Raw genomic sequence first — 114,452 nt, 5'->3', positions numbered from 1 at the left:
GCTTCGGTGCGCTCTCGCCGACCAGGCCGTCGATGTGGGTCAGCACGCGCGCATCGCGGTAGCCGTCCGGATTGGTCGCGGGCAGGTCCATGTAGCGTTCGGTGTAGTGGGTGTCGTACAGCCCCCAGTCGCTGACCGGCGCACCGGCCACGCCGCAGGCATACGCATCGGTGCGCGCGAGCAGCATCAGGGTCATGTAGCCGCCGTTGGACCAGCCGTGCACGCCGATCCGCGCCGGGTCCACCCACGATTGCGACTTCAGCCAGTCGACACCGCGCAGCTGGTCGTCCACTTCCACCGTGCCCTGCCTGGCGTACAGCGCGCCGCCGAAATCGCGGCCGCGGCGCGGCGTGCCGCGGTTGTCCAGGGAGAACACCACGTACCCCTGCTGGGCCAGGTACTGGTTGAACAGCGCATTGGCGCTCGACGGCCAGGCGCGCGTCACCGTTTGCTGGGCCGGGCCGCCGTAGACGAAGACGACCACCGGGTACTTCTTCTTCGGATCGAAGCCCGCCGGCTTGACCAGGCTGTAATGCAGCGGCGTGGTGCCATCGGCGGCGGTGAGCGTGCCGAATTCCACCGGGCGCTGGGCGTCGCGGTACTTCGCGTACGGATGCTGCGGATCGGCCAGCTCGTTGCGCAGCAGCGTCGCCAGTTTCGTGCCGTCGTTGCGGAACAGTTCGATCTGCGGAGGCGTGCCCGGGCCCGACCAGCTGTCCACGTAGACGCTGGCGTTGCGGGCGAAGCTGGCCGCGTGCATGCCGGCAGCCTGCGAGAGCTTCTCCACCGTGCCGCCGGCCAGGGGCACGCGGTAGAGGTGCTTCTCCAGCGCCGAATCCTGCGTGCCGGTGAACCAGACGTAGCCCGCCTTCGGATCCACCGCCACCAGTTCATCGACGATCCACTCGCCGGACGTGAGCGGAGCCAACGTGGCGCCGTCCTCCGAAGCCAGGTACAGGTGCTGGAAGCCGCTGCGCTCGGACGACCACAGGAAGCGGCCGTCCGCCAGGAAGCGCAGGCTGTTGTGCAGCGGCACCCAGGTCTTCGAGGTTTCCGTGGCGAGGACGCGCTGCGCGCCGGTGGCCAGCGTCGCTTCGACCAGTTCGAGGGTCTTCTGGTCGCGTGACTGGCGCTGGAAGGTGAGGCGCTGCGGATCGCGCCAGTCGACGCGGGCCAGGTAGATGTCCTGCTCCGGACCCAGGTCGACCCAGTGAGGCTTGGCGCCGACCCGCGGAGCAATGACGCCGAGCTGGATCGCCACGTTGCGGTCGCCCGCCGCCGGATAGCGTTGCTCGACCACGTCCGTGCGGTCGGCATAGACCTCGTAGCGCTGCTGCACCGGCACCGGCGATTCATCGATGCGGGCAAACGCGATCGCGCTGTCGTCCGATGCCCACCAGTAGCCGGTGTGGCGATCCATCTCTTCGTCGGCGACGAACTCGGCCACGCCGTTGCCGATGGTGGCGCCGCCGTCGAAGGTCAGCTGGACTTCCTTGCCCGTGGCCAGTTCGACCACCCACAGGTTGCGCGCACGGATGAAACTTGCGAAACCGCCCTTCGGCGATAGCCGCGCATCGGTGGCGAACCCGTTGCCGCTGGTGAGCTTGCGCACCGCATCGGCGCCGCTGCGGTCGAGGTCATGGAAATAGAGCTCGCCGCCGAGCGGGAACAGCAGTGCGCGTCCATTGGGTGCCCACTGGTACTCGACGATGCCCGAATAGGCGGCGATGCGCTGCCGTTCGCGGCGCGCCTTCTCTTCGTCGCTGAGCGTTTCGTTGCCCGGCAGGACCACGCTGGAATCGACGAGGACGCGGGTCTGGCCGCGGGCGACCTCGTATTCCCACAGGTCCAGGCGGTTGCGGTCGCTGTCCTTGCCGCGCAGGAACGTCACGCGGGTGCCGTCCGGCGAGACCTGCGGCTTCATCAGCGTCGGGCCGGACAGCGGCGCGGGGCCGGTGATCGCCTCCAGGGTGAGTTTCGCGGCGTGGGCGGGGGCGGTGGCGGTGGCGAGGATCGTCATCAGCAGGACCGGTAGGGCGAACAAGCGCATGCGGGTGTTCCGGGGTGAGGCTCGAACAGGAGGCGGATTGTAGGGGCGCAGGAGAGTGACCGGACCGGCCATCAGGCAGGGGGTGGACGTCATGGCCGGGTCATTGGATGTCCCGAGTCATGTCCCACCGGGTCCTGATGCATGACAGCGTTGTCTCACTAGCCGGCACCGAAATGATGCAATGTATCTATTTGCGTCGTTATGTAGATATTTTCACCAATTGTCTGCAATCGTTAGTTCAGGCCAGCGCGCAGCGCATGGCGTGGGCAGAGCGGTCAAGGGTGCGACTGGCGCCAGGGCGCCGGCATGGAACGTGCCGTGAGAAAAATGCGGTTTCGACAATGACCTTTGTGCGTGACCTCGGGAAATCAGTAAGTTAGCGCTAACATTACGGCATACCCCCGTGCGGTTTTGCGCATGACAGCGCTGTTCTTTGCTGCCGCGCAGCATCGAATTCCGGCGGTTCTTGCAGTTTTCAGGCGTTTTCGCGCCGCTCGCGCGTCCCGGTTTGACAACGCTGTCAAGCGGAGACCTAATCCGCCGCGTCGACGCTGTCCGGGGACAGCGGCTGGCCACAACTCAATCAAATTCGTGTGATTCCGGGAGGGAAGATCCATGAAGCACGTGCAAGCCATGCCCAAGAAGCGGCTGCTCGCGTCGGCCCTGTTGCTGGCGCTGGCGCCAGCGGGCCACGTCATAGCGCAGGAACAACCCGCGCAGGCCGCGCAGACCGCCAACCCCAACGCCGATGTGGACCCCACCGAGCTCGATACGGTGGTGGTAACCGGCATCCGGGCCAGCCTTACCTCGTCGATGAACCTCAAGCGCGACGCGCAAGGCATCGTCGACGGCATCGTTGCCGAGGACATCGGCAAGTTCCCTGACACCAACCTGGCCGAGGCGCTGCAGCGCATCTCCGGCGTGTCCATCGACCGCACGTCCAGCGGCGAAGGCTCCAAGGTCACCGTCCGCGGCGTCGGCCCGGACTTCAACCTGGTCCTGCTCAACGGCCGCCAGATGCCGGCGTCCAATCTGGGCCCGGGTGGCGGCGGTACGTCCAACTCGCGCGCCTTCGACTTCTCCAACATCGCCGCCGAGGCGATCTCGGCGATCGAAGTGCACAAGACCGGCCGCGCCGAACTGCCCACCGGCGGCATCGGCGCGACGATCAACGTCAAGACCGCCCGTCCGCTGGAAATCGGCGAGCCACTGGCCAGCATCGGCTTCAAGGCGGTGCACGACACGTCCGCCCGCAACCTGCCGCAGAGCTACCCGGGCGCGATCGTGACCCCGGAACTGTCTGGCATCTTCAGCCAGACCTACGCCGACGGTAAGTTCGGCGTCATGGTCAGCGGCAGCTACCAGGACCGCGAATCGGGGTACAGCCAGGCCAGCGTGGCCGACGGCTGGATCACGTTCCCCGGCGACTCCAACAGCTGGAACGCCCTGCCGCTGCCGGGCCAGGGCTATGCGGACCGCATCACCAACCGCCCGGGCCTGGACGACGTCTACGCCCGTCCGCAGAACACCGGCTACAGCGTCAACGGCGTGCAGCGCCAGCGCACCAACGGCCAGCTGACCCTGCAGTGGGCGCCGTCGGACAGCGTCACCGCCACGCTCGACTACGCCTACATGGAAAACAAGGTCCAGCAGCAGCGCAGCGAGCTGTCGGTGTGGTTCAGCCAGAGCCCCGGCGACAGTTCGTGGACCGACGGCCCGGTCGCCGCGCCGATCATCTATGAAGAGGAATACAACGGCGCCGACCTGTCGATGGGTGGCATGCAGCTGGCGACCAAGAACAGCGGCGACTCGCTGGGCTTCAACGTGGAGTGGGAGGTCAACGACGCCCTGAGCCTGGCCTTCGACTACCACAACTCCACGGCCGAATCGCGCCCCGACAGCCCCCTGGGCTCTGCGGGCGTGCTGGGCATGGCCGCCTACGTGCGCGGCAACACCACCGTCGATTACAGCGGCGAAATCCCGATCGTCAACGTCGTGCTGCCGCCGGGCATGAGTTCGGTGCCGGCCTCGGCCGCGCTGGTCACCGGCTCGGTGTTCCAGAACAGCTACAACAAGTCCGAGGTCGAGCAGTTCCAGGCCGACGGCCGCTTCAAGTTCGGCGACTACTCCGGCCTGGATTTCGGCGTGTCGGCGACCGAGGTCAACAACCGCACCGCCGCGGCGGTGATGCAGCGCGATACCTGGGGCGGCGTGGGCAGCCCGGCCGACTACGACGACAGCATCTTCACCCCCGACAACATGTCGCGCTACTTCCAGAGCTTCGGCAACAGCAACAACCCGAACTGGACCGACAGCTTCCTCGTGTTCGACTTCGAGCGTCTGCGCCAGGCCGCCATCGCCGCCTCCGGTTGCGCGACCTGCTACGAGATGCCGACCCAGTTCACCGACGACCTGCGCACCACCGAGAAGTCCAAGAGCGCGTACGTGCAGTGGACGACCAGCTTCGACTGGTCGATGCCGCTGGACGTGGCGGTCGGCGTCCGCTACGAGCAGACCGACGTCGACTCCTCGGCGCTGGTCCGCATCGCCAACGGCATCTCCTGGGATTCGGCCAACGAGCTGTATGTGACCTACCAGCCGGGCCAGGGCTTCACCGAGCTGGAAGGCGACTACGACTACTTCCTGCCCAACGTGGACCTGGCGTGGCACCTCAACGAGGACATCGTCGCGCGTGCCAGCTACAGCGAGACGATCGGACGGCCGGGCTGGCAGCAGATCCAGGGCGGACAGCGCCTGGCCAACATCGTCCGCGTCGACGGCGGTGACGGCAGCGCCGGCAACCCAGCGCTGGAGCCGCTGCTCTCGAAGAACTTCGACCTCTCGGTCGAGTGGTACTACGGCGAAGCGAGCTATGTGTCGGCGGGCTACTTCCGCAAGAACATCGACAACTTCATCAGCGACACGATCGTGCGTGACACGCCGTTCGAGCTGCATACCCCGGTGGGCGGTGCGTACTGGAACGCGGCCCTTTCCGCCGGCGGTTGCGCGGCCGGCGACATGGTCTGCATCCGCAACTACATCTTCACCAACTACGCGGGCTCGCCCGGCGTGACCGTGACCGGCACCGATTCGACCGGCGCACTGACCGGCAGCATCGTCGGCCAGCCGGGCGACCCGGTCGCCGGGTTCGACATCACCACCCCGGCCAACCAGCGCTCCGACCATCTCGACGGCTTCGAGATCAACGTCCAGCACGTGTTCGGCGAGTCCGGCTTCGGCTTGGCTGCCAACTACACCAAGGTGGACTCGGGCCTGACCTTCGACAACGCCGACCTGGGTACCCAGTACCCGATGATCGGCCTGAGCGACTCCGCCAACCTGGTGGGCTTCTACGACAAGAACGCCTGGCAGGTGCGCGTGGCCTACAACTGGCGCGACGAGTTCCTCAACGGCATCGGTGGTGGCGGCACGCCGCCGAACCCGAACTGGACGGAGGCCTATGGCCAGGTCGACGCGATCGTCAGCTACGAGGTCATGGAGAACCTGACCCTGAGCCTGGAAGGCATCAACCTCACCGACGAGACGCAGCGCATCCACGCCCGTCACGAGAACATGGTGCGGTTCGCCACCCAGACCGGTCCGCGCTACATGTTCGGGGTCCGCTACCGGTTCTGACGCGCCGGGTGTGTCGGGTTCGCGCGATGCCTCCCAGGTCGCGCGAACGGGGAGCCGCCGGGAAACCGGCGGCTCCTTCTTCTGCCTGCGCCTGCTTTCTTCAAGCCAATGGATCGGGCACGATGCCGCAGGACGCGGCGTCCCGCCCTGGTGACCGAGAGTCGATGAGCAACAACGTCCTGCTGAACAACGTCGACCACCGCGACCTGCGGGTGGATCCGCGCCGCGGCGCTGCCTTTGGCGACGACGTGATGTACGCGCCGACCTTTCCGGACGAGTTCCGCAACGTCCAGGCGCATTACCCGATCGTGTTCCATCGCGACGCCTCCGGTGGCTTCCATGCGCTGGCCCTGTTCGGGCTGCAGGAGGGCGCCAACCTGTTCCTCGAGGCGAACGGCGAGGGCGAACGCTGGGACGCGACCTATATCCCCCTTTCGATACAGCGGCAGCCGTTCCTGATCGGCATGGCCGGCGAGGAGCGCCTGGTCCACGTCGACCTCGACCACCCGCGCGTGCGCGCAGGTACCGGCGAGGTGCTGTTCCAGGATCCGGGTATCGCCACCGAATTCCTGGAGCGCGCGCGCTCGATCCTGCTCGCGCTGCACGATGGCATCGTCGCCACGCCGCCGTTCATCGAGGCGCTGCTGCGCCACGAACTTCTCGAATCCTTCGTCCTGGACATCCAGCTCGACGACGGATCGCTCAACCGCCTGGCCGGCTTCCACACCATCGACGAGGCGCGTCTGCAGGCACTCGATGGCGCCGCGCTGGAGCGGCTGGCCCGCGACGGACACCTGCTGCCCATCTACATGGTGCTGGCCTCGCTGTCGCGTTTCCGCGACCTGATCGAGCGGACGAACCGCCGCCGTGCTGCCGGTCGCTGAGTCCATCCGCGAAGTCACCGGACTGGTGCCGGAGGCACTGCCGGAAGACGTGCTGCGTTCCCCCGAGCCGCTGGTCCTGCGCGGCGTGGTCGGGCAGTGGCCGATGGTGCGCGCCGCGCGCGAATCCGCTGCGGCCGCCATCGCCTACCTGAAGCGCTTCGACCACCGCGGCATGCCGGTGGTGGCGACGGTGGCGCCGCCCGAAGCGGCCGGCCGCGTGTTCTACGCCGAGGACATCAGCGGCTTCAACTTCCGCCGCGAGAAGATCCCGCTCGCGGTGGCGCTCGACACGTTGCGCAAGTACCTGGACGACCCGGCGCCGCCCTCCATCTACGTCGCCTCGACCACGATCGACACGTTCCTGCCGGGGTTCCGCGACGAAAACGCCATCGACTTCGGTGCGCGCGATCCGCTGGCCAGCATCTGGATCGGCAATCGCAGTCGCATCCCGACCCACCAGGACGTGCCCGACAACCTGGCCTGCGTGGTCGCCGGCCGGCGCCGGGTCACGCTGTTTCCGCCCGACCAGCTGGAGAACCTCTACATCGGCCCGCTGGACCACACCCCCGCCGGGCAGGCGGTCAGCCTGGTGGACTTCCACGCGCCCGACCATGCGCGCTTCCCGAAATTCGCCGAAGCGATGCGCCACGCGCGCGGCGCGGTGCTGCAGCCGGGCGATGCGGTCCTCATCCCGAGCATGTGGTGGCACCACATGGAAGGGCTGGACGGCTTCAACGTACTGGTCAACTACTGGTGGCGCCAGGTACCGGCGTGGATGGATACGCCGATGAACGCGCTGATGCTGGCGATCATGTGCGTGCGCGACCTGCCGCCGGCCGAACGCGCCATCTGGAAGGACGTGTTCGACCACTACGTCTTCGATTACGACGAGGCCGGCGTCGCCGGCCACATTCCCGAGGCTGCGCGCCGCGTGCTTTCCTCGCCGCTGGACGAGGCGCGTGTCCGCCACCTCCGCACGCTGCTGCTGCAGCGCCTGAACCGATGAGTATCCCGATGCAAAACCCTGCTTCCTCCATCACCCCCCGTCCGGTCAAGCGCGTGGTCATCGCAGGCGGCGGCACCGCCGGCTGGATGGCGGCCGCCGCGCTGTCCAAGACCCTGGGCAAGGCCGTGGACATCGTACTGGTCGAATCGGAGGAGATCGGCACCGTCGGCGTCGGCGAGGCCACGATCCCGACCCTGGTCACCTTCCATCGCCTGCTCGACATCAAGGAGCAGGAGTACATGGCCGCCGTGCAGGGCACGGTCAAGCTCGGCATCTCCTTCGAAAACTGGAAGGACGTCGGCCACCGCTACATCCACTCCTTCGGCATCAGCGGCAAGGACCACTGGTCGGCGGGCTTCCAGAACTTCTGGCTGCGCGGGCGCGCCGAGGGCGTGGCCACCGACTACAGCGACTACTGCATCGAACTCCAGGCCGCATTGCAGGACCGTTTCTCGCACCTGCCGCGCTACCACGTGAATTACGCCTACCACATGGATGCCGCGCTCTATGCCCGCTACCTGCGCGGCTTCAGCGAGCAGCACGGCTGCAGGCGGATCGAGGGCAAGATCGTCGACGTGGCCACCGACGCGGAAGGCTGCATCACGTCGCTGAAGCTCGAGCGCGGCGAGGTCATCGAGGGCGACCTGTTCATCGACTGCACCGGCTTCCGCGCCCTGCTGATCGGCAAGACCCTGGGCGTGGGCTTCACCGACTGGTCGCACTGGCTGTTCAACGACAGCGCGCTGGCCACCCAGACCACCGCGGTGCGCGACGCGGTGCCGTACACGCGCGCGATCGCCGGCAAGTCCGGCTGGCAGTGGCGGATCCCGCTGCAGCACCGGGTCGGCAACGGCATCGTCTATTCCAGCCGGCACATGGGCGACGACGAGGCGCGCGAGGAATTCCTCGGCAGCCTCGAGGGCGAGGTGATCAAGCAGCCGTGGCCGGTGCGCTTCCAGCCGGGCCAGCGCCAGCAGTGCTGGGCGAAGAACGTGGTGGCGCTGGGCCTGGCCGGCAGCTTCATCGAGCCGCTGGAATCGACCACGATCCACCTGATCCAGCGCGGCATCGTGCGCCTGGTGCAGGGGTTCCCGCACACCATCACCCAGCCGGCGATCGACGAATACAACGCACGGCTCAACGAAGAACTGCAGCACGTGCGCGACTTCGTTGTCATGCACTACCACATCAGCGACCGCCGCGATTCGCCGTACTGGCAGGAGATCGCGGAGATGAAGATCCCCGACACGCTGCGGCACCGGATCGAGCTGTTCCGCGAGACCGGCAACGTGTTCCACGTGCCCGGCGAGCTGTTCGGCGAGAACTCCTGGGTCCAGGTCATGCTGGGGCAGGGCATCGAACCCAGGCGCTACCACCCCACCGCCGACGTGATGACGCAGGCCGACCTGGTCCGCTTCCTCGGTGACATCCGCAACAACGTGCTCGGCACGGTGCGGCAGATGCCCACGCACATGGATTACATGCGCAGCTACGCACCGGCACCGGTACCCGAGGCGGTGCGCAAGGCGGGGTGAGGGCCGGGACGCCGCGCCTTGAGTGGTGAAGCGTCCTGGGGCACGCGTCGTTGCGGGTGCCCCAGGCACCGGCCTGCCGGCGACGCTTCCACCGCTTCGCCGCATCAGGCCACGCGGCGAACCCTCCGGGTGACCGCGCTCAGCGGCCGAACAGCTGCTTGCGCTCTTCTTCGGTCAGCGGCTTGCCCGCGTCCGGGTTGACCTGTGCCGTCAGCGCGTAGGCGCGCTGGGTGGCAGGGCGCGCGGCGATAGCGGCATGCCAGCGACGCACTTCGGGGTAAGGCTCCAGGTCCAGCGGTGCCTTGGTGTACGGATTGATCCATGGATACGCCGCCATGTCGGCGATGGTGTAGTCGTCGCCGGCGATGAACGCGCGACCGGCCAGGCGCTTGTCGAGCACGCCGAGCAGGCGCTGTACTTCACGCGTGTAGCGGTCGATCGCGTAGTCGATCTTTTCCGGCGCGTACACGGTGAAGTGCCCGTACTGGCCGGTCATCGGCCCCAACCCGGCCATCTGCCACATCAGCCACTGGTTGACCTCGACCTTCTGGCGGACGTCGTCGCCGAAGAAGCGGCCGGTCTTGTTGGCCAGGTACAGCAGGATCGCGCCGGACTCGAACACGCTGACCGGCTCGCCCAGGTCGTTGGGCGCGTGGTCGATGATCGCCGGCATCTTGTTGTTGGGCGAGAAGGCGAGGAAGTCCGGCTGGAACTGGTCGCCCTTGCCGATGTTCACCGGCTTGATGGTGTAGGGCAGTCCCGATTCCTCCAGGAACAGGGTGATCTTGTGGCCGTTGGGCGTGGGCCAGTAGTAGAGGTCGATCATGCTCGCGGCTCCGGGGGCTGGATGGGGGAAGCGCCTGGCAGTGTAGATCCGCACCTGTGGCGGGCGCGGCGCAGTGCTGGATCGCTGCGTTGCAGGAGACCGCCAGCGCCGCCCCGTGGCCACGCCGCCGTGCTTGGCAGCCTGCTGGCGGCCCGTTACCCTTCGCCTCGCGCTGGCTGCAGCTTCCGCTGTACCTGGGCCTGATCGTGGCCCAGTGCGTGTACGTGTTCCTGTTCGGCAAGGAGCTGTGGCACCTGATCCACCGCGCCCCGGCGCTGGGCGAGCAGGAAATCATGCTGATCGTGCTGGGCCTGATCGACGTGGTGATGATTTCCAACCTGCTGATGATGGTGATCGTCGGCGGCTACGAGACCTTCGTCTCGCGCCTGCGCCTGGAGGGCCACCCCGACCAGCCGGAATGGCTCAGCCACGTGAACGCGTCGATGCTCAAGGTGAAGCTGGCGATGGCGATCATCGGCATCTCCTCGATCCACCTGCTCAAGACCTTCATCGCCGCCGGCTCGCTGAAGGGCCTGCCGTTCTGCACGCCCGAGCAGCTGGCGCTGATGAAGGCCGAGATGGCGATCACCAGCACCCAGTGCACGCAGATGACGCCCGACGGCGTGCTCTGGCAGACCATCATCCATTGCGTCTTCATCCTGTCGGCCATTGGCATCGCCTGGACCGACCGGCTGATGACCCATGTCAGCAAGCCCGGCCACGCTTCGCACTGAACGTGACGGCCCGGCGCCACGCCGATCTCAAGGTGTGAGCGTCGCCGCCGCGTAGAATGGCGGCATGGATGTCTCACACCTTCTCGATGGCCTCAACGGCGCCCAGCGCGAGGCCGTATCGGCCGCGCCGGGGCACTACCTGGTCCTGGCCGGCGCCGGTTCCGGCAAGACCCGGGTCCTGACCCACCGCATCGCCTGGCTCAATGAGGTCCTTGGCGTTCCGGCGCACGGGATCCTCGCGGTCACCTTCACCAACAAGGCGGCGGGCGAAATGCGCGCGCGCGCCGACCTGCAGCTGCGCCACGGCTCGCGCGGGATGTGGATCGGCACTTTCCACGGCATCGCCCACCGCCTGCTGCGCCTGCACTGGAACGAGGCGCGCCTGCCCGAATCCTTCCAGGTGCTCGACAGCGACGACCAGCTGCGCCTGGTCAAGCGCGTGGCCCAGCAGCTGGAACTGGACGACGGCCGCTTCCCGCCGCGGCAGATCGTGTGGTGGATCAACGCACAGAAGGACGAGGGCCGCCGCCCGCAGCACATCCAGCCCGGTGACGATCCGTGGACCGATGCGCTGCGCCGCGCTTATGCGCTGTACCAGGAGCGCTGCGACCGCGCCGGCCTGGTCGACTTCGCCGAACTGCTGCTGCGCGCGCATGAATTGCTGCGCGACAACCCGGCGCTGCTGGGCCACTACCGCGCGCGCTTCCGCGACCTGCTGGTCGACGAGTTCCAGGATACCAACGCGATCCAGTACGCCTTCATCCGCGTGCTGGCCGGCGACAGCGGCCGGGTGTTCGTGGTCGGCGACGACGACCAGGCCATCTACGGCTGGCGCGGGGCCAAGGTCGAGAACGTGCAGCAGTTCCTGCGCGACTTCCCGGGTGCGAAAACGATCCGCCTGGAACAGAACTACCGCTCCAGCGCCAACATCCTCAACGCCGCCAACGCGGTGATCTCGCACAACCCGGACCGCATCGGCAAGCAGCTGTGGACCGACAGCGGCGAGGGCGAGCCGGTGGACGTGTACGCGGCCTACAACGAGATGGACGAGGCCCGGTTCGTGGTCGAGCGCATCCGCCAGTGGATGCGCGACGGTGGCAGCTGGCGCGAGGCGGCGGTGCTCTACCGCAGCAACGCGCAATCACGCGCGCTGGAGGAAGTGCTGCTGGCCGAGCAGGTGCCGTACCGGGTGTACGGCGGCATGCGCTTCTTCGAGCGCGCGGAGGTCAAGGACACGCTGGCCTACCTGCGCCTGGTCGCCAACCGCGCCGATGACGCCGCGTTCGAGCGCACGGTCAACACGCCGGCGCGCGGGATCGGCGATCGCACCCTGGACGAGGTGCGGCGCCGTGCGCGCGAGGCTTCTGTCTCGCTGTGGCAGGCCGCCACCGCCCTGGTTTCGGAGAATGCGCTGGCCGCACGCGCACGCAATGCGGTGGCCGGCTTCCTGGGCCTGATCGAGGCGCTGGACGCGGAGACCGCCGACCTGGCGCTGAAGGACCGGGTCGACCATGTGCTGGGCCGCTCCGCGCTGCGCGAACACTGGTCCAGCGAGGCGCGTGGCCAGCTCGATGCCGAGTCGCGGCTGGAGAACCTGGACGAACTGGTCTCGGTCGCGTCGCGCTTCTCCCGCGCCGAACTCGAAGACGACCAGGAAAGCATGAGCGAGCTGGTCGCCTTCCTGTCGTACGCGGCACTTGAAGCCGGCGAAGGCCAGGCCCAGGCCGACGAGGACGGCGTGCAGCTGATGACCCTGCACTCGGCCAAGGGACTGGAATTCCCGCTGGTGTTCCTGGTGGGCGTGGAGGAGGGCGTATTCCCCAGCAGCAAGTCGCTGGAGGAGAGCGGCCGGCTCGAGGAAGAACGGCGCCTGGCCTACGTCGGCATCACCCGCGCACGGCAGAAGCTGGTGCTGACCTACGCCGAGAGCCGGCGCATCCACGGCATGGACATGTACGGCATGCCGTCGCGCTTCCTGCGCGAGATTCCCGGCCACCTACTCAATGAGGTTCGTCCGCGCGTGCAGGTGGCCCGGCCGATGGCCGCGCCGCCGCGCGCGGCGCATCCGGTGCTGGAGACGCCATCCCTGAGGCTGGGCCAGGGCGTGGCGCATGCCAGCTTCGGCCGCGGCGTGGTCACCGACTACGAGGGCAGTGGCGCGCATGCGCGCGTGCAGGTCAACTTCGACGACGCCGGCAGCAAGTGGCTGGTGCTGGCCTTCGCCAACCTCAAGCCGCTTTGAAACGCCGCGCGGGCCGGCATCGCGCCGGTTCGTGCTCCCGCAGGACTTGGATCGCTCCGCTGTTCTTCGCCACCCGCCGAAGGGAGCCGGGCAGCCCTGTTCCACGAGGGCGGGTCCTGGCATTGCCCCGGCGCGCGCGCGGGTGTGCAATGGGCATGGACAGTCCGAGGAGTGCGCCATGTACGACCGCATCCTGATCGCCACCGATGGTTCCGAACTGGCTGCCAAGGGGCTCAGCCATGGCCTGGCGCTCGCCGCCAGGCTGCACGTGCCGGTGGTGGTGGTAACCGTGACCGAGCCCTGGATGCCGGCCTTCGACGACGCGCTGGCGCTGTCGGCCGACCCGGCCATGCAACAGGAGTATCGCGAAGGCTGCGCGCATTCGGCGCAGCGGATCCTCACCGATGCGGTGGCGCAGGCCACGACGGCCGGCGTCGCCTGCGAAACCGTGCACGTGCCCGATGGCTATCCCTCCGAGGCGATCGTGAAGGCCGCTGCCGATCACCACGTCGGGCTGGTGGTGATGGCCTCGCATGGCCGACGGGGCCTGGGCCGGGTTTTGCTCGGCAGCCAGACCCAGGCGGTGCTGGCGAAAGCGGCGGTGCCGGTGCTGGTGGTGCGCTGACTGCGCCGTCGCGGGCGGGTGCGGCGCCTATGCCGCGCCGGTCAGGTGCTCGTGCAGGATCGCCGTACCGATCACGATCATGATTACGCCACCGACGATCTCCGCGCGCTTGCCGGCCAGCGCGCCAAGGACGCGGCCGAGCATGATCCCCGCGGTGACCATCACCAGCGTGCACAGGCCGATCACCGCCGCGACGAGCATGATCGGCGCGTCGAGGAAGGCTAGGCTCACGCCCACCGCCATCGCGTCGATGCTGGTCCCCAGGCCGGTGGCGGCCAGGCTCCAGAAACCGTGGTGGCGGGGCGGTTCGTCGCCGTCGCCGGCGTCGGGCTTGAAGCCGTTCCAGATCATGTGCAGGCCGAGCAGGCCGAGCACGGTGAAGGCGATCCAGTGGTCCCACGCGGTGATGTAGCGCGCCGCGGCGTGACCCAGCAGCCAGCCGATGATCGGGGTGACCGCTTCGATCGCACCGAAGATCAGGCCGGCGCGCAGGGCCTGGGGGAAACGCGGCCGCTGCATCGCGGCGCCCTTGCCGACCGCCGCGGCGAAGGCATCGGTCGACATCGCGACGCCGATCAGGAGTATCGAAAACGGGTTCATCGGGTGCACCGGGCTGGAAGGGCGGACATGACCCGCCAGCGTCCAACCACGGATGCACCGACAGGCCGTTGGTCTCGCCAGTCCCGGCGGCGTCCGGATCGAGGTTCCAGGCCGCGGGTTGCCCACGCCACGGCCGCACGGGGCCGAGTATGTTGACGTGGACGCTGCGCGCGGAGTGCGCGGAGCAGGCTACTCCCCAAGGGGTATGCGCAGGATACCACGCCGTCCCCCGGGCCCCTGCCACGCCACAGAGGGTCCAGGCGGATGTGCGTGTGCGGGTTCATGTGCCGATGTGCACATGCGCGCCGGGACGGGGGCGTTAGGATCGGAACCCGGCCGCTCCGCGCCGCCAGTCCACGGAGTCACGACCATGCACTCGCCTTCGCGCCGCCGTTTCCTGGATTCCGCCCTCGCCACCTCCATCGTCGCCGGCCTCGGCGCCACGGCAGGTATGGGCCCGCTCTTTGCAGCGCCCGCCGCGGGCGGCACGTTGCTGACCCGCCCCATCCCCTCCAGCGGCGAGCGCCTGCCGGTGATCGGAGCCGGTACTTCGGGCAGCTACGACGTGGCCCTGGATTCGCCCGAATACGCGCAGCTGCAGCAGGTGGTGAAGATCTTCTTCGACGGCGGTGGCCGCCTGATCGACACCTCGCCCAACTACGGCGCGTCCGACACGGTGGTGGGCAGCCTGCTGCACGGCGGCGGCTGGCGCGAAAAGGCTTTCATCGCCACCAAGATCGCCGCCGACAGCCGCGAAGCCGCCGAGGCGCAGTGGGCCGAGTCGCTGCGTCGCCTGCGCACGGACAAGGTCGAGCTGTTGCAGGTCCACAACCTGCGTGACTGGCAGACCCAGCTGGCCTATGCGCGCGAACTCAAGGCGCAGGGCAGGACGAAGTACGTCGGCGTGACCCACTACACCGATGCCGGCCTGCCGGAGCTCGAGCGCATCCTGCGTGGCGAGAAGCTCGACTTCATCCAGATTCACTACTCCGTCAACTCCACCGGCGCAGCGCAGACCGTGCTGCCGCTCGCGCAGGACAGGGGCGTGGCGGTGATCGTCAATCGCGCCTTCGACGACGGAAAACTGTTCGCAAAGGTCAAGGACGTGCCGCTGCCGGCGTGGGCTGCGGAAGCCGGTGTCACGTCCTGGGCGCAGATGTTCCTCAAGTTCGCGATCAGCCATCCGGCAGTGACCGTGGTGATCCCGGCGACTGGCAAGCCCGAACGCCAGCTCGACCAGCTCAAGGCCGGGCACGGTCCGATGTTGAGCCAGGCGCAGCAGCAGGAACTGGTCCGGCAGTTCGCGGCCTGAGGAAGGACGGATGAGCGCACCGCAGCCGTCGCCTGCCAAGGGTCCGGCGCACTGGCTTTCGCGCGTGTTCGGCCTGCGCACGCACGAAGCGCCGGCGGTCATCGCCGGCCTGGCCATGTTCTTCCTGCTGTTCACCGGCTACTTCATGCTGCGGCCGGTGCGCGAGACGATGGGCGTGGCCGGTGGCGTGGACAACCTGCAATGGCTGTTCACCGGCACCTTCGTGGTCACCCTGGCGGTGCTGCCGCTGTACGGCTGGATCGCATCGAAGGTCGCGCGGCGCAGGATCGTGCCGTGGGTGTTTGGCCTGGTGGTGGCCAGCCTGCTGGGCTTCGCCGCCAGCCTGGCCCTGCAGCCGGACAACGTCTGGGCCGGGCGCGCGTTCTACATCTGGGTTTCGGTGATCAACCTGCTGCTGATCTCGCTGGCCTGGAGCGTGCTGGCCGACGTGTTCGCCAGCGCCGAGGCCAAGCGCCTGTTCGCGCTGATCGCCGCGGGCGCCAGCGCCGGTGGCCTGCTCGGACCGCTGCTGGCGACCGTGCTGGTGGGTGCCCTGGGCCATGGCGGCTTGCTGGTGCTGTCCTCGCTGTTCATCGCCGGCAGCTCGGCGATGGCGCTGTGGATGCACCGCTGGCGCGACCTGCACCCGTTCGACAGCGAGGAGACCCCGATCCAGCGCCGCCAGCCGCTCGGTGGAAATCCCTTCGCCGGCGCGACCGCGGTACTCCGCTCGCCTTACCTGCTCGGCATCGCCCTGTTCGTGGTGCTGCTGGCAACGGTCACGACATTCCTGTACTTCGAACAGGCGCGGTTCGTCGCCGAGCTCTTTCCCGAACGCGAGCGGCAGACCCAGGTCTTCGGCCTGATCGACACGGTGGTGCAGGCGCTGGCGATCCTTACCCAGCTGCTCGTCACCGGGCGCCTCGCGCAGAAGCTCGGCGTGGGCGTGCTGCTGGTCGGCGTGCCGCTGGTGATGGCGTTCGGCTTCCTGTGGCTCGCCCTGGCGCCGGTGTTCGCCGTGTTCGTGGTGGTGATGGTCGCGCGCCGCGCCGGCGAGTACGCGTTCGTGCGGCCGGGCCGGGAGATGCTCTACACCGTCGTGCCCGCCGAGCAGAAGTACAAGGCGAAGAACTTCATCGACACGGTGGTGTACCGCGGCGGCGACGCGCTCAGTGCCTGGGTCAAGCGGCTGCTGGACCTGATCGGCGAGCACCCGGCGCTGGCCATGTTCATCGGCGCGGGTGTCGCGTTGGCGTGGGCGGGAACCGGCTTCGCCCTGGGTCGCGCGGAGCGGAGGCGGGAGACCGCGTCGCGCTCGTAGGGCTTGCCGGAACCACCCCGCGGGCGATTGCGCATGCCGGGGCCGGGGATGAGTCGCGTCCGCCGGTGTCGTCGGTGTCGCGGTCGTGCCCGCTCCTACAACGTCCCCGTCGCGTGCGAAACCCATCCGAAACCAGCACCCGCTTTTGTAGGAGCGGGCATGACCGCGACACCGAGGTCGTCACAACCACCGGGTGTCACCATGCCCACGGTATCCACGCCGGACCGAACGCCGTCCCCACAGAACCAGCCCATGTGCATCTGCGGGGCGGGCACCACGACGACACCGACGCCATAGCAGCCCACCAGCACCGCTCCCGCGCCTACCTCACCCCGTCACGTTCCGCAATCCGTCCCGCAAGACCTGCGAGGCCGGTTGCGCGATGCCATCACTCCGCCGCAGGCTCCAGCTGTTCCGCTTCCAGCTCCAGGAACCCGCCCGACTGACGCTGCCACAGCTTGGCGTAAAGCCCGCCATGCGCCAGCAGCTCCTCGTGCGAACCCTGTTCGACGATCCGGCCCTGGTCCATCACCACCAGCCGGTCCATCGCCGCGATGGTGGACAGGCGGTGCGCGATCGCGATCACCGTCTTGCCCTGCATCAGGCGGTACAGGTTCTCCTGGATCACCGCTTCCACTTCCGAGTCCAACGCCGAAGTGGCTTCGTCCAGCACCAGGATCGGCGCGTTCTTCAGCAGCACCCGGGCGATGGCGATGCGCTGGCGCTGGCCGCCTGAAAGCTTGACCCCGCGTTCGCCCACCTGCGCGTCATAGCCGTGCCGGCCCTTGCCGTCGACCAGCTCCTGGATGAATCCGTCGGCGTTGGCCTGGCGCGCGGCTTCGACCATCTCCGCTTCGGTCGCGTCGGGGCGCCCGTACAGGAGGTTGTCGCGCACCGGACGGTGCAGCAGCGAGGTGTCCTGGGTGACGACGCCGATCGAGGCGCGCAGCGAATCCTGGGTCACCGTCGCGATGTCGGTGCCATCGATCCGGATCGCGCCGCCCTCGCGGTCGTAGAAGCGCAGCAGCAGGTTCACCAGCGTCGACTTGCCCGCGCCCGAACGGCCGACCAGTCCGACCTTCTCGCCGGGGCGCACGTGCAGGTCCAGGCCTTCGATCACGCCGCCCTGCTTGCCGTAGTGGAAGGTCACGTGGTCGAAGCGGATGTCGCCGCGGACCGGACCGATGTCCTGCGCACCCGGCGCATCGTCGACGGTGGCCGGCAGCGCGATCGAGTTGATCCCGTCCTGCACGGTGCCGATGTTCTCGAACAGCGCCGACATCTCCCACATGATCCACTGCGACATGCCCATCAGCCGCAGCACGAAGGCGATGGCCACGGCGATCGCACCGACGCTGACCGCATCGTTCATCCAGAGGCTGATGCCGGTGGCCGCCACCGCGAACAGCAGCAGCATGTTCAGTGCGTCGTTGCTGACGTTGACGATCGTGGCCAGGCGCATCTGCCGGTGCACGGTGCCCAGGAACTGGTCCATCGAATCGCGCGCGTAGTCCTCCTCGCGATGCGAATGCGAGAACAGCTTGACCGTGGCGATGTTGGTGTAGCTGTCGACGATGCGCCCGGTCATGGTCGAGCGGGCGTCGGCCTGCTGCTGGGCGACCTTGTTCAGGCGCGGGATCGCATAGCGCAGCAGGAACGCATAGGCCACGATCCAGCCCGCGAACGGCAGCATCAGCCGCCAGTCGGCCGCCGCCGCAACGATCAGGGCGCCGCCGAAATAGACGATGACGTAGTTGCCCACGTCCAGCAGCTTGATCACCGTCTCGCGCACCGCCAGCGAGGTCTGCATCAGCTTGGTGGAGATGCGCCCGGCGAACTCGTCCTGGAAGTACCCCATCGACTGCCGCAGCAGGTAGCGGTGCACCTGCCAGCGGATCCGCATCGGGAAGTTGCCGAGCAGGGTCTGGTGGATGACCAGCGCGCTGAGCAGGTTCAGCGCCGGCATCAGTACCAGCACCACCAGCGCCATCATCACGAAGTTCCAGCCCTCGGCCTGCAGGAAGGTGGCCGGCGTGTGGCTGGACAGGCGATCGACGATCGACCCGGTGAACGCGTACAGCGACACTTCGGTGACCGCGATGGCCGTGGTCAGCACCGCCATCAACGCCAGCCAGGGCTCGGTGCCGCGCGTGTAGTGGCGGCAGAACGCATACAGCGAACGCGGTGGCTGGGTGGCGGGGGCGGCCGGATACGGGTCCAGCCGGGTTTCGAACCAGCGCAACATCGGGAAGATCCTGTCCAGGGGCATGGGCTGCCGGGCCATGCGGCCAGCCATTGTCGTGCAATCGCGCGGCGGCGGCATCGCGACCGGCGGGATGCAGTGGTTCAGGCCTCGACGTCGGCCTTGAAGTGGAACGAGGTGATCCGTAACCGCTCGCGCAGGTAGAAGGCATGCGCATCGATGCGCTGGGTACCCGAGTCCAGTTGCACGCTGGCGCAGTCCAGGCGGCGCGCCTGGGCCTTCAGCCAGTCCAGCAGCGCCTTGCCGTGGCCGGCGCTGCGGGTGCGCGCATCGGTCACCAGGTCGTCGATGTACAGGAAGCGGCCGTGGGCCAGCATTTCCTGAACGCGCCAACCCGCGAACGCGCGCGGCACGCCGGCGTCGTACAGGACCGTGGCCTTCCATCCTTCCGCCTGCTGGCGCACCGCGGCGGCGACGAAGGATTCTTCATCCAGGTGCGGACGCAACTGCGCCACCACCGGCCAGGCGGCGCGCAGCGTGGGTTCGTCGACGGCGTCGCGGATGTCCGGCGCCGCGGTCTTCACCACGAGAACAGCTTCCAGTACGTCTGCGGCACCTTGTCCGCATCGTCGCGGTCGAGTGCGCCGTCACCATCCCGGTCGTACAGGTAGTACGGCGCGCCGCGCAGCGGAGTGATCTTGACCATCCGCAGCTGGCCGGCGACCCGGTACTCCTCGAAGGTGTCGCCGTTCTCGAGCGTGCGCGTGGCGACGTCGGCACCGCTGACGTCCACGGGCGCGCCCGTGCTGGCGCAGCCGCCCAGGAAGAGGGCCGCAGCCACTACCGCGGCGGTCAGGATCGGGTGCATGTCGGCTCCTTGTCTTGCGTGCCTGCATTATGCGCCGGCAGCGCGCACGTGGCGTGGCACGTCAAATCGCACCCCACCCGATGGGCATGCCCCGCGCCTCCATGCCCGAGTGCCCGCCGGCGAGCCGACGCCGCGCGCAGTTACCGCGTTGGCGGGATCCACTGGCAGGCACGGGATTCCGGCGCCTCCTCCGCAGCGCGCCCGCGGCCCCGGCACCTGTGGACGTAGAATGCCGGCATGACACGCCTCGTACTCATCGACGGTTCCAGCTACCTGTACCGCGCCTTCCACGCGCTGCCGCCCCTTACGAACGCCGCCGGCGAGCCGACCGGCGCGCTGTTCGGCGTGGTCAACATGCTGCGCGCCACGCTGAAGGAAAAGCCCGACCACGTCGCCTTCGTGGTCGACGCGCCCGGCAAGACCTTCCGCGACGACCTGTATCCGGCCTACAAGGCCAACCGCCCGCCGATGCCGGACGAACTGCGCGCGCAGGTGCAGCCGATGTGCGAGATCGTGCACGCGCTGGGCATCGACATCCTGCGCATCGAAGGCGTGGAGGCCGACGACGTGATCGGCACGCTCGCCGTGCAGGGCGCCGGCGCCGGTATGGACGTCACCATCTCCACCGGCGACAAGGACTTCGCCCAGCTGGTGCGCGCGCCGGGCGTGGACGCGGGCTCGATCGCGCTGGTCAACACGATGAGCGGCAGCCGCATGGATTCGGACGCGGCGGTGATGGAAAAGTTCGGCGTGAAGGCGGGGCAGATCGTCGACCTGCTCGCGCTGATGGGCGATGCCATCGACAACGTGCCCGGCGTGGAGAAGTGCGGGCCCAAGACCGCGGCCAAGTGGCTCGGCGAGTACGGTTCGCTGGATGGCGTCATGGCCCAGGCCGCCACGATCAAGGGCAAGATCGGCGACAACCTGCGCGCGGCGCTGCCGCGGTTGCCGTTGAATCGCGAGCTGGTGACGATCAAGACCGACGTCGCCCTGGAACAGGCACCGGAGACGCTGCGCCTGCGCGAGCCGCATGTGGATACGCTGCGCGGGCTGTACGCGCGCTATGGCTTCAACCAGGCGCTGAAGGACCTGGAAGCCGGTGCGGTTGCCGGTGGTGGCAGCGGCCCGGCCGGTGCGGTCGCCGAGAAGGAGCCGGGGCGCGCCCGCAGCGGGGGTTTTGCCGCACCTGCCCAGGCTGCGGCGGTAGACCTGGATCCGGCCTTGGCCGCACCGGGCGAGTACGAGGCCGTCACTACCGTCGAACGGCTGCAGGCCTGGATCGCCGAATTGCGCGACGCCGGCCAGTTCGCCTTCGACACCGAGACCGACAGCCTTGATCCGATGCGCGCCAACCTGGTCGGGCTGAGTTTCGCCGCGGTACCGGGCAAGGCCGCCTACGTGCCGCTGGCGCACGATTATCCTGGTGCGCCGGTGCAGCTGGAACGCGGCTTCGCGCTGGACCTGCTGCGTCCTTTGCTGGCCGATGCCACGGTGCGCAAGCTCGGCCAGCACGGCAAATACGACCTGCACGTCCTGCGGCGGCATGGCATCGAACTGGCCGGCTACGACGACGACACGATGCTGGAGAGCTTCGTGCTCGATTCCGGCAACGCCCGCCACGACATGGACAGCCTCGCGCGCCGGCACCTGGGCTACGAGACGGTCAAGTACGAGGACGTCTGCGGCAAGGGCGCCAAGCAGATCGCGTTCTCGCAGGTCGCGATCGACGACGCCACCCGCTACGCCGCCGAGGACGCCGACATCACCCTGCGCCTGCATCGCGTGCTGACGCAACGCCTGGTTGCCGAGCCGGCGCTCACGCGTGTCTACCGCGAGATCGAGATGCCGCTGGTGCCGGTGCTGGAGCGGATCGAGGCCAACGGCGTGAAAGTCGACATGGACGAGCTGCGCCGGCAGAGCGCGGACCTGTCCAAGCGCATGCTCGCCGCGCAGCAGAAAGCCACCGGCCTGGCCGGGCGCGCGTTCAACCTGGATTCGCCCAAGCAGCTCTGCGCGCTGCTGTTCGAGGAGCTCAAGTTGCCGGCGCTGGTGAAGACGCCCAAGGGCCAGCCTTCGACCAACGAGGAGGCGCTGGAGGCGATCGCCGACCAGCACGAACTGCCGCGGGTGATCCTCGAGTACCGCGGCCTGGCGAAACTGCGCAGCACCTATACCGACAAGCTGCCGGAGATGATCAATCCGGACACCGGCCGCGTGCACACCAGCTACCACCAGGCCGGTGCGGCCACCGGGCGGCTGTCGTCGTCCGATCCGAACCTGCAGAACATCCCGATCCGCACAGAGGATGGCCGCCGCATCCGCCGCGCCTTCGTCGCGCCGCCGGGACGCAAGCTGGTGGCCTGCGATTACTCGCAGATCGAGTTGCGGATCATGGCCCACCTGTCGCAGGACCCGGGCCTGGTGCGCGCGTTCGAATCCGGCGCCGACGTGCATCGCGCCACCGCGGCGGAAGTGTTCGGCCGCACGCTCGAAGAGGTCACCGGCAACGAGCGGCGCGCCGCCAAGGCGATCAACTTCGGCCTGATGTACGGCATGAGCGCGTTCGGCCTGGCCCGGCAACTGGGCATCGGCCGTGGCGAGGCGCAGGACTACATCGCGCTGTACTTCAGCCGCTACCCGGGCGTGCGCGACTACATGGAGCGCACCCGCGAGCAGGCGCGCGAGCAGGGTTACGTGGAGACGGTGTTCGGCCGACGCCTGTACCTGGAGTACATCCGCGCCGGCAACCAGGCCCAGCGTGCCGGTGCCGAGCGCGCGGCGATCAACGCGCCGATGCAGGGCACGGCGGCGGACATCATCAAGCGGGCGATGATCGTCGTGGACGGCTGGCTGGCCGGGCAGGGCAAGCCGGGCGAGGGCCCGGCCCTGATGATCCTGCAGGTCCACGACGAACTGGTATTCGAGGCCGACGAGGCCTTCGTCCCGACCCTGGTCGAAACCGCCGGCCGCCTGATGGCCTCGGCTGCGGAACTGAGCGTCCCGCTGGTGGTGGAGACGGGCATCGGCGACAACTGGGACGAGGCGCACTGACCGCGATTCAGGCACTTGGCGCGCTTAGCCGCGCAGGCCGCTCGCGTTACATTTTGTTCCATCGCGCGCGGATGAATCCGTGCTAAATCCAAGCTTTTTTTAACCTTATTCTTCACGAACCATCAATGTGCAGGGTGGTGTTATAGGTCCCGACAGGTGCAACGCCTGTCGCGGATCTCTCCCTTCCCCTGGAGCAGATCTACCGGAACGGGGCTACTCCCCAAGTCTCCGTTCCCAGCCCCGTCGACCTCCCCCTGGTCGGCGGGGCTTTTTATTTGTGCTCACCGCACGCTGGCGCGAGTGCGGCCTGAATGGGCGGCCCGTCGCCGGGCGCCAAGATCCAGTATTCGGGCGCTCGCGACCGCCGGTGGCGCGACGCCGCGCTGGCAGGCGCGGGTCCGGGCGCGGCAAGGGCGCGTGTTCGCCTGCGGCTACGCCCAGTCGCGCGGGACGAGGTAGTCCTGCAGGCGGGCTTCCGGGCTGTCCGGCTCGGGTTGGTAGCCGTACTCCCAGCGGACCCGGGGCGGCAGGCTCATCAGGATCGACTCGGTCCGTCCGCCGCTCTGCAGGCCGAACAGGGTGCCGCGGTCGTAGACCAGGTTGAATTCCACGTAGCGACCGCGCCGGTACTGCTGGAACTCGCGCTCGCGCTCGCCGTAAGGGGTGTCCTTGCGGCGGTCGACGATCGGCAGGTAGCCGTCGAGGAACCCCTCGCCGACCGCGCGCAGGTAGCTGAAATCCCGCTCGAAGTCGCCGTGCAGGTCGTCGAAGAACAGCCCGCCCACGCCCCGGGTCTCGTTGCGGTGGCGCAGGAAGAAATACTCGTCGCACCAGCGCTTGTGCTCGGCGTAGCGGTCCGGCCCGAAGGGCGCGCACAGGTTCTTCGCGACCCGGTGCCAATGGACGATGTCCGCATCGAACGGATAGAACGGGGTCAGGTCGAAGCCGCCCCCGAACCACGAGGCCACGGTCTGGCCATCGCGCTCGGCGCGGAAGTGGCGGACGTTGGCATGGGTGGTGGGCAGGTAGGGGTTGCGCGGGTGGAACACCAGCGAGACGCCGCAGGCGCGCCAGGAGGCGCCGGCCAGTTCGGGGCGGGCGGCGGAGGCCGACGGCGGCAGGCGGGTGCCGGATACGTCGGAGAAGCCGATCCCGGCCTGCTCGAACACGGCGCCCTCGCGCAGCACCCGGGTGCGGCCGCCACCGGCGTGGCCGCCGCCCTCCGGATTCCGGCTCCAGGCGTCCTCGGCGAACGTGGCCTGGCCATCGGCCGCCTCGATGGCGGCGCAGATCCGGTCCTGCAGTCCGGTCAGGTAGGTGCGTACGACGTCGAAATTCGGGTCCATGGACGCATTCTAGCCGCGCCTCCCCGGCTGCCCTTGATCGCGATCAAGCCCGGTCGGCGCTTCGGCCGCCGAATTCGGCGCGGACCGCCGCCGTGCACAGCTTCCAGGCGATCCAGCCATGCAGGCCGGCGAAGACCACCGCGCCGGCCAGGCTGCTGGCGAACGTGAGCTGGCGGTTGAAGTGCATCTGCGCCACCAGATCCCGCCCGTCGGGCGTGTCCAGCATCTGCGCCGGGAACATGCCCAGGAGACCTTCGAAGAACGGGCCGATCAGGGCCAGCCCGGCGAAATTCATCGCCGCACCCGCGACCAGCAGGCCGATGAAGGCCAGGCGCGCCCACTCGCGCCGCTTCAGCAGCCCCCACGCCACCGCCAGGCACAGCAGCGAAAGCAGCAGCAGGGCCAGCGACAGCACGTGCCGGCGTTCGAGCGTCCAGACCAGCCCGGCCGGCACTCCTGGTTGGGCCGCGATCCGCAGCACCGCCGCATCGGGCATGAGCAGGGCCAGGACCATCTGGGCCAGTGACCAGGCCAGGCCCAGTGCGGCCAGGACGAAGGAAATCCGGGCCAGGACGGTGACGAAGCCGGAGGCGGGCAGTGGGGGCGGAGCGCTCATGGGTGGCCTGATGGAGGTCTGCGGCCATTGTGCCGGTGGCGGACGCTTGCGGAGGGTCCCTTCGCTACCTGGTGCGACAACGGGAGGCGCCCTGCGCCACGGCTCCTGCGGGAACGGACATGAAGCGACACAGGCGGGCCGGAACCGCGTGCACTGCCGGCTGCCTGGGCGCCGTCGCGCACGGGAGTCCGCTCCCTACCCTGACGGGAGGGCGGGCAGGATGTGGCCGGCGCTGAGCGGGGCGACGGTGACCGGGAACGGCGGCCGCGGCACGATCCACGCCAGTTCGGCGATCTCGGCGCGCGCCTGGGGTACGCCCTCGACTTCCACCGCGAAGGCCTCGGCCCTGACCCGGCGCCCCGGTTCGTTCACCGCCGCGTCCTCGAATTCGCCCAGCCGCCGCGCGCTGCCTGCGAGCAGCCGCACGCCCAGTTCCTCGTCCAGCTCGCGCGCCAAGGTGGCCAGCGCGTCCTCGCCCGGCTCGCGCTTGCCACCGGGCTGGATGAACGTCGACGACCCGTGCTTGCGCACCAGCAGCACGCGGCCCTCGCCGTCGCGGATCACCGCCGCCACCGTGCGGATCGGTTCGGCCGCTGCGGTGGCACCGGTGCCGCGCGTCACTTCAGCGTGCGCTCGAACAGCTTGAGGATGCGCTTGTACTCGTCCAGCCAGGAATCGGCGCGGGTGAAGCCATGCCGCTCCAGCGGATAGGGCGCGATCTCCCAGTCGTCCTTGCGCAGCTCGATCAGGCGCTGGGTCAGCACCACCGAATCGCGGAAGAAAACGTTGTCGTCGATCATGCCGTGGGCGATCAGCAGCTCGTCCTGCAGGCCCTGCGCGTACTCGATCGGCGAGGACTTTTTATAGGCCTCCGGGTCGAGCTCGGGCGTGTTGAGGATGTTGGACGTGTACTCGTGGTTGTACTGGGTCCAATCCACCACCGGGCGCAGCGCGGCGCCGGCCTTGAACGTGCCCGGCGAACGGAACAGCGCCATGAAGGTCATGAAGCCGCCGTAGCTGCCGCCGTAGATGCCGGCATGGTCGCGGTCGCCCTGGTGGTTGGCCACGACCCAGTCCAGGCCATCGAGGTAATCCTCCAGCTCCGGATGGCCCATCTGCCGGTAGATCGCGGTGCGCCAGTCGCGGCCGTAGCCTTCGCTGCCGCGGTAGTCCAGGTCCAGCACCACGTAGCCGCGCTCGACCAGCAACTGGTGGAACATCTGCTCGCGGAAGTAGTTCGGATAGCGCGCCGAGACGTTCTGCAGGTAGCCGGCGCCGTGCACGAACATCACCACCGGATACTTGCGACCGGCCTCGTAGGACTTCGGCCCGTAGAACTTGCCCCAGACCACGCCGGCGCCATGCTTGCTCGGCACCTGCACGTACTCCGGCTGGATCCATTCGCGCGCCTTGAACGCGGCGTTGCGGGTGTCGGTGAGCACGCGCGCCTCGCCGCCCGTCGATGACACCACCGCCAGTTGCGGTGGCAAGTAGCTGCCCGAGTAGCGCACCAGCACCTGGCGGCCGTCGGGCGAGAGGCTGAAATCCTCGACGCCGTCGAGCGCGGAGATTTCCTTCACCTGGCCGCCGGCCAGGTCGAGCGCGCAGACCTCGTAGTCGCCCGGCCGTGCGCGGTTGCACAGGAACAGGAAGCCTCCGCCGTCGGCGGTGGGAACCGGTGAGGACGCTTCCCACTGGCCAGAGGTGCGCTGGCGCGGGCGTTCGCCGCCGGCCTGCGTGTACAGGTGCGAATACCCCGATTCCTCCGACAGCAGCCACAGCGTGCGGTTGTCCGGCAGGAAGCCGAAGTCGTTGAAGTTCCAGTTGATCCAGGCCGGGTCGGTGAGGCGGTGGCGCGACTGCAGCTTCGCGCTGTCGAGGTCGACACCGGCGATCCAGCGGTCCTTGTTGTCGATCGCGCGCAGCATCACCGCGGCTTGGCGGCCGTCGCCGCTCCACTGGATGCGCGGGCCGTCGCCGTTGTCGCCGCTGGTGGTCACCTGGACGCCACGAAGTCCCTTCAGCGGATCCTTGCCGGCGGCGCGGCGCATCGCGGCGAGCGGATCGACGCCGATGCCGGGCAGCGGGTCGAACTTGAGTTCGCGCACGCTGCCGTCGCGCGCATCGACCAGCCACAGCGCGTGCGGCAGTGGATCATTGCGGCCGACGCGGGTGCGGACGTCCTCGAATTCCTCATAGCCGGACTCGGTGACGTACATCGGCATCTTGCCGTCGCGGCCGGCATCGGCGCCCTTCTTCTTCGTCACCACCAGCAGGTGGCGCGCATCCGGCGAAAGGCTGCTGTCGACGATCTCGACCTCGTCGCCAAGGAAGGCGGGCGCGGGCGCACGGGTCGAGTCGGCCTTGCGCCAGGTTTCCTCCTGCGCGCGCTGTGCGTCGCGCTGCTCCTTGTCGCGACGCAGGGTGTCGATCGTGCGCAACTGCTGCTCGCGCAGCGCGTCGGCCTTGGGCGGCGCGGCCGGATCCTTCTCGGCCTTGAGCGAAGCGACCTGCGCGGCGCCGGCGCCGGCATTCCACTTGAACCAGTCATTGCCGGCGCGCCAGATCACCCCGCCATCGGCGGCGAAACGCGGCTGCGATTCGGCGGCCGCGCTGCGGGTGAGCTGGCTCAGCGCGCCGCTGGACAGGTCGCGCAGGAACACGTCGCCGTTGCGGACGAAGGCCATGCGCCGGCGCTGTACGTCGTAGACCGGGTTGGCCGCGTCCAGGCCGGCGCGTTCGGCATCGCCCACCTTCTGCAGAGCGCCGCCGGCCACCGGCTGGCGCCAGGTGTCGCGGATGGCGCCGCCTTCGCGCCGCAGCTGCAGTTGCGCCTCGCGGCCGTCCCAGCTCCACCACGCGCGTTCGACCGGCGGGCCGATCCAGTCCGGATCGGCCATGGCCTGTTCGATCGTCAGCGGGGCCGTCGGCGCGATCAGCGGCGCGCTCGTGGACGCGGCCGGCTTCGGCGCCTGTGCGGCGGCCGGCAACGCCAGGACCAGGGCCGAGGCGAGCATGACGAGGGGCAGGGCAAGGGGCAGCGATCGGGTCATGTCGAGGCGGTAGCGGGAGTGAAGCGGGGCAGGTTAGCAGCCCGGTCCGCCCCGGCCACTGTGGAAGGTCATGCCCGGGCGGACCTGCGGCACGCATCGGCGGCGCAGGCGGTCCGGCTTGCCTGCCCGTGCCGCCGCGGCCATGCTGGCCGGATCGCAGGGCGGGCAGCGGGCCGGCCGCAGGAGCAGGTCAGTACCGATGTCGGCCGTCGTCCAATCGCATTCCCCGGCACCGGGACGCCTGGCGCTGGCCGTCGGCGATCCGGAACGGGTGCTGGTATTCGGCGCCGGCACCCCAGTCACCCTCGGGGCGTTCCTCGCCCACGCCCGTGCACTGGCTGCGACGCTCCCCGACGCCCGCCACGTGGTCCACCTGGCCGAGGACCGGCACCGTTTCCTGCTCGGGTTCTGCGCGGCCGCGCTGCGCGGCCAGGTCGCCCTGCTGCCGCCCTCGGGGGCGCCGGGAACCGTGGCCGAGATCCTCGCCCAGCATGCCGGCAGCGGTGCCTATCGCCTGGAGCCGGCGGACATGCCGCTTGTCGCCGATGCCGGAGAGGCCTCGCCGGCATGCGTCGAAGCCGCGGCGCTGGCCGCGATCGGCTACACCTCCGGCAGCACCGGGCGCCCGCAGGCGCACGCCAAGAGCTGGGCCGCATTCGCCGCCGGCACCGCGCAGAACCTGGCCGCATTGCAGGACCTGTGGGGTGCGGCGCAGCCGCAGATCGTGGCGACGGTGCCGCCGCAGCACATGTACGGGATGGAGCTGTCGGTGCTGTTGCCCTTGCTGGGTGGCGCGGCCGTGCATGCCGGCCGGCCGTTGCTGCCGGCGGACGTGGCCCGCGCGCTGCAGCAGGCGCAGGCGCCGCGGCTGCTGGTCACCACGCCGGTGCACCTGCGCGCTCTGCTGCAGTCCGGGGTCGAGCTGCCGCCGCTGGCGGGGATCGTCTCGGCCACCGCGCCGCTGTCGCAGGAGCTGGCGGCCGAGGCCGAAGCCCGCTACCGCACCGAGGTGCGCGAGGTGTTCGGCTCGACCGAGACCTGTGTGTTCGCGCGCCGCCGTACCGCACAGGAGGCGTCCTGGACGTTGTTGCCGGGCGTGCGCCTGGTGCCGCAGCCGGACGGCACGCTGGTGCATGCACCGCACCTGCCGGCTCCCGTCGCACTGGCCGACCTGGTCGAACTGGAGGCCGACGGACGCTTCCGCCTGTGCGGCCGCCAGTCCGACCTGCTGGAGATCGCCGGCAAGCGCGCCTCGCTCGGCGACCTCACCCGCCGCCTCCTGGCCGTGCCGGGCGTGGAGGACGGCGTGGTGCTGCAACTGGCGCCGGACCACGCCGGCGGGGTAGGCCGCATCGCCGCGCTGGTGGTGGCGCCGGGAATGTCGGCGGTGGACGTGGTGGATGCCCTGCGGGGTTCGGTCGATCCGGTGTTCCTGCCGCGCCGCCTGCGCCTGCTGGACCGGCTGCCGCGCAACGAGACCGGCAAGCTGCGCCGCGACGCACTGCTGGCCTTGCTGGACGGGCCGGCGCAGGCGCATTCATCCGCCATGCCGGAACGCGGCCGGGACGCACCCTAGAATCACGCCGCCGCCTCCGCGGTTCCGCCGCCGCTCCGGTTCCCCGTGAAATCACGCTTCTCCTTCCTGGTATCCCCGATGTCTTCGCGCTCCCTGCTGCCTGCCCTGGCCGGTTTCCTCGTGGCCGTGACGGTCGCCGCCTGCGGCGGTACGCGTCCGGAAGCGCCACCGGAAGTAGCGGTGGCTCCGCCGCCGGCACGCCTCGACCCGGTCGTTCCGCCGGTGAAGATCGGCCTGGCGCTCGGCGGCGGCGCGGCCAAGGGTTTCGCCCACATCGGCGTGATCAAGATGCTGGAGGCGAACGGCTTCAAGCCCGAAGTGGTCGCCGGCACCAGCGCCGGCAGCGTGGTCGGCGCGCTGTACGCGAGCGGCCTGGACCCGTTCCAGCTGCAGGAAAAGGCGGTCGCGCTCGACGAGGCCAGCATCCGCGACGTGCGCCTGTTCTCCGGCGGACTGGTGCAGGGCCTGAAGCTGCAGGATTACGTGAACCAGAGCGTGGACAACAAGCCGATCGAGCGCATGCGCAAACCATTCGCCGCGGTCGCCACGCGCCTGGAAACCGGCGAGCGCACGGTGTTCATCCGCGGCAACACCGGCCAGGCGGTGCGCGCGTCCAGCAGCGTGCCGGGCGTGTTCGAGCCGGTGACCATCGGCAACTACCAGTACGTCGATGGCGGCGTGGTCAGTCCCGTCCCGGTGGATGCGGCGCGCCAGCTCGGCGCCGATTTCGTCATCGCCGTGGACATCTCCAGCAAGGCCAGCGGCAAGCGCCCGGACGGCATGCTCGGCATCGTCAACCAGTCGATCGCGATCATGGGCCAGCGCCTGGGCGAGCAGGAACTGGCGCGCGCCGACGTGGTGATCCGGCCCGACGTGCTCGACTACGGCTCGGCCGACTTCACCCGCCGCAACCAGGCGATCCTGCAGGGCGAGAAGGCCGCGCTGGCGGCGCTGCCGCAGATCCGCGCGGCGGTGCAGAAGCTGCAGGCGCAGCGCCTGGCCGATGCGCGCGCCGCCGCGGCGCGGCGCGAAGCCGCGCTGGCGCCGGCACCGTCCCCACAGCTCGCGTGCAAGGACGAGGGCTCGCGCTGGAATCCGCTGCGGCGTAAGGATCCGGCCTGCACCGCGTCGAACTGACGGGTCAGTCGCGCGGCGCGGCGGCCGAGCTGTCGTCGAGGTAGACCGCGTCGCGGAACGCCTTGTGCAGCGGCACCTTGCCGAACGGCAGCCACTGCGCGAACAGCACGGCCGCGATCCGGTTGGTCGGATCCACCCAGAACAGGGTGTTGGCCGCGCCGTCCCAGAAGAATTCGCCGACTTCGCCCGAAGCCTCGTCGCCGCGCGCCGGCGACGCGGTGCGCACCGCGAAATCGATGCCGAAGCCGACCTGGCCCTTGCCCGGCAGCCATGACCGGTCCGTGGTCCCGGCCGGCATCGCGTCGCTGGCCATCAGCCGGAGGGTGGCGGGCTGCAGGATGCGCGCGCCGTCCAGCTCGCCGCCGTCGAGCAGCATCCGCGCGAAGCGCATGTAGTCGTCCAGGCTGGAGACCAGGCCCCAGCTGCCCGGGGTCATCGCCGTATCGCGGCCGTTGAGCTTCCACGCCTCGTGGTCGTCGCGCGTCATCACCCCGTCGTCGCTGCGGCGGTACAAAGCCGCCACGCGCCCGCGATCGCCGTCGGCCACGCGGTAGCGCGTGTCGCGCATCTTCAACGGACCGAGCACGTGCTGGTCCAGGTAATGCTTGAAGGATTGCCCGGACAGCACTTCGACCAGTCGCGCCTGGATCTCCACCGCCGGCGAATACACCCAGCGCGTGCCGGGCTGGTAGAGCAGGGGCACGCTGGCGATGCGCCGCGACTGCTCGGCCAGGGTGTTGTCGTAGCTTTCCGGGGCGGCCTGCCGGTAGAGCGCGCCGACCGGTCCCGGCGCGCCTTCGCCGTCGACGAAGCCTGCGGTGTGGCGCATCAGGTCACGGATGCTAATAGGGCGCGCCGGCGCTTCCAGCAGGGGCTGGCCGTGCACGTCCGTGCCGGCGTAGACGCGCACGCCGGCGAACTCGGGCAGGTAACGCGACACCGGGTCGTCGAGCTGGAACTTCCCCTGCTCGTACAGCTGCATCAGCGCCACGCCGGTCACCGGCTTGGTCATCGAGTAGATGCGAACCAGCGTGTCGCGCGTCATCGGGCGACCGGCCTCGCGGTCGGCCAGGCCGAACGCGCCGGCGTAGGCTTCGCGCCCGTCCTGGTAGACCAGCGCGGACACGCCGATGACCTGGCCGGAGTCGACGAAGCCGCGCAGGGCCTGATCCAGGCGCGCGCGATCGATGCGAGCGACGCCGGCATGGCGATCGGTGGGATCGGTCGCTGTCGACGCCATCGTGGGCACGGCGAAGGCGCAGGACAGCAGTACCGCAAGACGCAGGCGATGGCGCATCGGAACTCCCCGGTATTCGTGGCGGCGCACGGGTCGCGTGCCGCCGTGCAAGCGGCTGGTCGCCGACGGCGTCGCAGTATGGCAGCGCGCGCCGGCGGCTCGACGACCCTTGCGGGGGAAATCGACTCGGACTTCAGCAGTGCGCCCGAAGCGTCACGCCGCGCGCTTCAGGTCGTGGCCGCACCATGCACGCCGTCGATCTCCACCAGCAGTTCACGCCGGCACACCTGCGCGTGCAGCAGCAGGCGCGGCACCGACGGATCCAGGCTCGCATCGAGCCGGGTCGCGACCGCTTCGGCGTCCGACGGGTCGCGCACATAGACCTTCAGCGGACTGCCGGCGCCCAGGACCGCGGGCAGCTCGGGCGACTGCCGGCGCGCGGTATCGACCAGGCTGGCGAGGTTGGCGAGGGTTTCGTCGACCTGCGCCTGCACCGACCCGGAATGCTGCGAGGCGTGGCCGACGATCGCGGCGGTACCCGACAGCAGCAGCGGCATCGAGGCCCCCGCGGGCGGCAGCATCGCCCGGGCGAAGCTGGGCGCCTGCGGCCCGTACTGGCGCGGGTAGCGGTAGGCGCTCACTTGCCGCGGGTTCTCTACCGGCCGGCCGGGTTCGCGGGCGGCCAGCCAGTACACCTGCAGCCGGCGCACGCCATCGTGACGGCCGATCGCGGTGGCGGCGGGCAGGCGTGCCGCATCGAAGGCTTCCATGCCGGCCACGCGGCCGACGCAGAAGCGGCGGTAGCGCTCGGCGTCTTCCTCGCCGAGCGTGATCGCATCCATGTAGTTCCAGATGCGCAGCAGGTGCGGCATGTCGCCACCGGCGAGGAACGCGCCCAGGCGCGCGTAGGCGCGGCGCGCGGCGGCTTCCAGGCCGTCGTCCAGTTCGTCGATTTCCAGTGCGCCGAACAGCAGGTTGCCGTCGGTGGACCACGCCACGTCGCCATCGCGGCCGCTGCGCACCGGCGCGGCGCTGCGCCAGACTTCGATGGGCGCGGCTTGCGCGCCCAGCGGCTGCAGCGGTACGCGCAGCCAGCGTGGATCGTCGAGCACGGGTGCGTGCGCGCCGAAGCCGATTACCGCCAGCACGTGCGGGTCGGCCAGTTGCCGCGCCCGCGTATCGGCGGGGGCGTAGCCGAACTCAAGTCCGGGAAGCGTCGCTGCGCCGGCGAACGGTTGCGGGCGGCTCACGGATTGCCACCCTGCAGCGTGTCGCCGCTGAAGCCTTCGCCGACCTGGCGGCGGCGGCGCAACCAGCCGGCCAGCGCGCGCGGGGCCATGCTGACGGCCGTAAGCGCATAGACCAGGCGGAACACGCGCAGCCGCCAGCGCACGCCGCGGTTGTCGAACACGTCGCCGGCCAGCATCGAGATCACCGCCTGCTCGAGCTGCAGGTGGTTGCGCGGTTCGGCGAACAGCGCCTCCATCACCGGCGTGGTGAACCGGTAGATGAACCAGGAGAAGTAGCGCAGGCCGCGGCGCAGGCGCTTGTCCATCGCGCGCTGCTCGGCGGCCTCGCGCGACGGGTCGCGCAGGATCGCGTCGACGGTCTTGGCCGCCTGCTCGCCGCCGTTCATGCCCAGGTAGACCCCGGAGGAGAAGACCGGGTCGATGAAGGCGAACGCATCGCCGGCCATCACCCAGCCCGGGCCATGCATGCGCGAGCAGGTGTAGGAATAGTTGCCGGTGGCGTGGACCGGGGCGATGCGCTCGGCATCGGCCATGCGCACCCAGACCGAGGGCGTGGCGCGCAGGGTGTCCATCAGGAACGACTCGTTGTCGCCCTTGCGGGTCTTGAGGTATTCGGGGAAGCACACCGCGCCGACGCTCATCACGTCGTCGCGCAGCGGGATCAGCCACATCCAGCCGTGGGAGAAGCGCTCGACGGTGATGTTGCCGGCCTCCTCGCCCGGGCGCCGGGTGACGCCGCGGAAATGGCTGAAGATCGCCGCCGACTGGTGCGCCGGGTTCTTCTTCTTGAGCTTCAGCTTGCTGCCGAGGAAGGTGTCGCGACCGCTGGCATCGACCAGGTAGCGCGGGCGGAAGACCAGCGCGTTGCCATCGGCGTCGCGGGCGCGGACCTGCGCCGGGCGTTCGCCGGCATCGAAGTCGACGCGTTCGACCGTGACCCGCTGGCGCGCATCCACGCCATTGGCCAGCGCGTTGTCGAACAGCAGCGTGTCGAACTCGGCGCGCTTGACCTGGTAGGCATAGCCGAACTTCGCGTCCAGCGCCCGGTCGAAGCGGAACACGTTGACGCTGTCGCCGTCGCCGCGCATCGGGAAGTCCGCGCCGGGCTTGTGCACGCCGATCTGCCTGACCTGCTCGAGCACGCCCAGGCGCTCGAGGATCGGCAGGTTCATCGGCAGCAGCGACTCGCCGATGTGGAAGCGCGGATGGACGTCCTTCTCGAGCAGGGTCACCTTCCAGCCGCGCCGGGCCAGGAAGGTCGCCGCGGTGGTGCCGGCCGGCCCGCCACCGATCACAAGGACGTCCACGTCGTCGCTGGCCGCCCCGGCCGCCACGTCCGTCGTCTGCCGCAGCGCGTCGGGCGCGTACGGTGGATTCGGCGGATCTGTGCGGGTCATGCGGAGGTGGCCGGCCGGTCGCGTGCAGGGACATGAATGATAGCCCGGGCGCTCGTGGCCGGGTTCACGGTGCAATGGACTTGCGCGGCGGCGGCCGATGCCGGATCGTGGCCGGCCTTGCGCAGTCCCGGAACCAAAGATGTCGCAGCAGACCGACGCCGAACGCGAACTGGCCCAGCTCCTGGTGGAAAGCCTGAACCTGGAAGGCGTGGACCCGCACGCGATCGACCCGGAAGCGGCGCTGTTCAACGACGGGCTGGGCCTGGATTCGATCGACGCGCTCGAGCTGTCGCTGGCGGTGGCCAAGCGCTACGGCGTGCAGCTGCGCTCGGAGGGCGAGGACAACCGGCGCATCTTCGCTTCGCTGCGCGCGCTGTCGGCGCACGTCCAGTCCCAGCGCGCGAGCTGACGTGAAGGCAGGACCGGCGGCGTCTGACAGGCGCGACCCTGACAGGCCCGACCCCGACAACCGCGAGCCCGAGTCGCGCGGCGCTGCCGCTCCCGCCGAGCTGGCCGACAAGGCCGCCCTCCCGGTCCAGCTGGTGCTGGGCGTGGCCTATCCGTTCCTGGCGCATCTGGCCGGCACCCGCGGAGGCGCCTGGACGGCGCTGGCGCTGGCAGACCTGGCCGTGCTGATGCTCGCCGCCCCGCTGTTGCGCCGGCGCTGGTGGGCGTTGGCCCTGCTGGCCGCGGTGCTGGCGGGCCTGTCATGGTGGGTCGGAACGCTGTGGCTGGATCTGCTGCTGCTGGCGCCCCCCGTGCTGTTCACGGCCTGGCTCGCCTGGTGGTTCGCGCGCAGTCTCGTGGCGACTCGCACGCCGCTGGTCACGCGGATCGTCTGCGCTTTGTATGCGCAGGCCGGCTGGGAGACGCCGCCCGGACTGCTGGCCTACGCACGCCGGCTGACCGCGGCCTGGGCGCTGCTGCTGGCGTTCCTGGCCGTGGCCAACGCATTGCTGGCGCTGTGGGCGGTGCCCGGCGGGGTGCTGGATGCGTTCGGCCGCACGCCCTGGATCGCGGTACCGCATTGGGCCTGGTCCTGGTTCGCAAACCTGCTCAACTACGGCCTGGTCGGCGGTTTCATGGTCGCCGAGTTCAATTACCGCAAGCGCCATTTCCCGGTGAGGCCGTACCGCAACGGCGTCGATTTCGCGCGGAAGATGGCCGCGCTGGGCCCGGCGTTCTGGCGCGACCTGCTGAACTGAGCGGCTCCTCCACACCCGGCGGCGCGACCGGCCGATTATCCTTGGCCGATGCATTTCTCCATTTCCCCCGACGATCCCTGCCTGGACGGGCATTTCCCCGGCCGGCCGCTGGTGCCCGGCGTGGTGGTGCTGGAGCGTGTCCTGGCCGCGGTGGAGGCCACGCACGGGGCGACCGGCCCGCTACGCCTGCCCCAGGTGAAATTCCTGCGTCCGCTGCTGCCGGGTCGCGAGGCACGCATCCTCCTGGAAGGCGCCGCACCACGCTGGCGCTTCGAGGTACACGGCGACGAGGGCGTGCTGGCGCGTGGCGAGATCGTGGCGCATGACTGAGTCGCGTACGCATGCAGCTGCCTGGAAACACCGTCCGGAAGGCGGCACGCGCCACTCGCTGGCGCTGATCGTGGGCATCGCCCGGCATGGCGGACGCGCGCTGGCGCGGCTGTGCCTGTACCCGATCACGCTGTACTTCCTGCTCGTGCGCGGACCCGAGCGCGAGGCTTCGCGCGCCTGGCTGTCGCGGTCGCGCGGACGCCAGGCAGGCACGTGGGCCGTGGCGCGGCACATCCACACCTTCGCCTCGACCATCCTGGATCGCGTGTACCTGCTGGGTGGGCAGACCTGGCGCTTCGACATCCGCGTGCACGGCCTGGAGCCGCTGGTCGAACTGGTCGACCAGGGCCGGGGCGTGCTGCTGTTCGGCTCGCACCTGGGCAGTTTTGATGCGCTGCGGATCCTGTCGCGGCGCCGGCCGGGCCTGAAGGTGCGGATCGTGCTCGACCGCACCCAGAACCCGGTGCTGACTGAAATCTTCGACACGCTCGATCCCTCGCTGGCGCGCGGCGTGATCGACGGCAGCCAGCCGGGTGCGGCCATCGCGCTGGAGATCCAGCACGCGCTGCAGTCCGGCGAGCTGGTCGCGTTGCTGGTGGATCGCGCGCAGGCGCATGAGGACACCGCGACGGCGCCCTTCCTCGGGCAACCGGCGCGGTTTCCGCTCACGCCCTGGCGGCTGGCGGCGGCGCTGCATGCGCCGGTGCTGCTGTGCTTCGGCCTGTATGCAGGCGGCAACCGCTACGACCTGCACTTCGAGCGATTCCTGGATCCGGCCGATGGGAGTTCGCCGTTGCCGCCGCGCGGCGAACGTGGCCGCTGGCTGCAGCAGTGCGTGGCCCGTTACGCGGTCCGCCTGGAGCACCATGCGCGCCTGGCGCCGTTCAACTGGTTCAACTTCTTCGATTTCTGGAGCGACAGCCCCGATGAATCCACGCACGACCTCGCGCCTGCGCCTGGCGACCCTGCTGTGCGCGGTCGCGCTGCCCTGCGCCGCGGCGCCTGAGCCGGCCCCCGTCGCGCTGGATGCCGGCTGGGTGCTGCAGGCGGTGGCGCGCCCCGCGCCCAGCCACACGCCGTTCGTCGAACTGCGCGATTCGCCGATGCTCAAGAAGCCCCTGCGGCTGGAAGGCGAGTACCGGCGCCAGTTGGACGGCAGCCTGGTGCGGCAGGTGAACGCCCCGTACGTCGAAACCACCACGCTGGCGGCCGGGGAAGCGGTGGTCGAGCGCCAGGGCCGTGCACCGCGACGCATCGCCCTGCAGCAGGCGCCAGAACTGGCCGCGATCCAGGCCGGGTTCGGCGCGCTGCTGGCCGGTGATCGCGACCTGCTGCAGAAGACCTACAACGTGCACGCCAGCGGCGCGCGCGAACAGTGGACGCTGCGGCTGGTGCCGCGCGATCCACGCCTGGCCGCGTCGCTGCGGCACATCGACCTTTACGGCCGCGGCATCGAGCTGCGTTGCGTGGAGAGCCACCCAGCCAAGGGCGAGCCGCAGCGCACGCTGATGGCCGGTGCGGCCGCCGCGGCGACCGGCATCGACGATGCGGCCGCGTTGGCCGCGTTGTGCCATGGCGCAGGCGGCGCGAAGCGATGACCGAACCCGGGACCTGCTCCCGCTCCCGCCTGGCTTTGCTGGTGGCCTGGCTGCTGGTGCTGGCGGTGGCCGGCTGGCTGCTCGGCCGCGGGCTGAAGGTCGAGGAAGACCTGCGTCGCTTCCTGCCCACGCCACGCACGCCGGCCCAGGTACTGCTGGTGGACGAACTGGGCGAGGGCCCGGGTTCGCGCGTGCTGCTCCTGGCAATTTCCGGCGCCGGACCTGAAGCGCTGGCCGCGCGCTCGCAGGCAATGCGCGGCGCACTGGCGACGCACGCGGAGATCGCGCTCGCGGCCAACGGCGACAGTGGTGGCCTCGACGCGGTACCGGCGCACCTGCGTCCCTACCGCTACCTGCTTTCGCCGACGCTGGACACCCAGCCGCTGGATGCGGCGTTCCTGCGCGATGAGCTGGAGCAGCGCATGCAGGACCTCGGCTCACCGGCCGCCGACCTGGTCGAGCCACTGCTTGCGTCCGATCCGACCCTGGAAACCCTGCGCCTGGCCGAGCGGTGGCAACCGGCGAACGCGCCGCAGCGGCGCCACGGCGTCTGGTTCGATCGCGACGGCAGCCAGGCCTTGCTGCTGGTGCAGACGCAGGCGGCCGGTTTCGACAGCGCAGGCCAGCAGGCGGCGGTGGCGGCGATCCAGGCCGCGTTCCGCGCCAGCGGGCAGGACGCCCCGGAAAGCGATGGCGCCGGCCTGGAAATTTCCGGGCCGGGCGCCTTCGCCGTCGCGATCCGCGACCGCACCGAGCGCGAGATGCGCTGGATCGGCACCGCCGACACGATCGGCCTGCTGCTGCTGCTCGGGCTGGCCTACCGGCGCTGGAGCATCCCGCTGCTCGGCGCGCTGCCGCTGGCCAGTGGCGGACTGGCCGGGCTGGGCGCGGTGGCGTTGCTGTTCGACGGCGTGCACGGGATCACCATCGCCTTCGGTTTCACCCTCATCGGCGTGGCCCAGGATTATCCGATCCACTTCTTCAGCCACCTGCGCCCCGGCCAGTCGCCGCGGGCCAGCGTGCGTGCGTTGTGGCCGACGCTCGTGACCGGGGTGCTGTCCACCTGCATTGCCTACGCGACCTTCCTGTTCTCAGGCGTTGAAGGACTGAAGCAGCTGGCGGTGTTCACCATTGCCGGCCTCGCGGTCGCGGCCGCCAGCACGCGCTGGCTGCTGCCGCGGCTGGTGACGCCGGCGCGGCGCGATCCGGCGCATTCGCTGCTGCTCGCGCGGCTGTGGCGCGGCGTGGAGCGGCTGCCGCGCCCGCGCGTGGCGCTGGCGGTGATCGCCGCGCTGGCATTGGCCGTGATCGCCTTCGCGCCGGGCACGTTCTGGCAGAACGACCTGTCGAAACTCACCCCGGTGCCGCCGGCCGACCTGCATCGCGACGCGCAACTGCGCGCCGAACTGGGCGCGCCCGACGTGCGCTTCATGCTGGCGATGCAGGGCGCCGAGGCCGAGGCGGTGCTGCAGGCATCCGAGCGCCTGGCGCCGGTGCTGGCGCGCCTGCAGGAGGACGGCGTGCTCGATGGCTACGACCTGGCCGCGCGCTACCTGCCCAGCGTGGCGACCCAGCGTGCGCGCCAGGCCGCCTTGCCCGATACGCCGGAGCTGCAGCGCGCGCTCGACACGGCGCTGCTGGACCTGCCGTTCCGCGGCGATGCCTTCGCGCCGTTCGTGGAGGACGTGGCCATCGCCCGCGCGGCCGAACCGTTGACCGCGCACGACCTGGCCGGAACGCCGCTGGAGCTGGCCGTGTCCGGCCTGCTGCTGCAGGGGCCCGAGCATGCGACCGCGCTGGTCTCGCTGACCGGCCTGCACGATCCGGCCGCGCTGTCCACGGCGGTGGCGCCTGCCGGTGCGCAGCTGCTCGACCTCAAGCAGGCGTCCGAATCGCTGGTCGCGCAGTGGCGCGTGCGCCTGCTGGCCGCGCTGGCGGTGGCGGCCCTGCTGCTGGCCGGCACGGTCTGGCTCGCGTTGCGCGCTCCCCGCCGGGTGCTGCGCGTGCTGGCGCCGATGGCGTTGAGCACCTTGCTGATCCTGGCGGTGCTGCGCGTGGTGGGCGTCGAGCTCAACCTGTTCCACCTGGTCTCGCTGATCCTCGCCGCCGGCCTGGGCCTGGACTACGCGCTGTTCTTCGACCATGCCGGCGACGATCGCGACGAGCAGCTGCGTACGCTGCACGCGGTGATCGTGTGCAGCCTGACCACGCTGCTGGTGTTCAGCCTGCTCGCGCTGTCCTCGATCCCGGTGCTGCGCGCGATCGGCGGCACCGTGGCCTTGGGGGTGCTGTTCAATTTCGTGCTGGCGCTGCTGGTGGCGCGCGCACCGGCCAGCAGGCTCGAGTTGTGACCGCGCCGGTGCTCGATCGCGCGGGCATCCTCGCCCGGGTCCCGCACCAGGGCCCGATGTGCCTGTGGGACGAGGTCAGCGGCTGGGATGTGCAAGGCATCCGCTTGCGGGCGTGGAACCATGCCCACCCGAGCCATCCCCTGCGCGCACGCGGCCGCCTGCACGCGCTGGCGCTGTGCGAATACGGCGCCCAGGCGATGGCGGTGCACGGCGGCCTTCTGGCGGCCGGGCAGGGTGGCCGCGCCGCGGCAGGCGTGCTGGTCGCGCTGCGCGACGTCGTGCTCGCGGTGGACCGGATCGACGGCCTCGCCGGCGCGCTGGAAGGCGAGGCCGAACTCGTCGCCGCCTCCGGCAGCAGCCAGCAATACGTGTTCCGCATCCACCACGATGGCCGCCTGCTCGCCAGCGGCCGCGCCGCGGCGATGCTGGGCGGCGGCTTGCCGGGCTGACGCTGGCACGGCGCTGGCACAATAGGGCGATGGAACCCGAGCACACTTCTTCCCGACGCGCGCTGGTCACCGGCGGCAGCGGTGACATCGGCGGCGCGATCTGCCATGCCCTGGCCGACGCCGGGATGGACGTCGTCGTGCATGCGCACGGCAACCTGGCACGCGCCGAGGCGGTGGCCGAGGCCATCCGCGCACGCGGTGGCCGGGCCGAGGCGGTGGCTTTCGACGTCGCCGACGGTGCGGCGGTGGCCACGGCGCTGGAGGCGCTGCTGGGCGAGGGCCGCATCGACGTGGTGGTGAACAATGCCGGCATCCACGACGACGCACCGATGGCAGGCATGACCGACGCGCAATGGCAGCGCGTGATCGACGTATCGCTGCACGGCTTCTTCCACGTCACCCGGCCTTTGCTGCTGCCGATGGCGCGTGCGCGCTGGGGCCGGATCGTCAGCGTGTCCTCGGTGGCGGCGGTATTGGGCAACCGTGGCCAGGCCAACTACGCCGCGGCCAAGGCCGGGCTGCACGGGGCCAGCAAGTCGCTGGCGCGGGAGATGGCCAGCCGCGGCATCACGGTCAATGTCGTCGCGCCCGGCGTGATCGAAGGCGCGATGGCCGATGCACAGTTCCCCGCCGAAACGCTGAAGCAGCTGGTGCCGGCCGCGCGCGCCGGCCGGCCGGAGGAGGTGGCCGCGCTGGTCGCGTTCCTGTGTTCGGATGCCGCCGGCTACATCAACGGCCAGGTGATCGGGATCAACGGCGGCATGGCCTGAGCCTGGGCGTCAGCGCCGGGCTTGCGCCGGCGGCGAGCCCCGCCCGAACAGGGTCAACAGCGGCCCGGTCATCAGCGTGGTGGTGAGCGCCAGCAGCAACAGCAGGGTGAACATCTCAGGTCCGATCAGGCCGGCGTCCAGGCCGACCTTCATCACGATCAGTTCGATCATCCCGCGTGCGTTCATCAGCGAACCCACCGCCAGGCTGTCGCGGGTGCCGTAACCGGACAGCCGCGCACCGAGGCCGCCGCCGGCGATTTTGCCGACGACCGCGACCAGCAGGATCAGCACGAACGCACCGAGCCCGGCGACGGTGAACGCGTCGGCGGTGGTGCCCATGCCCGCCAGCGCGAAGAACACCGGCATCAGCAGCACCAGGGCCAGGTGTTCGATGCGCTCGACCAGGCTGTGGACCAGGCGGTCGTCGCGCGGCAGGCAGGTGCCGAATACGAACGCGCCGAACACCGCGTGCAGGTGCAGCCACTCGGTCGCCGCCGCGCAGGCGAACAACCCGACCAGCAAAGCGGCCAGCACGGTGCCCGAAGGCCGGCCATCGCTGGTGTGGTGCCGCAGCAGCCATGCGTACAACGGCCTGAGCCCGGCGTAGACCAGCACCAGCAAGAGGGCGAGTCCGGACAGCGTTCGCACCAGGGTGGACCAGCCGCCATCGCCGGTGAGCGCGACCAGCAGCGCCAATACGATCCACGCGCCCACGTCCAGCAAAGCTGCCGCCGACAGCGCCAGCCGCCCGATCGGGCTCTGCTGCAGCTGGCGGTCCTTGAGGATCCGCGCCAGCACCGGAAACGCGGTGACCGACAACGCCACGGCCAGGTAGAGCGCGAACGGCCAGAAGCCGACACCCGCCGGGGCCAGCGTCCCGTGCAGCACCGGCGCGACCAGCAGGGCCAGTCCGAACGGCAGCAGCGCCGACAGGCTGGCCACGCGCGTGGCGGCCAGCACCTGCGCGCGGGCGCCTTCCGGTGCGCGCAGCTCGGCGCCGATCACGAACATGAAAAGCACGATGCCCAGCGTCGCCAGGCCCGACAAAGCCGGCTGCGACGCGACCGGAAACAGCGCCGCATGCACGTCCGGCAATGCCGCGCCGAACACGACCGGGCCGAGCAGCACACCGGCGGCCATCTCACCGATCACCGGCGGCTGGCCGAAGCGGGCCAGCAGCAGTCCGCACAGGCGTGCGGCGACCAGGATCACGGCGATCTGCAACAGCAACAGGCCGGTCATGCGTCCCCTCCCCAGGGAATCCAGGAAAAAACCCCTACAGCAACATCGATCCCGCAGCCGGTGCGTTGCCCGCCTCAGCCACCCGCATCCAGGCGTGGCGCCTGCGCGCGCACGCGCCGATATTCGTTCCACACGTCGCCGTGCGCCAGCACCTGGCGCACCACGTGCGAGGTGATCCGGTACAGGTCGCGCAACGGCCGGAAGTGGCTGCGCCGCAGGGGGCCGCCATCGTCGCCGCGGTAGCGCGTCTCCACCGGCACCGACACGCAATGCACGCCGAGCCGGCGCGCCGCGGTGATCAGCAGTTGCGCCTCGAACACGAAATCCTCGCCGGGCACGTCGCCCAGCGCGATGACGCAGGCCGGGTAGTAGCGCTGCCCGCTCTGGGTGTCGGCGATGCGGTGGCCGGCGGCCCAGGCCACGCCCCAGTCGCCGAAGGCGTTGGCCATGCGCCGGTGCGGCGGTGCGGCGGCGCGATGGCGCAGGCGCGCGCCGATCACGATGCAGCGCGGATGCCGCGCCGCGGCTTCGAGCAGGCGCGGCAGGTCGGCCGGGTCGTGCTGGCCGTCGCCGTCGAGAGTCAGCACGCCGCGCGCGCCACGGGCGTGCGCCTCGGCGAAGCCGCTGCGCAGCGCCGCGCCCTTGCCGCGCCGTTGCGGATGGCGCAGCACGGTCACCGGCAGGTCGCGCAGCTGCTCGCCGGTACCGTCGTCGGAACCGTCGTCGACCACGATCACCCAGGGGCAATGGCGCAACGTCTGCTCGACCACTTCGCGGATCCGCAAAGCTTCATTGAGCGCCGGGATCACCACCGCGACCTCACCGGTGCGCACGCCATGCTCAGTCATGGAGAAGCTCCACGTGCAGCACGCGCCCGTCACCGGCCGGCAGGATCGCGTGGGCGGCGCCGAGGGCCAGTGCTTCGAAAAGCGCGAGCATCGGCGCCATCGCATTGCCTGGGGCAATCCGCGTGGTGGGGGCGGGTGCTTGGCCGTCGGCGAGCGACACGCTAAGCCGCGGCCGGCCCGCCACGGGCGGTCCCAGCACCAGCGCCGCGCCAAGCAGCCCTTCGGTCGGCGCCACCTGGCGCAGCAGGCCGGGGGCGCTGCCGTCGTAGCCGACCAGCAGCACGCCCGGCGCGCCGGTGGCGAGCTGCGCCACCGCTTCGAGCAGGCCCATCGAGAATTCGGCGCTGATCGCGGTGGCAGGCGCCATCGCGCCACTGGCGATCGTCCAGTAGCCGGCCGCGGCGTTGTGCACCGAGTTGTGGAAACGGGTCGGCGACAGTTCCAGCGGTGCGCTGGCCAGGGTCTGGCAGAGGTTCTCGGTGATCGCCAGGTCGCCATAGGTGGACACGAACACCGATGGCAGCGTCGCCGGATCATGCCCGGCATCGATGCAGGCCGCCTGTGCGGCCTCGAGTGCGACCAGCACCGTATCCGGGGCGCGCCGACGCTCGTTGGGCGGCAGCAGCGCCGGTGCCGGCCGCGTGACGGCCTCGTCGCCCAACGCTGCGCCCTGCAGCACGGCGCGGTACGCCGCCCACGAAGGCGCCTGCGCGGTCCACAAGCCGATGCCTTCGATCCCGACGCTGGGCGGCGTGCGGTTCATGCGCGGCCGAACACCAGGGAACAGTTGTTGCCGCCGAAGCCGAACGCGTTGTTCATCGCATATCCGATGGGTTGCTGCACGGTCTGGAACCGCACCTGCGGACCGCAGGCCGGATCGGGCTCGCGGCTGTTGAGCGTGCCCGGCAGCAGGCCGTCTTCCAGTGCGAGCAGGGCGATCACCGATTCGACGATCCCGGCCGCGCCCAGCGTGTGTCCGGTCCAGCCCTTGGTCGAACTGGCATGCAGCGTGTCGGGGAACAGCGCGGCGATCGCCTGTGCCTCGACGGTGTCGTTGGCGGGCGTGGCCGTGCCATGCAGGTTGAGATAGCCGATCGAGCCCGGCTCGAGCCCGGCGCGGGCCAGGGCATCGGCCATCGCCCGCCGCGCACCCAGGCCCTGCGGATGCGGTGCGGACATGTGGTGGGCGTCGCTGGATTCGCCGTAGCCGCACAGCCAGGCGCGCGCGTCGCCGCCGGCGTGTTCGAGCAGGGCGAATCCGCCAGCCTCGCCGAGCGAAAGTCCGTCGCGCCGCGCGTCGAACGGCCGGCATGGATCGGACGAGACCAGCTGCAGGGCGTTGAACCCGTAGAGCACGCTGCCGCACAGGGTGTCCACGCCACCCACGATCGCCGCGTCGGCCAGCCCGGCATGCAGCAGCCGTGCGGCGAGTGCGAAGACCTTCGCGCTGGAGGAGCATGCGGTGGCCACGGTCATGCACGGACCGCGCGCGCCGGTGGCCAGTGCGACGAAATCGCCAAGCGCGTGTGGTGAGTGCACCAGCAGGCGCACCAGCGCGTCGGGGATGCGGCCATCGATCTGCTGCGCGTACGCCGCTTCGGTTTCGCCGATGCTGGAAGTGGAGGTGCCCATCAGCACCGCCACACGGGTGGCGCCGTGGCGCGCGACCGCGGCGGTGGCCGCGTCGAGGAAGCCATCCTGGTGCAGCGCGTGCCAGGCCAGCCGATGGTTGCGCGATTCCCACTCGCCGAACGCGGCGGGCAACGCGACCTGCTCCAGACCGTCGACCCGGCCGATCCAGCAGTCCAGGCGTGGCTCGGGGCCGAAGTCGTTGCGGCGCAATCCGCTGCGACCGGCACGCAGGGCCTCGCGTTGCGCACGCAAGCCCGCCCCGAGCGCGGTGGTCGCGGTATGGGCGGTGATGGCGAGTGGAGCGCCGCTTCGCGGTGGAAGGACTGGTTGCAAGCGGGACGGGCTGGCGGACTGGCCGGCGAGTATAGCCACAGCCCCGCGTGCGTCCGGTGTGGAGGAACATGAACGGTCGCAGTGCGAGAAGCAGCGGTCGCGCGCTTCCGCGCCTGCCGCATTTAATCCACAATCCCCGGGTTCCTCCACACAGGGCAGGGCGCGGCACGCGCGCATGCAAGCCTACGTCTACAAGAGCCTCCGCAAAGCCGACACCTATGTGTTCCTCGCCACCCGCGACGACTTCACACGGGTGCCCGAGCCGGTGCGCGCGCAGCTGGGCGAACTGGGCTTCGTGCTCGAGGTCATGCTGACTCCCGGGCGCCGTCTCGCCCAGGCCGATGCGGCGGTGGTCCGCACCAATCTCGCCGCACGCGGGTTCCACATCCAGTTCCCACCGGGCACGCCGCCGGTGCGTGACGATGGCTGAGGCCCTTCCACGCTCGCGGCGTTTCGCGCTGGGCGCCGGTGTCGCCGGCATCGCGCTGGGCGTGCTGGCCGGTATCGAGGGACCGGTGTCGCTGTTGCCCGGACTGCTGGCCCAGCTGCTGCTGGCGCTTGCGGTGTCCTGGTGGACCGGCACCCGGCCCGTGCCTGCGGACCTGCGCGCGCTGAAGCCGGCGCTGTCCGGCCTGTCGCTGCTGTGGGGATTGGGCCTGCTGTTCACCCTTGTGCTGCTGGCCTGGCCACTGCAGGCCCTGCGCCAGAGCGGCGGCCTCGGTGCCGCGCTGGGCGCCAGCGCGATGGGCGCGATGGTGCTGCTCGGCCTGTGGCGGACCTGGCCGGTCTGGCAGGCCCTGGAGCGCGAGGCCGTGCACCTTGGCACCGCGTGGCGGCGACTGGCGCAGCAGGAGACCGGCACCTGGGCCGGGCTCGGCGCCGCCGGCGCCGTGGCCGCGATCCTGGGTGGCCTGCTGCTGTTGGGCTGGCCGGGCCTGCTCGACTCCCCTGCACGCTGGGCCGTGGCCGCGGTGCTCGCCCTGGCGCAGCCGGCCCTGCACCTGGTCCTGCAGCGGGCGCCCGCGCCGCGCACCCTGGCCGGGCCCCTAGAATTCCTTGCCGCGGCCGACGCGCCGCCGGCCGAATCCCTGCCCGAGGTCCTCACGGGTGATCCGGGTGCGCTGGCCGCCGAACTGCATGCCGCCGCCCGCACCGGGCGCGTCGATCGCGCCCTGCAGCTGCTGGATGCCGGCGCCGACGCACATGCCGCGCCCCCGGCCGGCGAGCGCGACCAGCGCAGCCTGGCTGCGCTGGCGGCGGTACTGCCGGACCTGCGCCTGCTGCGCGCGCTGATCGTGCGTGGCGTGGACCTCAACAGTGGCAGTGCGGGCATGACCCCGCTGCTGGCCGCGACCCGCGACAGCTGGCATGGCCGTCCCGAAGCGGTGATGACCCTGCTGGCCAACGGCGCCGATCCGCGGGCCGCCGACACCGAGGGCAACACCCCGCTGCACCACGCCGCGCGCAGCACCGATCCGGGCGTGGCCGCCTTGCTGCGCGACGCCGCTGCCGAGATCGATGCGCTCAACCACGAAGGCTTCTCGCCGCTGGGCGTGGCCTGTGCCAGCGGCAACTGGCGGCTGGCCAGGTTCCTGCTCGAACGCGGCGCCAGGCCCGAACCGGTGGACGGCCAGCCGGCGCTGCTGGCCGCCGCGGCGACCGAAGAAGACGACACGGCCGGCGTACAGCTGCTGCTGAAGTTCAAGGCGAAAGTCGCAATGCCCGGCCGCAACGGCCGCACCGCGCTGCACGAAGCCGCGCTGGCCGGGCATGCGGACATCGTCGCCGCCTTGCTGGCCGCCGGCGCCGACCCGCAGGTCCGCGACGCCGCCGGGCGCACGCCCTGGCTGGAGGCGGCACGCGCGCTGCGCGGCGGCGTGGTCGAACATCTCGCCGCGCAGCGGATCGACGTGGCCGCCACCGATGCCGAGGGACGCAACGCCCTGGCCCTCGCTGCCGGCGCCGAACAGGCTTCGCTGGCGCTGGTGCGGCGCCTGCTCGAGCTGGGCGTGGATCCTGCGCAGGCCGACCACGGCGGACGTCGCGCGATCGATATCGCCGCAGAGTCCGGACGCTGGTCGATCGTCGCCGCGCTCGATCCGGCCTATCCGCTACCCGCGGCGGTGGCCGAGGCCGCGGCGGAAAATCCGGTCGACGAGCGGCCGCCGCTGGCGCTGCTGCGCGATGGCCTGCAGGCGGGACGCATGGAAGGGCTGGCGGCGCTGGCCCGGCTGTGTGCGCCGTCCGAACTGGGCGGCCTGCTGCACGACCCGACCTTGCGCACGCACGCGGGGATGGTCGAGTGGCTGCTGGCGCACGGCGCCGACCCGGAAGTGGCCATCGACGGTGAGACCGCGTTGACCGCGTTGCTCGGTGAAGGAGGCGATGCCGCCGCCGCGATCCAGGTCCTGCTCGGCCATGGCGCCTCGCCGGCCGGTGCCGGCGGACTGGCGCGCCTGCTCGCCGCATGCGTGCAGCGCGACCAGGCCCAGCGCAGCCACGAGCAGCTGGCGCTCGACCTGTTCGCGCAGGGCGCCGATCCGTTCGCGCCTTCCACCGGTGGCGACCCCGCGCTGTCGCTGGCGGTGCGCCTGGGCTGGCTGCGCCTGCTCGATGCCCTGCTCGACGCCGGCGTGGACCGCGAGGTCCGCGACAGCCACGGCATGACCGCGCTGCACCTGGCCGCGGCATTGGGCCGCGAATCCGCGTTGCGCCGGCTGGTTGCCCAGGGCGCCTCGCCCGACGCGCGCGCCGCCGACGGGCAGACGCCGCTGGGCGTCGCCCTGGCCAGCGGCCGCCGCGATCTTGCCGACTGGCTCGACTGGCGCGTATGGCCGCTGCCAAAGCGGCCCTTGCGCGAAGCCGACGTGGTGTCGGCGGCGATGGCCGGCGATGCCGACGCGGTGCGGCGCCTGCTCGAGCTCGGTTTCCCGGTCGATGCGGTCGATGCGCAGGGCTGTACCGGCCTGCTGCGTGCCGCCGGCGGTGGCCATGCCGCGGCGGTCGACCTGCTGCTGGCACGCGGCGCCGACCCGCAGCACGCCGCGCACAGTGGCGCCACGCCGCTGTCGGCCGCGGTGAGCATGCGCCAGACCGCGATCGTGACCGCGTTGCTGGATGCCGGCGCCGATCTCGAACACCGCCTGCCCGGCGGCGTGACCGTGCTGATGCTCGCTTCGGCGCTGGGCCTGGCCGACATCACCGCGCGCCTGCTCACCGCCGGCGCCAACATCGATGCAGGCGACAGCCAGGGCCTGGCACCGCTGCACTGTGCCGCGCTCTACGGATTCACCGGCCGCGACCGCACCCGCCTGCTCGCCTTGTTCGACACCCTGCTGCTGGCCGGCGCCGAGGCGGACATGCCGGCCGCCGGCGGCGTGACGCCCCTGCTGCTGCTGCTGGGTGCGCGTGCCGAACCCGGCGGTGCCTGCGACGAGAACGTGGTCCTGGCCGGCCTGGAACGGCTGCTGGAGGAGGGCGTGTCGCTGGAAGTGCAGGACCCGCGCGGCTTCGGTCCGTTGCACCTGGCCGCACTGCATGGCCTGCGCGGCGTGGTCCAGCGCCTGCTGCGCGCCGGCGCCGACCCGGACCTGCGCGATACGCTCAACCGCAGTCCGCGCGAGATCGCGGTGATGCGCGGCTTCGTCGATGTAGCCGGCGAATTCGCACCGGCCCAGACCGGCGTTTCCATGGCCAGGTTCCTGCGCGAACCACGCGGCTGAGGCGCCCCTGCGGAGCGCTGCCTGCGCTTCTTCCTTGCGCGTAACGCCTGCCTGGGCGGGAGGCTGCCGGATCGCCGCGTGCGACGCGGTCGAGCCGTATGGCTACCGGGTCGGATCGGTGCTTTGCGGCGAATCGCCGGAATCCTGCGCCAACCCCGGGCCATCGCCCGAATCGGCCTCGAACAGCCGCTGCAGGTCCCTGCGTGCCTCGCGTGCGTTCTGCACCACCGCCGCGTCGTCGTCGTACACCAGGTACTGGTCGCGCAACAGCGTCTCGTCGTGTTCGCGGAAGCGCTGCACATGATCAGCGGCGACATCCGCCGGCACGCCCAGTTCCAGCAGCACGCGCTCGCCCACTTCCAGGCTGGTCCCGAGCAGTTCGCGGAAGGGCTCGGCGCCGAGGTCCATCAATCGCCATACATGCTGGCGGTTGCGCGCCCGCGCCAGGATCTTCGCGTGCGGGTAGAGGCGGCGGATCAGGCGCACCGCGCGCAGGTTGCTGTCCGGATCGTCGGTGCAGATCACGAACAGCCGCGCATGGTCGGCGCCTGCCGCGCGCAGCAGGTCCGGTCGGGTGGGATCGCCGTAGAAGATGCGGCCACCGCTGCGGCGCACGTCTTCGACCTGTTCGGCGCTGCTGTCCAGGGCCACGTAAGGAATGCGCTGGGCGGCCAGCAGCCGCGCCACGATCTGGCCGAAACGGCCGACACCGGCGATCACCACTTCCGGCGGGTGCGAGGCCGCGTCCGGGACGTCGAAATGCCGGGGTTCGGGTTGCGGATGGTGGGCCTCGAGGCGACGCATGCGTCCGTCAAGCGCCAGCAGCAGCAGCGGCATCAGCGCCATCGACACACCGACCACCGCCACCAGCCGGTCGTGGTTCTCGGTCGACACAAGCCCCACACGCAAAGCCTCCTGGAACACGACGAACGCGAACTCGCCGCCCAGCCACAAGGTGCCGCCCAGCATCAGCGCATGGCTGGCCGACAGGCCGGCGGCGCGGCCCACGCCGAACAGCACGGTGAACTTCACCAGCAACAGCAGGGCCACGCCACTGGCGACCAGGCCGGGCTCGGCGGCGATCCGGTCCAGGTCGATGCCCATGCCCACGGCGATGAAGAACAGTCCCAGCAGCAGGCCCTTGAACGGCTGGATCTGCGATTCGAGTTCGTGCCGGTATTCGGAATCGGCCAGCAGCACGCCGGCGATGAAGGCGCCCAGGCCCGGGCTCAGCCCGGCTTGCTGCATGATCCAGGCGCTGCCCAGCACCGCCAGCAGGGCGGTGGCGGTGAACACTTCCGGCGCCTGCGTGCCGGCGACGATCCGCAAGGCACGGTGCATCAGCAGGCGGCCGCCGAAGTAGACCAGCGCCAGCGCGCCGAGCGCATGGCCGACCATCGTCCAGGTCAGCGTCTCGTTCTTCACCCCGCCCAGCAGCGGGATCACGGCCAACAGGGGAATCGCGATCAGGTCCTGGAACAGGAGGATCGCGAACGCCAGCCGGCCGAAGTCGCTGGCCAGCTGCTTGCGCTCGGCCAGCAGCTGCAGGCCCACGGCGGTGGAAGACAGGGCCAGCCCGATCCCGGCGACCAGCGCGCCCTTCCAGTGCACGTGGTAGGCGAGCAGCCCGGCACCCAGCAGCAGCGCCGACAGCAGCACCTGCGTAGTTCCGGCACCGAACACCTGCCGCCGCATCAGCGCCAGCCGTTTGGGCGACAGCTCCAGCCCGATCACGAACAGCAGCATGACCACGCCGATCTCCGACGCCGCCAGGATCCGGTCCGGCTCGCTGACCACCCCGATCCCGTCCGGCCCCAGCAGCACGCCGGTGGCCAGGTAGGCCAGCACCGCGACCAGCCCCAGCTTGCGGAACAGCGGCACCGCGATGATCGCGGCGAGCAGCAGGACCAGCGCCAGTTCCAGGCTAAGGGAGGAGGTCATCGAGGTGTCCATCGCCCGGGATTATGCGGCGCGGCGCCGTGCACACCATGGGTGGGCCGGGTCCATTCCCGCGCGGCCCGCGCCGGCCTGGCCACACCCGGCGATGGCGGCCCCGGCCGCCCCGCAGGCAGGGTCGCCCCCCGGGTCCGCACCCGTGGCCCGCGGCGCGCTAACGGAGGCTCCTCCTCGGGGTGTGCGGCGGCGTTCGAACCAGCGATCAGGCCTGGGTGGCGAAGATGCGCTGCCAGGCCGAGCACTGGATGGGCAGCCCGTCAGTACCGCGATGCGCACCGTCGCCATCGATGCCGGGATGCCACACCACCGCGCTTTTCCATACCGTTGCGTCCGGAATGGTCTGGTTCCGGGCCTGTAATTCCCAAAAATCATAAGGGCTCATTCCTCTTGATCTCAGATGAATGGCTTGAATCGTTTGGTTTTTGTTAATCAAGGCGTACATTTTCATTAAATTCGTGACTTAAGTCACGGTTTAAACAAATATGTAACGTGAACCTTCCCTGACTATTGACCATGACCCCTGCCATAAGTCACGGTCTGGAACGCCCTTCCGGGCCACTTCTTATTCGGGGAAAACATGAAACGCTCATCTCTGAACCGCAACTTGCGGCGCAGCGCGCTGACCGTGGCGCTGGGTTTGTGCTTCACCTCGGCAGTACATGCGCAGCAGGCCACCGGTGCGTTGTTCGGCCAGGCGGCGTCCGGCGAAACGGTCGTCATCGAGAATCCGGCCACCGGCTTCCGGCGCGAGCTCGTGGTCGGTGCCGATGGCGGATACCGGGTGCCTTCGATCCAGCCCGGCAGCTACCGCGTCACCCTCAAGCGCGCCGATGGCAGCACCGCGGTGCGCGACGTCACCGTCAGCGTGGGTACCGGTACGCCGGTCAACTTCGCGGCGGGCGGCGGCACCACTCAACTGGATGGGGTAACCGTGGTGGGTACGCGCGCGGTCAACCCGATCGACGTGTCCTCGGTCGCTTCCACCAGCATCCTCACCGCCGAGCAGATGGCCAAGATCCCCGTATTGCGCGATGCGACCTCGGTCGCGCTGCTGGCGCCCGGCACGGTCCGTGGCGACACAGCCTTCGGCAACCTGGCCTCGTTCGGCGGCTCCTCGGTCGCCGAGAACCAGTACTACGTCAACGGCTTCAACATCACCAACTCGTACCGCAGCCTGAACTTCGCCCAGGTGCCGTTCGAGGCGATCGCTGAACAGCAGACCATGACCGGTGGCTACGGATCGGAGTTCGGCCGCTCGCTCGGTGGCGTGGTCAACCAGGTGACCAAGCGCGGCACCAACGACTTCCAGGCCGGCGGCAACATCTTCTGGTCGCCCGATTCGCTGCGTTCGGAGGTGGCAAACACGTACTACTCCAACCCGCTGGTGCCCGGCGACCTGGGCAAGCTGCGGCAGGACAACTCCAACGACACGCTGGGCGGGATGCAGGCTGCGGTGTGGGCCGGCGGCGCGCTGGTCAAGGACAAGCTGTTCGCCTATGGCGTCCTGACCTACAGCAAGGTCGACCGGGAGGACTGGGGTACGGTGCTTTCGCGCACGAATACCGATGAGTCGGAGAAGGGCGATCCCACCTGGCTGGTCAAGCTGGACTGGAACATCACCGACGACCACCACCTCGAATTCACCGGCCTGTCGGACAAGCGCACCACCACCACCAAGACCTACCTCAACACGGTGGGCGAGCTGGATCGCGGCAACCTCGTGGGCACCTCATACGCCGAGTCGGGCGGCGAGAACTACGTCTTCCGCTACACCGGCTACCTCACCGAGGCTTTCACGGTGTCCGCGCTGTACGGCACCAGCGACTACTCCCGCTCGCGGCGCCTGGTCACGGCGGACGGACAGCAAGTGGAATACGGTGGCGACCTCAACCAGCCGGCGACCGGTTGCCCGGTCATCACGGATATCCGTCCCGGCTATCGCCAGGCGATCACCGGTGCCTACTCCAGCTCGTGCAACATCACCGGCACTTCGATCGACCGTGTCGACTCCAAGGACACCCGCGACCAGTTCCGCCTGGACTTCGACTGGGAGATCGGCGACCACCGCGTCGGCTTCGGCTACGACACCGACGACTTCGAGTCGGTGGCCGGCACGTCGCTCGAGGGCGGCCGCATCTGGCGCTATTCGACCAACAACGGCCCGGACGGGCTGGCCAATACCGGCGACGAGTTCGACATCGTCCGTGAGCAGATCGTCAACCAGGGCTCGACGGTGCGAGTCGAGCAGCACGCCTACTACCTCGAGGACAACTGGCAGGTGACCGACACCTTCCAGGCCTATATCGGCCTGCGCTGGGACACCTTCGAGAACTTCAACGGCGAAGGCGATGCCTACGTCAAGATCGAGAACCAGTTCGCCCCGCGCCTGGGCTTCTCCTGGGACGTCAACGGCGACTCCAGCTGGAAGGTCTACGGCACCGCGGGTCGCTACGCGCTGCCGCTGACCTCCAGCGTGGCCGTGCGCGGCGCCAGCGCCTCGCTGTTCACCCGCCAGAACTTCAACTTCACCGGCGTCGACCCTGTGACCGGCGCACCGATCGGGCTGACGCCGCGCGCTGCGCTGAGCTACATCAACGGCGAATTCGGCGAGCCGAAGAACGCGGCGACCATCGCCTCGAAGAACCTGGATCCGATGTACCAGGACGAGTACATCCTGGGCACCCAGTACCAGCTGACCGAGCACCAGTCCGTCGGCGTGAAGGGCACCTACCGCAAGCTGAAGGCGGCCATCGACGACAACTGCGACTACACGCCGATCTTCGACATGGCCGTGGCAGATGGCCTGGATCCGGTCCTGCCGAGCAGCGGCTTCCCGTACTGCCGCATGTTCAACCCGGGCGCCGATTCGGTCTTCGTGACCGACATCGAGAACAACGGCGTGATGACCGAGTACACCATCCCGGGCGAACTGCTGTCTCCGCCGGCCAAGCGCAGCTACGAGGCGCTGGAGCTGTTCTGGGACGGCAGCTGGGACAAGTGGTTCGCCAGCGCGTCGTACACGATGGCCTGGAACAAGGGCAACACCGAGGGCGGCGTGAAGTCGGACATCGGCCAGTCCGATACCAGCGTCACCCAGGACTTCGACTACAAGGAACTGGCCGTCGATTCATACGGCTACCTGCCCAACGACCGCCGCCACAGCCTGAAGGTGTTCGGCAACTACCAGATCAACGACGAGTGGTCGGCGGGTGGCAACCTGCTGGTGCAATCCGGCCGTCCGATCAACTGCCTCGGCGTGCTGTACCCGTACCACGGCGGCATCCATCCGTACGGCGCTTCGTTCTTCCGTTGCGGCACCACCGAGGCTGGCGGCGTCAACGGTCCGTCCGAGCCGGTGCCGCGCGGTACCGCCGGGCGCCTTCCCTGGACCAACTCGATCGACCTCAACATCGCCTATTTCCCGAAGTGGGCGAGCGGCCTGGCGTTCAAGATCGACGTGTTCAACGTGTTCGACAGCCAGAAGGTCACGTCGGTCACCGAAGTGGCCGAGGACGGCACCACGGGCGTGCCGCTCAACACCTACCTGGTGCCGCGCAGCTTCCAGGCGCCGCGCTCCGTCCGCTTCATGGTCCAGTACGACTTCTGATCCAGAAAAGAACCACTTAGCGGTACTTACTCTCCAGGCCGCCGCAAGGCGGCCTTTTTTTTGTTGGTATAGCGCCCGGTGCCGCGCGATCGCCCATGGAGGCGGCTATGCTTGGTCATCCAATCCAGATGGGCGCCATGCAGTCGGTCACCGAATCCTGGCAGGCGGCCCAGCGGCTGGAGGCGGCCGCTGCGTGGCAACAGGCCCAGCCCTTGTATGCGTCGATCCTGGCCCAGGAGCCGGACCACGTTCCGGCGCGTTTGCGCATGTCCCGACTGGAGCAGTTCGCCGACCGCTACGGACCGGCGCGCGCCCATGCGCTGCATGCGGCCGAGGCCGTCCGCCGTGGCATCGGCGTGCGCAATATCGGCTATGTCAGCGGCCGGTTGCTGGACTTCGCCGAGGAAGGCGAAGTCGCTTCGCTGATCCTGTCCGCGGACTGGCGCGACCCGGAGGTGATCCGGCATTCGCCGACGCTGGCCCAGCACCTGTGGCTGTCCGGCCGCTACGCCGACGCATTGCGCCTGCTCGACGCGATCGAGCCGTTGACCACGCCGCATCCGCTGTTGCACTTCACCCGCGCCAACGTGCTGCGCTACCTGGGTGACATGCCGGCCGCCGAACGCCACTACGAGGCCTGCCTCGCCCTGTCGCCGGGAATGGCCGACGCACACTGGGCGCTGGCAACGCATTCGCGCGCGAATCCGCCGCTGTCGCGCCTGCCACGGCTGCAGCGTGCGTTGCAGGACGCCAGTGATGACGCCGCCCGCGCGCACCTGCTCTATGCCCGGTTCCGCGAGCATGATGACGCCGGCGACACCGCCGCGGCGTGGGACGCCCTGTCGAGCGGCGCGGCCCTCATGCACCGCCGCGATGCCTTCTGCGCGCGCCTCGAAGCCGAGATGCTCGAGACCCTGATGGATGCCCCTGTGGCGCCGCCCGGATCCGGCGACGCAACCGGGCCGCGCCCGGTATTCGTGGTCGGCATGCCTCGCACCGGCACCACCTTGCTGGACCGCGTCCTCGGCAACCATCCACAGGTGCATTCGCTGGGCGAACGCAACGACCTGGCCGCGGCCATTTCCGAGGCGAGCGGACACTTCTTCCATCCCGCATTGCGCAGCGGCGTGCCGGAGTTGATGGAAATGGCCGCGCGCGCGGACGTGGGCGAGCGCTACCTGCGACGTGTGCGTCGCGACGCGCCGTCCGTCAGCCACCTGGTCGACAAGAATCCGCTCAACCTGTTCTGCATCCCGGCGATCCTGCGCGCGCTGCCACGGGCGCGCGTGCTCGTCCTGCGCCGCGAGCCGATGGACGCCTGCTTTTCCAACCTCAAGGAGCTGTTCCAGGGGGGCGCCTACGCCTACAGCTACGCGCTGGAAGACCTGGCCGGTCACTGTCGCAACGTGCGGCGCTGGACGGCGCATTGGGCGCGCGTCGCTCCGGAGTCGGTCCGCGTGGTTGACTACGAAGCGCTGGTACGCGATCCAGCTTCGGTGGCCGCCTCGTTGTTGCCGTTCCTCGACCTGCCAGCGCACGCCAGCCTGCATGACATCGCGGGCAACACCGCGCCCGTCTCCACCGCCAGCAGCAGCCAGGTCCGCGAAGGCGTGCACCAGCGTGCGGTCGGCGCGTGGCGTCGCTACGAGGCGCAGCTGCAGCCCTTGCGCGAAATGCTGGGCGAGCACGCATGACGTTTCCCGCGCCGCCCGAGCTGTGGACGCTGCTTTCGACTGCCGAGCAGCGCGCGTCGGGCCAGGATTGGCAGGGTGCGATCGCCGCCTACCAGCAGGCGCTGGACCGGGTCCCCGGCGACGCCTACACCCTGGTCCAGCTGTCCTACGTGCATTCGCTGGCGGGGCACTACCGCCTGGCGCAGGAGCATGCGCTGGCGTCGGCGCGCAGCGGCGCCAGCGATCCGGCATTGCTGATGGAGTTGCTGCCGCGGCTGCGCACCTTCAACCAGATGCAGGCGATGCTGGCCTGCATCGAACGGCTGCTGCCGATGTCGCGCATGCCGATCCCCTTGCTGATCGCCGTGGCTGCGCAGCTGAGCTACGCGAACCTTCCGGACCGGGCCATCGGGTTCCTGGACGAAGCGCGCCGCGCCGATCCCGATTTCCCGCCCACGCTGCTGTCGCGCGCCCAGGTGCTGACCTACCTGGGCCGATTCGACGAAGCCGGTGATGACCTGCAGCGGGCGCTGCGGCGCGCGCCGGAGATCGCGCAGGGCTACTGGCTGCAGGCCTGGATCGGCCGCCAGACCGCCGGGCGGAACCATGTCGATGCGATCCGGCGCGAACTGGCACGGCCGGGGCGCAAGCCCGAGGACGTGGCGTTGCTGGGTTTCGCCCTGCACAAGGAACTGGACGATCTCGGGCAACCCGAAGAGGCATGGCAGGCGCTGGTGCTGGCCTGCCGCGCCAAGCGCTCGAGACTGGTGTACGACACCGCGTCGAGTACCGTGTTGTTCGGCGCGCTCGCGCGCTTCCGCCCGAAAAGAGAGAGTGCGGGGACGCCGGATGCGGCGACCGGGCGCTGTCCGGTCTTCATCGTCGGCATGCACCGCTCCGGAACCACGCTGCTGGAGCAGTTGCTCGACCGCCATGCGGATGTGCAGGGACTGGGCGAGCTCTACGATTTCACCAGCGCCATGCGCCATGCGACCGACCATCATTGCAAGGGCGTGATCGATCCCGTCGTGGTCCAGCGTGCAGGCGATGCGGACCTGGCCCAGGCAGGGCAACGCTACCTGGATGGCCTGGAGTGGCGGCTCGGGCCGGCGCGCTGCTTCGTCGACAAGCTCCCGTCCAACTTCCTCAACGTCGGTTTCATCCTCGAGGCCTTGCCGCAGGCGCGCATCCTGCACATGGTCCGCGATCCGGTCGAAACCTGCTTCTCCAACCTGCGCGAGCTGTTCTCCGAGGCCAATGCCTACAGCTACGACCCGATCGAACTGGCCGACTACCATCGCCTGCAGGCGTCGCTGATGGCGCAGTGGCGCAGCCGCCATCCCGACCGCATCCTCGAGGTGGACTACGGTCGCCTCACCCGCGATCCCGCGGGCGAGATGCAGCGGGTCGCGGCGTTCTGTGGAATCCCGTACGACGCGGCGATGCTCCTTCCGGGCTCGGGACGTGCGGTGGTCACCGCCAGCGCGGTGCAGGTGCGCGACGGAATCCAGGTGCGCGAGCAGCCCAAGTGGGCACCCTACGAACGCTGGCTCACGCCGATGATCGAAAGGCTGCACGCGCCCTGAGGGACGATGTGTGAGGCCATCGCGGATCGGAACGCCAGCAGGCCATGGTGCCGATGGCGGGTCGATCCAGCCTGAGTGTGCGGATAGATCCCGTCAGCCCACCACGGCCTGCAGCAGGTGCTTGCCGAACTTCCCGCTCGCGGTCGCGCTGACCATGACGATCGCATAGGCGAAAACCACGCCCATCGCGCCGAGCGCGGCCACCAGCGGCCATCGCAGGGTGCGTGGGAGCGCGAGCCGCTTGTGCTGGTTGCGGATGAAGAACTCGGCGACCAGCAGGTTTGGGACAAAGAACAGGTACAGGATCCCGTAGTCGAACAGGCCGAAGGTGTTGCCCTTGCCCACGCCGATGCCGCCGGTGAGGTCGTTCCATGCGCGGATCTCGAGGTCGAACACCCACGAGCCCAGCACCATCGCGAACAGGCGGATGGCCCATGCCCGGTGCAGGTCGAATCGCTTCGCCCGGGCGTGGACGTAGGCCATGACGGCGCTTGAAGCCAGTACTGATCCCCATATGGCGAACGCGATCGACGCGGCCGGCGCATACGCGCCGCGGGTGAGGATGAACGACATGCCGCCGACCCCGGCGAGGAAGCCTGCGGTCACATAGACCCGGCCCGTCCAGCGGTGCACGGCGCGATGGCGCGCGCGGATCCGGGCCGAAAGCAGGATCGGCCAGGCCAGCACCAGGATCGTGCCCATGACGAAATGCAGGCCGATGCCGATATTGGCGATCCAGTCCGACGCGCTCGGCATCGGCAGGCCCGCCACCAGCTCGTGCCACTGCTCGAAGTTGCGGTGCGTGGCGCCGGTGGCGCGCAGCACGATGTAGATGCCGAACGTCCCCAGTCCCAGCACGGTCGCCCCGTAGAAGAACCGGCCGAGCCAATGCAGCGGCTCCTGGTCGGCTGTCGCCGGCCGCGACCGGGGCTGGCCCAGGGCCAGCCTGCTCTGCTCGTTCATGGCATCCATCCCTTCGTGGCGGGCGCCGGATCGTGCCGGCGTTACCAGCTTCGCGTCGCCGCGCGACGCAGTCCTGAGGGCAGTCGCAGGCTTGGCGCAGGCCGGGCGGGAAAGCTTGGGGCAGGCTTAGGCGATGGCCTAGCGCGCCTATACTCGATGGAGGGGAACGATCGCCGGGGGCGTATGTCGCAGCCTGTTCCAAGCAACCTCGTCCTGGACGGCCTGGTCATCGACTTCTCCGGCCGCCGCCTGGTGCGCGACAGCGAAACGCTTGCGTTGGAACCCAAGGCGTTCGCCGTACTCGCATTGCTGGCCGGCTCGCCCGGCCGGGTATTCACCCGCGACGAAATCCTGGACACGGTCTGGGGCCATCGTCACGTCACCCAGGGCGTGCTGAACCGGATCGTGAGCCTGCTGCGCCATGCGCTCGGCGAAGATGCGATGCATCCGCGCCTGCTGCACACGGTGTACGGGATCGGCTACCGCTTCGACCTGCCCGTCGCGGAGCCGGTCTCCGCTGCAGCGGCAGGAAGCGAGGTCGACGCGCCTGCGGCCACTGCGGCCACTGCGGCGAACGGGATGTCGGGAATGTCGGCGGCGGCCACGCAACCGCCACCGCGACGCGCCTGGCCCATCCTGGCCTTCGTCGTGTTGCTGCTGGCGGTCGCGGCGGCCTGGCTGGCAGGAAGGGAAGGGCGAATCCAGCCGCCAGCGGAGGCAAGGGTTTCGGCCGCCGGAGAGCCGTCACTGGCCGTGCTGCCGTTCGCCGATCTTTCCCGCGCCCGCGACCAGGAATACCTCGCCGACGGCCTGGCCGAGGACATCCTCAACCAGCTTGCCCGGTCGCAGTCGCTGCGGGTGGTGGGGCGCACGTCCAGTTTCTCCTTCAAGGGAAGGAGCGAGGACCTGCGCTCCATCGGCCGCAAGCTGGGGGTCGACCACCTGCTGGAAGGCAGCGTCCGCCGCGATGGAGACCAGCTCCGCGTCACCGCGCAGCTGGTGCGCGCCGATGACGGCACCCACCTGTGGTCGAAGACCTACGCGCGAGAACTGCGCGATGTCTTCGCGGTGCAGGAGGAAATCGCGCACGACGTGGCGCAGGCGCTGAGCGTGAAGCTGGACGTGGCCCGTTTCAATCGGGAACAGGGCGGCACCACCAGCGTGGACGCCTACGACCGGTTGCTGCGCTGGCGCAGCATCGTGATGCGCGGGCAGCTGGACTTCGAGCACGATCGCGAACGCCTGCAGCTGGCGCGCGAGATGGTGGCGCTGGACCCGCAATGCATCCTGTGCCGGGACCTGCTGGCGCGTTCGCTGGACTCCATGGCGCTGGAGCTGGGCGATGCGCGCGGCGGGCCGCTGCGGGACGAGGCGCTCCAGGTTCGCACGGAGATCGCACGCATCGCACCGGACAGCTGGGTCGGCAAGCTGGTTCGCGCCAATGCGCTGTGGAGCGGGGGCAAGCGTGCCGAAGCCATCGACCTGGCCAGGCAGGTCGTGGATTCCGGGCCGCCGACCAAGGAGCGGGTCTGGGACTACGCCTACATGATCTACGCGATGGGCCACCTGGAAGAGTCCATCGCACTGGTCGAGCAGGTGCGTGCGGTCGAGCCCATGGCGTTGTACCTGTCGCGCGACCTGCAGTACGACTACACCGCCGCGCGTCGCTACGAGGATGCCGAGGCCGAGTACCGGCGCGCCCGCGCCCTGGAGGGCAGCCAGCTGTCGCCGGATTCCCTGGCCTTGTTCCGCCAGCTGGCGGGCAAGCGGCCCGGTGCGCAGGAAGACCTGCGTGAACTGCATTCGCGCCTGCTGCGGCAGGGGCGCGAGTTCGACACGCCGTTCTTCCGCGACCTGGGGGCGGTGCTGGACGACCGCGAGGCGATGCTCGCCCTGGTGCGCAGGGCACTGGCGGACGAGGCCTACGGCGGTGGCAGTGGTGTCGCCTACCTGTGGACCAGCGTGGCCGACGCGCTGGGCGATGCCGACCTGGCCGTGGCCGCGATGCGCCGGGACCTGGCCGGCTGGGAAGGATTCCAGCAAGGCGCCATGGCGCCGCCGCCGTATGTCGCGCTCTGGAACGCGCCGTATTCGAACGTGCGCGCGCATCCGGACTTCAAGAAGCTGCTGGCGGAAACCGGCGTGGTCGACTACTGGCGGCAGACCGGTCGTTGGGGTGACGGCTGCGGTCCGCTGGGCGAAGACGACTTCCAGTGCCGGTGAGTGGGCAGGCAGGGGCGGCAGTGCCCTGGACATCCTTGCCAGTCCGGACCGTGGCCCAGCGCTAGGGCGTGTGATCCGCCCCCGGATCCCGGCTGCGAAAGGGTGCATCCAGCGAGTGACGACCCGGGCAGGTTGTGCCGGGTTACGCCGCCGGCAGCGGGCAGCTGAAACCGTTGCGGCGCGTACGACGGTCGGGTGCCGCACCGGGATTGCGTCCGGGAATAAAAAAGAAGGCCGGCAGGCCGGCCTTCGTCATGCGTGATCGGGCGGTCCCGCCCCCTCAGTTGCTGGCCTTCTCCTCGACCTTCTGGCCGAGCTTCTTCACGTCCTTGCCCAGGCCTTCCATGGTGTTGCAGGCTGAGAGCGTGGCGAGCGAGAACATGGCGAGCAGCAACAGGGCAACGGAACGCTTCATATGTCTCTCCTGGAGACGAGGTCGGTCATGGCGCAAGGATCGCATGCCGGGCCGTCCGTCGCGACCATGGAGACCGCCGGCAGGGCGTGACGCCAGCCGCAGTTCACGAGCGTGGCGCGGCATCCGGCGGGCAAAAAAAGCCCCGCGATGCGGGGCTTTTCTCCGGATGGCCGTTGCGGGGCTCAGCGCTTCATCGAGCTGAAGAACTCGTCGTTGGACTTGGTGTTCTTCATCTTGTCGAGCATGAACTCCATCGCGCCGATCTCGTCCATCGGGTGCAGCAGCTTGCGCAGGATCCAGATCTTCTGCAGCAGTTCCGGCTCGATCAGCAGGTCTTCGCGGCGGGTGCCGGAGCGGTTGATGTCGATGGCCGGGAACACGCGCTTCTCGGAGATGCGACGCGACAGGTGCACCTCGGAGTTGCCGGTGCCCTTGAACTCCTCGTAGATCACCTCGTCCATCTTGCTGCCGGTGTCGATCAGCGCCGTGGCAATGATCGACAGCGAGCCGCCTTCCTCCACGTTGCGCGCCGCGCCGAAGAAACGCTTCGGGCGGTGCAGCGCGTTGGCGTCCACGCCGCCGGTCAGCACCTTGCCGGAGCTGGGCACGACGTTGTTGTAGGCGCGCGCCAGGCGGGTGATCGAATCGAGCAGGATGACCACGTCCTTCTTGTGCTCGACCAGGCGCTTGGCCCGCTCGATCACCATCTCGGCGACCTGCACGTGGCGCGCGGCCGGCTCGTCGAAGGTGGAGGAGATGACCTCGCCGCGCACGGTGCGCTGCATTTCGGTCACTTCTTCCGGGCGCTCGTCGATCAGCAGCACGATCAGGTGCACGTCGGGGTGGTTGGTCGTGATCGCCGTGGCGATCTGCTGCATCATCATCGTCTTGCCCGCCTTGGGCTGGGAGACGATCAGCGCGCGCTGGCCTTTGCCCTGCGGCGCCATCAGGTCGAGGATGCGGCCGGTGATGTCCTCGGTCGAACCGTCGCCGCGTTCCAGGCGGAAGCGCTTGCGCGGGAACAGGGGCGTGAGGTTCTCGAACAGGTTCTTGTTCTTGGACGCTTCCAGCGGCTCGCCGTTGATGGTGTCGACCACCGACAGGGCGAAGTAGCGCTCGCCGTCCTTGGGCCAGCGGATGCGGCCACTCAGGTGGTCGCCCGTGCGCAGGTTGAAGCGGCGGATCTGGCTGGGCGAGATGTAGGTGTCATCCGGGCCGGCCAGGTAGCTGGCCTCGGCCGCGCGCAGGAAGCCGAAGCCGTCGGGCAGGATTTCCAGCACGCCGTCGGCGGCCACGCCTTCGCCATGGCGGGTCAGCACCTTGAGCAGGGCGAAGATCACGTCCTGCTTGCGGGCACGGGCCACGCCTTCGTGGATCTGCAGCTGCTCTGCGATCTCCATCAGCTTGTGCGCCGGCATCCGCTTCAGGTCGCCCAGCGAATACTGCGGGAAGCCTTCGGGCACGCTCGGATGCGGTCGCGGCGGATGCGGCATCTGGTTGTTGTTGTTGTCGTCCTGCATGCCGCCGTCGTCGCGCGGGCGGTTGCGATCGCGGTCGCGGCGGTTGCGGAAGCGGTCGCGGCGGTTGTTGCGGCCGCCCTCGCGGGCTTCATCGCCGCCGTGCTGCGGGTTGTTCTGGCCATGCTGGCCGCCGGCGTTGTCGCCTGGCGCATGGGTTGACGGGGCGTCGCCGCCGGACGGGGCGGAGGCCTGGGGAGCCTGGGGCGGTGGCGGGGCCGGAGCGGCGGGCGGCGGTGCAGCGGCAACCTCGCTGGCGCCGGCGTCGGCCGGCTTGCTCACGCGCTTGCGTGCACGCTTCTCGGCGGGTGCGTCATCGCTCCCGGGCGTTTCAGGCAGGGTGTTCTCGGACAAGATTGCGATTCCTCGCTGGTAGGCGCGAGCGCCCGGTGCGGGCGTTGGATCCTGGTGGGATGGGTGGTCCGGCGATAGCCCCGGACAGGACGCGACCACGGATCTGTGGCCGGTCTTGGAGACACTAACACCGCTCGCGGGGCGCCGGCAAGCAGGCCGCCGCGAGGGTTCAGGTCAGGGTTCAGCGCAGGCGGGAGGGCCGTTCCGGCGCCCCCGCCCGACCACTCAGGCCGCGGCGCCGAGGGTCTTGTCGATCATCTGGGTCAGCTGGCCCTTGCCGACGGCGCCGACCTGGGTGGCCTGGATCTGGCCATCCTTGAACAGCAGCAGCATCGGGATCGAGCGGACGTGGTACTTGATCGCGGTCGCGCGGTTCTGGTCGATATTGACCTTGGCCACTTTCATCCGGCCATCGTAGGCCTGGGCCAGTTCATCGACGATCGGCGAAATCATCTTGCACGGACCGCACCATTCGGCCCAGAAATCGACCAGGACCGGTTCCTGGGACTGCAGCACGGCGCTGTCGAAATCGGCGTCGCCGACGTGCATCACCTTGTCGTTCACTTGGTATCTCCGTGGATTGCCGGCGCCGGCCCGGCAGGCCGGATGGCGCCTTTAGGTTAAACTGGGGCGTTCCGCGGAGAAGTCAAGGGGCCAATCGCCCCCCGACGCCCGCGTGATGCGACGCCGCGGCGCAGTGTGCGTCGCACTGGAAACCGATGCAAGACCGCCGCGCGCCACGCAGTGTGCCGGCCTCATGAAGACTGGATGATGAGCGACAAACCGCTGACCGATGTAGCTTTTTCCTCTTTCGACCTGCACCCCTCGCTGCTTGCGGGACTGGAAGCCGCAGGTTTCACCCGTTGCACTCCGATCCAGGCGCTGACCCTGCCGGTCGCGTTGCCCGGCCGCGACGTCGCCGGACAGGCGCAGACAGGCACGGGCAAGACGCTCGCGTTCCTGGTCGCGGTGATGAACCGTCTGCTGACGCGGCCCGCGCTGGCCGAACGCAAGCCCGAGGATCCGCGCGCGCTGATCCTCGCGCCGACCCGCGAACTGGCGATCCAGATCCACAAGGACGCGGTCAAGTTCGGCGACGAACTGGGGCTGCGCTTCGCCCTGGTCTACGGCGGCGTGGACTACGACAAGCAGCGCGAGCTGCTGCAGAAGGGCGTGGACGTGATCATCGCCACCCCGGGCCGGCTGATCGACTACGTGAAGCAGCACAAGGTCGTGTCGCTGCACGCCTGCGAGATCTGCGTGCTGGACGAAGCCGACCGGATGTTCGACCTGGGCTTCATCAAGGACATCCGATTCCTGCTGCGGCGGATGCCGATCCGCACCGAGCGCCAGACCCTGCTGTTCTCGGCCACCCTCAGCCATCGCGTGCTGGAGCTGGCGTATGAGCACATGAACGAGCCGGAAAAGCTCGTCGTGGAAACCGAGTTCATCACTGCCGCGCGCGTGCGCCAGAAGATGTATTTCCCCGCCGACGACGAGAAGGTGCCGCTGCTGCTGGGCCTGCTGTCGCGCAGCGAGGGCGCGCGGACCATGGTGTTCGTCAACACCAAGGCGTTCGTCGAGCGCGTCGCGCGTGCGCTGGAGCGCGGCGGCTACCGGGTCGGCGTGCTGTCGGGCGATGTCCCGCAGAAGAAGCGCGAGAGCCTGCTCAACCGCTTCCAGAAGGGCCAGCTTGAAATCCTGGTCGCCACCGACGTGGCCGCGCGCGGCCTGCACATCGACGGTGTCAGCCACGTCTACAACTACGACCTGCCGTTCGACGCGGAGGACTATGTCCACCGCATCGGCCGCACCGCGCGCCTGGGCGCCGAGGGTGACGCGATCAGCTTCGCCTGCGAGCGCTATGCGATGGGCCTGCCGGACATCGAGGCCTATATCGAGCAGAAGATCCCGACCGAGCCGGTGACCCGCGAACTGATGACCCCGCTTCCGCGGGCACCGCGCGAGCGGGTCGAAGGCGAGGACGCGGGCGAGGAGAACGAGAGCATCGGCTCGATCTTCCGCGAGGCACGCGAGCAGCGCGCCGCCGACGAGGAGCGTCGTGGTGGCGGGCGTCCTTCTTCGCGTGGCGGCCCGGGTGGCAGCCGCGGTGGCGGCGAGCGTCGCGAAGGCGAGCGCAAGCCACGTCGCAAGCCGGCGGCCGCGGTCTCCACCGGGGAAGCGGTAGTGGCCAGCGGCGCGGCCGGCGAGAGTCCGCAACCGGCCGCCGACACGCGTCCGCCGCGCTCGCCCCAGGGCGCCAGGCCGGCAGGCGAGGCGCAGGCCGAAGGCGATCGTGGTCCGCGCAAGCGCCGTCGCCGGCGCAATGGCAAGCCGGTCGATGGCGTAGCGCCTGCCGGCGGAGCGGACACCGCACCGTCGCAGGTACCTGCCACGCACCAGGCGCCGGTTGCCGCGCCTGCCGGCAAGAAGGATTCGTTCCTGACCCGCATCGGCCGCAAGCTGCGCTCGTTCGTACCGGGCGGCTGATCCGCGCCACCATGGAGGCCGGCCTTGATACCGCCGGCCTTTCCGGTCCCTGCAGCGCACGCATGCCTGCGGGGAACCGGTTCGCAGGGAGCAGCCCCTGTCGCGCAGGAAGGCGCTCCGACATAATCGCCGCATGAGCGTCCTGCGATTCGAGAACGTCAGCAAGCAATATCCCGGCGGCCACCAGGCGCTGGTCGATGTCAGTTTCGACGTGGCCGAAGGCGAGATGCTGTTCGTCACCGGACATTCCGGAGCGGGCAAGAGCACGCTGCTCAAGCTTATCCACCTGTCCGAGCGGCCCAGCCGCGGCGCCGTGCTGTTCGGCGATCGCAACCTGCAACGCACCCGCGGCGGCAAGGTGGCCCTGCACCGGCGCGACGTCGGCGTGGTCTACCAGGACCATCGCCTGCTCACCGACCGCACGATCGGCGAGAACGTCGCCCTGCCGCTGATCCTGCGCGGCACCCGTCGCGCCGAGATTGGCAAGCGGGTGCGTTCGGTCCTCGAGCGCATGGGCCTGGGCCATCGCGAGAAGGCACTGCCGTCGCAGCTGTCCGCCGGCGAGCAGCAGCGCGTGGGCATTGCCCGGGCGATCATCGCCGAGCCGCGACTGCTGGTGGCCGACGAACCCACCGGCAACCTCGACCCGACCCTGTCGGCCGAAATCATGGAGCTGTTCGCGGGCTTGCCCGAGCGCGGCACCAGCGTACTGGTAGTCAGCCACGACCTGCCGCTGCTGCGGCGCATGCGGCGGCGCGTGCTGGTGCTGGACCATGGCCGCCTGGTCGACGACATCTCGCCACAGGACCTGGCCGAATGAGCGCGGGCACGACGAAAGCGGTTCCCGCACCGGCGTCGCCATCGCGCCCGAGGGTCTGGTTCGACCAGCACCTGCATGGCCTGGCCTTCAGCCTCGGCCGCGTGCTGCGCAAGCCGTGGGCCACGCTGCTGACGATCGCGGTAATGGGGGTAGCGCTGGCGCTGCCGCTGGGCCTGTCGATCGTGATGGACAACCTTCGTCATTTCGCCGGCAGCGTGCAGCAGTCGCGCGAGATCAACGTGTTCCTCAAGGTGGACGTGGATGCGGGCGCCGCGACGAAGCTCGCCGGAACGCTGCGCGACCGTGGCGACGTGGCCGCGGTGGAAATCCGCACGCCCGAACAGGCAGTCGCCGGGTTCCGCGAAAGCAGCGGGCTGGGCGAGGCCCTGGATGCGCTTGGCGAGAATCCGCTGCCGACACTGCTGATCGTGACCCCGAAGGGCGACGACAGCAGCGGCGATACACGCCTGGCGGCCACCCTCGAGGCGCTGCCCCAGGCCGACCTGGTCCAGCACGATGCGGTCTGGCGGCAACGCCTGGACAACTGGCTGGGCTTCGGCCAGCGCGTGGTCCAGGTGCTTTCGGTCGTGCTGGGCCTGGGGGCGCTGCTGGTGGTCGGCAACACGGTGCGACTGGACATCCAGTCGCGGCGCGAGGAGATCGGCGTGCTGCAGCTGCTCGGCGCCAGCGACGGCTTCATCCGCCGCCCGTTCCTCTACCTGGGGGTGTGGTACGGGTTCGGCGCCGGAGTGCTCGCGCTGGGCCTGATCGCCGCCGCCGGATGGGCGCTGCGCGAGCCGCTGGCCGCCCTCAGTGCCAGCTATGGGAGCCAGTTCGCACTCAAGGGTCTGGATGCGCTGCACTCGGCAGTGGTATTGCTGGCGACTGTCCTGCTGGGGTGGCTGGGGGCCCGGGCGGTAACCGGACACTTCCTGCGCCAGACCCGGCCCACGGAGACCTGATGGCCGCCCAAGAACTCAAGCACCTGATCAGCGAAGCGCCGCGGGTGATGGTCGCCGACGGCTCCAAGCTGGTGCGCAAGCTCATTGCCGACGTGCTCGCGCGCGAACTGCCGGGCGTGCAGGTGGTCGGCTGCGCGAGCATCGCCGAGGCGCGTGCGGCCCTGGAAGCCGGCTCGGTCGACCTGGTCACCACCGCGCTTTCGCTGCCTGACGGCGACGGCCTGGAACTGGCCCGCAGCGTGCGCGAGGCGGCCGGGCAGGCTTACGTGCCGGTGATCGTGGTGTCCGGCGACGCGCAGCAGCACCTGGTCGAGCGCCGCTTCACCGAGTTCGTCACCGATTATTTCGACAAGTCGCTGGGCCACGACGCGCTCGCCGAATTCATCCGCGGCTACGTGCAGCCGCAACCGATCGTCGGCGCCACGGTGCTGTACATCGAGGACAGCCGGGTTGTCGCCGAGGCGACCAAGCGCATGCTCGAGCGCCAGCAGCTCAAGGTCATCCACGTGATCACCGCCGAGGAGGCGTTCGGGCTGCTGACTGCCGAATCGCTGGGTCGCCTTCCGGACCGGATCGACCTGATCCTGACCGACGTGACCCTGAAGGGCGAGCTGAGCGGGCGCGACGTGGTCGAGCGGGTCCGTATCGACTTCGCCTACGGCAAGCGCCGCCTGCCGGTGCTGGTGATGACCGGCGACAGCAACCGGCACAACCAGTCCGAGCTGCTCAAGGCCGGCGCCAACGACCTGGTGCAGAAGCCCATCGAGGAACGGCTGCTGGTGACCAAGGTGCTGTTCCAGCTGCGCGTGGCGCGACTGGACGGCAGCCGTTCGAACTGATCCCGTGACCGGCGCGGATCGCGTCCGGCTCGAGCCTTCGTGGAAGGCGCGCCTCGGTGACTGGCTGTCGCGGCCGGAGATGCAGGCGTTGTCGGACTTCCTGCGCGAGCGCAAGGCCGCCGGGGCCCGCGTGTATCCGCCGGGCCCGCAGATCTTCGCCGCCTTCGATGCCACTCCTTTCGACGCGGTGAAAGTCGTGATCCTGGGCCAGGACCCCTACCACGGCCCGGGCCAGGCGCATGGGCTGTGCTTTTCGGTGCTGCCGGGCGTGCCGGTGCCACCGTCGCTGGTCAACATCTTCAAGGAGATCGAGCAGGAACTCGGCATCCCCAGGCCGGACCATGGCTGCCTGCTGCCGTGGGCACGGCAGGGCGTGCTGCTGCTCAATGCGGTGCTGACCGTGGAGGACGGCCGTGCCGGCGCGCACCAGGGCAAGGGCTGGGAGGGCTTTACCGACCACGCCATCGAAGCCCTGGCCAGCGAGCGCGAAGGTCTGGTGTTCATGCTGTGGGGCAGCTATGCCCAGGCCAAGGGCAAGGTGATCGATCCACGCCGGCACCGGGTGCTGAAGGCACCGCATCCGTCGCCGCTGTCCGCGCACCGCGGCTTTCTCGGCTGCGGGCACTTCGCTGCCGCCAACGAGTACCTGGCCCGGCGCGGGCAGGCGCCTATCGACTGGTCGCTGCCGCGGCGGGCCGAGGTCGAGGCGCTGCTGGCGGCGGGATAGGGCGGCCGTAGCCGCGCGGATGGTCGGGCCGGGGTCCGCCGGGATCCGGCGTCGTCCGGCCTACGCAGTCCGATCGACCCCTCATTACCGATAGCGACGATGCCAGCCATGGGTCACGGGATGCGGACGTACGCTTTAGTCGCATTTATGGAACAATCAATGGATGGATAGCTTGTTTATTCCATAATTGTGCAGGTTCATCCTGTCGGCCAATCGCAGGGCTTACCCGATCCGCATTCCGCGCATCCGCCCGGCGTCCCTTGAGGCCACCATGAACCACCTTTTTGCGCTGTTGGGCCGCATCGGCCTGTCCCTGATCTTTGTCGTCTCCGGCTGGAGCAAGCTGGACGCCTACGCCGGCACCCAGCAGTACATGGAGGCGATGGGCGTGCCCGGCGCGCTGCTGCCGCTGGTGATCGCGCTGGAAATCGGCGGCGGCCTGGCCGTAATCGCTGGCGTCTTCACCCGCAGCACCGCGCTCACCCTGGCCTTGTTCTCGCTGGCGGCTGGCGTGCTGTTCCATGCCGACCTGGGCGACCAGAACCAGTTCATCCACCTGATGAAGAATGTCGCCCTGGGCGGCGGCTTCCTGATGCTGGCCGCCAATGGCGCCGGCGCCTTCAGCGTCGATGCCTGGCGTCGCGACCGCCAGCAGTCCATTCCCACCCTCAGCACCGGAGGTGCCCTGTGATCACCCTGCGTCCCGCTGCCGAGCGCGGCCATGCCAACCACGGCTGGCTCGATTCCTGGCACAGCTTCTCCTTCGCCGAATACTTCGATGCGGACCACGTGCACTGGGGCCCGCTGCGGGTGATCAACGAGGACCGCGTGGCCGCCGGCCAGGGCTTCGGCACCCATGGTCACCGCGACATGGAAATCATCAGCTACGTGCTGGAAGGCGCGCTGGGCCACAAGGATTCGATGGGCAACATCGAAACCATCACCCCGGGCGAGGTGCAGCGCATGAGCGCCGGCACCGGCGTGACCCACTCCGAATTCAACTACGACAGCACCGGCACGACGCATTTCCTGCAGATCTGGATCCTCCCCGAGCGCACCGGGATCGCCCCCGGCTACGAGCAGAAACGCTTTGACGACAGCGAGAAGCGCGGCCGCCTGCGGCTGGTGGTCAGTCCGGACGGCGCCGACGGTTCGGTGAGCATCCACCAGGACGCGCGGATGTACGCGGGGCTGTTCGAGGGCCAGGAGGCCGAGACCCTGGCCATCGAACCGGGGCGCCTGGCCTACGTGCACCTGGTCCGCGGCACCGCCACGGTCAATGGCCGCGTGCTGGTCGCCGGCGACGCGCTGCTGTACCGGGACGAGGCCCAGGTGCGGATCGAGGCCGGGCAGGGCGCCGAGGTACTGGTGTTCGACCTGCCCGAGCTGGCCCGCCACTGAGGCCCGGAAGGGCCGCGACCCGGGGTCGCGGCCCCCTTGAGAACCTGTCATCCCGGCCTCACACCCCTGTAGTGGCCGGTGCGGCACGATCGCGTTCCGCTGCTAGGTTTGCGTTCAGTTCGTGCGTCGCAAGTGATTGATTTAAAAAGTGCTTGAGGGCACTTTTGTTGTTGCACGGATGCAATGCTGGGAACCATGTCCGGCGTTAGCAGTCCAATCTCCCGATTGCTAAGATGACTGCCATGACCCAGACCCTGCGCTCCACCAGTCTCGTTCCCAACAACCTCCCGATCCCCAGCCCGCTGGGGTCGCTGGATGCCTATATCGGCGCGGTGCACCAGATCCCGGTGCTGAGCGTCGAGGACGAGCAGTCCCTGTCACGCCGCTTCCGCGAGGGCGAAGACCTGGACGCCGCCCGTGAGCTCGTGCATTCGCACCTGCGCTTCGTGGTGCACGTGGCCCGTGGCTACAGCGGTTACGGCCTGCAGCTGGGCGACCTGATCCAAGAAGGCAACATCGGCCTGATGAAGGCGGTCAAGCGCTTCGACCCGGACATGGGCGTGCGCCTGGTGAGCTTCGCCGTGCACTGGATCCGTGCCGAGATGCACGAGTTCATCCTCAAGAACTGGCGCATCGTGAAGGTCGCCACGACCAAGGCCCAGCGCAAGCTGTTCTTCAACCTGCGCAAGGCCAAGACCCGCCTGGGCTGGATGAACGCGGCCGAGGTCAGCGCCGTGGCCCGGGACCTCAATGTCTCCGAGCGCGAAGTGCTGGAGATGGAAGCGCGCCTGTCGGGTCGCGACGTCGGCTTCGACGCGCCGGCCGACGAGGACAACGAACACGCGCCGCCGTCGCCGGCCGCCTACCTGCGGGCCGCAGAGGAAGATCCGTCGCAGGCCTACGAGCGTGCCGACAGCGAGGACAACCAGCTGCAGCTGCTGCGCGAAGGCCTGGCGGCGCTGGATGCACGCTCGCGCGACATCATCGCCCGCCGCTGGCTCGATGCCGACAGCAAGGTCACGCTGCAGGAGCTGGCCGACGAATACGGCGTGTCGGCCGAACGCATCCGCCAGATCGAGGCGAACGCGATGAAGAAGATGAAGGCGCTGCTCGCCGCCTGAGCGGTCGCGTCAACCAGAAAGTGCAACGGCCCGGGCCACAAGCCCGGGCCGTTTGCGTTGGGGAGGATGCATCCGATGCGGTGCGGCCGGCCGGATGAAAGTGCCACCCGTGTCGAACGCGTCAGCAGTGCATGCGCGCCGATACGCGCGGAGAAGCGGTGGAGTTTCAGGGCTCTTCTGGCACCCGCGCCACCGGCAGGTGCCAGCCGTGGCGGATTGCCATGTAGCGCAAGCCGAAGCAGGCCAGCGCACCGGCCGCCATTGCCGGGTACTGCGGCAAGCCGGTGACGTGCGCGAGCGCGACCACGCCACTGCCGAGCAGCGCGGCGACCGCGTACAGCTCGGCCTGCAGGACCACCGGCGTGCGCGCGACCAGCAGGTCGCGGGCGATGCCGCCGCCGATGCCGCTCATCATCCCGAGCAGGGTCGCGGCGAAGGGGGAAAGCCCGAAGGCCAAGGCCTTGCTCGTACCCAGCACGGCGAACAGCGCCAGCCCGGCCGCATCGAACAGCTGCACCGGGTTGCGCAGGCGCTCGATCACGGCGCTCCAGTAGAAGGTGGCCACGCCGGCCAGCATGGCGACCGCCAGGTAGCGCCAGTCGGCCAGTGCCGCGGGCGGTTGCGCACCGATCAGCACGTCGCGCGCGATGCCACCGGAGACCGCCGCCGCGCAGGACAGCACCAGCACGCCGAACAGGTCCAGCCGCTGGCGCACCGCCAGGGTGGCGCCGCTGAGCGCGAACACGAACGTGCCGAGCAGGTCGAATACGAGCAAGAGGAAGGACACGGCCGTCGCGTTCGCTGGATGACGGGGAAAGGATCGCAGCGCCGGCGCCGATTGTCATTCAGCCCGGGCCACAGAGCGGCTCGCCGCGAGGATGTGGCGAGGTGGGCGGCGAGCGCGTCGCCTACCCCGGGGCGTCACCCGAGGGCTCACCCTCCCTCCGGCCCCCGAGGATGATCCGCGCCGCGCGCTGGTAGCTCCAGTAGGCCCAGGCCCAGTTGAGCAGCACCACCAGCCGGTTGCGGAAGCCAATCAGGAAGAATACGTGCGCCGCCAGCCAGAACCACCATGCGAGCAGCCCCGAGAGCTTGAAGCCGTGCACGTCGACCACCGCGGCCATGCGGCCGATGGTCGCCAGGTTGCCGAAGTCGCGGTAACGGAACGGACGGGCCGGCGCACCCGCCAGCCGTGCCCGGAGCGATGCCGCCACGTGCCGTCCCATCTGCTTGGCCGCCGGCGCCACGCCCGGCACCGGCGGTCCGTCCGCGCGCTGTACCGCGGCCAGATCGCCGGCGACGAAGACGTGCGGATGCCCGGGCACGCTCAGGTCCGCCTCGACGGATACACGGCCGGCGCGGTCCAGCGGTACGCCCAGCGAACGCGCCAGCGGAGAAGCCGCCACGCCTGCCGCCCAGACCACGGTGCGCGCGGGCACGTACTCCTCACCCAGGCGATAACCACCGTCGTCGATCGCGGTCACCGGCACGCCGGTCGAGACTTCCACGCCGAGGCGTTCAAGCTGCCGCCGCGCCTTGTCAGACAACTCCTCTGGAAACGACGCCAGCACGCGCGGCCCGGCCTCGACCAGGCGCACGCGCGCGCTGGCCGGATCGATCCGGCGGAACTCGTCCTTCAGCGTGTGGCGCGCGATCTCGGCCAGGGTGCCGGCCAGCTCCACGCCGGTAGGACCGCCGCCGACGACAGCGAAGCTGAGCCAGGCCGTGCGTTCGGCCGGATCCTCGCAGGCTTCCGCGCGCTCGAAGGCCAACAGCAGCTTGCGGCGCAGGTGCAGCGCGTCGTCGAGCGATTTCAGGCCCGGCGCGTGCGCGGCCCATTCGTCGTGGCCGAAGTAGGCGTGCGTGGCACCGCTGGCCAGCAGCAGGTAATCGAACCCGAGCACGCTGCCGTCCGCCAGCGCCACCTGCCGGGCGGTCGGATCGATGGAAGTGGCTTCGCCCAGTCGCACTTCGACATTGCGCTGCCTGCGCAGGATGTGCCGCAGCGGTGCGGCGATGTCGGGCGCCGACAGGCCGGCGGTGGCGACCTGGTAGAGCAGCGGCTGGAACAGGTGGTGGTTGCTGCGATCGAGCAGGGTGATCCGCAGCGGCGATTTCGCCAGCGCGCGCGTAGCCCAGAGGCCGGCGAAGCCGCCGCCGATCACGAGCAGGTGGGGCGGGGAGGCGGGCGTGTGGTCCATGCGGTTCCTTCGTCAGGGGATCAGCGTGCGTGGTCCATGTCGATGCGCGAATGCCGACGCGTATCGGGCATCAGCACGTACACCACCAGCGAGATTGCGATGCACGCGGTGACGTACCAGTAGAAGCCGCTCTCCATGCCGGCGCGCTTGAACCACAGCGCCACGTACTCGGCAGTGCCGCCGAACAGCGCCACGGTCAGCGCGTACGGCAGGCCCACGCCGAGCGCGCGTACCTCGACCGGGAACAGCTCGGCCTTCACCACCGCGTTGATCGCGGTGTAGCCGCTGAGCACGACCAGGGCCAGCAGCACCAGCCAGAACGCCTGAGTCGCGCTGCCCACTTCTTGCAGCCGGCTCAGGATCGGCACCGTCAGCAGCGTACCGAGCACGCCGAAGGCGATCAGCACCGGGCGCCGCCCGATCCGGTCGGAGAGCGCGCCCACCAGCGGCTGCAGCAGCATGAACACGAACAGCGTGGACGCGTTGACCAGCGCAGCCGCCTGGCTCGACAGGCCGGCGCTGTTGACCAGGAATTTGTGCACGTACGTGGTGTACGTGTAGAACGCCAGCGTGCCGCCCATGGTGAGTCCGACGACAGTGAGCAGCGCGCGCGGATGCCGCAGCAAGGCACGCATCGTGCCCTGCCGCTGCTGGTGCGCGGCCGAGGTGTCCGCTTCGCTGCGCACGAACGATTCGGTTTCGGCCATGGTCCGCCGCAGCCACAGCGCCACCAGCGCCGCCAGCGCGCCGATCGCGAAGGGGATGCGCCAGCCCCATTCGCGCAGCTGGTCCGCATCCAGGACCTGTTGCAGCACCAGCAGCACCGCAAGCGCCAGCAGGTGGCCCATCACCAGGGTCACGTACTGGAAGCTTGACCAGAACCCACGATGTTCGCGGCTGGCCATCTCGCTGAGATAGGTGGCCGAGGTGCCGTACTCGCCGCCGACCGACAGGCCCTGCAGCAGCCGCGCCAGGACCAGCAGCAGCGGGGCGAACACGCCGATGCTGGCGTAGCCGGGCGTGAGCGCGATCACCAGCGAGCCGCCGCACATCATCCACACCGACAGCAGCAGCGCGGCGCGGCGACCGTGCCGGTCGGCGTAGCGCCCGAGCAGCCAGCCGCCCAGCGGTCGCATCAGGAAGCCGACCGCGAAGATCGCGGCGGTCTTCAGCAGCTGGCTGGTGCGGTCGCCGCCGGGGAAGAACACTTCGGCGAAATAGAGCGAGAACGCCGCGTACACGTACCAGTCGTACCACTCCACCAGGTTGCCGACCGAGCCGCTGAAGATGCTGCGCAGGCGCCGGGCCGGCGTGAGTTCACGATGTGGGTCCATGGGGCGATTCTGGCATGGGCAGGATGCCGGTCGCAGCCCGGGCGGTGTGCAAAACTGCAGCCCTGGGCCGTCTTTGGCCGCATGGAGAATCACGATGACGGAACCCGAGAAGCGCATCGCCCTGCTGATCGATGCCGACAATGCGCCGGCCAGCAAGATCGACGTGATCCTGGCCGAGGTCGCGCGCTACGGCGTGGCCAACGTGCGCCGCGCCTACGGCAACTGGAAGAGCCCGCACCTCAAGCAGTGGGAAGCGGTGCTGCACGAGTACGCGATCCGGCCGATCCAGCAGTTCGCCTATTCGACCGGGAAGAACGCTTCCGACATGGCCATGGTGATCGACGCGATGGACCTGCTGTACGCGCGCAACCTCGACGGTTTCGCCATCGTCACCAGCGACGCCGACTTCACCCCGCTGGTGATGCGCTTGCTTACCGACGGCGAGAAGGTCTATGGCTTCGGCGAGAAGAAGACGCCATCGCCCTTCGTCAACGCCTGTTCCAAGTTCACCTACCTCGAGGCGCTGGGCGCGCCGCCGGACAACGGCAAGGTCGAGGCCAGCGCGCCGAAGAAGGCCGCACAGGACCTGCGCGGCGATGCGCGCCTGGTGCAGATGCTGCGCAGCGCGGTGGACTCCGGCAGCGGCGACGACGGCTGGACCCGGCTGGACGTGGTCGGCAGCCAGATCGGCAACCAGGCCTCGTTCGACCCGCGCAACTACGGCTACCGCAAGCTCAGCGACCTGGTGAAGGCCAGCGACCTGTTCGAGGTCAAGCAGGAAGGCAAGACGATCTGGGTCCGCGACAAGCCGCGCAAGCGAGTCGCGGCGAAGAAAACGGCGGTCTGATCCGGCTGTCACGCGCGGGTCGGTGCGGCTTCCCGGCCCCGCGCGCTCCCCGCGTAACTGGGTGACGATCCGCTAGTAGAGATCCACCGGGTCCACGTCCAGCGACCAGCGCGTGCGTCGCGCCTCGGGCAGGGCATGGATCGCGGGCAAGGCAGCGTCCAGCAATGCATGCAGCACGGGGCGGGTACTGGCCGACAGCACCAGCTGCATCCGGTACAGGCCCGCACGACGGGCCATCGGTGCGGTCACCGGGCCATGCAGTTGCACCGCTGCCTGCATGGCACCGGCACCGGCTTCATGCAGGATCGCCTTCGCTGCGCGCAGGAAAGCACCCGCCGTATCGACCTGCTGCGCTTCGGCGCGCAGCATTGCCAGGTAGGTGGAGGGCGGGAAGCCGGCCGCTGCGCGCTGCACCAGTTCGTCGCGGGCGAAGGTGTCGTAGCCGCCGTTGATCAGGTCGTGCAGCAGGCGATGGTCGGGATGGTGGGTCTGCCACCACACCTCGCCCGGGCGCTGCGCGCGGCCGGCGCGCCCGGCCACCTGCACCAGCAGCTGGGCCAGCTTTTCGCCGGCGCGGAAATCGGAGGAGAACAGGCCTTCGTCCACGCCGACCACGACCACGCGGGTCAGGTTGGGCAGGTCGTGGCCCTTGGCCAGGATCTGGGTGCCGACCAGGACGCCGGGCCGGTCGCCGAGCTCGTCCAGCAGCTTGGCCAGGCCATCGCGGCGCTGGGTGGTGCCGCGATCGATGCGCAGGACCGGCCAGTCGGCGAAGCGTTCGGCGAGCAATTCTTCCAGCCGTTCGGTGCCGATGCCCTGCGGCTGCAGGGCCAGGCTGGCGCAGTCCGGGCAGGCCAGCGGCCGCGTCTGCCGGTGTCCGCAGTGATGGCAGACCAGCTTGCCGCCGCCGGCGTGGACGGTGAGGGGCGTGCCCTGCGCCGGCGTGCTGCAGCGCGGACACTGCGCGCTCCAGCCGCAGTCGTGGCACAGCAGCACCGGCGCGTAGCCGCGCCGGTTCTTGAACACCAGCACCTGGCCACCATCGCGCAGCGCCGCGCCGATCATCTCCAGCGTTTCCGGTGCCAGCCCTGCCTGCAGTGGCCGCTTGCGCACGTCGAGGATGCGCACCGCCGGCGGCCGGGCTTCGCCGGCACGACGACGCAGGCGCAGGTGCGCGAAGCGACCGGCCAGCGCGTTGTGCAGCGTCTCCAGCGAGGGCGTGGCGCTGCCGAGCAGCACCGGCACGCCCAGTGCCTTGCCGCGGACCAGGGCGAAGTCGCGCGCGTGGTAGCGGATGCCGTCCTGCTGCTTGTAGCTGCCGTCATGCTCCTCGTCGACCACGATCAGTCCCGCGTCGGGCAGCGGGGTGAACACCGCCGAACGCGTGCCCACGATCACGCGCGCCTCGCCGCGCCAGGCCGCCGTCCACACCCGAGCGCGCTCGTTGTCGGTCAGTCCCGAATGCAGCGCGTGCACCGGCACGCCCAGGCGCGCGCGGAAGCGGGCCAGCGTCTGCGGGGTGAGGCCGATCTCCGGGACCAGCACCAGCGCCTGCCGGCCGCGCGCCAGGCAGTCGGCAATGGCATGCAGGTAGACCTCGGTCTTGCCACTGCCGGTCACGCCTTCGAGCAGGGCCGGGCTGAAGCTATCGGCCGCCGCGATCGCCGTGATCGCTGCCTGCTGTTCAGCGCTGGGAAGCGGACCCGGCTGCGGTGCCGGAGCGTGCGCGAACGCCGGCGTGGCGATGCGCTCGGCGAAGCCGCGCCGCGCCAGCGACCGCGCCGCTCCACGCCAGCCATCCAGTTCCCGCTCCAGCCGATCCTCGTCGCACGGTCCGCCTTCCAGCAACTCGGCCAGCCGGCGCGGACGCGTGTTGCGCCGCAGCCCGGCCAGCCCGGTGATCCCCGCTTCGGTCAGCAGCCAGGCCCAGGCATGGGTATCGGGCAGGGGGCCGCCCGCGCGCAGCGACGCGGGCAGCGCGGTGGCGAACACTTCGCCGGCCGGGGCATGGGTGTAACGGGTGAGCCACCGCAGCGACTCCAGCAGCTCGCCGGTGAACACCGGCTCGGCGTCGGGCAGGGCATGGGCGCGGCGCAGCTCCACCCCGGGCTCGGCGGCGCCGGTGCCGGCCACCACGCCGAGCAGTTCGCGGTTGCCGAACGGGACCCGGATCCGCTGGCCGGCCTGGATGGCGGTGAGGGACTGGCCTTCGGGGGGCAAATAGTCGAACAGCCGCGGGACGGGCACCGGAAGGGCGACCTGGAGACAGGTGGGCGGGGTGGATCCAGGTGCGGGCATCACGCCAGTCTACGGCCCGCCCGTGGCCCGCGCAGCGATGCCCGCTTGCGAGTCATTGTTGTAGTGGGTCCGACAAACCGGAGGTAAACGCCCGTCACAGTTGGATATTTGTGCTTATCCACACTGGGTGTGGATAAGCTTGTGCATGAGCGCGATGCTTCACGCGGCAAACACGGGGATTCAAGCCTGTCAGTCAGGTTGGTCAAAAAAGCGCCATATGCAAAAATACATATAAATCATATGTTTAGGCGTGAAACACAGATGTAGCAAAGTGGTGGAAGGCGAAACATGCGGTTTTAGGCCGAAAGTAATTGCGCTGTGCACAACCGCGCAGGTGGCAGCCCTTGTCGTGGCGCGCTGGAACAGCGTCGACGGCGCTGTCAAGAGCGAAGCCGGGTGCGGTGCCGCGTATCCTCGGCACATGCCGGAGTCCCGATGCGCAACGAGCCAGTGAACCGCGGCGCCGAACTTCCGGCGGCCCTGGCCGCGTTCCTGCGCGGTGCCGAGCGGCGGGCGTTCGTGTTCCTGTGGCTGCAGGGGGGCGACGCGGCGGCGGCCGAGCGGGCACTGGCCGCGGCGATCCGGGCTTTCCCCGGGCCGGCCGAACGGATGCCGATGGCCGAATGGCCGACCCGCTTCTGGAAACTGCTGCTGGCGCTGCCGCTGGAGGCCGGCGCGGGCGACTGGCCGCCGGCGCTGGCCTTCCTCGGTCCAATGCGCCCGTCGGTCCGGCGTGCACTGCTGCTACGCCAGGTCGCGGGCCTGGATGAAGCCACCGCCGCGGCGGTCCTCGGTACGCAGATGGCGGATTACCAGCAGGCGCTGGCCGAAGCCTGCCCGCGCGACGCGTCCGGCGGGCCGGATGCGGCCGGCTGGCGCCAGCAGGCCGAGGCCATCGCACAGGCCGGGCGCGAGCTCGATCCCGCCCAGCAGCAGCGCCTGTTGCAGCTGCGCGAATCGGCGCTGGCAGGACGGGCCATGCCCGCGCCGCCCCGACCGGTGGAACCCGCAGAGGACCGGCGCCCGGCCCGTGGGCCGGTGCGGTCCGGGCGTCGCCGGCGCGGGGGATGGATCGCGGCGGCCGTGGCTGCGGTTGTCCTCGCATCGGGCGCCGCCTGGTACGCCTGGTCGCCGACGTCGCCCGCGCCGTCGGCGAACGGCGACAATGGCGTGGCGCCGGTGGACGACCTGCGCGTGCATGACAACGAACCGGTCGTGGTCGAACCATTGCCCGAGGCCGACCCGCCCGCGCTGCCGCCGGACTGGCCGGCCGCGCTGGCCGAGCCGGTCCAGGATCCGGTGGTGGCAGGACTGCCATTGCTGTCGTGGTATGCGGCCGGCGCACCGGCGTCGCACATCGAGCGCGAAGGCGATGCGAGCGCAACCCCCATCGACGGCGACAGCGGCGAGCCTGCCGATGCGAACGTCACCGCCGCCGCGGCCGAGGCCTGGCAGCAGCTCGATGCGTTCGAGCAGGCGCGGGTGCGCGCCGCCGCCCTGGCATTGCAGGCGCTGGATCCCCCGGCGCGCGCCGCGTTGCGCACGCGCTTCGCTTCGCTCGATGCGATGGAGCGCAACGGCTGGATGCTGGGCCCGGCGTTGGGCGCGGACTACGCGGCCCTGCAGCCGCTGCTGGGTTTCGTCGGCGAGGGCGAGCGCGAACCGTTGCTGGCCGCGCTTCGTGCAATGACCCCGGAGCAGCGGCGCCAACTGGGCGACCTGTCCCGGCGCACGCCACCGGCCGAACGCGAGGCGTTGCGACGCGAACTGCTGGCGACGCCGCCACCGCAGCGCGGCGCCTGGCTGGAGGAGCGGGGCAGGCGGTAGAAGGCTGCCGGAGCGGCGCGGCGCGTCAGGTGCGCGCGAGGCTCACCAGGGCCAGGGCGACCGCTGTGAAGAAGAGCATCGTCGCGTAGGCGCTGCCGAGCACCATGAACTTCAGCGTCGTCAGCAGCCAGCCCTGCGCGTAAACGCGCTTCTGCATCAACAGCAGATAGGCGGGCATCCACAGCCACAACAGTGCCGATATCAATCCGGTGACCACCCCGGTCGCGGCCAGGTGGGGCGACAGGCCATGGTCCAGCGCCAGCAGCGCGAACTGCCCGAGCAGGGCCACGCAGAGGAAGGCATGGCTGTAGAGCGCCACCACCAGGTGCTCCAGGTACATGCGCCCGGTTCCCACGTAGAACAGCTTCAGCAGCAGCGCGAAGATCGGAACCAGCATGAACAGCACGGTGGGCACGCTGCCCATGAAGGCCGCCTTGAAGGGAGCCGGGTTCTGCAGGAAGCCTCGCCAGCCCTGCTCCAGACGCGAAGCCTGGTGCTCGAGCCAGGTGCCGGGTGGCGCATCGGTGGAGATCACGAGCGCATCCGAGGGAAGCACGTCGGCGCGCGCGGCGGGCGTGCCGCCCAGTTCGCGTATGCGCCGGTCGGCCTGCCGGCGGATGGTCCCGATGCCGTGATCGAAGCCGGCTCGAGCCGGTGCGAGCGTGGCCGGCAGTTCCGCCCGCGCCTGCTCGAGATTGGCGATCGTGCTGTCGCGGATCTTCTCCACTTCCGCGATCGAAGTGGCTTGCGACAGGGCTTCGTTCATGCCCGCGTTTTCCACGTCGATGGTCGGCGCGAAGGCGTCGCCGAAATCCACCAGCCTTCCGACGAAGAACGTCAGCACGCACAGGATCACGAACAGGCGCATCGGCGCCACGTAGGGCGCGCGCATGCCGGCGAGGTAGTCGCGCGCGAGTGCGCCGGGCGATAGCAGCCGCCGCATCGTGCGGAAGATCCGCCCGTCCAGGTGCCAGAACGATTCGAACACTTCCTCGACGGCATGCGTGAAGCTGCGCACCGGGCTGTGCGCGGCCTGCCCGCAGGCGTGGCAGAACGCACCCTGCAGCGGCGCGGCGCAGTTCTCGCAGGCGGCGGTAGGGTGGTCGCTCATGTGTCGTATGGATGTCCCCGTGCAGCGGGTAAGATAGCGGCCTGCCGGAGCCCGGTGCCAGTGCCCGAGGCACGACCGCAGCCCGCACTGTGCCCCCCATGACCGCTTCCGAAACGCGCCCGCTGGGCCGCGAACTGCGCGCCACCGCCACGCTCGCCCTGCCGCTGGTGCTGGGCCACGTGTCGACCGGCCTGATCAACTTCGTCGACAACGTCATCGCCGGACACCACGGCACGCGCACGCTCGCGTCGGTGACGGTCGGCACGGCGTTGCTGTGGCTGCCGATGATGGTGCCGATAGGCACGCTGATCGCGCTGACCGCCTCGGTGTCGCAGCTCGACGGGGCCGGTCGCAGGCACGAGATCGCGCCGCTGTTCCGCCAGGCGCTGTGGCTCGGCCTGGGTCTGGGCTTGCTGATGTTCGCGTTCCTGAGCGCAGTGCCGTTGGCGCTGGGGGCGTTCGGGATCGCCGCCGACATCATTCCCGGTGCGACCGCGTTCACCCACGCGGTGCGCTGGGGCGTGCCGGCGCTGACGCTGTTCTTCTGCATGCGCTACCTGAGCGAAGGCCTGCACTGGACGCTGCCGACGATGCTGCTTGGGTTCGGCGGCCTGGCCGTGCTGGCGCCGCTGGGCTACGTGCTGACCTTCGGCGTCGGGCCGCTGCCGGAAATGGGCGCGGCGGGGCTGGGCGTGGCCTCGGCCACGGTGATGTGGCTGCAGGCGCTGGGCTTTGCCGTGTACCTGTGGCGCTCGCGCAGGTTCGCGCCGCTGGGACTGTTCTCGCACCTGGAGCCGCCGCGCTGGAACCAGATCCGCGAGCTGCTCGCCACCGGCCTGCCGATCGGGGTGACCGTGCTGATGGAGGGTGGACTGTTCATCGTCACCGCGCTGCTGATCGCCCGGCTGGGCGAAATACCGGCCGCGGCGCACCAGATCGCGATCAACGTCTCGGCGCTGTGCTTCATGGTGCCGATGGGCCTGGCCGAGGCGACCACGGTGCGGGTGGGGCGTGCGCTGGGCGCCGGCGACCCGCTCGGCGTGCGCCGCGCCGCACAGGCCGGCTACGTGATCGTGCTGGCGACGCAGAGCCTGTCGGCGCTGGTGCTGCTGACCGGCCACGATGCGATCGTCGCCGTCTACACCCGCGACGTGGCCGTGGCCGCGATGGCTTCGACGCTGCTGCTGTACGCGGCCACCTTCCAGTTCCCCGACGGCATCCAGGTGATGTCGGCCGGCTCGCTGCGCGGCCTGCGCGACACCCGGGTGCCGATGTTCCTGGCGATGGCCGCCTACTGGGGCCTGGGCATGCCGCTGGGCGCCGGGCTGGGCCTGGGGCTGGGCTGGGGGCCGCAGGGCATGTGGACCGGATTGATCGTGGGCCTCACCGCAGCCGCGGTGCTGATGGGCTGGCGCCTGTCCTGGCGGTTGCGGCACCTGCCGCCGGCCGTGGAACCGGCTAAGCCTGTGGGCACCCTGACTTAAGGCGTATGAAAGGCTCTGGCGCAGCCGCTATCCTGCATGTCGTAACCCGTATCCCGCCTGCTGGAGCCGCTGTCCGATGAATCCGCCCCCCCTGCCGCGCTCCAATCCCGTCGGCCGTTTCTTCGTCGGCCTGTGGGACGTGATGAATTTCACCCGCCGGCTGATCCTCAACCTGCTGTTCTTCGGGTTGCTGTTCCTGATCCTGATCGGCTTCATCGCCGCGGTGGGCAAGGGAGGCGGCGTGCAGCCGCTGCAGGAGCGCACCACCCTGGTGATCGCGCCGGAAGGCCGCCTGGTCGAGCAGTTCACTGCCGATCCGGTGACCCGCGCCCTGGCCCGCGTACTGGGCGACCGCTCGGCCGAGGAAGTGCAGCTGCGCGACCTGCTGCGCGCGATCGAGGCGGCCAAGGACGACAAGCACGTCGAACGCGTGCTGCTGCAGCTGGACAAGCTGCAGCCATCGGGCATGGCTTCGATGCGCGAAGTCGCCGATGCGCTGCGCGAGCTGCGCGCCTCGGGCAAGCAGGTCGTCGCGTTCGGCGAGAACATCAGCCAGGGCCAGTACCTGCTCGCCGCGCAGGCCGACGAGGTCTACCTGGACCCGATGGGCAGCCTGATGCTCGAGGGCCTGGGCCGCTATCGCCAGTACTTCCGCACCGGCCTGCAGGACAAGCTGGGCGTGGACGTGCACCTGTTCCGCGTCGGCGAGTTCAAGTCCGCCGCCGAGCCGTACATCCTCGACGCGGCCTCGCCCGAGGCCAAGGAAGCGGACCTGTACTGGATGAACGACGTGTGGCAGCGCTACCTGGCCGACGTGGGCGCCGCGCGCAAGCTCGACCCGGCCCAGCTGGCCGCGCAGATCGACGCGCTGCCCGAGGGCATCGAAGCCGCCGGCGGCGACCTGGCCAAGTATGCGCAGTCGATGAAGCTCGTCGACGGGCTGAAGACGCGCGAGGAAATGGAGACGCTGCTGACCGAGCGCGGCGTGGCCGACGAGGATGGCGACCTGGGTTTCCGCAGTGTTTCCCTCGATGCCTACCTGGTGCAGCTGGATGGCAGGCGCCTGCCGGTGGACCGGCGTCCGCAGGTGGCGGTGGTCGTGGCCGAGGGCGAGATCAGCGGCGGCGACCAGCCGGCCGGGCGCATCGGTGGCGAGTCCACCGCCGCACTGCTGCGCCAGGCGCGCGAGGATGAAGAGATCAAGGCCGTCGTGCTGCGCGTGGACTCGCCCGGTGGCGAGGTGTTCGCCTCCGAGCAGATCCGCCGCGAGGTCGAACTGCTCAAGGCCGCGGGCAAGCCGGTGGTGGTGTCGATGGGCGACCTGGCCGCGTCCGGCGGTTACTGGATCAGCATGAACGCCGACCGGATCTACGCCGATGCGTCGACGATCACCGGTTCGATCGGAATCTTCGGCCTGATCCCCAATTTCACCCGCACCCTGGACAAGATCGGCGTGCACACCGACGGCGTGAGCACGACCCGCTTCGCCGGCGCGTTCGACGTGACCCGGCCGCTGGACCCGGAAGTGGGCCGCGTCATCCAGTCGGTGATCGACAAGGGTTATGCCGACTTCACCGGCAAGGTCGCGCAGGCGCGCGGCAAGCCGGTGGAAGAAGTCGATGCGGTCGCGCGCGGTCGCGTGTGGAGCGGCGCGCAGGCCAAGGAGCGCGGCCTGGTCGACGAACTGGGCGACCTGGGCGATGCGGTGGCCGATGCGGCCAAGCGCGCGGAGCTGGAGAAGGACAAGTTCCGCGTGACCTACATCGACAAGCCGGCCACGCCGTTCGCCCAATTCATGGCGGGCTTCGCCGGCAGCAGGATCGGTACGGCGATGCTGCAGGATTCGGGCATGGCCCGCGCCGCGCTGGCCCGGACCATGCCGGAAACCGAAGCGCAGCTGCGTTTCGTCGAGAACGCGATCAAGGACCGCAGCGGTGCACCGGTGAAGTCGCTGGCTTACTGCTTCTGCGGGTTGTAAGCCCGCTCACGGGGCGCGCTTTGCGCGTCCCGTTCCGGCGGGGCGCCGCGCGACTCCTGTTCGCGCCCGGGATCCACGCGCCGTAGAGCGGGGATCGCCCCGCTGGCCGTCTTCATTCGCGGGGAAAGCAGCCGGGCAAGCCCGGCTCGACACGGACCGGCGTCAGCCGCCTTCGGCCTCGTCGATCTGCGCCTGCTGCCTGTCGGCGGCTTCCTGCACGTTCTTCTCGACGGCACGCGCCTTGTCCTGCGGAGCCTGGATCGCATCGCGCAACTCGGTGTGCGCCTGGGCCTGCGGCTCGGGCGGTTGCTCGGTCGGCGGCGATTCGGGCCGGCACGCGGCCACTGCGGCCAGGCACAGCATCGGCAGGCAGGCGTGGCGCAGGATGCGCGGCAGGAAACGGACGGACTCGTTCATCGATGCGCTCCGCGGGAAGGCCCGGCGTTATCCTACGCCCATGCAGACGAACCGGTGGCGGCTGGACGGGCAACTGGCGCTGGTGACCGGCGCCAGCGCCGGCATTGGCCTTGCGATCGCGCGCGAGCTGGCCGCGCTGGGCGCGCACCTCCTGCTGGTCGCGCGCGAGGAGGACCCGCTGCAGGACATCCGCGACGAACTGGCCGACCGCCATCCCGCGCAGGACATCCTGGCCATGGCCGCCGACGTCGCCGATGACGAGGACCGCCGCGCGATCCTGGACTGGGTCGAGGACCAGGGCGAAGGCCTGCACATCCTGGTCAACAACGCCGGCGGCAACGTCACCAAGGCCGCGGTCGACTACACCGAGGACGAATGGCGCGGAATCTTCGAGACCAACCTGTTCGCGGCGTTCGAGCTTTCGCGCTACGCGCATCCGCTGCTCGCACGCCACGCGGCCTCGAGCATCGTCAATGTCGGCAGCGTGTCGGGCATCACCCACGTGCGCAGCGGCGTGGTCTACGGCATGAGCAAGGCGGCCTTGCACCAGATGACGCGCAACCTGGCCGCCGAATGGGCCGAGGATGGCATCCGGGTCAACGCGGTGGCGCCGTGGTACATCCGCACCCGGCGCACGTCCGAACCGCTGTCCGATCCGGACTACTACGAGGAAGTGGTGGGGCGCACGCCGATGCGGCGGATCGGCGAACCGGAGGAAGTGGCCGGCGCGGTCGCGTTCCTGTGCCTGCCGGCGGCCAGCTACGTCACCGGCGAATGCATCGCGGTGGACGGCGGGTTCCTGCGCTACGGGTTCTGAGTCGGAACAACCGGCGCGTTCGGCGCGATTGATCCTGGATCTACATGGCGGCCCCAGCATCCGATCCATCGAAAAGGGTCGATGCGACCGGGAGGCTGTCATGTGGAAGTGGGGCAAGCGCGTTCTGGTCGCGTTCCTGGGGCTGGTGATCGTCCTGGCGGCCGTGGGTGGCCTGTGGTGGCAGGCCCTGGACCTGGGCAGCCAGCCGCTGGCAGATCCCGGCAGCACCGCCGCCCAGTTGGACTTCCTGAAGTCGCCATCGCCGCCGCGCGGCAAGGTGCTCGCCGTGGTGACCAGCACCGCCAGCCTGGGCGACAGTGGCAAGCGTGGCGGTTACGAGCTGACCGAGCTGTCGCGGGCGTACTACACCTTCCTTGCCAACGGCTACGAGGTGGACATCGCCAGCCCGCAAGGCGGCGAGCCGCCGATGCGCACCGACGACGACATGGTCGCGGCCGACTACGCGTTCCTCAACGACCCGCAGGCGCGGCGCAAGCTCGCCACCACCCTGAAGCTGGCAGAGGTCGATTCGTCGAAGTACGCGGCGGTGTATTTCGTCGGCGGCAAGGGCACGATGTTCGATTTCCCCGACGACCCATCGATCCCGCACATCGTCCGCGATATCTACCGGTCGGGTGGCGTGGTCGGCGCGGTCTGCCACGGGCCGGCGGCGCTGCTGCAGGTCGTCCTGGATGATGGCACGCCTTTGCTGCGTGGTCGCCGCGCCACCGGATTCACCAATGCCGAGGAGCTGTTCCTGATCAAGGACGCGCGAACGGTGTTTCCGTTCCTGCTGCAGGAACGGATGCAGCAGGCCGGCGCACGCTTCGTCGAAGGCCCGATGTATCTGGAAAATACCGTGGTCGATGGCCGCCTGGTCACCGGCCAGAATCCGTGGTCCACGTGGTCGGTGGCCGAGGCGATGGTGCAGGGACTGGGGCATGCACCGGTCGCCCGCGCGCGCAGCGGCGAAGAGCTGTCCGTGCAGGTGCTGGACACCTACCGGCGCGAGGGCATCGATGCCGCGCTGCGACTCAGGCGGCAGCTGCCCGATGCGGACAGGCGGCTGTTGCTGATGCATGCGCTGGTCGCCGCCATGCAGGGCGGCGTGGTCGATGCCTGGCACCTGCAACGGCTTGCACGTGGATGACGGTCGTGCGGGCCCGCGGGACGCGCACGGAAGATCGTGCGCGAGCGCGGCTGGTTACACTGCCGATGGCGCCTGCGTGCGGCGCCAAGCGGCCATGGGCGAGGCGTGATGCAGACTGAAGGACGACCATTGCGGCTGCTGCTGGTGGAGGACGACGCCGACATCGCCGCCGGCATCGGCGACTACCTGGGCGTGCATGGCGTGGAGGTGGATTTCGCCTACACCGCCACGCAGGCGCGCTCGCACTTGCAGGAGCGCGCATTCGACCTGGTCGTGCTGGACGTCAACCTGCCCGGCGAGGATGGCCTGTCACTGTGCCGGTCGCTCAAGCACGAGTCCGGCTTGCGTTCGCCGGTGCTGTTCCTGACCGCACGCGGCGCGCTGGCCGACAAGCTGGTGGCCTTCGAGGCCGGTGCGGTGGATTACATGGTCAAGCCATTCGCGCCCGCGGAGCTGCTGGCGCGTGCGCGGGCGATCATCGCGCACGCGCCAGCCAGTGGCGGCGCGCAGTTGCGTGTGGGTGCGTACGTGCTGGAACTGCAGGGGCACCTGCTGGTCCGCGGCGACGTGTCGCTGCTCTTGCAGGCCACCGGTTTCGCGTTGTTGCGCCGTTTGATGGAGGCCAGTCCCGGCTGCGTGTCGCGCGAAGACCTCTGCTCGCTGCTCTGGGAAGACGGGCCACCCGGCAGCGATCCTCTGCGCATGCATGTCTACCAGCTGCGCCAGCAGCTCGCGCGCAGCTTCGGCCAGCCGCTGATCGATACGGTGCGAGGCGTGGGCTACCGCTTCGTCGCGGAGGCGGGCGATGGCGCGACGGCGTAGCCTGCAGCGTGCATTGGCGCGGCGCTGGATGGCGTTCGCAGCCGTGCTATCGCTTTCTTTCGCCGGCAGCGCTTTGTTGCTGCTGTTCCTGCTGGAGGACAGCTTCATCGACCGTCACCTGCGTGCGGTCAGCGCGACGGTCGTGGACGTGGCCGGTGCATCGGCCACCTTGCCGGCGAATTTCCAGGCCCTGCCCGGGCCGGCATTGCCGGAGGACATCGCCACGCGGATTTCCGGGAAGAAGCCCGGCACGGTCATCGAATTCCGCCGTGACGACGGACGCTACGTGCACGTGCTGTCGGCGCGGACGGCGACGGGGCAGCCATTCGCGCTGGTGTACGACGTGACCGGCGAGCTGACGGTCAATCCGCGGCTTCCCGGCGGGCTGGCGTACGCACTGGCATTGCTGGCGTTGTCGTTGCTGTGCGCCTATGTGCTGGCCTGGGCGTTCGTCACGCGCACGGTGCGGCGCGCACGCGCACTGCTGGGCGAGGTGCTGGCCAGTCCCGATCCGCGCAGCCTTGAAGCGCTCGCACAACGCGAACCCATCCGTGAATTCGGCGAGCTGTTGCACCTGCATGCCGGGGTCTGGCGCGAACAGCAGGCCGCGGTCGAACGTGAACGCGAAACCCTGGCGTTCCTGGCGCACGAACTGCGCACGCCACTGCAGTCGGCGCGCACCAGCCTGGCACTGCTGGACGAATCGCCGGCGCATGCCCCCGCACTGGCCAGGTTGCAGCGGGCGGTGGAGCGACTGACCCGTGCCAGCAATGCCATCCTCTGGCTGGCCAGCGATGCCGCGATTCCTGCTGGACGCACCTTGGCTGCGGCACACCTGGAGGCGCTGGTCGAGGAATTCCGTCCGCTTGCCCGTGCGCGGGGCCAGTCGATCGAACTGCGGCTGGTGCCCGGTCTGTCATGGGATGCGCCATGGGAGGCGGTCGAGGCCCTGCTCGCCAACCTGCTGCTCAACGCAATCCAGCATGGCGGCGAAGGCGTGATCGAAATCGATGCCGGAGTTGAAGCGTTGACCCTGCGTAATCCGGACGAGGCCGCAGCCTCGGCAGGCTTCGGGCTGGGGCTGCGGATCGTGCAGCGGCTGGCGGCCCGACTGGGCTGGCGCGTCGTGCTCCAGCAGCAGCAAGGCATGGCGTCCTGCGAGGTTCGCTGGCTTCCGGGCGTGGTTTCGAACTAGCCGCGATGGCCGGCCGGTGGCCGCGGTTGCCGTCAGCGCGGCCCGGCCCTGGCCTATCAGATGCGCACGATCAGGTGCGCAGTGCGCCTTCCGGTACTTCGATCTGCATCGCCAGCGCGAGGTGGTCGGAGAACGCGGCCGGGAACGCCTGCGAGCCCAGGCACTTCAGGTCGCCGCTGACCAGGATGTGGTCGATCGCGCGCTGCGGCTTCCAGCTCGGGAAGGTCGGCACCGCGCACTCGGGCGGACGCAAGGTGGTGTTGCGGTAGAGCACATCCATTTCCGGCTGGTCGGGCAGGCAGTTGAAGTCGCCCATCAGCACCGCGTTGGGATGGTCCTTCAATACTTCGGCGATGAACGACAGCTGCGCATGCCGCGACTTGGCGCCCAGCGACAGGTGCGCGACCGCCACGGTGAGGCCTTCGCGGTGGTCGCCGAAGTGGGCCAGCAGCACGCCGCGGCCCTTGATCCGGCCGGGGAGTGCGTGGTCGGTGGTCCGCACCGGTTCCAGCTTGCTGAGCAGGCCGTTGGCGCTGGAGGCCACGCCGCCCATGCTGCGGTTGGGCTGGTGGGTCCAGTAATGGAAGCCCGCGCGCTGGGCCAGGTAGTGGGTCTGGTTGGTGAAGCCCGAGCGCAGGCTGCCGGGGTCGCTTTCCTGCAGGCCGACGATGTCGTGGCCGCTGGCCAGCTGCGCGATCGCGTCCAGGCTGGTGCGCTTGCGCCCCGCCGGCAACGCGTGCGACCAGCTGCGGGTCACGTAGTCGCTGTAGCGGCGGGTGCTCGATCCGGCCTGGATGTTGGCGCTGAGCACGCGCAGCGTGCGCGTGCCGGCCGCCGCGTCGGCGGCAGCCGGCGATGCGCCGGGAACGGGTGCGGGCGTGGGGGAGCCCATGGCGGGGTGCAGCGGCGCGTCAGTCGGCGCCGCCACGCTCCTTGGCCACCAGCCATTCGACCGTGTTGAGCATCTTCTCGAAGCCCTGCGGGTCCACGTTCACCGTGTACTTGCCGTTGACCACCAGCGACGGGGTGCCTTCGATCCTGGCCTTCACCGCGAACTGCTTGGCGCGGTTGATCTTGGCGTCCACGCCGAAGCTGTTGTAGGTGTCGGCGAAGCGCTTGGCGTCCACGCCGTACTGGGCATAGAACGGCGCGATCTGCTCGGCGGTCACGTTGGCGTTCACCGGCAGGGAGCGCTGCACATGGACGGCGTTGAACATCGCGTCATGCGACTGGGCCAGCACGCCCAGCGCCTCGGCGGCGTAGAACGCGCGGGCATACGGCAGCCAGTAGCCGCCGAACGCCGCCGGCACCTGGGTTACCGCCACGTCGGCCGGCTGGCGCTGCTTCCACGCCTGCAGCACCGGCTCGAACTGCGCGCAGTGCGGGCAGGTGTAGCCGAACACTTCGGCGACCTCGATCTTGCCGGCGGCGGGCTGGAAGGCCTGGCCATTGGGGATCTCGACGTAGTCCACGCCGGCGACCGGGGCCGGGCCACTCGGAGCGGTCGGCGCCGGGGCGGGAGCAGCCGGAGCGTCGGCGGCCGGAGCAGCAGCTTCGGCCGGCGCCGGGGCCTGCTTGCCGGAGCAGGCGGTCAGGGCCAGCAGCAGGGTCAGGCTGACGAGGTGGCGCTTGGTCATGGTGGTCTCCTGGAGGATGAAGAGGATGGAGCAAGGGCCGTCAACGCCGGGTCGGCGCGGCGGCCAGCGGATCAGGGCTTGGCCGCGGCCTGGCGCTCGCGTGCCACCAGCCAGTCGGTGATGCGCAGCATGTCCTGGAAATCCTTGCCGAGGACGCGATAACGGCCGGCGACGACCACGCTGGGCGTGCCTTCCAGCTCCCAGGCGCGGGTCAGTGCCGCGGACTGCTGCAACTGCGCATCGACCTTCGGGTCGGCCATCGCTGCCAGGAAGCGCTCGGATGTCACGCCATAGCTGGCGTAGAACGTGGCCAGCTCCTGCGCGCTCGGATTGCGCGGCAAGTTCCCTCGCTCGTGGATCGCGGCGAAGACCGCGTCGTGCGTGCGCGCCAGCAGTCCGAGGTTGGAGGCGGCGAAGTAGGCCCGCGCCCAGGTGTCCCAGGGGCCGCCGAAGGCCGCCGGGACCGCGACGAAGTCCACGTCGCGCGGCAGCTTGGCCTTCCAGGGCTTGAGCAGCGGCTCCAGGTGCGCGCAGTGCGGGCACGAGTAGCCGAAGACCTCGGCCACCTCGATCCGGCCCGGCTTGGCCGCCCAGGGCTTGCCGCCGGCGATCTCGACATAGTCGCGCCCGGCCTGCGGGGTGGACGCGGCCTGTGCGGCGACCGGCCCGGCGGGGAGCCAGGCGACGGCGGCAAGCAGCAGTGCGGACAGGAACGCCTTCATCGATGGTGTCTCCCGGGTGGGGCCGGTCGCCTTGGCATCCGGCGGAAAAAACGACGCCGGCCATGGGGCCGGCGCAAATATGGAGAGAGGGACCGCGTGGGTCAGACCGCGCCGGCGCCGCAAAGTTTCACGAGCGCGGTTCGGCGCTGGCGACCTCGGCGTCATCGGCATGGTCGTGCAGGCCCTGCAGGTAGCTGGCCAGGGCGCCGATCTCCTGCTCGGTGAGCTTGCCGGCGACCTTGGCCATGATGTGGAACGAAGCCGGGTCGCGTTCGCTGGTCGTGCCCGCCTTGTACTCGGTCAGGCGCTGGACGGTGTAGTCCGACATCTGCCCGGCGATGTGCGGGTACGGCGGTCCCGGGTTGCCGGTACCGGTCGGGCCGTGGCAGGCCGAGCAGGCCGGGATGCCGCGTTCGGCGTCGCCGGCGCGGAACAGCCGCTGGCCGATCTCGAAGTACTTCAGGCCTTCGTACGGGCCGTCCGCGACCACGGTGTCGTCGGCCACGCCGGCGCCGGACTTCTGGCTGGCGAAGAAGGCGCCGACATCGCGCATGTCCTGCGGGCTCAGCGCCTGGGCGAACGGCGCCATCACCGCGGCCATGCCGCTGTGGCGCTCGCCGCTGGCGAACAGGGCCAGCTGCTTGGCGATGAAGCGCTCGCTCTGGCCGGCGATGCGCGGGTAGACCGGGATGGCCGGGTTGCCGTCGGCGCCGTGGCAGGCCGCGCAGGCGGCGGCCTTGCCGGCGCCGGCTTCGGCATCGCCCCAATGGGTCTTGCTCAGGTCGACTTCGAGCGGGGCGGACTGCACGGGCGCGTTGTCCGGGACCGGCACCACCGTGGTCTGTGCGGCATAGGCGGCGACGGCGGTGACCGCGAGGGCCAGTCCGGCAAGGGTGAAAACGCGAGCGTGGCGCATGGGCTAGAGCTCCGGAGACCCGATCAAAGGCGGTCACGCCAGTGGAATGGCGGCCGCGAAACGTCCGGATTATCCCTGTCGCGGGGCGCGACGGTCAACGAAACAACCCGCCGCGGCCGGTCGCGGCAACGCCAGGCCCGTGCCGTGCGATCCTATGCCCATGTCCAATCCACTCGAAAAGGCCCACTACCTGGGCTCGGCGCACACGCTTGCGCAGTTGCCGGCCGACGGCGGCCACGAGGTCGCCTTCGCCGGCCGGTCCAACGCCGGCAAGTCCAGCGCGCTCAACGCGCTGACCCGGCAGAACGCCCTGGCCCGCGTCTCCAAGACCCCCGGCCGGACCCAGCAGCTGGTGTTCTTCGAGGTCGTGCCGCAGCGCTACCTGGTCGATCTGCCCGGTTACGGCTACGCCAAGGTGCCGATGGAACTGCGGGCGCACTGGCAGGGCTTCATCGACAAGTATTTCCGCCAGCGAGAGGCCCTGCGTGGCCTGGTGGTGGTGATGGACATCCGCCATCCGCTCAAGGACTACGACCGGCAGATGCTCACCTACGCGGTGACCCGCGGCCTCCCGGCGCATGCCTTGCTGACCAAGGCCGACAAGCTCGGTCGCGGCCAGCAGGCGCAGGCCTTGCAGGCGGTGCGCAAGGAACTGGCATCGGCCTTCGGCGAAAGCAGCGTCGGCGTGCAGACCTTCTCGGGCGAGAGCAAGCAGGGCGTCGACGAAGCGCGCGCCGTGGTCAACGGCTGGCTCGAGCTGGCCTAGCGCGGCCCGTCTCCGGCGGGGCTTCCCGGCGACGCTTCCCGCGGGGTCGTCAGACCGCCACGTGGAACAGGCCGCCGATCGCGTGCGAGGCGGCCATCGCCAGCGCGCCCCAGAAGCCGACCCGCAATGCCCCGCGCAGCACCGGGGCACCGCCCAGCCACGCCGCCGCGCCACCGGACAGCAGCAGTCCGGCGAGGGTGACGACCGTGGTGGCCAGGGTCACCCGCTCGAGCGGCGCCAGTAGTGCCGCACCGATCGGCAGCGCCGCACCGACGGCGAATGCCGCGGCCGAGGACAATGCGGCCTGCAACGGGCGGGCGCGCAGGGATTCGGTGATGCCGAGTTCGTCGCGGGCATGGGCGGCCAGGGCGTCATGTGCGGTGAGTTCGTCGGCGACCTGGCGGGCCAGTGCAGGCGACAGTCCGCGCTGAACGTAGATATGGGCCAGCTCTTCCTGTTCGAGCCGTGGCTCGCTCGCCAGTTCCTGGCGCTCGATCGCCAGGTCGGCCGCTTCGGTATCGGCCTGCGATTGCACCGAAACGTATTCGCCGGCGGCCATCGACATCGCACCGGCGACCACCGCGGCCACGCCGGTGGCCAGGACCACCTGCGCGCTGGCGCCACTGGCGGCCACGCCCACGACCACGCCGGCCACCGAGACGATGCCGTCGTTGGCGCCGAGTACGGCTGCGCGCAACCAGCCCACGCGCTGGGTGCGGTGGCGCTCGGCATGGCGGCGGGAAGGTGCGTGGCTGCGCGGCATTGCGGCAGGGTAACCCGGTGGCGGCACCGGGAGCCATCGGCGCGCGTGCACGGAACACTCAAACCCCGTGCCGGGACACCGGCGGGAGGGGGCCACAGGCTATAGTGCGCCCCTTGCGAGGCCGGCCGGCAGGCCCCATCCATCGCAGCCCGTCCGTCCCGTGCGAGCCGCCCTTGTCGAGCCCCAGCCACGTCGCCGATACCCCGATCACCCAGCGCAACCAGCTGGTCGATTACATCGCGTCGGGGGAGAAGCCCAAGGGCGACTGGCGCATCGGCACCGAGCACGAGAAATTCGGCTTCCGCCTGGATGACCTGCGCCCGCCGACGTTCGATGGTGATCGCGGCATCGAAGCGCTGCTCACCGGACTGACCCGCTTCGGTTGGACGCCCGTGCAGGAGAGCGTCGACGGGCTGCCGCCGCGCACGATCGCGCTGCTGCGCGATAGCGCATCGGTCACCCTGGAGCCGGCCGGCCAGCTGGAACTTTCCGGCGCGCCGCTCGAAGACATCCACCAGACCTGCGTGGAACTGGGCACCCACCTCAACGAGGTGCGCCAGGTCTCCGACGAGTTGCAGCTGGGCTTCCTCGGCATGGGTTTCCAGCCCAAGTGGCGCCGCGACGAGATGCCGTGGATGCCCAAGGGCCGCTACCGGATCATGCGCGACTACATGCCCAGGGTCGGCTCGCTCGGCCTGGACATGATGACGCGCACCTGCACGGTGCAGGTCAACCTGGACTACGCCTCCGAAGCGGACATGGTGAAGAAGTTCCGCGTGTCGCTGGCTTTGCAGCCGGTGGCGACCGCGCTGTTCGCCGACTCGCCGTTCACCGAAGGCAGGCCCAACGGCTACCTCAGCTACCGCTCGCACATCTGGACCGACACCGATCCGGACCGCACCGGCATGCTCGATTTCGTGTTCGAGGACGGCTTCGGTTACGAGCGCTACGTCGATTACCTGCTCGACGTGCCGATGTACTTCTCCTACCGCGATGGCGTCTACGTCGATGCCTCCGGCAAGTCGTTCCGGAAATTCCTCAAGGGCGAACTCGACGTGCTGCCCGGGGCGCTGCCCACGCTGCGCGACTGGTCCGACCACATGACCACCGCCTTCCCCGAGGTGCGGCTGAAGAAGTTCCTGGAAATGCGCGGCGCCGATGGCGGTCCGTGGAACCGGCTGTGCGCGTTGCCGGCCTTCTGGGTCGGCCTGCTGTACGACGACACGGCGCTGGATGCGGCCTGGGACCTGGTCAAGGACTTCACCACCGCCGAGCGCCATGCGCTGCGCGATGGCGTGCCGGAGCGCGCGCTGAAGCTGCCGACACGGATTGGCAACGTCCGCGGCGCCAGCGTGCGTGAGCTCGCGGTCGAAGCGCTGAAGATCTCCAGCGCCGGCCTGCGTCGCCGCGCGGCGCGCAATGGGGACGGGATCGATGAAACGCGCTTCCTCGATCCGCTGATCGAGATCGCCGAGAGCGGCCAGACCGCGGCCGAGCGCAAGCTCGAGCTGTTCAACGGCGCGTGGAACGGCGACATCGACCGGATCTTCGGCGAGTTCGCCTACTGAATTGCGGCGATGGCCGTTGCCGGCCATCGCATGGCCGGGCTCAGAGGTTGCGCAGCAGGCCCTTCAGCAGCTTCTTGGTTGCGCCTTCCTCGGGCTTCTTCTGCCCCGGGTCCTGCGGCGATGCCGCGTCGCCTGCGTCCATGCCCTCCATGCCCGACAGGTCCATGCCCAGCAGTGCGCCGGCGGTGGACTTGGTGCGGACGCGCACGTTCCATTCCGGATCCCAGGGCTGCTTCGGATCGGCCGGCTTCGGCGGCCAGGTGATGTGGGTCTCCGGGCCGTAGGCGATCATGCTCAGGATGCCCGGGCTGGCCTGGCCCGTGCTGGCGTCGGCGAAGATCCCCTTCGGTATCGCGCACGACGTGGTGGACGGTGGCAGCAGCACTTTTTCCTTGAGCCAGCGGTCGACCTGTCCACCGGTGAGGAAATCGACCACGCCCTGGCCGGCATCGGGGACTTCGGCGCTGCTCCAGATCACGATGGTCTTGTCCTGCATGCTGAGCCCGTGCAGGAAATACGCCTTGGCCCGGTCCACCGGTTGCCAGCCCAGGGTCATGCCGGACGCGAGCTGGCCGGACTGGGTCAGGGCGATCTTCGGCATGAAATCGGCGGCCTGCTGCAGCTCGAACGTGAGCGATTCGGGCACGCCCGGGCCGGTGATGCGGTGCTGGCCCACCAGCGACGCGTTGGCCGGTGCGCGGTTTTGCGTCTTCGGGTTCGGCCACAACACGTAGGACGGATCCGGATCGATGCCGCGATCGGGCGCATAGCGGCCCTGCATGGGATCGCCGCTCATTTCGAACTTCCCGTCCTTGGCGCGCATGTGCACCTCGCGTGGCTGGCCGGCACGCACCTCGCTGCCGCAGCCCCAGTAGTACTTGAGGTGGATCTCGCCTTCGGGCACGCCCGATGTTCCGCCCGCCTCGCGCCCGCGGCTGGCCACCGGCGGCAACAGCGGCAGTGATGCGCCCAGGCCCAGCCCGGCCGGCACCTGCTGCTCGGCATCCTTGCCCGGCGCCAGGCTGTTGCGCATGGCGATGTCGAAGAACTTGCCGGTGAACACCGGATGGCGCGCGTCGGGATAGCCGATCGTGCCCTGTGAGCCACCCATCATCTTCGCGGCGATCCCGCCCATGCCGCCCATCATCTGGCCCATGTCGGGCATGCCGGCCTGGTTGTGGGTGGCCACGTCGATCCAGACCTGGGTTTCCGGCCCGGCGGATGGCGCACTGCTGGCGGGCAGGGCGACGAGCAGGGTGGCGACGAGGGAGAGGCTCAGCGGATGGCGGGTGGTGTTCATGGCGGTATCGGCTCGGCAGTGGTCTGGGTATGCATGGGGACGCACGCAGACAGGACACGCCGGAAGCAGGGCCGCGAGGACAATCCGGGCGTGGGCACCTCGCCCCTGTCCTTGGTCGCCGCCGGTATCGCCGGTTAGGCTGCGGCTTTACCGGATCGGGAGCAGGGCATGCGGGAGGTATGGGTCAAGGGCTGGTGGCTGGTGGCATGCCTGCTGGTCGCGCCAGGCGCGGCGGCGCAGAAGGTCGCGCTGGTCGGTGGCACGCTGGTCGATGGCAGCCTCAGCGATCCGATCCGCGACAGCGTGGTGCTGGTCGAAGGCGAGCGCATCGTCGCCGTCGGCACGGTCGAGACCCTGCCTGTGCCGGCCGACGCCACGGTGATCTCGACCGAGGGCATGACCGTGCTGCCCGGGCTGTGGGACATGCACGTGCACCTGATGATTAATGGTCATGCCGATTACGAGCACTGGGACAGGACGTACCCGGCGCAGTTCCGCGACGTGATCATGCCGGCCTCGGCCAGGCAGTTGCTGCTGGCCGGGGTGACCGGCGCGCGCGACCTGGGTGGGCCGCTGGAGGACAGCATCGCGGTGCGCGATGCGGTCAACAGCGGCCGCATCCCGGGGCCGACCCTGTTCGTGTCCGGGCCCTTCATCCAGAAGAAGCCCTATCCGGGCACCGAGCAGTTCCGCTGGGGCGTGGATTCACCGGCCGATGCGCGGGCCAAGGTGCGCAAGCTCGCGCAGGCGGGCGTGGACGTGGTCAAGCTTATCGACCAGGACGGAATGAGCGACGCCGAAATCAAGGCGATCGTCGACGAGGCGCACCGCCATGGCCTGCCGGTGGTGGCGCACGCGCACCGTCCCGAGGAGATCCGCCGCGGCCTGGAGGCCGGAGTGGACGGCTTCGAGCACACCGGCCTGGCGGCAGCGCCGGAGTACCCGCCGGACGTGATCGCGGCGCTGCGCGAGCGCACCGCCAACATGGCGGCCGGTCCGCTGTTCTGGACGCCCACGATCGAGGGCCTCTACAACTTCCCGTACACGGTGAAGAACCACGAGTTCATCGATGGCGACGACTGGCACGAAGGATTGCCGCCGGAGATCGTGGCCGACATCAAGGCATCGCTCGCGCACCCGGAGCGGATCGGCTATTTCCAGCAGACCCCGCAGCGCTGGCCGACCCTGCAGCGCAAGTTCCAGCAACTGCGCGAGAGCGGCGCGATGCTCCTGGTGGGCACCGATTCGGGCATCCCCATGAAGTTCCACAGTGGCAGCACCTGGAACGAGCTGGACGTGTGGGTGAACCGGCTGGGCGTGCCGGCGATCGATGCGATCCGCGCGGCGACCTACTGGCCCGCGGTGGCAATGAAGGCCGACAAGGACTACGGCACCGTGGCCGAGGGCAAGTACGCCGACATAATCGCGGTCAAGGGCGACGTGCTGAAGCAGGTCGCGCTGCTGCAGCGGGTGGACATCGTGCTCAAGCACGGTCGCCGGGTGAAGTGACGAGGGTGTAGCCGGCGAGTTGCGCGCGGCCGGAACGGGAGCGTTCCAGCTGCGCGCGCTCGCACACCGCGCCGCTCACGACACCCAGAGTTTCTCCAGCTCGCGGAAGCCCCACTGCTGCGGCGACTCCACGCCGATGATGCGTTCACCGCAACCGGCTTCGGCCAGGTCCAGTTCGTGCTGCAGGATCTGCGTCCGCGACCTGGCCGAGAAGAACACCTTGACCCGCGGTGCGGACAACGCGCCGGGGCGCTGTTCGACCACCACCGCAAGGCGGTCGCTGGAAAGTCGTACCAGCGAGCCGACCGGATAGATGCCGACGCTGGCGACGAACGCCTTGAGCACCGCCGGGTCGAAGTGGCCCTTCCACGACACCATGCGTCGCAACGACTCGCCCGGGTCCCAGCCCTCCTTGTACGGACGGTTGGACGTGATCGCGTCGTAGACGTCGCACACCGCGCTCATCCGGGTCAGCAGCGGCGTGGCGTCCGCCTCCAGCTGCGCCGGGTACCCGCCGCCGTCGTACTTCTCGTGGTGGTGGCGGACCATGTGCAGCACGGCGGTGTTCTCCAGTCCGCTGTCCCGCAGCAGGCGTTCGCCTTCCTCCGGATGCGTGCGCATGACCGCGTACTCGTCGTCGGTCAGCCGCCCGGGCTTGTTGAGGATGTCCACGGGCATGCACGCCTTGCCCATGTCATGCAGCAGGCCGCCCATCGCCGCCTCGCGGCATGCGTCTTCGTCCAGGTCCAGTTGCCGCGCCAGCGCCACCATCAGCGCACTGACCGCGACCGAGTGCATGTACGTGTAATCGTCGGCGGTCTTGAGCCTGGCGATGCTGATCAGCGCGCCGGGATGGCGCTCGACCGAAGCGGTGATCTCCTCGGCCAGTGGCGCCATCCGTTCCGGTTCGATCATCCGGCCCATCCGCACCTCGCGGAACATCGCCGCGACCGCGTCGCGACCCTCCTCGCAGATGCGCCGTGCGCGTCCCAGTTCCGCGTCCATAGTGACCGGGATGGCTGCAGGGGCCGCCGGCGATCGCGCCGGTGACTCGATGGCATGCACGCCTGCCGGGATGGAGGGCGCGTCCTCGCCGGCGGAAGCAGCCACGTCTGCATCCACTCCGCGGCGGATGTCGATGTCGACCGTTTCCACCTCGCTGGCGAGCAGCCGCTCGATGTCGCGCTCGGTAGCCAGGAACGAGGAGCGCCAGAACGGATGCTTCAACCAGGGGCCGTTCAAGCGCTGCACGTGCATGCCCGGGCGCAGCTGGTCGACGTGGATGGTTCTGAGCATGGGGGTTTCCGCCGTTCCCTGTGCGCGTCCACCGACAGGTCGGCGGGACATGCCTGTACCACGCTATCGGCCCCTGGGCCCGGGAACTTTAGCGTGCCCGCACGTGGTGTCACGGCGCCGCTGTTGATACTATCCCCCAGTATCGACAGGCCAGCCCGGCCGGGAGTGCGTCGTGCCCCACACCGCCCACGAGAAGAAGCGCGTGCTCACCCGTGTCCGCCGGATCATGGGCCAGGCCGAAGCGCTGGAGCGCGCGCTGGAATCCGGCGCCGACTGCGGCCCGGTGCTGCAGCAGATCGCGGCGATCCGCGGCGCGGTCAACGGCCTGATGTCGGAAGTCATGGAAGCGCATATCCGCGAGGAATTCGGCCAGCCGGCCACCTCCGAAGCGCAGCGCCAGGCCCGGGTCGAGGAAATGACCGGGCTGGTGCGTTCGTACCTCAAGTAAGCGGGCCAAGCCCGCCGGCGCGCCGCGCCGCAACCGCCCACGCAATCATCCGTTGCATCGCAGGAGTCCATGCCATGAAATCCCGTGCCGCCGTCGCCTTCGCCGCTGGCGAACCTCTCAGGATCGTCGAGATCGACGTCGAACCGCCGCGCAAGGGCGAAGTGCTGGTGCGGATCACCCATACCGGCGTCTGCCACACCGATGCGTTCACCCTGTCCGGCGACGATCCGGAAGGCCTGTTCCCGGTCGTGCTCGGCCACGAAGGCGCCGGCATCGTGGTCGAGGTGGGCGAGGGCGTCACCAGCGTGCAGCCCGGCGACCACGTGATCCCGCTGTATACCGCCGAGTGCGGCGAATGCCTGTTCTGCAAGAGCGGCAAGACCAACCTGTGCGTGGCCGTGCGCGCCACCCAGGGCAAGGGCGTGATGCCGGACGGCAGCAGCCGCTTTTCCTACAACGGCCAGCCGATCTACCACTACATGGGCTGCTCGACCTTCAGCGAGTACACGGTCGTGGCCGAAGTCTCGCTGGCCAAGGTCAACCCGGACGCCAATCCCGAGCATGTCTGCCTGCTCGGCTGTGGCGTCACCACCGGTATTGGAGCGGTGCACAACACGGCCAAGGTGCAGCCGGGCGATTCGGTCGCGGTGTTCGGCCTGGGCGGTATTGGTCTTGCCGTGATCCAGGGCGCGCGCCAGGCCAGGGCCGGGCGGATCATCGCCATCGATACCAACCCGTCCAAGTTCGAACTGGCGCGGCAGTTCGGTGCCACCGACTGCATCAACCCGAAGGACCACGACAAGCCGGTCCAGCAGGTCGTGGTCGAGATGACCGGCTGGGGCGTGGACCATTCGTTCGAATGCATCGGCAATGTCAACGTGATGCGCGCGGCGCTGGAATGCGCGCACCGCGGCTGGGGCCAGTCGGTGATCATCGGCGTGGCCGGCGCGGGGCAGGAGATCTCCACCCGGCCGTTCCAGCTCGTCACCGGCCGCACCTGGAAGGGCACCGCGTTCGGCGGGGTCAAGGGCCGCAGCCAGCTGCCGGGCATGGTCGAGGATGCGATGCGCGGCGACATCGAGCTGGCCCCGTTCGTGACCCACACCATGCCGCTGGAAGACATCAACGAAGCCTTCGAGCTGATGCACGAGGGCAAGTCGATCCGTTCGGTCGTGAGGTACGGGGAGGGCAACGCCTGAAACCAGGCGCTGCATCCCGCGCTTGCGCCCATGGCGGAAGCGCGGGCCCCGTTTTCCTTTACCTATGAATCCCGCGGCTGCCGCCGCGCCCCTTTACCAAAGGGGCTGTCCGATTGGATGGTTGGCAGGAGCGCACGAACTGAGGAATTGCTGATGGAACGCATCGAACATCGCGCCTGCTTCGGCGGCTGGCAGGACGTGTACCGGCACGAATCGGAGGTGCTCGGCTGCACGATGAACTTCGCCGTCTACCTGCCACCGCAGGCGGCGCAGGGCGCGAAGCTGCCGGTGCTGTACTGGTTGTCCGGACTGACCTGCAACGAACAGAACTTCATCACCAAGGCCGGTGCGCAGCGCTATGCGGCCGAACACGGCGTGGTGATCGTGGCGCCCGACACCAGTCCGCGTGGTGATGGCGTGGCCGATGCCGACGGCTATGACCTGGGCAAGGGTGCCGGTTTCTACGTCAACGCCACCCGGGAGCCGTGGGCGGCGCACTACCGCATGTACGACTACGTGGCCAGCGAGCTGCCAGCCTTGGTCGAGGCGCACTTTCCGGTAAGCGATGCGCGCGCGCTCAGCGGTCATTCGATGGGCGGCCACGGCGCGCTGGTGGTCGCGTTGCGCAATCCCGGTCGCTACCGCAGCGTGTCCGCGTTCTCGCCGATCGTGGCGCCGTCGAAGGTGCCATGGGGCGAGAAGGCGTTCTCCGCCTACCTGGGCGAGGATCGCGAGGCCTGGAAGGCCTGGGATGCCAGCGAACTGGTGCGCAACGCGACGGAGAAGCTGCCCCTGCTGGTCGACCAGGGGGGCGACGACGAGTTCCTCGACGGCCAGCTGCGCCCGCAGCTGCTGCAGGCCGCCGCGGTCGCCGCCGGGCATCCGCTGCAGCTGCGCATGCGGCCGGGTTACGACCACAGCTACTACTTCATCGCCAGTTTCATCGGCGAGCACATCGCCCACCATGCCGCCGCGCTGCACGGCGAGGCGAAGACGCACGCCGGCGTGCCGCACGAGCACCACGCCGGGTGCGGCCATCACTGAGCGCGCGACCTAGATCGCCCGCGGCGTGGCGAGACTGAAGTCGGTGTAGGCGAAACGCTCGTCGCGCAGGACCGTCTCGCCGCGCCGCAGGTCCAGCGGCGAAGCGAACATCGGCCCGGCCTGCACGCAGGTGTGGAACTCGCCATTCTCGCCGCAGGGATCGACGCCTGCCGGCAGTTCGCCCAGCAGGACGTGGTCGAAGGCGCGGCCGGCGAAGCGCGCATCCAGTTGCTGCGTGTCCACGCAGCACAGGTGCGCGCGCAGGCCGCCGGCCTGCATCTGCCGGGCCAGTGCCGCGGTATCGGCGCCGAACAGGGGCGTCAGCAGCTCCCAGCCGGCCGCCGCCAGCCGCTGTTCGCGATACGCGCGGATGTCGGCCAGAAACAGGTCACCGAAAGCCGCAGTGCGCAGCCCCGGCCAACGCGATCCGGCCTCGGCCAGCGCCTGGTCCATCGCGGCGTCGTAGTCGTCGTTGCCACAGCGGGCCGGGATGTGAGCCTCCAGCAGCGGCAGGCCCGCGGCGGCGGCCTGTGCCCGCAGCACGTCCACGCGGATGCCCTGCATCGAGGCGCGCGCGTACTCGCGGGTCACCGTGGTCAGCAGCGCCACCACCTCCACGTCGTCGCGCTGGCGCAGGTCGTGCAGCGCCCATGCCGCGTCCTTGCCGCCGCTCCAGGCAAGCAGTACCTGCGTGGCCGGCATCTCAGGCGCGGGTGACGTTGCGCAGTTCCCAGCGGCTGCCGGCCAGCAGGCGCAGGCGATGCTTGAGGATGTCGCCGGGGATGGCGGTCAACGCGACCAGGTCGATCGACAGGTCGCGCTGCTCACCGCTGACCTGGGCCAGCGGATCGGTAACCCCCAGGGCCGGGTCGACGTCGTCGGGCTCGGCCTGCAGGGCGCGCCAGCGTTCGAACAGGCCCGGCGTGCGCAGCGCGTCCTGCAACTGTGCGGCAAGGCCTTCGGCGCCGTGCGCGCTGAAGGAAAGCGAAGGTTCCTGGCCGCGCGCCTGCGCCGCGTCGGGCAGGCGGATCTGGTAACGGACGGGCATGGCTCGGCTCCAGGTGACGATTCCGGCAATCTAGCAGTCCGTCCGCGAAGCCTGCGTGGGCGCCACGGGCGCGGCGCCGCGTCCGGCTCAGCCGAACTTGTGCGGGGCGGCCGCGAAGCCGACCACCACGGCGCCCTTGCCGACGTTGACCATGCCGGTCAGGCTCATCACGCTTTCCAGCAGTTCGATGCTGTTGGAAGCGCAGGCGTCGCGCAGGCGCGCATAACCGGGCAGTGCGCGCAGTTCAGCCAGCTCGCCGCCATAGCTGATGCACAGGGTCGGGGTCATCAGCCCGGCCTTGATCCGCTCGATCGTGAAATCGAACAGTTTCTGCACCGCCGGCTCGAAGCCTTTGATCTTGCCCGCGGGCGCGGTCGCGCCGCGGTAGCAGTGCAGGATCGGCTTGATGTCCAGCGCGGTGCCCAGCGCGGCGCTGAACAGGCTCACGCTGCGGTCGCCCTTGGTACGGGCACGGTTGCGCAGGTAGTACAGGTCCGGCGGCACCATGTAGCCGTGCGTGTTGAGCGCCAGTTCCTCCAGCCGCTCGCGGATCTTCTGCACGCTGTCGCCGGCCTTGCGCATGCGCACCGCCTCGACCACGCCGATGCCCTGGGCGGCGAACAGGTTCTGGCTGTCGATCACCCGCAACGCGAACGGCGAGTTGTAGCCGGCGGCCTGGCGCACGGGTTTGTAGTCGTTGAGGATCGCGAAGCTGGCCTGGACCGCGTGCTCGTGGATCGGGCTGCGGCTCTTGGTGACGGTCAGGCAGAACACGTGGTCGTAATCGACGACCAGCTTGCCCAGGAACAGGTCGCGGATCTGGTCAACCGAGTAGGGAATGGTCTCGGCCTCGTGGCCGTGCTCGGCCACGTGCGCGTGCAGGAAGCTCAACGTGGCTTCCTCGTCGCGATGGTCGGCGAGCACCGCGTCGCCGATGCGCACCGTGATGGGCAGCAGGACGACGTTGTTGCTTTCGATGTAGTCCGACGGCAGGTCGCAGGTCGAGTCGACCACGATTCCGATGCGCATGAGCCCCTCCCGTGTAGGCCCGCACTTCTTGAGTGTGAACCCTATCGCAAAACCGGCGCGCGTGGCGACTGCCGTAAAGCCGGTTCAGCGGCGGCGTTCGATGCCCACCGGCAGCGTGGCGGCCGCCGCCATCGGCCCTTCGCGCAGCAGGCCGGGGTCTTCGAGCACCGCCAGCATCAGCGCGTGGCTGTCGTTGCCCCAGAACAGCTCCCCGTCCACGGCCAGGGTCGGTACGCCGAATACGCCCGCGGCCAGCGCCGCGTCGGTGTTCGCGCGCAGGCGCTCCTTCACGCCCGGGTCGGCGAGGGCGGAGGCCGGATCGTCGATGCCCAGTCCCGGCGCGGCCGCCGCCACGGCATCGTCGCCACTGCGGCCTTCGCGCCAGATGGCATCGAAGATCGTGGTGATCGCCTGCGGGGTGGACCCGGCCGCCACGCACAGCCGCAGCGCGGCCAGCGGGTTGAACGGGTGCGCCGGCGGGAATGCCAGCGGTACGCCCTCGCGAGCGGCCTGCCACAGCGCCTGGCGGTAGATGAACTCGCGTTTCTTCGGGATCTCGGCCGGGCCGCGGATGCCATGGGAATGCAGCACCGCGCCAAACACGATCGGCACCGCGTCCACGCGCCCGGCCTCGACCAGCGGACGGATCTTCTGCCAGTGCAGGTAGGAGAACGGCGAGACGAAATCGAAGTACCAGCGCGGCGACATGGGCGAACTCCCGGCGGAATGGATCAGCCCGGCCAGCACCTGCGGCCGGGATCGTTCAGTGCCACAGGCCCAGGACCAGTCCGTACAGGGCGAACTGCAGCGTGTGGTAGCCACCATCGATCAGCCACAGCTTCAGCGAGCGGCCCGCGAACAGGTAATTGATGCCGAAACTGGCCGCGACCCAGCACAGGCCGGCAGCGATGCCGGCACCGACCGCATGCGCGAGCGCCGGTGCCGGGCCGAGGAATACCGCGAACACCGCTGCGGCGACCAGGCTGAGCAGGAACGCGCCGCCGAAGATCGCGGCCGGATGGCCGTTGGGCTTGTCCGGATCCACGCCGGCTTCGCGGCACCAGGCCTGCTTGAACAGCGGTCCGTACCAGAGGCCGCCGAGCAGGAAAGCGGATGCGGCGGCGGCACCGCCCAGATATTGATGTCGGCCATGTCACGACTCCGGGGTGACGACGCGCGCCAGCGTGTGCCGGCGCGCGCGGGCTTGCAAGGGTCAGCGCGAGTACGCCGGCGGCAGTCCGCTGTCGCCGGTGCCGCGTAGGTAGCGGTCGCGCAGGTCGGTCTGGCGCGAACGCATCGGCATGGCGCGGCCACCGAGCCAGACCTGCTGCGCGGTGTTGATCACGTCCAGCGGATCGCCGGTCCACAGCACCAGGTCGGCGCTGCGGCCAACGGCAATCGTGCCGATGCGGTCGCCCACGCCCAATGCCTGCGCCGGGATCCGGGTCAGGCCGGCCAGGCCTGCCTCCCACGGCAGTCCGTGGGCCACCGCGTTGCCGGCCAGCTGGCGCACCTTGCGCGCGTTGTGCGAGGCGTCGCCAGCCTGGGTGAAGCTCACGTCCACGCCGGCCTGTTCGAGCATCGCTGCATTGCGCAGGGTCGCGCCGATCTGGTCGAAGTTGCCCGGCAGGTCGGCCAGCGCATCGACGAACACCGGCACCTGGGCCTGCGCGATCTGCGGCGCCAGCTGCCAGGCTTCCGCGCCCCCGGCGATCGCGATGCGGACGCGCTCGCGTGCGGCCCAGCGCAACAACTGGCGGATGTCGGCGGCGCGGTCGACCTTGACCACGATCCGGCCCTGCCCGTTGAGGAAGCGCGCCAGCACGGCACGTCCGGCAGGGGTGAGCAGGGCATGCGGTGAATCGGTCGGCACGCGGCCACGCGCCTCCGACACCATCTGGTCCAGCAGCATCCACTGCGCCGCGCGCGACTTGCCGCTCAGGTCGGCTGCACCGGCACCGAGGCGGATGAAGAGCGCGCGCGGACCGATCGGGTCGGCGCTGCCGTCCAGCCGCATGACTCCGCCCTGGCCGGCGACGAAGGACTTGCCGCTGCCGGCGGCCAGCAGGGTGAAGCCCAGGCCTTCCACGCGCGCCACCGGGATGAGCACCGAGGCAGGGTTGTAGGCCAGGGTCACGTCGAACTCCGGCCGCACCGGCTGGTCTTCCAGCGACAGCTCGCCGTCGACGGTCGGTGCTTCGCCGGAGACTTCCTCCAGGCCGATGTCGGTGATGCCGCCGAACAGCGCCGGGGTCAGCGGCTTGCCGCCGGCTTCGACCGTGGTCACGCCGGCGGGGGCGGTCAGTCCTTCGCCGACCGCGCGGATGGTGCCGCCCTGGACCAGCACGTCGGCGTTCTGCAGCGTGCCCTGCGCACCCGCGGTGTGCACGGTGGCGTTGCGGATCAGCAGGTCCTGGGCGAAGGACGGCAGCGATGCCGCAGCGAGAAGACCGGCGGCCAGGCCGGCCCGGACCAGGCGGGCGAGCGGGTGCATGCGATGGCGGCGGCTCACAGCACACCTCCCGGGGCGGCGGCGGGCTGGCCGAGCATGAAGTCCGAACGCGGTTGCCGTGCAGGGTCGTCGCGGTCGTAGATGCGCGCGCCATCTATGTAGACCTGTTCGGCATGCGCATAGGAACTGAAGGGCGACTGGTTCCAGACCACCACGTCGGCCAGCTTGCCGGCCTCCAGGCTGCCGGTGCGGTCGGCCACGCCCAGCGAGCGCGCGGCGTTGGAGGTCAGCCAGGTGATCGCGCGTTCCGGCGGGATATCCATCCCTGCACGGCGGGCGTTGGCGACGACCTTGGCCGCTTCCTGGTTGAGCCGCTGGATGCCTTCTTCCGAATCGGAATGCACGATCGCGCAGCCGTTCTTCGGCCGATCCACCAGGGCGATGTTCTCCTGGATACCGTCGAAGGCCTCCATCTTGAAGCCCCACCAGTCGGCCCACAGCGCGCCGCAGATGCCCTCCTCGGCGAGCCGGTCGGCGACCTTGTACGCCTCCACGCCATGGTGGAACGCGGCGATCCTGAAGCCGAATTCCTTGGCCAGGTCGATCATCGTGGTGATCTCGTCGGCGCGGTAGCAGTGGATATGCACGAGGATGTCGCCGTTGATCGCGCCGGCCAGCGTATCGAGCTTGAGGTCGCGCTTGCCGCCGGCGTCGCCGGCGCTGTCGTTGCCATCACCGGATGACTGCCACCACTTGCGCTTGGGCTTTTCCTGCGGCTTGCCGCCGCCGTTCTTGCGCAGGTATTCGCTGGCGTCGATGAAGGCGGCGCGGTAGCCGGCGACATTGCCCATCCGGGTCGACGGCGCGGTGCCCTTGCCGCCGTACACGCGCTTGGGGTTTTCGCCGCAGGCCATCTTCAGGCCCCATGGCGCGCCGGGGAATTTCATCGCCTGGTAGCTGGTGGCCGGCACGTTGCGCAGGGTCACGCCGCGGCCGCCGACCAGGTTGGCCGAGCCGGGCAGGACCTGCAGGGTGGTGATGCCGCCCGCCAGCGCGGCGGCGAAGCCCGGGTCCTGCGGCCACACCGAATGCTCGGCCCAGACATTGGCGGTGACCGGCGCGGTCATCTCGTTGCCATCGCTGTGCGCCTTGACGCCCGGGCTGGGATACACGCCCAGGTGCGAATGCACGTCGATGATGCCGGGCGTGATCCATTTGCCGGTGGCGTCGACCACGCGCGCGCCTTCGGCGGACAGTCCGGCGCCGACCTGGACGATCCTGCCGTCGCGCATCAGTACGTCGGCGCCGTCCAGGCGCTGGCCGGTGCCGGTGAGCACCGTCGCATTGCGCAGCAGCACCGCTTCGGAGGGCAGCGGCTTGTAGGTGCTGGGATACGGATCGTCGGTGAAACGCGACGCCGCGTTGGCGGCCGGAGCGAGGCCGCAGGCGATCGTGCCCATGACAGCGAGGCCCGCGGTGGCGAGCAGAGGGTGGCGCATGGTTTTCCCCGAGGTGAAGCCGTGGCCACCGAACCTAAACGGCTGGCGCCCGGCATGCAATGTGCCGATGGAGGGGGTGTGGCCGATCGCGGTCACGGATCTGCCCGCTGCACGTGCCGGCAACGCGCGATGGCGCATGATTGGCGGAAATTCGCGGAGGCACGACGTGGCAACGACGATCGAAGAGGTGGTGGGATTCTGGCGGCAGGCCGGCATGCAGGCCTGGTTCAACGGCGACGCCGGCTTCGACCGCGAGTGCGAGGCCCGGTTCCTCGATGCGCACCTGGTCGCGGCGCGGCGCGGCCATGAAGACTGGCGGGAGACCGCCGAAGGCGCGCTGGCGCTGCTGGTCCTGCTGGACCAGATCCCGCGCAACGTGTTCCGCGGAACCGGGCACGCCTTCGCCACCGACGGCCTGGCGCGGCACTACGCCGAAGCTGCGCTGCAGGCCGGCCACGACCGCACGGTGGAACCGGAACTGCGCGCGTTCTTCTACATGCCGTTCGAGCATTCCGAAGACCTGGCCGACCAGCGGCGTGCGGTCGAACTGTTCGAGGGACTCGGCAACGAGGTCTATACGAAGTATGCGATCGCCCACCAGGAGGTGATCGAGCGCTTCGGTCGCTTCCCGCACCGCAACCGGGCCCTGGGCCGGCAAAGCACGCCCGAAGAGCAGGCCTGGCTCGACGCCGGCGGCGGCTTCTGACGCGGCGGAAAAGAAAACGGAGCCACGAGGGCTCCGCTTCCGGGCGCTGCGCGGGCCGGGCTGGCCGGCCGCCGGCTCAGTACTTCGGTACGCTGCCGTCCACTTCCGTCGCCCAGCGGTCGATACCGCCCTCGATGTTGAAGACGTTGCCGAAGCCCTTGCCGCTGAATTCCGTCGCGGCCTGGCCGCTGCGGCCGCCGTGGTGGCACAGGAACGCCAGGCGGGTGTCCTTCGGCAGTGCTTCCAGGTCCTCGCGGCCGGAGCCGTCGAAGGTGCGATGCGCCACCGCGACCGATGCGATGGCGCGCTCTTCCGGCGGACGCACGTCGACCAGCACCAGCTCGCCAGCGCGGACCTGGCGGTCGGCTTCGGCCGGGGTGATCGCCTGCACGGACTTGGGCGCGTTCGGGTTGTCGATCGCCAGGCCCTGGCCGCGGACGTCGTCGACCCAGTCAATGGTGATGCCGTTGGCGCGGCGCGCGCTGGCCGGGTCGAACTGGATGCGCAGGCCCTGCACGTCCACCGCGATGGCGTTGTCGTTGCGCGGGGCGATCTGGAAGCGCGGCTGGAAGCGCGCGTCGATCGACAGCGACAGCGCCGCGTTGCCGGCATCGCCCAGTGCGCCGGCCAGCTTCTCGGCGGCGGCCGGCGTGACCGTGACCTGCGGGGGCGTGCGGTCCTGTGCGGGCAGGCCCAGCAGCTGCGACAGCTCGCCGCTGGCCGACAGCTGCTCGATGATGTCGCTGCCGCCGACCAGTTCGCCGTCGATGTACAGCTGCGGGATCGTCGGCCAGTTGCCGAACACCTTGATGCCCTCGCGGATGTCCTGGTCAGCCAGCACGTTGACATGGGCGTACTCGATGCCCAGGTCTTCCAGCACGCCGGTAGCCTTGGCCGAGAAGCCGCACTGCGGCATGCCGGGCTGGCCCTTCATGAACAGCACGACGCGGTTGGCCTGGAGCAGCGATTCGATGCGCGAACGCAGGGCGGGATCGAGGGACATGGGGGACTCGCAAAGGGGGATTCCGGGCCCGCCATTCTACCCCCGTGGCATCATGCGGCGATGAGCGCCCCGGCAACGCTGCATCGCATCCCACGCACCCCGCGAAGGTGGTGGGCATGGCTTCTGCTGTCGCAGCTGGCGGTGCTGGCGTTGTGGGGGTGGCTGGGCTGGGCCTGGGGCTTGCCGGCGCTGGTGCTGTCGCACATGGCGTTCATCGTGCCGGTTTTCCTGCCGCGCTCGCGGCTGTACGCACCGGTGCTGGTGCGGTTGCCCGGCGCCGATCGCGCGGTGTGGCTGACGATCGACGATGGTCCTTCCGACGACACGGCCGCCATCCTCGATGTGCTCGACCGCCACGATGCCCGCGCCACGTTCTTCCTGGTCGGCGAACGCGCGCGGGCGCGCCCGGCGCTGGTCGCCGAGATCGTGCGCCGCGGCCATGGCATCGGCAACCACAGCCAGACCCATCCGGCCGCGCGCTTCTGGCGGCTGGGACCGGCGACCATGGCGCGCGAGATCGAAAGGGCGCAGCAGGCACTGGCCGAAGTGGCGGGAACGCCGCCGCGCTGGTTCCGTTCGGTGGTCGGGCACACCAATCCCTTCGTCGCCGCGCCGCTGCACGCGCACGGCCTGGCACGGGTGGCGTGGACCGCGCGCGGCTACGACGCGGTCGACGGCGACCCGGTGCGCGTGCTGCAGCGGATCACCCGGGGCCTGCATCCCGGTGCGATCGTGCTGCTGCACGAAGGCGCCGCGCACGGTCGCAGCGTTGAGATCATCGAGGCCATGCTGTGCCTGCTGGCCGAAGAGGGGTACGGGGTCGTCGAACCGCCGCAGTAGCTGTGTCTCGCCCACAGTGCGAAGGCCAGCGAGGTCGCGCCGGGCCTGCCGGCCGAACCGGGTACGGGTTCTCGGACCCCGCAGTCACCAGCGCCTTGCCCCACCGCCGTGATCGGCTATCGTGCGGCGATGGACGCATCCGGTCATCCACCCAAAACCGTGCTGCTCGCCGGCGCCACCGGGCTGGTCGGCCGCCACGTGCTGGACCTGCTGCTGGCCGATTCGCGCGTGGGGCGGGTGGTCGCGCCCTCGCGGCGGCCGCTGCTACCGCATCCGAAACTGCAGGACGTACGCGTGGACTATGACGCCCTGCCCGTGGATGCCGCCTGGTGGGCGGTGGATGCGGTGATCTGCACGCTCGGCACCACGATCAAGGTCGCCGGCAGCCAGGAGGCGTTCCGCCGGATCGACCACGACTATCCGCTGCAGGTCGCCACCCTGGCGCGCCGCCATGGCGCCGGCGCGTATGCGCTGAACTCGGCGAAGGGCGCCGACGCCGGTTCGCGCATCTTCTACAGCCGGGTCAAGGGTGAGCTGGAACGTGACCTGGCCACACTGGATTTCCCATCGCTGACCTTCGTGCGGCCAGGACTGATCGGTGGCGAACGCGCCGAGACGCGCACGGGCGAGGCGATGGCCTCGGTCGTGTTGCGCGCGCTCGGCGCGGTCCTGCCGCGAGCCTGGCGGATCAATCCGGCGTCGCGCATCGCCGCCGCACTGGTGGAGGCTGCGTTGCAGGCACCGCCCGGGCAGCACGTGGTGGAATCGGCGCAGCTGGCCTGAAGCGGGGCCGCGACGGCCTGGCGAGGCAGGCGCGCTCAATCGCGCGAAGCGACCACCAGCCAGTTGTTGAACGGGGTATCGCCGGCCAGCGGCGAGAACTCGCTGCGCAGGCCGGCCGCGTCGAAGCATGCACGCAGCTGCGCCGCATCGGGATAGTGGCGCGGCGCCGATTTCATCCAGCCCAGCAGGTGCGACAGGCGGTCGGTGATCCGGGTGACGTGGCCGCGGCCGCTGCCATCGTCCAGGCCGGTGCGGATCACCAGCTTCGTGCCCGGTTCGAGCATGCCGATCATGCCGTCCACGATCGCCTGCTGGCGCTCGGGGGTGAAGAACTGCAGCACGTCCAGCATCGCCACGCTGCCGCGGTGCGGCGGCAGGGTGCGCGACAGGTCCTGGGTCTCGAAGCCGGCATCGGCCAGGCCGCGGCGCGAGGCGGCGCGGCGGGCATCGACGATCTTGCGCGCATCGTGGTCCACGCCGAAGTAGCGCAGACCCAGGTCCTCCTCGTGCAGCGCATGGGCGAGCAGGCCCAGGCCGCAGCCCAGGTCCAGCAGAGGCGCGCGGGTACCGCGCAGCGCTTCGCATACGCCCGGATACAGCGGGTCGCTGCGCAGCTTGGCCCGCGCGTAGTAGTAGTGATAACGGTTGCCCAGCGGCCAGTCGGGGAGGAACGCACTGGCGATGCGCTTGGCGCGTTCGGCCGACAGCGGTGGCAGCGCGGCGCTCATCGGGCAAGGGTTCCGTGTGCCAGCGCCGTGCGTGCCGCCGGCAGCGCCAGCGCGCTCCACAGCGCGTACATGGCCGCCGAGGGATGCAGGCCGTCGTCGGCCAGCATCCGTACTTCGCCGCCGTGCTCGCGGCTGGCCGGGGCGATGTCGATCCAGTGCGCACCCGCGCGCAGGCTTTCCTCGCGGCAGGTCGCGTTGAACGCGTCGATCTGCGTGGCCACCAGCCCCGCATCGCGCGACTGCGCGATGGCGAACGGGGTCACGCCCCAGTCCGGGATCGCCAGCACCAGCACCCGGCGTGGGTCGCTACCGGCGAAGCCGATCGCGCGCGCCAGCAGCGCGGCGAACTGCACGCGGAACTCGTCCAGCGGGCGGCCGCGGTACTGGTTGTTTACGCCGATGAGCAGGCTGACCAGCGCGTGGTCCGTGCCCAGCGGCGCCTGCGCGTGCGCGGCGTCGATGCCCGCGTCCAGTTCATCGGTGGTCCAGCCGGTGGTGGCGATGACGTGTGGTTCGCCCAGGTCAAAACCTTCATCGCGCAGCGCGCCAGCCAGTTGTACCGGCCAGCGCCCGGACGGGTCGACGCCTTCGCCGATCGTGTACGAATCACCGAGCGCGAGGAACGCCGGTGCGTGGGGTGCGTCTGCGGAACCGGTGCTCGCCGTCATCGACTGGTCAGGCCGCCGCGTTGCGCGACTTGGCCTTCAGTGGCACGACCTTGGTCGCGGCTTCGGCACGCCGCGCCAGGGCGCGGTCGATGCGCCCGAACACCTCGCCCATCACCTCGGCCTGCGGCAGCAGGGTCACCCGGAAGTGGTCGCGGTAGGGCACGTTGAAGCTCGAGCCGGGCACGATCAGCACGCCTTCGGTTTCCAGCAGTTCCAGTGCGAAGGCGTGGTCGTCGAAACCGCGCGCGGCCGCGCCGACCACCGACGGGAACGCGTACAGCGCACCCTTGGGCTCGACCAGCTGCAGATGCTCGCTGGCGGCGCAGGCCTCGATCACCGCGCGGCGGGTTTCGTACAGGCGCCCGCCCGGCGCGCACAGCGCACTGATCGTGTCCGGGCCACCGACCGCCGCGGCGATCGCGTACTGCCCGGCCACGTTCGCGCACAGGCGCAGGCCCGACAGCAGGTCCAGCGCATTGCGGTAGTCGGTGGTGCGCGACGGTGCACCGGTCAGGATCGCCCAGCCCACGCGCCAGCCGCAGGCGCGGTGCACCTTGCTCAGGCCGCTGAAGGTGATGCACGGGTGGTCGCCGGCGATCGGCGCCAGCGGCTCGAACGCGGCGCCGTCGTACAGCACCTGGTCGTAGATCTCGTCGACCAGCAACAGCAGGTTGTGGCGCTGGGCGACCGCCACCAGGCGCTCGAGCAGTTCCTTCGGATAGACCGCGCCGGTGGGATTGTTCGGGTTGATCAGCACGATCGCGCGGGTGCGCGAGGAGACCAGGCCCTCGACCTCGACCGGGTCGGGGAGGAAGCCGTTCTCCGGCGCGCAGCGGTAGTACACGGGGCGGCCGTCGTTGAGGATGGTGGCGGCCGACCACAGCGGGTAGTCGGGCGAGGGCACCAGCACTTCGTCGCCCGGGTTGAGCAGCGCGCGCAGGGTCATGTCGATGAGCTCGGACACACCGTTGCCGACGAACACCCGGTCGCTGTCCACGTGCGGTGCGTTGCGTGCGCGGTAGGCGGCGGCCAGCGCCTCGCGCGCGGCGGGCAGGCCGAGCTGGTGGGTGTAGGGATCGGTGTGGTCGATGTCGTCGACGATGGCGCGCTGCAGGTGCGCCGGGGCACGGAAACCGAACGCGCCGGGATTGCCGATGTTGAGCTTGATCAGCGTGCGTCCCTCCGCTTCCAGCGCGTGGGCTCGCCGTGCCAGTTCGCCGCGGATCTCGTAGCGGACTTCTGACAGGCGCTCGCGGACGCTGAGCGGTTTCTCGGTGGGGGACATGGCGGCAAGCAGGAAGGAGGGGGGTGGGCTGGCATGTTAGCGGAAAAAAAACCGCGCAAGTGCCTGTCCGCCAAGGGTTGTCGGGGGACGTGACCGGGGTTTCGATTTCACCGGAAATCGTCC

The 114,452-nt window shown here is 69.7% G+C and carries 98 protein-coding genes (1 of these 98 running past the window's edge); 51 read left to right on the top strand and 47 right to left on the bottom strand.

All coding sequences use genetic code 11. The annotated features are described in order from the left end of the window. Positions 1-2,050, bottom strand: the 5' portion of a protein-coding gene (locus CSC65_RS08185) for a S9 family peptidase (RefSeq protein WP_162410061.1). Its footprint begins 203 nt before the window's first position; only the first 2,050 of its 2,253 coding nucleotides appear in the window; its start codon is at positions 2,048-2,050; the stop codon falls past the left edge of the window. Positions 2,051-2,665: 615 nt separating this feature from the next. On the opposite strand from CSC65_RS08185, the gene CSC65_RS08180 reads away from it, so the two are divergent. From CSC65_RS08180 to CSC65_RS08165, 4 genes are all read left to right on the top strand, one after another. Next, positions 2,666-5,686 (top strand): TonB-dependent receptor, encoded by a 3,021-nt coding sequence (locus CSC65_RS08180; RefSeq protein ID WP_162410060.1) that lies wholly within the window; start codon positions 2,666-2,668, stop codon positions 5,684-5,686. 164 nt (positions 5,687-5,850) lie between these two features. After that, positions 5,851-6,570 carry a SapC family protein gene (locus CSC65_RS08175; protein ID WP_162410059.1) on the top strand — a complete coding sequence of 240 codons (720 nt, stop codon included), beginning with the start codon at positions 5,851-5,853 and terminating at the stop codon, positions 6,568-6,570. Continuing rightward, positions 6,554-7,576: a cupin-like domain-containing protein gene (locus CSC65_RS08170; RefSeq protein ID WP_425501326.1), complete on the top strand. Its 1,023-nt coding sequence runs from the start codon at positions 6,554-6,556 to the stop codon at positions 7,574-7,576. Before CSC65_RS08175 ends, CSC65_RS08170 begins: the two co-directional genes overlap by 17 nt. Positions 7,577-7,584: 8 nt before the next feature. After that, entirely contained in the window at positions 7,585-9,111 is a 1,527-nt protein-coding gene (locus tag CSC65_RS08165) for a tryptophan halogenase family protein (RefSeq protein WP_162410058.1), read from the top strand. Positions 9,112-9,250: 139 nt separating this feature from the next. Here CSC65_RS08165 and CSC65_RS08160 read toward each other — a convergent pair whose 3' ends face one another. Beyond that, entirely contained in the window at positions 9,251-9,937 is a 687-nt protein-coding gene (locus CSC65_RS08160) for a glutathione binding-like protein (RefSeq protein WP_162410057.1), read from the bottom strand. An 89-nt stretch (positions 9,938-10,026) separates the two neighbouring features. Here CSC65_RS08160 and CSC65_RS08155 point away from each other — a divergent pair, with 89 nt between their 5' ends. From CSC65_RS08155 to CSC65_RS08145, 3 genes are all read left to right on the top strand, one after another. Then, the gene (locus CSC65_RS08155; protein ID WP_162410056.1) at positions 10,027-10,671 is read left to right on the top strand and encodes a TIGR00645 family protein; all 645 of its coding nucleotides are present in this window, start codon (positions 10,027-10,029) and stop codon (positions 10,669-10,671) included. A 64-nt stretch (positions 10,672-10,735) separates the two neighbouring features. After that, the gene (uvrD, locus tag CSC65_RS08150) at positions 10,736-12,913 is read left to right on the top strand and encodes a DNA helicase II (RefSeq protein ID WP_162410055.1); all 2,178 of its coding nucleotides are present in this window, start codon (positions 10,736-10,738) and stop codon (positions 12,911-12,913) included. Positions 12,914-13,091: 178 nt separating this feature from the next. Beyond that, a complete protein-coding gene (locus tag CSC65_RS08145; protein WP_162410054.1) occupies positions 13,092-13,538 on the top strand; it encodes a universal stress protein in 447 nt (148 codons plus the stop codon). A 27-nt stretch (positions 13,539-13,565) separates the two neighbouring features. Here CSC65_RS08145 and CSC65_RS08140 read toward each other — a convergent pair whose 3' ends face one another. Next, positions 13,566-14,138 (bottom strand): manganese efflux pump MntP, encoded by a 573-nt coding sequence (locus CSC65_RS08140; RefSeq protein ID WP_162410053.1) that lies wholly within the window; start codon positions 14,136-14,138, stop codon positions 13,566-13,568. A gap of 370 nt (positions 14,139-14,508) precedes the next feature. On the opposite strand from CSC65_RS08140, the gene CSC65_RS08135 reads away from it, so the two are divergent. Beyond that, complete coding sequence (locus tag CSC65_RS08135) at positions 14,509-15,450, top strand: aldo/keto reductase (RefSeq protein ID WP_162410052.1); 942 nt, start codon at positions 14,509-14,511, stop codon at positions 15,448-15,450. 10 nt (positions 15,451-15,460) lie between these two features. Then, a complete protein-coding gene (locus CSC65_RS08130) occupies positions 15,461-16,771 on the top strand; it encodes an NTP/NDP exchange transporter (protein WP_162410051.1) in 1,311 nt (436 codons plus the stop codon). 388 nt (positions 16,772-17,159) lie between these two features. On the opposite strand, the gene CSC65_RS08125 is transcribed toward CSC65_RS08130, so the two are convergent. The 3 genes from CSC65_RS08125 to CSC65_RS08115 form a co-directional block, all read right to left on the bottom strand. After that, positions 17,160-19,016 (bottom strand): ABC transporter ATP-binding protein, encoded by a 1,857-nt coding sequence (locus CSC65_RS08125; protein WP_162410050.1) that lies wholly within the window; start codon positions 19,014-19,016, stop codon positions 17,160-17,162. A 101-nt stretch (positions 19,017-19,117) separates the two neighbouring features. Beyond that, positions 19,118-19,561, bottom strand: a complete 444-nt coding sequence (locus CSC65_RS08120) for a GNAT family N-acetyltransferase (RefSeq protein ID WP_202922848.1) — start codon at positions 19,559-19,561, stop codon at positions 19,118-19,120. Next, positions 19,555-19,830 carry a DUF2782 domain-containing protein gene (locus CSC65_RS08115; protein WP_425501329.1) on the bottom strand — a complete coding sequence of 92 codons (276 nt, stop codon included), beginning with the start codon at positions 19,828-19,830 and terminating at the stop codon, positions 19,555-19,557. The genes CSC65_RS08120 and CSC65_RS08115 overlap by 7 nt, the downstream gene beginning before the upstream one ends. A 249-nt stretch (positions 19,831-20,079) precedes the next feature. Between CSC65_RS08115 and polA the strand changes: the two genes are divergently transcribed. Continuing rightward, positions 20,080-22,893: a DNA polymerase I gene (gene polA, locus CSC65_RS08110; RefSeq protein WP_162410048.1), complete on the top strand. Its 2,814-nt coding sequence runs from the start codon at positions 20,080-20,082 to the stop codon at positions 22,891-22,893. Positions 22,894-23,324: 431 nt separating this feature from the next. On the opposite strand, the gene hemF is transcribed toward polA, so the two are convergent. The 4 genes from hemF to CSC65_RS08090 form a co-directional block, all read right to left on the bottom strand. Next, positions 23,325-24,239: an oxygen-dependent coproporphyrinogen oxidase gene (gene hemF, locus CSC65_RS08105; protein WP_162410047.1), complete on the bottom strand. Its 915-nt coding sequence runs from the start codon at positions 24,237-24,239 to the stop codon at positions 23,325-23,327. Positions 24,240-24,282: 43 nt separating this feature from the next. Then, positions 24,283-24,855 carry a hypothetical protein gene (locus CSC65_RS08100; protein ID WP_162410046.1) on the bottom strand — a complete coding sequence of 191 codons (573 nt, stop codon included), beginning with the start codon at positions 24,853-24,855 and terminating at the stop codon, positions 24,283-24,285. Between the two features lie 195 nt (positions 24,856-25,050). After that, positions 25,051-25,476, bottom strand: a complete 426-nt coding sequence (locus tag CSC65_RS08095) for an NUDIX hydrolase (protein WP_238390319.1) — start codon at positions 25,474-25,476, stop codon at positions 25,051-25,053. Beyond that, positions 25,473-27,884 carry a S9 family peptidase gene (locus CSC65_RS08090; RefSeq protein ID WP_425501328.1) on the bottom strand — a complete coding sequence of 804 codons (2,412 nt, stop codon included), beginning with the start codon at positions 27,882-27,884 and terminating at the stop codon, positions 25,473-25,475. The genes CSC65_RS08095 and CSC65_RS08090 overlap by 4 nt, the downstream gene beginning before the upstream one ends. Before the next feature lie 223 nt (positions 27,885-28,107). Between CSC65_RS08090 and CSC65_RS08085 the strand changes: the two genes are divergently transcribed. Continuing rightward, positions 28,108-29,484, top strand: a complete 1,377-nt coding sequence (locus tag CSC65_RS08085) for an AMP-binding protein (RefSeq protein WP_162410045.1) — start codon at positions 28,108-28,110, stop codon at positions 29,482-29,484. Positions 29,485-29,550: 66 nt separating this feature from the next. Next, the gene (locus CSC65_RS08080; RefSeq protein WP_202922851.1) at positions 29,551-30,621 is read left to right on the top strand and encodes a patatin-like phospholipase family protein; all 1,071 of its coding nucleotides are present in this window, start codon (positions 29,551-29,553) and stop codon (positions 30,619-30,621) included. 4 nt (positions 30,622-30,625) lie between these two features. Here CSC65_RS08080 and CSC65_RS08075 read toward each other — a convergent pair whose 3' ends face one another. From CSC65_RS08075 to CSC65_RS08065, 3 genes are all read right to left on the bottom strand, one after another. Continuing rightward, positions 30,626-31,918 (bottom strand): serine hydrolase domain-containing protein, encoded by a 1,293-nt coding sequence (locus CSC65_RS08075; RefSeq protein ID WP_162410043.1) that lies wholly within the window; start codon positions 31,916-31,918, stop codon positions 30,626-30,628. 167 nt (positions 31,919-32,085) lie between these two features. Then, complete coding sequence (locus CSC65_RS08070; RefSeq protein WP_238390318.1) at positions 32,086-33,108, bottom strand: chorismate transformation FkbO/Hyg5 family protein; 1,023 nt, start codon at positions 33,106-33,108, stop codon at positions 32,086-32,088. Next, positions 33,105-34,505 (bottom strand): NAD(P)/FAD-dependent oxidoreductase, encoded by a 1,401-nt coding sequence (locus tag CSC65_RS08065; protein WP_162410042.1) that lies wholly within the window; start codon positions 34,503-34,505, stop codon positions 33,105-33,107. Before CSC65_RS08065 ends, CSC65_RS08070 begins: the two co-directional genes overlap by 4 nt. Positions 34,506-34,644: 139 nt before the next feature. Between CSC65_RS08065 and CSC65_RS08060 the strand changes: the two genes are divergently transcribed. From CSC65_RS08060 to fabG, 8 genes are all read left to right on the top strand, one after another. Then, the gene (locus tag CSC65_RS08060) at positions 34,645-34,914 is read left to right on the top strand and encodes a phosphopantetheine-binding protein (protein ID WP_162410041.1); all 270 of its coding nucleotides are present in this window, start codon (positions 34,645-34,647) and stop codon (positions 34,912-34,914) included. Between the two features lie 100 nt (positions 34,915-35,014). Beyond that, positions 35,015-35,710 (top strand): COG4648 family protein, encoded by a 696-nt coding sequence (locus tag CSC65_RS08055; protein WP_202922850.1) that lies wholly within the window; start codon positions 35,015-35,017, stop codon positions 35,708-35,710. Positions 35,711-35,758: 48 nt separating this feature from the next. Then, positions 35,759-36,040, top strand: a complete 282-nt coding sequence (locus tag CSC65_RS08050; protein ID WP_162410040.1) for an ApeI family dehydratase — start codon at positions 35,759-35,761, stop codon at positions 36,038-36,040. Beyond that, the gene (locus tag CSC65_RS08045) at positions 36,033-37,046 is read left to right on the top strand and encodes a lysophospholipid acyltransferase family protein (protein ID WP_162410039.1); all 1,014 of its coding nucleotides are present in this window, start codon (positions 36,033-36,035) and stop codon (positions 37,044-37,046) included. The genes CSC65_RS08050 and CSC65_RS08045 overlap by 8 nt, the downstream gene beginning before the upstream one ends. Next, positions 36,967-37,638 (top strand): LolA-related protein, encoded by a 672-nt coding sequence (locus CSC65_RS08040; protein ID WP_162410038.1) that lies wholly within the window; start codon positions 36,967-36,969, stop codon positions 37,636-37,638. Before CSC65_RS08045 ends, CSC65_RS08040 begins: the two co-directional genes overlap by 80 nt. Further along, positions 37,635-39,989, top strand: a complete 2,355-nt coding sequence (locus tag CSC65_RS08035; RefSeq protein ID WP_162410037.1) for an MMPL family transporter — start codon at positions 37,635-37,637, stop codon at positions 39,987-39,989. The genes CSC65_RS08040 and CSC65_RS08035 overlap by 4 nt, the downstream gene beginning before the upstream one ends. Positions 39,990-39,997: 8 nt before the next feature. Then, a complete protein-coding gene (locus tag CSC65_RS08030) occupies positions 39,998-40,438 on the top strand; it encodes a hotdog family protein (RefSeq protein WP_425501327.1) in 441 nt (146 codons plus the stop codon). Positions 40,439-40,467: 29 nt separating this feature from the next. Then, positions 40,468-41,208, top strand: coding sequence for a 3-oxoacyl-ACP reductase FabG (gene fabG / locus CSC65_RS08025; protein ID WP_162410036.1), 741 nt, complete (start codon positions 40,468-40,470; stop codon positions 41,206-41,208). Positions 41,209-41,217: 9 nt separating this feature from the next. Here the strand turns inward: fabG and CSC65_RS08020 are convergent, their stop codons facing one another. From CSC65_RS08020 to CSC65_RS08005, 4 genes are all read right to left on the bottom strand, one after another. Then, positions 41,218-42,450, bottom strand: coding sequence for a cation:proton antiporter (locus tag CSC65_RS08020; protein ID WP_162410035.1), 1,233 nt, complete (start codon positions 42,448-42,450; stop codon positions 41,218-41,220). A gap of 74 nt (positions 42,451-42,524) precedes the next feature. Beyond that, positions 42,525-43,298, bottom strand: coding sequence for a glycosyltransferase family 2 protein (locus tag CSC65_RS08015; protein ID WP_162410034.1), 774 nt, complete (start codon positions 43,296-43,298; stop codon positions 42,525-42,527). Beyond that, on the bottom strand, positions 43,291-44,061 hold the full coding sequence (locus tag CSC65_RS08010) for a beta-ketoacyl synthase chain length factor (protein ID WP_162410033.1): 771 nt from the start codon (positions 44,059-44,061) through the stop codon (positions 43,291-43,293). Before CSC65_RS08010 ends, CSC65_RS08015 begins: the two co-directional genes overlap by 8 nt. Then, on the bottom strand, positions 44,058-45,263 hold the full coding sequence (locus CSC65_RS08005) for a beta-ketoacyl-[acyl-carrier-protein] synthase family protein (protein WP_238390317.1): 1,206 nt from the start codon (positions 45,261-45,263) through the stop codon (positions 44,058-44,060). The genes CSC65_RS08010 and CSC65_RS08005 overlap by 4 nt, the downstream gene beginning before the upstream one ends. Before the next feature lie 175 nt (positions 45,264-45,438). Between CSC65_RS08005 and CSC65_RS08000 the strand changes: the two genes are divergently transcribed. Together CSC65_RS08000 and CSC65_RS07995 are read left to right on the top strand one after the other, a co-directional pair. Continuing rightward, on the top strand, positions 45,439-45,693 hold the full coding sequence (locus CSC65_RS08000) for a YcgL domain-containing protein (RefSeq protein ID WP_162410031.1): 255 nt from the start codon (positions 45,439-45,441) through the stop codon (positions 45,691-45,693). Further along, positions 45,686-48,985, top strand: a complete 3,300-nt coding sequence (locus CSC65_RS07995) for an ankyrin repeat domain-containing protein (protein ID WP_162410030.1) — start codon at positions 45,686-45,688, stop codon at positions 48,983-48,985. Before CSC65_RS08000 ends, CSC65_RS07995 begins: the two co-directional genes overlap by 8 nt. A gap of 102 nt (positions 48,986-49,087) precedes the next feature. On the opposite strand, the gene CSC65_RS07990 is transcribed toward CSC65_RS07995, so the two are convergent. Both CSC65_RS07990 and CSC65_RS07985 read right to left on the bottom strand, forming a co-directional pair. Continuing rightward, entirely contained in the window at positions 49,088-50,926 is a 1,839-nt protein-coding gene (locus tag CSC65_RS07990; RefSeq protein WP_238390316.1) for a monovalent cation:proton antiporter-2 (CPA2) family protein, read from the bottom strand. 217 nt (positions 50,927-51,143) lie between these two features. Beyond that, positions 51,144-51,389 (bottom strand): hypothetical protein, encoded by a 246-nt coding sequence (locus CSC65_RS07985; protein WP_162410028.1) that lies wholly within the window; start codon positions 51,387-51,389, stop codon positions 51,144-51,146. A 129-nt stretch (positions 51,390-51,518) separates the two neighbouring features. Here CSC65_RS07985 and CSC65_RS07980 point away from each other — a divergent pair, with 129 nt between their 5' ends. The 3 genes from CSC65_RS07980 to CSC65_RS07970 all read left to right on the top strand — a co-directional run bounded on the left by CSC65_RS07980 (position 51,519) and on the right by CSC65_RS07970 (position 57,807). Further along, positions 51,519-54,548, top strand: a complete 3,030-nt coding sequence (locus tag CSC65_RS07980) for a TonB-dependent receptor (RefSeq protein WP_162410027.1) — start codon at positions 51,519-51,521, stop codon at positions 54,546-54,548. A 107-nt stretch (positions 54,549-54,655) separates the two neighbouring features. Beyond that, positions 54,656-56,242, top strand: coding sequence for a tetratricopeptide repeat-containing sulfotransferase family protein (locus CSC65_RS07975; RefSeq protein ID WP_162410026.1), 1,587 nt, complete (start codon positions 54,656-54,658; stop codon positions 56,240-56,242). Further along, the gene (locus tag CSC65_RS07970; RefSeq protein ID WP_162410025.1) at positions 56,239-57,807 is read left to right on the top strand and encodes a tetratricopeptide repeat-containing sulfotransferase family protein; all 1,569 of its coding nucleotides are present in this window, start codon (positions 56,239-56,241) and stop codon (positions 57,805-57,807) included. The genes CSC65_RS07975 and CSC65_RS07970 overlap by 4 nt, the downstream gene beginning before the upstream one ends. Before the next feature lie 93 nt (positions 57,808-57,900). Here CSC65_RS07970 and CSC65_RS07965 read toward each other — a convergent pair whose 3' ends face one another. Continuing rightward, complete coding sequence (locus tag CSC65_RS07965; protein ID WP_162410024.1) at positions 57,901-58,770, bottom strand: DUF2306 domain-containing protein; 870 nt, start codon at positions 58,768-58,770, stop codon at positions 57,901-57,903. Between the two features lie 183 nt (positions 58,771-58,953). On the opposite strand from CSC65_RS07965, the gene CSC65_RS07960 reads away from it, so the two are divergent. Beyond that, a complete protein-coding gene (locus tag CSC65_RS07960; protein ID WP_162410023.1) occupies positions 58,954-60,993 on the top strand; it encodes a winged helix-turn-helix domain-containing protein in 2,040 nt (679 codons plus the stop codon). 280 nt (positions 60,994-61,273) lie between these two features. Here CSC65_RS07960 and CSC65_RS07955 read toward each other — a convergent pair whose 3' ends face one another. The 3 genes from CSC65_RS07955 to trxA form a co-directional block, all read right to left on the bottom strand. Then, complete coding sequence (locus CSC65_RS07955) at positions 61,274-61,408, bottom strand: entericidin A/B family lipoprotein (protein ID WP_162410022.1); 135 nt, start codon at positions 61,406-61,408, stop codon at positions 61,274-61,276. 182 nt (positions 61,409-61,590) lie between these two features. Beyond that, positions 61,591-63,279 (bottom strand): transcription termination factor Rho, encoded by a 1,689-nt coding sequence (gene rho, locus CSC65_RS07950; protein ID WP_162410021.1) that lies wholly within the window; start codon positions 63,277-63,279, stop codon positions 61,591-61,593. A gap of 225 nt (positions 63,280-63,504) precedes the next feature. Continuing rightward, positions 63,505-63,843 (bottom strand): thioredoxin TrxA, encoded by a 339-nt coding sequence (gene trxA / locus CSC65_RS07945; RefSeq protein ID WP_162407554.1) that lies wholly within the window; start codon positions 63,841-63,843, stop codon positions 63,505-63,507. Between the two features lie 207 nt (positions 63,844-64,050). Between trxA and rhlB the strand changes: the two genes are divergently transcribed. From rhlB to rpoH, 8 genes are all read left to right on the top strand, one after another. Then, positions 64,051-65,769, top strand: a complete 1,719-nt coding sequence (gene rhlB / locus CSC65_RS07940) for an ATP-dependent RNA helicase RhlB (protein ID WP_162410020.1) — start codon at positions 64,051-64,053, stop codon at positions 65,767-65,769. 133 nt (positions 65,770-65,902) lie between these two features. After that, positions 65,903-66,589, top strand: coding sequence for a cell division ATP-binding protein FtsE (ftsE, locus tag CSC65_RS07935; protein ID WP_162410019.1), 687 nt, complete (start codon positions 65,903-65,905; stop codon positions 66,587-66,589). Then, the gene (ftsX, locus tag CSC65_RS07930) at positions 66,586-67,551 is read left to right on the top strand and encodes a permease-like cell division protein FtsX (protein ID WP_162410018.1); all 966 of its coding nucleotides are present in this window, start codon (positions 66,586-66,588) and stop codon (positions 67,549-67,551) included. Before ftsE ends, ftsX begins: the two co-directional genes overlap by 4 nt. Next, entirely contained in the window at positions 67,551-68,390 is an 840-nt protein-coding gene (locus CSC65_RS07925; RefSeq protein WP_162410017.1) for a response regulator, read from the top strand. The genes ftsX and CSC65_RS07925 overlap by 1 nt, the downstream gene beginning before the upstream one ends. 4 nt (positions 68,391-68,394) lie before the next feature. After that, positions 68,395-69,117 (top strand): uracil-DNA glycosylase, encoded by a 723-nt coding sequence (ung, locus tag CSC65_RS07920; RefSeq protein ID WP_162410016.1) that lies wholly within the window; start codon positions 68,395-68,397, stop codon positions 69,115-69,117. Between the two features lie 271 nt (positions 69,118-69,388). Then, on the top strand, positions 69,389-69,808 hold the full coding sequence (locus CSC65_RS07915; protein WP_162410015.1) for a DoxX family protein: 420 nt from the start codon (positions 69,389-69,391) through the stop codon (positions 69,806-69,808). Further along, the gene (locus CSC65_RS07910) at positions 69,805-70,518 is read left to right on the top strand and encodes a pirin family protein (RefSeq protein WP_162410014.1); all 714 of its coding nucleotides are present in this window, start codon (positions 69,805-69,807) and stop codon (positions 70,516-70,518) included. Before CSC65_RS07915 ends, CSC65_RS07910 begins: the two co-directional genes overlap by 4 nt. Before the next feature lie 242 nt (positions 70,519-70,760). Further along, on the top strand, positions 70,761-71,639 hold the full coding sequence (rpoH, locus tag CSC65_RS07905) for an RNA polymerase sigma factor RpoH (protein ID WP_162410013.1): 879 nt from the start codon (positions 70,761-70,763) through the stop codon (positions 71,637-71,639). 166 nt (positions 71,640-71,805) lie between these two features. Here the strand turns inward: rpoH and CSC65_RS07900 are convergent, their stop codons facing one another. The 3 genes from CSC65_RS07900 to CSC65_RS07890 all read right to left on the bottom strand — a co-directional run bounded on the left by CSC65_RS07900 (position 71,806) and on the right by CSC65_RS07890 (position 75,174). Then, the gene (locus CSC65_RS07900) at positions 71,806-72,426 is read right to left on the bottom strand and encodes a trimeric intracellular cation channel family protein (protein WP_162410012.1); all 621 of its coding nucleotides are present in this window, start codon (positions 72,424-72,426) and stop codon (positions 71,806-71,808) included. A gap of 121 nt (positions 72,427-72,547) precedes the next feature. Then, positions 72,548-73,840 (bottom strand): NAD(P)/FAD-dependent oxidoreductase, encoded by a 1,293-nt coding sequence (locus CSC65_RS07895; protein WP_162410011.1) that lies wholly within the window; start codon positions 73,838-73,840, stop codon positions 72,548-72,550. 20 nt (positions 73,841-73,860) lie between these two features. Continuing rightward, the gene (locus CSC65_RS07890; RefSeq protein ID WP_162410010.1) at positions 73,861-75,174 is read right to left on the bottom strand and encodes an MFS transporter; all 1,314 of its coding nucleotides are present in this window, start codon (positions 75,172-75,174) and stop codon (positions 73,861-73,863) included. 88 nt (positions 75,175-75,262) lie between these two features. Between CSC65_RS07890 and CSC65_RS07885 the strand changes: the two genes are divergently transcribed. Beyond that, on the top strand, positions 75,263-76,021 hold the full coding sequence (locus CSC65_RS07885) for an NYN domain-containing protein (RefSeq protein WP_202922849.1): 759 nt from the start codon (positions 75,263-75,265) through the stop codon (positions 76,019-76,021). A 72-nt stretch (positions 76,022-76,093) separates the two neighbouring features. Here CSC65_RS07885 and CSC65_RS07880 read toward each other — a convergent pair whose 3' ends face one another. Beyond that, positions 76,094-78,319: a primosomal protein N' gene (locus tag CSC65_RS07880; RefSeq protein WP_162410008.1), complete on the bottom strand. Its 2,226-nt coding sequence runs from the start codon at positions 78,317-78,319 to the stop codon at positions 76,094-76,096. Positions 78,320-78,754: 435 nt separating this feature from the next. On the opposite strand from CSC65_RS07880, the gene CSC65_RS16190 reads away from it, so the two are divergent. Next, complete coding sequence (locus tag CSC65_RS16190) at positions 78,755-80,146, top strand: hypothetical protein (protein WP_238390315.1); 1,392 nt, start codon at positions 78,755-78,757, stop codon at positions 80,144-80,146. Between the two features lie 25 nt (positions 80,147-80,171). Here CSC65_RS16190 and CSC65_RS07870 read toward each other — a convergent pair whose 3' ends face one another. Further along, positions 80,172-81,257 (bottom strand): DUF3667 domain-containing protein, encoded by a 1,086-nt coding sequence (locus tag CSC65_RS07870; RefSeq protein WP_162410007.1) that lies wholly within the window; start codon positions 81,255-81,257, stop codon positions 80,172-80,174. 98 nt (positions 81,258-81,355) lie between these two features. On the opposite strand from CSC65_RS07870, the gene CSC65_RS07865 reads away from it, so the two are divergent. Next, complete coding sequence (locus CSC65_RS07865; RefSeq protein ID WP_162410006.1) at positions 81,356-82,741, top strand: MATE family efflux transporter; 1,386 nt, start codon at positions 81,356-81,358, stop codon at positions 82,739-82,741. 76 nt (positions 82,742-82,817) lie between these two features. Further along, positions 82,818-84,719 carry a signal peptide peptidase SppA gene (gene sppA / locus CSC65_RS07860; protein WP_162410005.1) on the top strand — a complete coding sequence of 634 codons (1,902 nt, stop codon included), beginning with the start codon at positions 82,818-82,820 and terminating at the stop codon, positions 84,717-84,719. 162 nt (positions 84,720-84,881) lie between these two features. Here the strand turns inward: sppA and CSC65_RS07855 are convergent, their stop codons facing one another. Beyond that, positions 84,882-85,136: a hypothetical protein gene (locus tag CSC65_RS07855; protein ID WP_425501325.1), complete on the bottom strand. Its 255-nt coding sequence runs from the start codon at positions 85,134-85,136 to the stop codon at positions 84,882-84,884. A gap of 40 nt (positions 85,137-85,176) precedes the next feature. Here CSC65_RS07855 and CSC65_RS07850 point away from each other — a divergent pair, with 40 nt between their 5' ends. From CSC65_RS07850 to CSC65_RS07835, 4 genes are all read left to right on the top strand, one after another. Then, positions 85,177-85,953 (top strand): SDR family oxidoreductase, encoded by a 777-nt coding sequence (locus tag CSC65_RS07850; protein WP_162410004.1) that lies wholly within the window; start codon positions 85,177-85,179, stop codon positions 85,951-85,953. A 100-nt stretch (positions 85,954-86,053) separates the two neighbouring features. Beyond that, on the top strand, positions 86,054-87,103 hold the full coding sequence (locus tag CSC65_RS07845) for a type 1 glutamine amidotransferase domain-containing protein (RefSeq protein ID WP_162410003.1): 1,050 nt from the start codon (positions 86,054-86,056) through the stop codon (positions 87,101-87,103). A 108-nt stretch (positions 87,104-87,211) separates the two neighbouring features. Beyond that, positions 87,212-87,925, top strand: coding sequence for a response regulator transcription factor (locus CSC65_RS07840; RefSeq protein WP_162410002.1), 714 nt, complete (start codon positions 87,212-87,214; stop codon positions 87,923-87,925). Then, positions 87,909-89,120 carry a sensor histidine kinase gene (locus tag CSC65_RS07835; RefSeq protein ID WP_162410001.1) on the top strand — a complete coding sequence of 404 codons (1,212 nt, stop codon included), beginning with the start codon at positions 87,909-87,911 and terminating at the stop codon, positions 89,118-89,120. The genes CSC65_RS07840 and CSC65_RS07835 overlap by 17 nt, the downstream gene beginning before the upstream one ends. Before the next feature lie 70 nt (positions 89,121-89,190). On the opposite strand, the gene CSC65_RS07830 is transcribed toward CSC65_RS07835, so the two are convergent. The 4 genes from CSC65_RS07830 to CSC65_RS07815 form a co-directional block, all read right to left on the bottom strand. Continuing rightward, positions 89,191-89,931 carry an endonuclease/exonuclease/phosphatase family protein gene (locus CSC65_RS07830; RefSeq protein ID WP_238390322.1) on the bottom strand — a complete coding sequence of 247 codons (741 nt, stop codon included), beginning with the start codon at positions 89,929-89,931 and terminating at the stop codon, positions 89,191-89,193. A 100-nt stretch (positions 89,932-90,031) separates the two neighbouring features. After that, positions 90,032-90,757, bottom strand: coding sequence for a thiol:disulfide interchange protein DsbA/DsbL (locus CSC65_RS07825; RefSeq protein WP_162409999.1), 726 nt, complete (start codon positions 90,755-90,757; stop codon positions 90,032-90,034). Between the two features lie 71 nt (positions 90,758-90,828). Then, positions 90,829-91,479 carry a thiol:disulfide interchange protein DsbA/DsbL gene (locus CSC65_RS07820; protein ID WP_162409998.1) on the bottom strand — a complete coding sequence of 217 codons (651 nt, stop codon included), beginning with the start codon at positions 91,477-91,479 and terminating at the stop codon, positions 90,829-90,831. Positions 91,480-91,606: 127 nt separating this feature from the next. Beyond that, positions 91,607-92,395, bottom strand: coding sequence for a c-type cytochrome (locus CSC65_RS07815; protein ID WP_162409997.1), 789 nt, complete (start codon positions 92,393-92,395; stop codon positions 91,607-91,609). A gap of 160 nt (positions 92,396-92,555) precedes the next feature. Between CSC65_RS07815 and yihA the strand changes: the two genes are divergently transcribed. After that, positions 92,556-93,161: a ribosome biogenesis GTP-binding protein YihA/YsxC gene (gene yihA / locus CSC65_RS07810; RefSeq protein ID WP_162409996.1), complete on the top strand. Its 606-nt coding sequence runs from the start codon at positions 92,556-92,558 to the stop codon at positions 93,159-93,161. A gap of 49 nt (positions 93,162-93,210) precedes the next feature. Here the strand turns inward: yihA and CSC65_RS07805 are convergent, their stop codons facing one another. Further along, complete coding sequence (locus CSC65_RS07805) at positions 93,211-93,924, bottom strand: VIT1/CCC1 transporter family protein (protein ID WP_162409995.1); 714 nt, start codon at positions 93,922-93,924, stop codon at positions 93,211-93,213. A 173-nt stretch (positions 93,925-94,097) separates the two neighbouring features. Here CSC65_RS07805 and CSC65_RS07800 point away from each other — a divergent pair, with 173 nt between their 5' ends. Further along, a complete protein-coding gene (locus CSC65_RS07800) occupies positions 94,098-95,492 on the top strand; it encodes a glutamate--cysteine ligase (protein WP_162409994.1) in 1,395 nt (464 codons plus the stop codon). Between the two features lie 40 nt (positions 95,493-95,532). On the opposite strand, the gene CSC65_RS07795 is transcribed toward CSC65_RS07800, so the two are convergent. Next, entirely contained in the window at positions 95,533-96,792 is a 1,260-nt protein-coding gene (locus CSC65_RS07795) for a hypothetical protein (RefSeq protein WP_162409993.1), read from the bottom strand. 168 nt (positions 96,793-96,960) lie between these two features. Between CSC65_RS07795 and CSC65_RS07790 the strand changes: the two genes are divergently transcribed. After that, positions 96,961-98,301 (top strand): amidohydrolase family protein, encoded by a 1,341-nt coding sequence (locus CSC65_RS07790; protein WP_162409992.1) that lies wholly within the window; start codon positions 96,961-96,963, stop codon positions 98,299-98,301. Positions 98,302-98,376: 75 nt separating this feature from the next. Here CSC65_RS07790 and CSC65_RS07785 read toward each other — a convergent pair whose 3' ends face one another. Next, positions 98,377-99,597 carry an HD-GYP domain-containing protein gene (locus CSC65_RS07785; protein ID WP_162409991.1) on the bottom strand — a complete coding sequence of 407 codons (1,221 nt, stop codon included), beginning with the start codon at positions 99,595-99,597 and terminating at the stop codon, positions 98,377-98,379. A 172-nt stretch (positions 99,598-99,769) separates the two neighbouring features. Here CSC65_RS07785 and CSC65_RS07780 point away from each other — a divergent pair, with 172 nt between their 5' ends. The 3 genes from CSC65_RS07780 to fghA all read left to right on the top strand — a co-directional run bounded on the left by CSC65_RS07780 (position 99,770) and on the right by fghA (position 102,288). Then, positions 99,770-100,045 (top strand): metal/formaldehyde-sensitive transcriptional repressor, encoded by a 276-nt coding sequence (locus CSC65_RS07780; RefSeq protein ID WP_162409990.1) that lies wholly within the window; start codon positions 99,770-99,772, stop codon positions 100,043-100,045. Between the two features lie 74 nt (positions 100,046-100,119). After that, positions 100,120-101,244: an S-(hydroxymethyl)glutathione dehydrogenase/class III alcohol dehydrogenase gene (locus CSC65_RS07775; protein ID WP_162409989.1), complete on the top strand. Its 1,125-nt coding sequence runs from the start codon at positions 100,120-100,122 to the stop codon at positions 101,242-101,244. A 153-nt stretch (positions 101,245-101,397) separates the two neighbouring features. Then, positions 101,398-102,288 carry an S-formylglutathione hydrolase gene (gene fghA, locus CSC65_RS07770; protein ID WP_162409988.1) on the top strand — a complete coding sequence of 297 codons (891 nt, stop codon included), beginning with the start codon at positions 101,398-101,400 and terminating at the stop codon, positions 102,286-102,288. A 9-nt stretch (positions 102,289-102,297) separates the two neighbouring features. Here fghA and CSC65_RS07765 read toward each other — a convergent pair whose 3' ends face one another. The 7 genes from CSC65_RS07765 to CSC65_RS07735 form a co-directional block, all read right to left on the bottom strand. Next, a complete protein-coding gene (locus CSC65_RS07765; protein ID WP_162409987.1) occupies positions 102,298-102,990 on the bottom strand; it encodes a Dph6-related ATP pyrophosphatase in 693 nt (230 codons plus the stop codon). A gap of 1 nt (position 102,991) precedes the next feature. Beyond that, complete coding sequence (locus tag CSC65_RS07760) at positions 102,992-103,336, bottom strand: hypothetical protein (RefSeq protein ID WP_162409986.1); 345 nt, start codon at positions 103,334-103,336, stop codon at positions 102,992-102,994. 87 nt (positions 103,337-103,423) lie between these two features. After that, positions 103,424-104,365, bottom strand: a complete 942-nt coding sequence (locus CSC65_RS07755; protein WP_162409985.1) for a DegV family protein — start codon at positions 104,363-104,365, stop codon at positions 103,424-103,426. 84 nt (positions 104,366-104,449) lie between these two features. After that, positions 104,450-105,073, bottom strand: a complete 624-nt coding sequence (locus CSC65_RS07750) for a 2-hydroxychromene-2-carboxylate isomerase (protein WP_162409984.1) — start codon at positions 105,071-105,073, stop codon at positions 104,450-104,452. Positions 105,074-105,128: 55 nt separating this feature from the next. Next, entirely contained in the window at positions 105,129-105,500 is a 372-nt protein-coding gene (locus CSC65_RS07745) for a DUF1761 domain-containing protein (protein WP_162410071.1), read from the bottom strand. Positions 105,501-105,578: 78 nt separating this feature from the next. Then, positions 105,579-106,877: an amidohydrolase family protein gene (locus tag CSC65_RS07740; protein WP_425501324.1), complete on the bottom strand. Its 1,299-nt coding sequence runs from the start codon at positions 106,875-106,877 to the stop codon at positions 105,579-105,581. Next, entirely contained in the window at positions 106,874-108,316 is a 1,443-nt protein-coding gene (locus CSC65_RS07735) for an amidohydrolase (protein ID WP_162409983.1), read from the bottom strand. The genes CSC65_RS07740 and CSC65_RS07735 overlap by 4 nt, the downstream gene beginning before the upstream one ends. Before the next feature lie 166 nt (positions 108,317-108,482). On the opposite strand from CSC65_RS07735, the gene CSC65_RS07730 reads away from it, so the two are divergent. Next, positions 108,483-109,022 (top strand): DUF924 family protein, encoded by a 540-nt coding sequence (locus CSC65_RS07730; protein ID WP_274379392.1) that lies wholly within the window; start codon positions 108,483-108,485, stop codon positions 109,020-109,022. Between the two features lie 76 nt (positions 109,023-109,098). Here the strand turns inward: CSC65_RS07730 and grxD are convergent, their stop codons facing one another. Then, positions 109,099-110,025: a Grx4 family monothiol glutaredoxin gene (gene grxD, locus CSC65_RS07725; protein WP_162409981.1), complete on the bottom strand. Its 927-nt coding sequence runs from the start codon at positions 110,023-110,025 to the stop codon at positions 109,099-109,101. A 60-nt stretch (positions 110,026-110,085) separates the two neighbouring features. Here grxD and CSC65_RS07720 point away from each other — a divergent pair, with 60 nt between their 5' ends. Next, positions 110,086-110,865 (top strand): polysaccharide deacetylase family protein, encoded by a 780-nt coding sequence (locus CSC65_RS07720; RefSeq protein WP_162409980.1) that lies wholly within the window; start codon positions 110,086-110,088, stop codon positions 110,863-110,865. 129 nt (positions 110,866-110,994) lie between these two features. After that, a complete protein-coding gene (locus CSC65_RS07715; protein ID WP_162409979.1) occupies positions 110,995-111,648 on the top strand; it encodes a Rossmann-fold NAD(P)-binding domain-containing protein in 654 nt (217 codons plus the stop codon). A 35-nt stretch (positions 111,649-111,683) separates the two neighbouring features. Here the strand turns inward: CSC65_RS07715 and CSC65_RS07710 are convergent, their stop codons facing one another. Genes CSC65_RS07710 through CSC65_RS07700 form a run of 3 tightly spaced genes read right to left on the bottom strand, consistent with a single transcriptional unit; the run spans position 111,684 to position 114,329 of the window. Further along, positions 111,684-112,355, bottom strand: coding sequence for a methyltransferase domain-containing protein (locus CSC65_RS07710; RefSeq protein ID WP_162410069.1), 672 nt, complete (start codon positions 112,353-112,355; stop codon positions 111,684-111,686). Positions 112,356-112,372: 17 nt separating this feature from the next. Next, positions 112,373-113,044 (bottom strand): SGNH/GDSL hydrolase family protein, encoded by a 672-nt coding sequence (locus tag CSC65_RS07705; RefSeq protein ID WP_162409978.1) that lies wholly within the window; start codon positions 113,042-113,044, stop codon positions 112,373-112,375. 7 nt (positions 113,045-113,051) lie between these two features. Further along, positions 113,052-114,329 (bottom strand): aminotransferase class I/II-fold pyridoxal phosphate-dependent enzyme, encoded by a 1,278-nt coding sequence (locus tag CSC65_RS07700; protein ID WP_162409977.1) that lies wholly within the window; start codon positions 114,327-114,329, stop codon positions 113,052-113,054. Positions 114,330-114,452 lie beyond the last annotated feature (123 nt).

The sequence above is a fragment of the Pseudoxanthomonas daejeonensis genome (genome assembly GCF_010093205.1).
Lineage (GTDB): Bacteria > Pseudomonadota > Gammaproteobacteria > Xanthomonadales > Xanthomonadaceae > Pseudoxanthomonas > Pseudoxanthomonas daejeonensis.
This window is presented reverse-complemented; position numbering and strand designations above follow the sequence as displayed.

Coding starts and splice junctions, on each gene's coding strand:
- CSC65_RS07705 (WP_162409978.1), bottom strand. CDS start 113,044: ATGACGGCGAGCACCGGTTCCGCAGACGCACCCCACGCACCGGCGTTC.
- CSC65_RS07795 (WP_162409993.1), bottom strand. CDS start 96,792: ATGAACACCACCCGCCATCCGCTGAGCCTCTCCCTCGTCGCCACCCTG.
- CSC65_RS08160 (WP_162410057.1), bottom strand. CDS start 9,937: ATGATCGACCTCTACTACTGGCCCACGCCCAACGGCCACAAGATCACC.
- CSC65_RS08060 (WP_162410041.1), top strand. CDS start 34,645: ATGTCGCAGCAGACCGACGCCGAACGCGAACTGGCCCAGCTCCTGGTG.
- fabG (WP_162410036.1), top strand. CDS start 40,468: ATGGAACCCGAGCACACTTCTTCCCGACGCGCGCTGGTCACCGGCGGC.
- CSC65_RS07765 (WP_162409987.1), bottom strand. CDS start 102,990: ATGCCGGCCACGCAGGTACTGCTTGCCTGGAGCGGCGGCAAGGACGCG.
- CSC65_RS07750 (WP_162409984.1), bottom strand. CDS start 105,073: ATGTCGCCGCGCTGGTACTTCGATTTCGTCTCGCCGTTCTCCTACCTG.
- CSC65_RS08015 (WP_162410034.1), bottom strand. CDS start 43,298: ATGACTGAGCATGGCGTGCGCACCGGTGAGGTCGCGGTGGTGATCCCG.
- CSC65_RS07735 (WP_162409983.1), bottom strand. CDS start 108,316: ATGCGCCACCCTCTGCTCGCCACCGCGGGCCTCGCTGTCATGGGCACG.
- CSC65_RS08125 (WP_162410050.1), bottom strand. CDS start 19,016: ATGTTGCGCTGGTTCGAAACCCGGCTGGACCCGTATCCGGCCGCCCCC.
- CSC65_RS07995 (WP_162410030.1), top strand. CDS start 45,686: ATGGCTGAGGCCCTTCCACGCTCGCGGCGTTTCGCGCTGGGCGCCGGT.
- CSC65_RS07825 (WP_162409999.1), bottom strand. CDS start 90,757: ATGACCAAGCGCCACCTCGTCAGCCTGACCCTGCTGCTGGCCCTGACC.
- CSC65_RS07840 (WP_162410002.1), top strand. CDS start 87,212: ATGCAGACTGAAGGACGACCATTGCGGCTGCTGCTGGTGGAGGACGAC.
- CSC65_RS07720 (WP_162409980.1), top strand. CDS start 110,086: ATGAGCGCCCCGGCAACGCTGCATCGCATCCCACGCACCCCGCGAAGG.
- grxD (WP_162409981.1), bottom strand. CDS start 110,025: ATGTCCCTCGATCCCGCCCTGCGTTCGCGCATCGAATCGCTGCTCCAG.
- CSC65_RS07850 (WP_162410004.1), top strand. CDS start 85,177: ATGCAGACGAACCGGTGGCGGCTGGACGGGCAACTGGCGCTGGTGACC.
- CSC65_RS08035 (WP_162410037.1), top strand. CDS start 37,635: ATGACCGAACCCGGGACCTGCTCCCGCTCCCGCCTGGCTTTGCTGGTG.
- CSC65_RS08075 (WP_162410043.1), bottom strand. CDS start 31,918: ATGCGCCATCGCCTGCGTCTTGCGGTACTGCTGTCCTGCGCCTTCGCC.
- CSC65_RS08145 (WP_162410054.1), top strand. CDS start 13,092: ATGTACGACCGCATCCTGATCGCCACCGATGGTTCCGAACTGGCTGCC.
- CSC65_RS07785 (WP_162409991.1), bottom strand. CDS start 99,597: ATGCTCAGAACCATCCACGTCGACCAGCTGCGCCCGGGCATGCACGTG.
- yihA (WP_162409996.1), top strand. CDS start 92,556: ATGTCCAATCCACTCGAAAAGGCCCACTACCTGGGCTCGGCGCACACG.
- CSC65_RS07845 (WP_162410003.1), top strand. CDS start 86,054: ATGTGGAAGTGGGGCAAGCGCGTTCTGGTCGCGTTCCTGGGGCTGGTG.
- ftsX (WP_162410018.1), top strand. CDS start 66,586: ATGAGCGCGGGCACGACGAAAGCGGTTCCCGCACCGGCGTCGCCATCG.
- CSC65_RS07805 (WP_162409995.1), bottom strand. CDS start 93,924: ATGCCGCGCAGCCACGCACCTTCCCGCCGCCATGCCGAGCGCCACCGC.
- fghA (WP_162409988.1), top strand. CDS start 101,398: ATGGAACGCATCGAACATCGCGCCTGCTTCGGCGGCTGGCAGGACGTG.
- CSC65_RS07865 (WP_162410006.1), top strand. CDS start 81,356: ATGACCGCTTCCGAAACGCGCCCGCTGGGCCGCGAACTGCGCGCCACC.
- CSC65_RS08100 (WP_162410046.1), bottom strand. CDS start 24,855: ATGAGCGCTCCGCCCCCACTGCCCGCCTCCGGCTTCGTCACCGTCCTG.
- CSC65_RS08000 (WP_162410031.1), top strand. CDS start 45,439: ATGCAAGCCTACGTCTACAAGAGCCTCCGCAAAGCCGACACCTATGTG.
- CSC65_RS07915 (WP_162410015.1), top strand. CDS start 69,389: ATGAACCACCTTTTTGCGCTGTTGGGCCGCATCGGCCTGTCCCTGATC.
- CSC65_RS07980 (WP_162410027.1), top strand. CDS start 51,519: ATGAAACGCTCATCTCTGAACCGCAACTTGCGGCGCAGCGCGCTGACC.
- CSC65_RS07760 (WP_162409986.1), bottom strand. CDS start 103,336: ATGCCCGTCCGTTACCAGATCCGCCTGCCCGACGCGGCGCAGGCGCGC.
- CSC65_RS07790 (WP_162409992.1), top strand. CDS start 96,961: ATGCGGGAGGTATGGGTCAAGGGCTGGTGGCTGGTGGCATGCCTGCTG.
- CSC65_RS07925 (WP_162410017.1), top strand. CDS start 67,551: ATGGCCGCCCAAGAACTCAAGCACCTGATCAGCGAAGCGCCGCGGGTG.
- CSC65_RS08020 (WP_162410035.1), bottom strand. CDS start 42,450: ATGACCGGCCTGTTGCTGTTGCAGATCGCCGTGATCCTGGTCGCCGCA.
- CSC65_RS07820 (WP_162409998.1), bottom strand. CDS start 91,479: ATGAAGGCGTTCCTGTCCGCACTGCTGCTTGCCGCCGTCGCCTGGCTC.
- CSC65_RS07990 (WP_238390316.1), bottom strand. CDS start 50,926: ATGACCTCCTCCCTTAGCCTGGAACTGGCGCTGGTCCTGCTGCTCGCC.
- CSC65_RS07835 (WP_162410001.1), top strand. CDS start 87,909: ATGGCGCGACGGCGTAGCCTGCAGCGTGCATTGGCGCGGCGCTGGATG.
- CSC65_RS07870 (WP_162410007.1), bottom strand. CDS start 81,257: ATGAGCGACCACCCTACCGCCGCCTGCGAGAACTGCGCCGCGCCGCTG.
- CSC65_RS07965 (WP_162410024.1), bottom strand. CDS start 58,770: ATGAACGAGCAGAGCAGGCTGGCCCTGGGCCAGCCCCGGTCGCGGCCG.
- CSC65_RS08135 (WP_162410052.1), top strand. CDS start 14,509: ATGCACTCGCCTTCGCGCCGCCGTTTCCTGGATTCCGCCCTCGCCACC.
- CSC65_RS07960 (WP_162410023.1), top strand. CDS start 58,954: ATGTCGCAGCCTGTTCCAAGCAACCTCGTCCTGGACGGCCTGGTCATC.
- CSC65_RS07895 (WP_162410011.1), bottom strand. CDS start 73,840: ATGGACCACACGCCCGCCTCCCCGCCCCACCTGCTCGTGATCGGCGGC.
- CSC65_RS08065 (WP_162410042.1), bottom strand. CDS start 34,505: ATGACCCGCACAGATCCGCCGAATCCACCGTACGCGCCCGACGCGCTG.
- CSC65_RS08040 (WP_162410038.1), top strand. CDS start 36,967: ATGAATCCACGCACGACCTCGCGCCTGCGCCTGGCGACCCTGCTGTGC.
- CSC65_RS07975 (WP_162410026.1), top strand. CDS start 54,656: ATGCTTGGTCATCCAATCCAGATGGGCGCCATGCAGTCGGTCACCGAA.
- polA (WP_162410048.1), top strand. CDS start 20,080: ATGACACGCCTCGTACTCATCGACGGTTCCAGCTACCTGTACCGCGCC.
- CSC65_RS08045 (WP_162410039.1), top strand. CDS start 36,033: ATGACTGAGTCGCGTACGCATGCAGCTGCCTGGAAACACCGTCCGGAA.
- CSC65_RS08140 (WP_162410053.1), bottom strand. CDS start 14,138: ATGAACCCGTTTTCGATACTCCTGATCGGCGTCGCGATGTCGACCGAT.
- rhlB (WP_162410020.1), top strand. CDS start 64,051: ATGAGCGACAAACCGCTGACCGATGTAGCTTTTTCCTCTTTCGACCTG.
- CSC65_RS07880 (WP_162410008.1), bottom strand. CDS start 78,319: ATGCCCGCACCTGGATCCACCCCGCCCACCTGTCTCCAGGTCGCCCTT.
- CSC65_RS16190 (WP_238390315.1), top strand. CDS start 78,755: ATGCGCAACGAGCCAGTGAACCGCGGCGCCGAACTTCCGGCGGCCCTG.
- CSC65_RS08130 (WP_162410051.1), top strand. CDS start 15,461: ATGAGCGCACCGCAGCCGTCGCCTGCCAAGGGTCCGGCGCACTGGCTT.
- CSC65_RS07755 (WP_162409985.1), bottom strand. CDS start 104,365: ATGCGCATCGGAATCGTGGTCGACTCGACCTGCGACCTGCCGTCGGAC.
- CSC65_RS08050 (WP_162410040.1), top strand. CDS start 35,759: ATGCATTTCTCCATTTCCCCCGACGATCCCTGCCTGGACGGGCATTTC.
- CSC65_RS07775 (WP_162409989.1), top strand. CDS start 100,120: ATGAAATCCCGTGCCGCCGTCGCCTTCGCCGCTGGCGAACCTCTCAGG.
- CSC65_RS07890 (WP_162410010.1), bottom strand. CDS start 75,174: ATGGACCCACATCGTGAACTCACGCCGGCCCGGCGCCTGCGCAGCATC.
- CSC65_RS08180 (WP_162410060.1), top strand. CDS start 2,666: ATGAAGCACGTGCAAGCCATGCCCAAGAAGCGGCTGCTCGCGTCGGCC.
- uvrD (WP_162410055.1), top strand. CDS start 10,736: ATGGATGTCTCACACCTTCTCGATGGCCTCAACGGCGCCCAGCGCGAG.
- ftsE (WP_162410019.1), top strand. CDS start 65,903: ATGAGCGTCCTGCGATTCGAGAACGTCAGCAAGCAATATCCCGGCGGC.
- CSC65_RS08010 (WP_162410033.1), bottom strand. CDS start 44,061: ATGAACCGCACGCCGCCCAGCGTCGGGATCGAAGGCATCGGCTTGTGG.
- CSC65_RS07985 (WP_162410028.1), bottom strand. CDS start 51,389: ATGAAAATGTACGCCTTGATTAACAAAAACCAAACGATTCAAGCCATT.
- CSC65_RS07700 (WP_162409977.1), bottom strand. CDS start 114,329: ATGTCCCCCACCGAGAAACCGCTCAGCGTCCGCGAGCGCCTGTCAGAA.
- hemF (WP_162410047.1), bottom strand. CDS start 24,239: ATGGACCCGAATTTCGACGTCGTACGCACCTACCTGACCGGACTGCAG.
- CSC65_RS07970 (WP_162410025.1), top strand. CDS start 56,239: ATGACGTTTCCCGCGCCGCCCGAGCTGTGGACGCTGCTTTCGACTGCC.
- sppA (WP_162410005.1), top strand. CDS start 82,818: ATGAATCCGCCCCCCCTGCCGCGCTCCAATCCCGTCGGCCGTTTCTTC.
- CSC65_RS08175 (WP_162410059.1), top strand. CDS start 5,851: ATGAGCAACAACGTCCTGCTGAACAACGTCGACCACCGCGACCTGCGG.
- CSC65_RS07955 (WP_162410022.1), bottom strand. CDS start 61,408: ATGAAGCGTTCCGTTGCCCTGTTGCTGCTCGCCATGTTCTCGCTCGCC.
- CSC65_RS07815 (WP_162409997.1), bottom strand. CDS start 92,395: ATGCGCCACGCTCGCGTTTTCACCCTTGCCGGACTGGCCCTCGCGGTC.
- rpoH (WP_162410013.1), top strand. CDS start 70,761: ATGACCCAGACCCTGCGCTCCACCAGTCTCGTTCCCAACAACCTCCCG.
- CSC65_RS08165 (WP_162410058.1), top strand. CDS start 7,585: ATGCAAAACCCTGCTTCCTCCATCACCCCCCGTCCGGTCAAGCGCGTG.
- CSC65_RS07715 (WP_162409979.1), top strand. CDS start 110,995: ATGGACGCATCCGGTCATCCACCCAAAACCGTGCTGCTCGCCGGCGCC.
- CSC65_RS08085 (WP_162410045.1), top strand. CDS start 28,108: ATGTCGGCCGTCGTCCAATCGCATTCCCCGGCACCGGGACGCCTGGCG.
- CSC65_RS07855 (WP_425501325.1), bottom strand. CDS start 85,136: ATGAACGAGTCCGTCCGTTTCCTGCCGCGCATCCTGCGCCACGCCTGC.